102 protein-coding genes, 2 tRNA genes, 1 other RNA gene and 1 pseudogene (1 of these 106 running past the window's edge) are annotated in these 115,343 nt (G+C 63.9%); 32 read left to right on the top strand and 74 right to left on the bottom strand.

Going from position 1 to position 115,343, the window contains the following annotated elements; genetic code table 11:
• Positions 1–93 precede the first annotated feature (93 nt).
• Both dnaX and ffs read right to left on the bottom strand, forming a co-directional pair.
• Positions 94–1,419: pseudogene (dnaX, locus tag PCE31106_RS24620) on the bottom strand (DNA polymerase III subunit gamma/tau); the annotation flags it as partial.
• Positions 1,420–1,742: 323 nt separating this feature from the next.
• Positions 1,743–1,841, bottom strand: an RNA gene (ffs, locus tag PCE31106_RS08485) — signal recognition particle sRNA small type.
• 292 nt (positions 1,842–2,133) lie between these two features.
• Here ffs and trxA point away from each other — a divergent pair.
• From trxA to PCE31106_RS08500, 3 genes are all read left to right on the top strand, one after another.
• Complete coding sequence (gene trxA, locus PCE31106_RS08490) at positions 2,134–2,460, top strand: thioredoxin TrxA (protein ID WP_010807316.1); 327 nt, start codon at positions 2,134–2,136, stop codon at positions 2,458–2,460.
• 193 nt (positions 2,461–2,653) lie between these two features.
• Positions 2,654–3,916, top strand: a complete 1,263-nt coding sequence (gene rho, locus PCE31106_RS08495; RefSeq protein WP_026132103.1) for a transcription termination factor Rho — start codon at positions 2,654–2,656, stop codon at positions 3,914–3,916.
• A 172-nt stretch (positions 3,917–4,088) separates the two neighbouring features.
• Complete coding sequence (locus tag PCE31106_RS08500; RefSeq protein WP_150563010.1) at positions 4,089–5,090, top strand: tetratricopeptide repeat protein; 1,002 nt, start codon at positions 4,089–4,091, stop codon at positions 5,088–5,090.
• Positions 5,091–5,289: 199 nt separating this feature from the next.
• Here PCE31106_RS08500 and PCE31106_RS08505 read toward each other — a convergent pair whose 3' ends face one another.
• Positions 5,290–6,345, bottom strand: coding sequence for an extracellular solute-binding protein (locus tag PCE31106_RS08505; RefSeq protein ID WP_150563011.1), 1,056 nt, complete (start codon positions 6,343–6,345; stop codon positions 5,290–5,292).
• A gap of 597 nt (positions 6,346–6,942) precedes the next feature.
• On the opposite strand from PCE31106_RS08505, the gene PCE31106_RS08510 reads away from it, so the two are divergent.
• The gene (locus PCE31106_RS08510; RefSeq protein WP_017234715.1) at positions 6,943–7,893 is read left to right on the top strand and encodes a patatin-like phospholipase family protein; all 951 of its coding nucleotides are present in this window, start codon (positions 6,943–6,945) and stop codon (positions 7,891–7,893) included.
• A 138-nt stretch (positions 7,894–8,031) separates the two neighbouring features.
• On the opposite strand, the gene PCE31106_RS08515 is transcribed toward PCE31106_RS08510, so the two are convergent.
• The 5 genes from PCE31106_RS08515 to PCE31106_RS08535 form a co-directional block, all read right to left on the bottom strand.
• Positions 8,032–8,739 (bottom strand): C40 family peptidase, encoded by a 708-nt coding sequence (locus PCE31106_RS08515; RefSeq protein WP_150563012.1) that lies wholly within the window; start codon positions 8,737–8,739, stop codon positions 8,032–8,034.
• Positions 8,740–9,050: 311 nt separating this feature from the next.
• Positions 9,051–10,646, bottom strand: a complete 1,596-nt coding sequence (locus PCE31106_RS08520; protein ID WP_150563013.1) for an ABC transporter ATP-binding protein — start codon at positions 10,644–10,646, stop codon at positions 9,051–9,053.
• Positions 10,643–11,737 (bottom strand): ABC transporter permease, encoded by a 1,095-nt coding sequence (locus PCE31106_RS08525; RefSeq protein ID WP_150563014.1) that lies wholly within the window; start codon positions 11,735–11,737, stop codon positions 10,643–10,645. Before PCE31106_RS08525 ends, PCE31106_RS08520 begins: the two co-directional genes overlap by 4 nt.
• A gap of 1 nt (position 11,738) precedes the next feature.
• A complete protein-coding gene (locus PCE31106_RS08530) occupies positions 11,739–12,794 on the bottom strand; it encodes a microcin C ABC transporter permease YejB (protein ID WP_150563015.1) in 1,056 nt (351 codons plus the stop codon).
• 41 nt (positions 12,795–12,835) lie between these two features.
• Entirely contained in the window at positions 12,836–14,803 is a 1,968-nt protein-coding gene (locus PCE31106_RS08535; RefSeq protein WP_150563016.1) for an extracellular solute-binding protein, read from the bottom strand.
• A gap of 275 nt (positions 14,804–15,078) precedes the next feature.
• On the opposite strand from PCE31106_RS08535, the gene PCE31106_RS08540 reads away from it, so the two are divergent.
• Complete coding sequence (locus tag PCE31106_RS08540) at positions 15,079–15,927, top strand: aspartyl/asparaginyl beta-hydroxylase domain-containing protein (protein ID WP_254440954.1); 849 nt, start codon at positions 15,079–15,081, stop codon at positions 15,925–15,927.
• A 61-nt stretch (positions 15,928–15,988) separates the two neighbouring features.
• Here PCE31106_RS08540 and PCE31106_RS08545 read toward each other — a convergent pair whose 3' ends face one another.
• The 8 genes from PCE31106_RS08545 to cysS form a co-directional block, all read right to left on the bottom strand.
• Positions 15,989–17,221, bottom strand: a complete 1,233-nt coding sequence (locus tag PCE31106_RS08545; RefSeq protein WP_150563017.1) for an MFS transporter — start codon at positions 17,219–17,221, stop codon at positions 15,989–15,991.
• A 133-nt stretch (positions 17,222–17,354) separates the two neighbouring features.
• A complete protein-coding gene (locus tag PCE31106_RS08550; protein WP_017234707.1) occupies positions 17,355–17,696 on the bottom strand; it encodes an FKBP-type peptidyl-prolyl cis-trans isomerase in 342 nt (113 codons plus the stop codon).
• A gap of 121 nt (positions 17,697–17,817) precedes the next feature.
• Positions 17,818–17,911, bottom strand: a tRNA-Ser gene (locus PCE31106_RS08555).
• A gap of 223 nt (positions 17,912–18,134) precedes the next feature.
• A complete protein-coding gene (locus PCE31106_RS08560) occupies positions 18,135–19,385 on the bottom strand; it encodes an aspartate kinase (RefSeq protein ID WP_017234706.1) in 1,251 nt (416 codons plus the stop codon).
• Positions 19,386–19,582: 197 nt separating this feature from the next.
• Positions 19,583–21,097 (bottom strand): tRNA lysidine(34) synthetase TilS, encoded by a 1,515-nt coding sequence (gene tilS, locus PCE31106_RS08565; protein ID WP_174975051.1) that lies wholly within the window; start codon positions 21,095–21,097, stop codon positions 19,583–19,585.
• Positions 21,098–21,146: 49 nt separating this feature from the next.
• The gene (locus tag PCE31106_RS08570) at positions 21,147–22,115 is read right to left on the bottom strand and encodes an acetyl-CoA carboxylase carboxyltransferase subunit alpha (protein WP_150563019.1); all 969 of its coding nucleotides are present in this window, start codon (positions 22,113–22,115) and stop codon (positions 21,147–21,149) included.
• 155 nt (positions 22,116–22,270) lie between these two features.
• The gene (locus PCE31106_RS08575; protein ID WP_174975071.1) at positions 22,271–23,146 is read right to left on the bottom strand and encodes a DNA-3-methyladenine glycosylase family protein; all 876 of its coding nucleotides are present in this window, start codon (positions 23,144–23,146) and stop codon (positions 22,271–22,273) included.
• Between the two features lie 354 nt (positions 23,147–23,500).
• Positions 23,501–24,904, bottom strand: a complete 1,404-nt coding sequence (gene cysS / locus PCE31106_RS08580; RefSeq protein WP_017234702.1) for a cysteine--tRNA ligase — start codon at positions 24,902–24,904, stop codon at positions 23,501–23,503.
• Between the two features lie 270 nt (positions 24,905–25,174).
• On the opposite strand from cysS, the gene PCE31106_RS08585 reads away from it, so the two are divergent.
• The 4 genes from PCE31106_RS08585 (at position 25,175) to PCE31106_RS08600 (ending at position 27,951) form a co-directional block, all read left to right on the top strand.
• The gene (locus PCE31106_RS08585) at positions 25,175–25,879 is read left to right on the top strand and encodes a tetratricopeptide repeat protein (protein WP_254440956.1); all 705 of its coding nucleotides are present in this window, start codon (positions 25,175–25,177) and stop codon (positions 25,877–25,879) included.
• Positions 25,880–25,950: 71 nt separating this feature from the next.
• On the top strand, positions 25,951–26,529 hold the full coding sequence (locus PCE31106_RS08590) for a peptidylprolyl isomerase (protein WP_026132098.1): 579 nt from the start codon (positions 25,951–25,953) through the stop codon (positions 26,527–26,529).
• Between the two features lie 44 nt (positions 26,530–26,573).
• Positions 26,574–27,068 (top strand): peptidylprolyl isomerase, encoded by a 495-nt coding sequence (locus tag PCE31106_RS08595; RefSeq protein ID WP_017234700.1) that lies wholly within the window; start codon positions 26,574–26,576, stop codon positions 27,066–27,068.
• Positions 27,069–27,132: 64 nt separating this feature from the next.
• Complete coding sequence (locus PCE31106_RS08600; protein ID WP_150563021.1) at positions 27,133–27,951, top strand: UDP-2,3-diacylglucosamine diphosphatase; 819 nt, start codon at positions 27,133–27,135, stop codon at positions 27,949–27,951.
• An 83-nt stretch (positions 27,952–28,034) separates the two neighbouring features.
• On the opposite strand, the gene cysE is transcribed toward PCE31106_RS08600, so the two are convergent.
• Entirely contained in the window at positions 28,035–28,814 is a 780-nt protein-coding gene (gene cysE, locus PCE31106_RS08605) for a serine O-acetyltransferase (protein ID WP_150563022.1), read from the bottom strand.
• A 148-nt stretch (positions 28,815–28,962) separates the two neighbouring features.
• Positions 28,963–29,781 carry an RNA methyltransferase gene (locus PCE31106_RS08610; protein ID WP_174975054.1) on the bottom strand — a complete coding sequence of 273 codons (819 nt, stop codon included), beginning with the start codon at positions 29,779–29,781 and terminating at the stop codon, positions 28,963–28,965.
• Positions 29,782–30,213: 432 nt separating this feature from the next.
• On the opposite strand from PCE31106_RS08610, the gene PCE31106_RS08615 reads away from it, so the two are divergent.
• The gene (locus PCE31106_RS08615; protein WP_017234696.1) at positions 30,214–31,080 is read left to right on the top strand and encodes an inositol monophosphatase family protein; all 867 of its coding nucleotides are present in this window, start codon (positions 30,214–30,216) and stop codon (positions 31,078–31,080) included.
• Positions 31,081–31,211: 131 nt separating this feature from the next.
• Here PCE31106_RS08615 and gltX read toward each other — a convergent pair whose 3' ends face one another.
• Positions 31,212–32,606 carry a glutamate--tRNA ligase gene (gltX, locus tag PCE31106_RS08620; protein ID WP_150563115.1) on the bottom strand — a complete coding sequence of 465 codons (1,395 nt, stop codon included), beginning with the start codon at positions 32,604–32,606 and terminating at the stop codon, positions 31,212–31,214.
• 231 nt (positions 32,607–32,837) lie between these two features.
• Here gltX and PCE31106_RS08625 point away from each other — a divergent pair, with 231 nt between their 5' ends.
• The gene (locus PCE31106_RS08625) at positions 32,838–33,614 is read left to right on the top strand and encodes an AraC family transcriptional regulator (RefSeq protein ID WP_174975056.1); all 777 of its coding nucleotides are present in this window, start codon (positions 32,838–32,840) and stop codon (positions 33,612–33,614) included.
• 228 nt (positions 33,615–33,842) lie between these two features.
• Positions 33,843–35,507 (top strand): phosphoethanolamine transferase, encoded by a 1,665-nt coding sequence (locus PCE31106_RS08630; protein ID WP_150563024.1) that lies wholly within the window; start codon positions 33,843–33,845, stop codon positions 35,505–35,507.
• Positions 35,508–35,573: 66 nt separating this feature from the next.
• Here PCE31106_RS08630 and PCE31106_RS08635 read toward each other — a convergent pair whose 3' ends face one another.
• The 26 genes from PCE31106_RS08635 to PCE31106_RS08760 all read right to left on the bottom strand — a co-directional run bounded on the left by PCE31106_RS08635 (position 35,574) and on the right by PCE31106_RS08760 (position 64,412).
• Positions 35,574–37,007 (bottom strand): NAD-dependent succinate-semialdehyde dehydrogenase, encoded by a 1,434-nt coding sequence (locus tag PCE31106_RS08635; protein WP_026132096.1) that lies wholly within the window; start codon positions 37,005–37,007, stop codon positions 35,574–35,576.
• Positions 37,008–37,243: 236 nt separating this feature from the next.
• Positions 37,244–38,314: a histidinol-phosphate transaminase gene (gene hisC / locus PCE31106_RS08640; RefSeq protein ID WP_017234691.1), complete on the bottom strand. Its 1,071-nt coding sequence runs from the start codon at positions 38,312–38,314 to the stop codon at positions 37,244–37,246.
• Between the two features lie 14 nt (positions 38,315–38,328).
• Positions 38,329–39,516, bottom strand: a complete 1,188-nt coding sequence (locus tag PCE31106_RS08645; protein ID WP_150563025.1) for an O-succinylhomoserine sulfhydrylase — start codon at positions 39,514–39,516, stop codon at positions 38,329–38,331.
• 225 nt (positions 39,517–39,741) lie between these two features.
• Positions 39,742–41,262, bottom strand: a complete 1,521-nt coding sequence (gene purF / locus PCE31106_RS08650) for an amidophosphoribosyltransferase (RefSeq protein ID WP_150563026.1) — start codon at positions 41,260–41,262, stop codon at positions 39,742–39,744.
• A 55-nt stretch (positions 41,263–41,317) separates the two neighbouring features.
• A complete protein-coding gene (locus PCE31106_RS08655) occupies positions 41,318–42,208 on the bottom strand; it encodes a CvpA family protein (protein ID WP_254440957.1) in 891 nt (296 codons plus the stop codon).
• Between the two features lies 1 nt (position 42,209).
• On the bottom strand, positions 42,210–43,235 hold the full coding sequence (locus PCE31106_RS08660; RefSeq protein ID WP_150563027.1) for an SPOR domain-containing protein: 1,026 nt from the start codon (positions 43,233–43,235) through the stop codon (positions 42,210–42,212).
• Positions 43,236–43,280: 45 nt separating this feature from the next.
• Positions 43,281–44,579: a bifunctional tetrahydrofolate synthase/dihydrofolate synthase gene (gene folC / locus PCE31106_RS08665; RefSeq protein ID WP_150563028.1), complete on the bottom strand. Its 1,299-nt coding sequence runs from the start codon at positions 44,577–44,579 to the stop codon at positions 43,281–43,283.
• Between the two features lie 189 nt (positions 44,580–44,768).
• Entirely contained in the window at positions 44,769–45,644 is an 876-nt protein-coding gene (gene accD, locus PCE31106_RS08670) for an acetyl-CoA carboxylase, carboxyltransferase subunit beta (RefSeq protein ID WP_017234685.1), read from the bottom strand.
• A gap of 129 nt (positions 45,645–45,773) precedes the next feature.
• Complete coding sequence (gene trpA, locus PCE31106_RS08675; RefSeq protein WP_017234684.1) at positions 45,774–46,598, bottom strand: tryptophan synthase subunit alpha; 825 nt, start codon at positions 46,596–46,598, stop codon at positions 45,774–45,776.
• A complete protein-coding gene (locus PCE31106_RS08680) occupies positions 46,552–47,424 on the bottom strand; it encodes a DNA-methyltransferase (RefSeq protein ID WP_150563117.1) in 873 nt (290 codons plus the stop codon). Before PCE31106_RS08680 ends, trpA begins: the two co-directional genes overlap by 47 nt.
• A 153-nt stretch (positions 47,425–47,577) precedes the next feature.
• The gene (trpB, locus tag PCE31106_RS08685; RefSeq protein ID WP_150563029.1) at positions 47,578–48,780 is read right to left on the bottom strand and encodes a tryptophan synthase subunit beta; all 1,203 of its coding nucleotides are present in this window, start codon (positions 48,778–48,780) and stop codon (positions 47,578–47,580) included.
• A gap of 57 nt (positions 48,781–48,837) precedes the next feature.
• A complete protein-coding gene (locus tag PCE31106_RS08690) occupies positions 48,838–49,494 on the bottom strand; it encodes a phosphoribosylanthranilate isomerase (RefSeq protein ID WP_150563030.1) in 657 nt (218 codons plus the stop codon).
• Complete coding sequence (gene truA / locus PCE31106_RS08695) at positions 49,491–50,291, bottom strand: tRNA pseudouridine(38-40) synthase TruA (RefSeq protein WP_150563031.1); 801 nt, start codon at positions 50,289–50,291, stop codon at positions 49,491–49,493. The genes PCE31106_RS08690 and truA overlap by 4 nt, the downstream gene beginning before the upstream one ends.
• 97 nt (positions 50,292–50,388) lie before the next feature.
• Positions 50,389–53,433 (bottom strand): motility hub landmark protein FimV, encoded by a 3,045-nt coding sequence (locus PCE31106_RS08700; RefSeq protein ID WP_150563032.1) that lies wholly within the window; start codon positions 53,431–53,433, stop codon positions 50,389–50,391.
• A gap of 125 nt (positions 53,434–53,558) precedes the next feature.
• Entirely contained in the window at positions 53,559–54,689 is a 1,131-nt protein-coding gene (gene asd / locus PCE31106_RS08705; RefSeq protein ID WP_083902239.1) for an aspartate-semialdehyde dehydrogenase, read from the bottom strand.
• 60 nt (positions 54,690–54,749) lie between these two features.
• A complete protein-coding gene (gene leuB / locus PCE31106_RS08710; RefSeq protein WP_017233063.1) occupies positions 54,750–55,817 on the bottom strand; it encodes a 3-isopropylmalate dehydrogenase in 1,068 nt (355 codons plus the stop codon).
• A 24-nt stretch (positions 55,818–55,841) separates the two neighbouring features.
• Entirely contained in the window at positions 55,842–56,492 is a 651-nt protein-coding gene (leuD, locus tag PCE31106_RS08715; protein ID WP_150563033.1) for a 3-isopropylmalate dehydratase small subunit, read from the bottom strand.
• Positions 56,493–56,613: 121 nt separating this feature from the next.
• Complete coding sequence (locus tag PCE31106_RS08720; RefSeq protein WP_017233060.1) at positions 56,614–56,742, bottom strand: entericidin A/B family lipoprotein; 129 nt, start codon at positions 56,740–56,742, stop codon at positions 56,614–56,616.
• Positions 56,743–56,797: 55 nt separating this feature from the next.
• The gene (leuC, locus tag PCE31106_RS08725; protein WP_150563034.1) at positions 56,798–58,207 is read right to left on the bottom strand and encodes a 3-isopropylmalate dehydratase large subunit; all 1,410 of its coding nucleotides are present in this window, start codon (positions 58,205–58,207) and stop codon (positions 56,798–56,800) included.
• A gap of 281 nt (positions 58,208–58,488) precedes the next feature.
• Positions 58,489–59,790 carry a citrate synthase gene (gene gltA, locus PCE31106_RS08730; RefSeq protein WP_026131784.1) on the bottom strand — a complete coding sequence of 434 codons (1,302 nt, stop codon included), beginning with the start codon at positions 59,788–59,790 and terminating at the stop codon, positions 58,489–58,491.
• 29 nt (positions 59,791–59,819) lie between these two features.
• Positions 59,820–60,092: an FAD assembly factor SdhE gene (locus tag PCE31106_RS08735; protein WP_150563035.1), complete on the bottom strand. Its 273-nt coding sequence runs from the start codon at positions 60,090–60,092 to the stop codon at positions 59,820–59,822.
• Positions 60,093–60,102: 10 nt separating this feature from the next.
• Complete coding sequence (locus PCE31106_RS08740; protein ID WP_026131782.1) at positions 60,103–60,807, bottom strand: succinate dehydrogenase iron-sulfur subunit; 705 nt, start codon at positions 60,805–60,807, stop codon at positions 60,103–60,105.
• 12 nt (positions 60,808–60,819) lie between these two features.
• On the bottom strand, positions 60,820–62,595 hold the full coding sequence (sdhA, locus tag PCE31106_RS08745) for a succinate dehydrogenase flavoprotein subunit (protein WP_017233055.1): 1,776 nt from the start codon (positions 62,593–62,595) through the stop codon (positions 60,820–60,822).
• A 3-nt stretch (positions 62,596–62,598) separates the two neighbouring features.
• The gene (sdhD, locus tag PCE31106_RS08750; RefSeq protein WP_017233054.1) at positions 62,599–62,964 is read right to left on the bottom strand and encodes a succinate dehydrogenase, hydrophobic membrane anchor protein; all 366 of its coding nucleotides are present in this window, start codon (positions 62,962–62,964) and stop codon (positions 62,599–62,601) included.
• 1 nt (position 62,965) lies between these two features.
• Positions 62,966–63,379: a succinate dehydrogenase, cytochrome b556 subunit gene (sdhC, locus tag PCE31106_RS08755; protein ID WP_026131781.1), complete on the bottom strand. Its 414-nt coding sequence runs from the start codon at positions 63,377–63,379 to the stop codon at positions 62,966–62,968.
• 190 nt (positions 63,380–63,569) lie between these two features.
• Positions 63,570–64,412, bottom strand: a complete 843-nt coding sequence (locus PCE31106_RS08760) for a UTRA domain-containing protein (RefSeq protein WP_017233052.1) — start codon at positions 64,410–64,412, stop codon at positions 63,570–63,572.
• A gap of 340 nt (positions 64,413–64,752) precedes the next feature.
• On the opposite strand from PCE31106_RS08760, the gene PCE31106_RS08765 reads away from it, so the two are divergent.
• From PCE31106_RS08765 to PCE31106_RS08795, 7 genes are all read left to right on the top strand, one after another.
• Complete coding sequence (locus PCE31106_RS08765) at positions 64,753–65,736, top strand: malate dehydrogenase (protein WP_026131780.1); 984 nt, start codon at positions 64,753–64,755, stop codon at positions 65,734–65,736.
• 346 nt (positions 65,737–66,082) lie between these two features.
• Positions 66,083–66,265 (top strand): hypothetical protein, encoded by a 183-nt coding sequence (locus PCE31106_RS08770; protein ID WP_150563036.1) that lies wholly within the window; start codon positions 66,083–66,085, stop codon positions 66,263–66,265.
• Between the two features lie 43 nt (positions 66,266–66,308).
• On the top strand, positions 66,309–66,806 hold the full coding sequence (locus tag PCE31106_RS08775) for a hypothetical protein (RefSeq protein WP_150563037.1): 498 nt from the start codon (positions 66,309–66,311) through the stop codon (positions 66,804–66,806).
• A gap of 210 nt (positions 66,807–67,016) precedes the next feature.
• Positions 67,017–69,725 (top strand): aconitate hydratase AcnA, encoded by a 2,709-nt coding sequence (gene acnA, locus PCE31106_RS08780; protein WP_150563038.1) that lies wholly within the window; start codon positions 67,017–67,019, stop codon positions 69,723–69,725.
• A 206-nt stretch (positions 69,726–69,931) separates the two neighbouring features.
• Positions 69,932–71,419, top strand: a complete 1,488-nt coding sequence (locus PCE31106_RS08785) for a DNA-3-methyladenine glycosylase 2 (RefSeq protein WP_150563118.1) — start codon at positions 69,932–69,934, stop codon at positions 71,417–71,419.
• Positions 71,416–71,979 carry a methylated-DNA--[protein]-cysteine S-methyltransferase gene (locus PCE31106_RS08790; protein WP_017233046.1) on the top strand — a complete coding sequence of 188 codons (564 nt, stop codon included), beginning with the start codon at positions 71,416–71,418 and terminating at the stop codon, positions 71,977–71,979. The genes PCE31106_RS08785 and PCE31106_RS08790 overlap by 4 nt, the downstream gene beginning before the upstream one ends.
• A gap of 135 nt (positions 71,980–72,114) precedes the next feature.
• Positions 72,115–73,293: a DUF2863 family protein gene (locus tag PCE31106_RS08795; protein WP_017233045.1), complete on the top strand. Its 1,179-nt coding sequence runs from the start codon at positions 72,115–72,117 to the stop codon at positions 73,291–73,293.
• Between the two features lie 101 nt (positions 73,294–73,394).
• On the opposite strand, the gene trmB is transcribed toward PCE31106_RS08795, so the two are convergent.
• Entirely contained in the window at positions 73,395–74,144 is a 750-nt protein-coding gene (gene trmB / locus PCE31106_RS08800; RefSeq protein WP_150563039.1) for a tRNA (guanine(46)-N(7))-methyltransferase TrmB, read from the bottom strand.
• 314 nt (positions 74,145–74,458) lie between these two features.
• On the opposite strand from trmB, the gene PCE31106_RS08805 reads away from it, so the two are divergent.
• Positions 74,459–75,121, top strand: coding sequence for a BspC domain-containing protein (locus PCE31106_RS08805; RefSeq protein ID WP_150563040.1), 663 nt, complete (start codon positions 74,459–74,461; stop codon positions 75,119–75,121).
• Positions 75,122–75,165: 44 nt separating this feature from the next.
• Here the strand turns inward: PCE31106_RS08805 and PCE31106_RS08810 are convergent, their stop codons facing one another.
• Both PCE31106_RS08810 and yaaA read right to left on the bottom strand, forming a co-directional pair.
• Positions 75,166–76,314, bottom strand: coding sequence for a M14 family metallopeptidase (locus PCE31106_RS08810; RefSeq protein WP_150563041.1), 1,149 nt, complete (start codon positions 76,312–76,314; stop codon positions 75,166–75,168).
• Positions 76,315–76,379: 65 nt separating this feature from the next.
• The gene (gene yaaA / locus PCE31106_RS08815) at positions 76,380–77,159 is read right to left on the bottom strand and encodes a peroxide stress protein YaaA (RefSeq protein ID WP_017233041.1); all 780 of its coding nucleotides are present in this window, start codon (positions 77,157–77,159) and stop codon (positions 76,380–76,382) included.
• A 47-nt stretch (positions 77,160–77,206) separates the two neighbouring features.
• Here yaaA and PCE31106_RS08820 point away from each other — a divergent pair, with 47 nt between their 5' ends.
• Positions 77,207–77,719, top strand: a complete 513-nt coding sequence (locus PCE31106_RS08820) for a putative toxin-antitoxin system toxin component, PIN family (protein WP_017233040.1) — start codon at positions 77,207–77,209, stop codon at positions 77,717–77,719.
• Positions 77,720–77,858: 139 nt separating this feature from the next.
• Entirely contained in the window at positions 77,859–79,055 is a 1,197-nt protein-coding gene (locus PCE31106_RS08825) for a pyridoxal phosphate-dependent aminotransferase (RefSeq protein WP_254440959.1), read from the top strand.
• A 107-nt stretch (positions 79,056–79,162) separates the two neighbouring features.
• On the opposite strand, the gene PCE31106_RS08830 is transcribed toward PCE31106_RS08825, so the two are convergent.
• On the bottom strand, positions 79,163–79,819 hold the full coding sequence (locus tag PCE31106_RS08830) for a glutathione S-transferase family protein (protein WP_130025602.1): 657 nt from the start codon (positions 79,817–79,819) through the stop codon (positions 79,163–79,165).
• A gap of 600 nt (positions 79,820–80,419) precedes the next feature.
• Between PCE31106_RS08830 and PCE31106_RS08835 the strand changes: the two genes are divergently transcribed.
• The 7 genes from PCE31106_RS08835 to PCE31106_RS08865 all read left to right on the top strand — a co-directional run bounded on the left by PCE31106_RS08835 (position 80,420) and on the right by PCE31106_RS08865 (position 87,463).
• A complete protein-coding gene (locus PCE31106_RS08835; RefSeq protein ID WP_150563042.1) occupies positions 80,420–81,976 on the top strand; it encodes a 3-hydroxyacyl-CoA dehydrogenase in 1,557 nt (518 codons plus the stop codon).
• A gap of 16 nt (positions 81,977–81,992) precedes the next feature.
• Complete coding sequence (locus PCE31106_RS08840; protein WP_017233036.1) at positions 81,993–82,772, top strand: oxepin-CoA hydrolase, alternative type; 780 nt, start codon at positions 81,993–81,995, stop codon at positions 82,770–82,772.
• Positions 82,773–82,875: 103 nt separating this feature from the next.
• Positions 82,876–83,634, top strand: a complete 759-nt coding sequence (locus PCE31106_RS08845) for a histidine phosphatase family protein (RefSeq protein ID WP_150563043.1) — start codon at positions 82,876–82,878, stop codon at positions 83,632–83,634.
• 131 nt (positions 83,635–83,765) lie between these two features.
• The gene (locus PCE31106_RS08850; protein WP_150563044.1) at positions 83,766–84,914 is read left to right on the top strand and encodes a phosphotransferase; all 1,149 of its coding nucleotides are present in this window, start codon (positions 83,766–83,768) and stop codon (positions 84,912–84,914) included.
• Positions 84,911–86,185 carry an acyl-CoA dehydrogenase family protein gene (locus PCE31106_RS08855; RefSeq protein WP_150563045.1) on the top strand — a complete coding sequence of 425 codons (1,275 nt, stop codon included), beginning with the start codon at positions 84,911–84,913 and terminating at the stop codon, positions 86,183–86,185. The genes PCE31106_RS08850 and PCE31106_RS08855 overlap by 4 nt, the downstream gene beginning before the upstream one ends.
• Complete coding sequence (locus tag PCE31106_RS08860; protein ID WP_017233032.1) at positions 86,182–86,874, top strand: glutathione S-transferase C-terminal domain-containing protein; 693 nt, start codon at positions 86,182–86,184, stop codon at positions 86,872–86,874. The genes PCE31106_RS08855 and PCE31106_RS08860 overlap by 4 nt, the downstream gene beginning before the upstream one ends.
• Positions 86,875–87,127: 253 nt before the next feature.
• Positions 87,128–87,463, top strand: coding sequence for a YegP family protein (locus PCE31106_RS08865; protein WP_017233030.1), 336 nt, complete (start codon positions 87,128–87,130; stop codon positions 87,461–87,463).
• A 52-nt stretch (positions 87,464–87,515) separates the two neighbouring features.
• On the opposite strand, the gene PCE31106_RS08870 is transcribed toward PCE31106_RS08865, so the two are convergent.
• The 24 genes from PCE31106_RS08870 to PCE31106_RS08985 all read right to left on the bottom strand — a co-directional run bounded on the left by PCE31106_RS08870 (position 87,516) and on the right by PCE31106_RS08985 (position 110,074).
• Entirely contained in the window at positions 87,516–87,971 is a 456-nt protein-coding gene (locus PCE31106_RS08870) for a MaoC family dehydratase (RefSeq protein ID WP_017233029.1), read from the bottom strand.
• A 52-nt stretch (positions 87,972–88,023) separates the two neighbouring features.
• Positions 88,024–88,497, bottom strand: coding sequence for a DUF1178 family protein (locus PCE31106_RS08875; protein WP_017233028.1), 474 nt, complete (start codon positions 88,495–88,497; stop codon positions 88,024–88,026).
• Between the two features lie 64 nt (positions 88,498–88,561).
• Positions 88,562–89,155 (bottom strand): NUDIX domain-containing protein, encoded by a 594-nt coding sequence (locus tag PCE31106_RS08880; protein ID WP_017233027.1) that lies wholly within the window; start codon positions 89,153–89,155, stop codon positions 88,562–88,564.
• Between the two features lie 76 nt (positions 89,156–89,231).
• Positions 89,232–89,546 (bottom strand): DUF2818 family protein, encoded by a 315-nt coding sequence (locus tag PCE31106_RS08885; RefSeq protein ID WP_017233026.1) that lies wholly within the window; start codon positions 89,544–89,546, stop codon positions 89,232–89,234.
• Positions 89,547–89,636: 90 nt separating this feature from the next.
• The gene (nuoN, locus tag PCE31106_RS08890) at positions 89,637–91,106 is read right to left on the bottom strand and encodes an NADH-quinone oxidoreductase subunit NuoN (RefSeq protein ID WP_017233025.1); all 1,470 of its coding nucleotides are present in this window, start codon (positions 91,104–91,106) and stop codon (positions 89,637–89,639) included.
• 20 nt (positions 91,107–91,126) lie between these two features.
• Positions 91,127–92,608 carry an NADH-quinone oxidoreductase subunit M gene (locus tag PCE31106_RS08895; protein ID WP_017233024.1) on the bottom strand — a complete coding sequence of 494 codons (1,482 nt, stop codon included), beginning with the start codon at positions 92,606–92,608 and terminating at the stop codon, positions 91,127–91,129.
• An 18-nt stretch (positions 92,609–92,626) separates the two neighbouring features.
• Positions 92,627–94,672, bottom strand: coding sequence for an NADH-quinone oxidoreductase subunit L (gene nuoL, locus PCE31106_RS08900; RefSeq protein WP_017233023.1), 2,046 nt, complete (start codon positions 94,670–94,672; stop codon positions 92,627–92,629).
• A gap of 17 nt (positions 94,673–94,689) precedes the next feature.
• A complete protein-coding gene (gene nuoK, locus PCE31106_RS08905) occupies positions 94,690–95,001 on the bottom strand; it encodes an NADH-quinone oxidoreductase subunit NuoK (RefSeq protein ID WP_017233022.1) in 312 nt (103 codons plus the stop codon).
• A gap of 9 nt (positions 95,002–95,010) precedes the next feature.
• Positions 95,011–95,646, bottom strand: coding sequence for an NADH-quinone oxidoreductase subunit J (locus PCE31106_RS08910; RefSeq protein WP_150563046.1), 636 nt, complete (start codon positions 95,644–95,646; stop codon positions 95,011–95,013).
• Positions 95,647–95,725: 79 nt separating this feature from the next.
• Positions 95,726–96,217 (bottom strand): NADH-quinone oxidoreductase subunit NuoI, encoded by a 492-nt coding sequence (gene nuoI, locus PCE31106_RS08915; protein ID WP_017233020.1) that lies wholly within the window; start codon positions 96,215–96,217, stop codon positions 95,726–95,728.
• 23 nt (positions 96,218–96,240) lie between these two features.
• The gene (gene nuoH, locus PCE31106_RS08920; RefSeq protein ID WP_017233019.1) at positions 96,241–97,305 is read right to left on the bottom strand and encodes an NADH-quinone oxidoreductase subunit NuoH; all 1,065 of its coding nucleotides are present in this window, start codon (positions 97,303–97,305) and stop codon (positions 96,241–96,243) included.
• Positions 97,306–99,618: an NADH-quinone oxidoreductase subunit NuoG gene (gene nuoG / locus PCE31106_RS08925; protein WP_150563047.1), complete on the bottom strand. Its 2,313-nt coding sequence runs from the start codon at positions 99,616–99,618 to the stop codon at positions 97,306–97,308.
• A gap of 29 nt (positions 99,619–99,647) precedes the next feature.
• Positions 99,648–100,940, bottom strand: a complete 1,293-nt coding sequence (nuoF, locus tag PCE31106_RS08930; RefSeq protein WP_017233017.1) for an NADH-quinone oxidoreductase subunit NuoF — start codon at positions 100,938–100,940, stop codon at positions 99,648–99,650.
• Entirely contained in the window at positions 100,937–101,437 is a 501-nt protein-coding gene (gene nuoE, locus PCE31106_RS08935; RefSeq protein ID WP_017233016.1) for an NADH-quinone oxidoreductase subunit NuoE, read from the bottom strand. The genes nuoF and nuoE overlap by 4 nt, the downstream gene beginning before the upstream one ends.
• A gap of 171 nt (positions 101,438–101,608) precedes the next feature.
• The gene (locus tag PCE31106_RS08940) at positions 101,609–102,862 is read right to left on the bottom strand and encodes an NADH-quinone oxidoreductase subunit D (protein ID WP_017233015.1); all 1,254 of its coding nucleotides are present in this window, start codon (positions 102,860–102,862) and stop codon (positions 101,609–101,611) included.
• A gap of 9 nt (positions 102,863–102,871) precedes the next feature.
• Positions 102,872–103,471, bottom strand: a complete 600-nt coding sequence (locus PCE31106_RS08945) for an NADH-quinone oxidoreductase subunit C (protein WP_017233014.1) — start codon at positions 103,469–103,471, stop codon at positions 102,872–102,874.
• Between the two features lie 12 nt (positions 103,472–103,483).
• Entirely contained in the window at positions 103,484–103,963 is a 480-nt protein-coding gene (locus tag PCE31106_RS08950; protein ID WP_010807413.1) for a NuoB/complex I 20 kDa subunit family protein, read from the bottom strand.
• 47 nt (positions 103,964–104,010) lie between these two features.
• The gene (locus PCE31106_RS08955) at positions 104,011–104,370 is read right to left on the bottom strand and encodes an NADH-quinone oxidoreductase subunit A (RefSeq protein ID WP_017233013.1); all 360 of its coding nucleotides are present in this window, start codon (positions 104,368–104,370) and stop codon (positions 104,011–104,013) included.
• A 130-nt stretch (positions 104,371–104,500) separates the two neighbouring features.
• Positions 104,501–104,585 (bottom strand) — tRNA-Leu (locus tag PCE31106_RS08960).
• A gap of 143 nt (positions 104,586–104,728) precedes the next feature.
• Positions 104,729–105,097, bottom strand: a complete 369-nt coding sequence (gene secG / locus PCE31106_RS08965) for a preprotein translocase subunit SecG (RefSeq protein ID WP_026131777.1) — start codon at positions 105,095–105,097, stop codon at positions 104,729–104,731.
• 93 nt (positions 105,098–105,190) lie between these two features.
• Positions 105,191–106,000, bottom strand: a complete 810-nt coding sequence (gene tpiA, locus PCE31106_RS08970; RefSeq protein ID WP_150563048.1) for a triose-phosphate isomerase — start codon at positions 105,998–106,000, stop codon at positions 105,191–105,193.
• Between the two features lie 148 nt (positions 106,001–106,148).
• Positions 106,149–107,153, bottom strand: a complete 1,005-nt coding sequence (locus PCE31106_RS08975; RefSeq protein ID WP_150563049.1) for an NAD(P)H-quinone oxidoreductase — start codon at positions 107,151–107,153, stop codon at positions 106,149–106,151.
• A gap of 432 nt (positions 107,154–107,585) precedes the next feature.
• Positions 107,586–107,957 (bottom strand): response regulator transcription factor, encoded by a 372-nt coding sequence (locus PCE31106_RS08980; protein WP_150563050.1) that lies wholly within the window; start codon positions 107,955–107,957, stop codon positions 107,586–107,588.
• 146 nt (positions 107,958–108,103) lie between these two features.
• The gene (locus PCE31106_RS08985; protein WP_150563051.1) at positions 108,104–110,074 is read right to left on the bottom strand and encodes a sensor domain-containing diguanylate cyclase; all 1,971 of its coding nucleotides are present in this window, start codon (positions 110,072–110,074) and stop codon (positions 108,104–108,106) included.
• Between the two features lie 308 nt (positions 110,075–110,382).
• On the opposite strand from PCE31106_RS08985, the gene mutS reads away from it, so the two are divergent.
• On the top strand, positions 110,383–113,106 hold the full coding sequence (mutS, locus tag PCE31106_RS08990) for a DNA mismatch repair protein MutS (protein ID WP_150563052.1): 2,724 nt from the start codon (positions 110,383–110,385) through the stop codon (positions 113,104–113,106).
• Positions 113,107–113,117: 11 nt separating this feature from the next.
• Positions 113,118–114,494, top strand: coding sequence for a hypothetical protein (locus PCE31106_RS08995; protein WP_150563053.1), 1,377 nt, complete (start codon positions 113,118–113,120; stop codon positions 114,492–114,494).
• Positions 114,495–114,645: 151 nt separating this feature from the next.
• Here the strand turns inward: PCE31106_RS08995 and PCE31106_RS09000 are convergent, their stop codons facing one another.
• Positions 114,646–115,179 carry an FKBP-type peptidyl-prolyl cis-trans isomerase gene (locus PCE31106_RS09000; protein ID WP_017233004.1) on the bottom strand — a complete coding sequence of 178 codons (534 nt, stop codon included), beginning with the start codon at positions 115,177–115,179 and terminating at the stop codon, positions 114,646–114,648.
• 130 nt (positions 115,180–115,309) lie between these two features.
• On the opposite strand from PCE31106_RS09000, the gene PCE31106_RS09005 reads away from it, so the two are divergent.
• Positions 115,310–115,343, top strand: partial view of a ribosomal protein uL16 3-hydroxylase gene (locus PCE31106_RS09005; protein ID WP_150563054.1) — the start only. Its footprint extends 1,190 nt past the window's final position; only the first 34 of its 1,224 coding nucleotides appear in the window; the start codon lies at positions 115,310–115,312; its stop codon lies off the right edge, out of view.

Below are 115,343 nucleotides of genomic sequence, written 5' to 3' on the forward strand. Positions count from 1 at the left end.
TTTTTTTTTTTTTTTTTTCAAGCAGAAGACGGCATACGAGATCAATCAAGGTGACTGGAGTTCAGACGTGTGCTCTTCCGATCTATCGGCCGGCGCACTGCTTCGCGCCGACGGGGCACGGCGCGCCTCGGGTTGGGCGGCCGGCGCGGCAGGCGGCGAGACCGCCGACGATGCCACGGAAGCGGCTGACGCGGGCGAAGCCGATGCTGCAGACGATGGGGACGCACGCCCCGTTTCCGCCATCGGGGTCCGCGATGGCGCGGACGCTGGGGTCACAGCCCGCGCGACACCCGCCGTCTGCGGCGTTGGCGGTTCCGCCAGCGTGCCGCCCGCGAGCAACGGCGTGAACGCCGCCATTCGCAGCAGCGCCATCGAAAAACCGGTGTATTCGTCCGGCGCAAGTCCCAGATCGCCACGCGCACGCGTGGCGATCTGGTAATACAGTTGGACGGCTTCAGGCGACAACGCCTGCGCCAGACGTCTCACGTCCGCCGCTTCCGGCCATTCGTCCGACACGGCCTGGGGGGCGTATTGCGCCAGAGCAATCTTGTGCAGCAAGCTGCCGAGATCCTGCAATCCCGCCGCAAACGAGAAACTGCGCTCGGCCATTTCGTCGGCAACGGCCAGCAGGTCGGTGCGCGATTCGTCGTTAAGGGCGTCGAGCAGACGCACGAGCACGCTCTGATCGATGGCCCCGAGCATGCCGCGTACGGCCGTCTCGGTCAGCGGACCCGCGGCATAGGCGATGGCCTGATCGGTGAGCGACAAGGCGTCGCGCATGCTGCCGCCCGCCGCCTTGGCGAGCAGACGCAACGCCTGCGTCTCGTTCTCGATGCCTTCCTCGCCGAGGATGGTCGTGAGGTGCGACACGATGTGCCCGGCCGGCATCTGCTTGAGATTGAATTGCAGGCAGCGCGAGAGCACAGTGACCGGAATCTTCTGCGGATCGGTCGTCGCCAGGATGAATTTGACGTGCGCGGGCGGTTCTTCCAGCGTCTTGAGCATCGCGTTGAACGCGTGCCCCGTCAGCATGTGCACTTCGTCGATCATGTAGACCTTGAAGCGCGCATCCGCTGGCGCGTAGACGGCTTTTTCCAGCAGCGACGTCATTTCGTCGACGCCGCGATTCGATGCCGCGTCCATTTCCACGTAGTCGACGAAACGCCCTTCGTCGATGGCCCGGCAGGCCTTGCACACGCCGCACGGCTCGGCCGTGATGCCCGTCTCGCAATTGAGCGCCTTGGCCAGAATGCGCGAGAGCGTCGTCTTGCCCACGCCACGCGTGCCGGTAAACAAGTAGGCGTGATGCAAACGCTGTTGCTCGAGCGCGTGCGTCAACGCACGCACGACATGCTCCTGGCCCACCAGGGTCGAGAAGCCTTTGGGGCGCCATTTGCGCGCGAGTACTTGATAGGTCATGCCAAATTGTAACAGTTCGGCGTTGAGCGTCCGCACCGATGTCAACGCCCAATCGGGCGTTGTCAGCCCGGGAAATCCGTCAGGCTATCGGTGCGATAGAAAAAAATGTTGCGCGATTCTACCAAGCGGCCCCGGCGCACGCGATACGCGTTGAAATAGCACCGACGGGACGCGGACGGTGACCGTCAGCGGGCATCGACGAACCACGGCGGCGCCATGTCCATTCACCATGGAAACGACCGATCGCAACGACACGCGGCATGTGAAAGCGGAGGCGGAATGTGCGCGAAATGCGCGGAGAACATCGATAAAACAAGGAGATAGGTGACGAGCCTGACCCTCGGCACTGGCAGAAAACGGTTGTGGCTGCTTCGTTCCCGACCTGACCAGATTGGCCGCGCCACCATGCGAGGAGGCCCGTCAGGAACAGATTCTACCAGAGTCGGCGTGCCAACAGAAGCCCGACGCGCGAGATTGTGGGGCGCAGGCGCTCCCAACGGCAACCTCGCGGCGCGCTCAGGCACGACGCGCAAGCGTTTGCGATTTCCGCTAAGATGAGCACAAACTGCATTGGCGAACGCTATTGAAGCACGCGATTGCAGCCTCCATATGGAGAATGCACGCCCGGGAAAGCCGGGTGACATCTCCGGCGTCGGTGAAAGCGCGCTGTTTTCACCGGACGTTTCCGAATAGTCAGACGAGGCAACAATACTCATGAGCGAACAAATCAAGCACATTTCCGACGCCAGCTTCGACGCGGACGTTTTGAATTCCGACAAGCCGGTGCTTCTCGACTTCTGGGCGGAATGGTGCGGTCCGTGCAAGATGATCGCCCCGATCCTGGAAGACGTGGCCAAGGAATACGGCGACAAGGTGCAAATCGCCAAGATGAACGTGGACGACAATCAGGCCACGCCGGCCAAGTTCGGCATCCGCGGCATCCCCACCCTGATCCTGTTCAAGAACGGCGCCGTCGCTGGCCAGAAGGTCGGCGCCCTTGCGAAGGGTCAACTGACCGCCTTCCTCGACCAGCATCTGTAATCCCCCGCCAATGACGGCAGGTGCCGGGGCCTTTGTCGCCGCAGTGCGACAGCCCGGCGCCGGACAAGCGGTGCGGTGCTTGCGCGCGGCGCTGCTTGCTATATAATCCGGCAACAAGCATCTCAAAGTTCTTCGAGCGTTCGCTCACTTTTCCCTGATCCCTCACTTGTCGTCCGTCGGACGGCACCTCCGTATGCATTTATCCGAACTAAAGTCCCAGCACGTCTCCGAACTGCTTGAAATGGCGAACGGTCTCGATATCGAGAACGCAAACCGCCTTCGCAAGCAGGAGCTGATGTTCGCCATTCTGAAGAAGCGCGCAAAGACCGGCGAAACCATCTACGGCGACGGTACGCTCGAGGTGCTGCCGGATGGCTTCGGTTTCCTGCGCTCGCCCGAGACGTCGTATCTGGCCAGCACGGACGATATCTATATCAGCCCGTCGCAGATCCGCCGCTTCAACCTGCATACCGGCGACACGATCGAAGGGGAAGTGCGTACGCCGAAGGACGGCGAGCGCTACTTCGCGCTGGTGAAGGTCGACAAGGTCAACGACCATCCGCCCGAGGCCTCGAAACATAAGATCATGTTCGAGAACCTCACGCCGCTGCACCCGAACAAGCCGCTGCTGCTCGAGCGCGACATTCGCGGTGAAGAGAACGTGACGGGCCGCATCATCGACATGATTGCGCCGATCGGCAAGGGCCAGCGCGGTCTGCTCGTGGCCTCGCCGAAGTCGGGCAAGACCGTGATGCTGCAGCACATCGCTCACGCGATTGCCACCAACCATCCGGAAGCCAAGCTTTTCGTGCTGCTCATCGACGAGCGCCCGGAAGAAGTGACGGAAATGCAGCGTTCGGTGAAAGGCGAAGTGGTCGCTTCGACATTCGACGAGCCGGCCACGCGTCACGTGCAGGTCGCCGAAATGGTGATCGAGAAGGCCAAGCGCCTGATCGAAATGAAACAGGACGTGATCATTCTGCTCGACTCGATCACGCGTCTGGCCCGCGCTTACAACACCGTGATCCCGGCCTCGGGCAAGGTGCTCACCGGCGGTGTGGATGCCAACGCGCTGCAGCGCCCGAAGCGTTTCTTCGGCGCCGCGCGTAACGTCGAAGAAGGCGGCTCGCTCACGATTATCGCCACCGCGCTGATCGAGACCGGCAGCCGCATGGACGACGTGATCTACGAAGAATTCAAGGGCACGGGCAACATGGAAGTGCACCTTGAGCGCCGTCTCGCGGAAAAGCGCGTCTACCCGGCCATCAACCTGAACAAGTCGGGCACGCGTCGCGAAGAGTTGCTCATCAAGCCGGAAATCCTGCAAAAGATCTGGGTGCTGCGCAAGCTCATCTACGACATGGATGAGGCTGAAGCCATGGAATTCCTGCTTGGCAAGATCAAGCAGACGAAGAACAACGCCGAGTTCTTCGACCTGATGCGCCGCGGCGGCTGATTTCGCCCCCTGCGCGTCATGAGAGAAAGCCGCGACCCGCGTGTCGCGGCTTTTTCATTGCGCCACCCCGCCGCTGCGCGGGCTGTCACGATGACTGTTATATGATGGAACGGCACCGCGCACCGGCCGCCAACATACGTTCCCCAACGCGGTTCCCGAAGGAGAGATTGCAATGTCCGAGCAAGACGATTTGATGGCGGAAGCCTTTGCCCACCTCGAAGCCGGTGACCCCGAGTCGGCGTTGGAGATCGGCAAGCGGCTCGAGTCGATGCAGTACTCGGGCGCCTATGAGGTGCAGGCAATGGCCTACGCCGATATGGACGACATGGAACAGGCCGTCACCATTCTGGAAGCCGGTGTCGCGCATGCGCCGGGCGTCTGGCTGCTCTGGCAACTGCTCGGCAACTACCGCTCCGATCTGGGGCGCTTCCCGGCCGCCATCGAGGCATATGAGGCAGCGGGCAATTGCGCGCCGGACGAAGACGTCGTCATCGTCGACTTCAATCACGCCAACGCCCTCACCCGCCACGGCGATTTCACGTCGGCACAAACGCGTCTCGACCGTGTGCTTGAGAGCCCGCACCTCGCACAGGCCGGACGTGCCTTCATCGAAAACGCCATTGCACTGCGCATGCACCTGTTCAACGCCCAAGGCGAGCCGAAGGCCGCCATTGCAACCTACGAATCGCTGCACCAGCACGCGCGTGACGACGAAGGCAGCAACGTGGCCATGGCTGACGTGCTCGCCGAGCTATCACTCGCGTACAAGCAGTCAGGCGATAACGATAAGGCGCTCGCGTCGGCGCTGGAGGCCGTGCAGCTCTACAAGTGGAGCGACACGGCCCTGTGGGCCCTGCGTGCCGCACGCGACGCGCAATCGGATGTGGCCCACGTGATGCATCTGATCGTGGAAGGGCAATGGTACGAGCCTCTGGAGGATGAGGATCCCGATGGCCCGCCGCCCGCGTTCGTCACCACCTACGACGTGGTGGCCGAAGATGAAGCCGAAGCCCTGCGTCTGGTCGCGGAATGCGAGCCGCCGCAAGTGCGCGACTCGCTGCGTATCGCCGAGACGCATCCGGTCGATCACGACGAGGAGTCGCCTATGCCCTACAAGGGAGTGTATGCCACGGGCGACTACCATATGTATCAGCCGGGCGATGATATCGACTGAGCGCACTGCCAAGCGCATCGCCTGAGCCCACGGATCCCGCGGGTCGATCCACTGAATCGACCGGATTGTCGGGCATCGCTCAGGTCATCAGCGACCGTTAGCGACAAAGGGCACCGGGATTTCCCGGTGCCCTTTGTCGATTGACAGCATCCACGCCGATGATCGCGGGGGCATCGCGCCCCCGCGATCAGGCGTCGGTTTATTTATAGCCCGCTCGATCGAGAATACGCTGCGCTTCCGGCAGGCTTTTCGCGATGGTGCCGATGGGCACGTCTTCCGCCTTGAATGAGCCCAGCGCGGCGAGTGCGGGGTTGTCGACGCGAGTCGTCGGCACGGCGGGCCACTCGTTGTTGCCGTTCGCGAAGTACCGCTGCGCGTCGTCGCTCGCGAGATATTCCAGGAACTTCACGGCGTTGGCATGGTTCGGTGCATGCTTGGCAATGCCCGCCCCCGCCACATTCACGTGGGTGCCCTTGCCCGCCTGATCCGGCCAGATCAACCCCACCTTGGCCATCAGCGCTTTGTCCTCAGGCTTCTCCGAACGCGCCATGCGCACGTAATAGTAAGAGTTCGCGAGCGCCACGCTGCACTCCCCTGTCGCCACCGCCTTGATCTGGTCGGTATCTCCCCCGCGCGGTGCACGCGCAAAGTTCGCCACCATGCCTTCGGCCCATTTCTGCGTCGCCGGCGCGCCTTCACGCGCGATCAGCGCGCCCACCAGCGAGAGCATGTACGGATGCGAGCCCGACCGGGTGCAGACTTGCCCCTTGTGCGACGGGTCGGCCAGCGAGGTGTAGGTCTGCACCGTCTTCGGGTCGACCTTGTCCTTGTTGTAGACGATCACACGCGCCCGCGTCGAAAAGCCGTACCAGTCCGTGCCGGCCGTCGTGCTCGCGGCATGCAGCTTGGCTGGAATGCGCGCATCGAGCGTCGTCGACCGGGTCGGCTGGAACAGCCCTGCCTCGTCGGCCTTCGCCAGACGCGCCGCGTCGACCATCAGAATGACGTCCGCCGGACTCTTCGCCCCCTCGCTCTTCAACCGCTCCAGTAGCGCCGCGTCGTCCGCTTCGATCCGATTGATCTTGATGCCGGTCTGTCGTGTGAACTCACCGAAAAGCTGTTCGTCGGTCTGGTAATGACGCGCCGAATACAGGTTCAGCACGCCACCGGTGTCGGCCTGCGCGCCGAGTGTCGCGCCCATCAACGTGCCGAGTACCGTCAGTCGCGCCAGTTTGCCGATCGTCTTCGCCTTCATGGGCCATTCCCCCGCTGTCGTGGTTTCGTAGAGAGGAACAGGATAATGAATGATGCCCAATATTGCAAATGATTCCCATTATCATTAATTCACATCTTCATTATGGGAACCGTGCAGGGGGATGCGCGGAGGGGCGGTGGTGCGGTCGGCGAATCGCCAAGGCCGCCGCGCCTGCGGAGCAGAAGGCACCCGAACTTGGCGCGCTCCGTCGGTTGCGGCTGATAAGACGAAGCACCCCGTCAAAGGTTCCGGTCAGGTGCGCGCCTCTCGACGATGTCTTCGAAAAGTGAACCGAATTGCGCCCGGGCGGCTCCAACCGCCGTAAAATTGCGCGTCGACGCGCGCCAGTCGCCTGCCATCCCCCTCTGATCGAAGGCGCCACGCGCGTTTGTCCTGCCCTGCCGGAGTTTCCCTTTGTTGTCGTCGATTCGAAAACTACGCCGCCCTGTCACACCGACAGCCCACGGCGCCCCCGCCCTTGCGCGGCCCCACTCGCACTCGCTTTTGCTTCCTCTTTTGCGTCCCTTCCTGCCCTTCCTCGCCAGCGCGCGCGTCCCGCTCGCCGCCTCACCCCGCAAGGCCTTGAGCGCACTCGCCATGGCCGCCGTGTTGGCCGGGTGCGCGAGCGCGCCGGGGGGCAATGCGCCCGTGACCTCTGCCGACAGCACGTCGTCGACCGCGCAGACACCGACGGTACCCGCCACCCCGGCGGCGCCGCCGAAGGTGGTCCGGCCGCTGAAGATCGGGCTTGCGCTCGGCGGCGGCGCAGCGCGCGGGTTCGCGCATGTGGGCGTCATCAAGGCGCTGGAGGCCCGTGGCATACACGCGGACATCGTGGTCGGCACCAGTGCGGGGAGCGTCGTCGGCGCGATGTACGCCTCCGGCCTGAACGGCTTCCAGCTCAACCGCCTGGCGTCGACGATGGATGAAGCATCCATCAGCGACTGGACGATGCCATTCCGCTCTCGCGGCATGCTGCGCGGCGAAGCCCTGCAGTCCTACGTCAACAAGATCCTCAAGGATCGCCCGATCGAGCAGATGCCGCGCCAGTTGGGCATCGTGGCCACCGACTTGCAGAGCGGCGCACCGATCCTGTTCCGCCGCGGCAATACCGGACAGGCCGTACGCGCATCGAGCAGCGTGCCAGGCGTGTTCGAGCCCGTGCATATCGGCACGCGCGATTATGTCGATGGCGGTCTGGTCGCGCCGGTGCCCGCCGAATACGCCCGCCAGATGGGGGCCGACTTCGTGATTGCCGTCGACATTTCGGCCAACCCGACCGCACAGGCCACGCAAGGCCAGTTCGACATCCTCATGCAGACGTTCACGATCATGGGGCAGTCGATCAAGCAGTACGAGTTGGAGAAGAATGCGGACGTGGTGATTCGTCCGTCGCTGGCAAAGATGGGGGCCTCGGACTTCCAGGGCCGCAATCGCGCCATCCTGGCTGGCGAAGAAGCGGTTGCCGCGATGTGGCCGCAGATCCAGCGCAAGCTGGCCGAAGCGCAGACGGACGCCACGCGCGGCATGCCGCAAGCCTCGCGCTGAGCGAAGCCGCACCGGGCGCGCCAAGCGCTCTGGCGAGCGCCGTAATCCCCCCCCTGAAATACGAAATGCCGCCCACTGGGCGGCATTTCGTTTTGTTGTCTCGTCTAGATATCCGCCAACGCCGCGGACCTCAAACGCTTACATCGGGTGGTCGTTCTTGAAGAGCTGCTCGACGCGCGTCAGTTCCGCGCTGGCCTTGAGCGTTTCGACACGGCGGGCGCCGTTGTAGCGGGCCGACCAGTATGACTCGCGCAGGTCCTCCACACGAATCTTGCCGCCGGTGGCCGGGGCATGCACGAACTTGTCGCCGCCAATATAGATGCCGACGTGCGAGAAACTTCTACGCATCGTATTGAAGAACACCAGATCGCCCGGCTTCAGATCGGTCTTGGCGATACGCTCGCCCACCTGGCTCATTTCTTCCGCGCGGCGCGGCAGCATGAAGTTGAGCGTGTCCTGGAACACGTAACGCACGAAGCCGCTGCAATCCAGACCGCTGTCCGGCGTATTGCCACCGTACTTGTAGCGCACGCCGATGTAGTTCAACGCACCCAGCACCACGTCCGAGGCCTTGTCCGTCACGTTCGAGAGCAGCTTCTGCGCACGTTGCACACGCGATTCTTCGACAGGCGCTTGCGGCACATCAGATGCCGCGGCAGTGGTCGCCGCGCTCTGGGCAGCGCTGAAACTACCGCCGGCCTGAAGGGTGGCAGCGGCCGCTCGGGCGGCGGCGGTCGGGCCGTTGTTGTAGTCGTCGGCCTGCGCCGACAACGAGGCGGTAACGAGGCCAGCGGCAGTGAACGCGAGAAGGAGTGTCTTGCGGATGCGCGGAGGGATCGTCTGCATTAGTCGCCGGGTTGAGTGTGTCGGATGGCCGATGAGTAGCTCGTCAGGTGCAACAGGATGCTGCCGTGTCGAACGCCTTCGAGTTACGCCCGGCTGACCCACCGCCGAACCTGTCGTCTTGGCTGACTGTTAACTCGTTGAATATTCAACTTAATTGGTACGCGATAGTAATGTGAACGTCACATGATGTCAAAAGGTAATAGAAAAAAACAATCAGTGCAATCGGAAAATTTTCATTAGCAATCAAGCCCTTGCGATTTAGCCGATGTTCCGCGACGTTGCATGATATTTCACCGGGGCGTCATGAGGCCCTACCCCATGGCCGCCGCGATCAGCGTTCTCGTGTAATCGTTTTGCGGATCGAAAAATACCGACTCCGTGTCCCCCTGCTCGACCAGTCGCCCGTCCTTGAAGACCAGAACACGATGTGCCATCGCACGCATGACGGCCAGATCGTGACTGATGAAGAGGTAGCTCAGGTTGTACTTGATCTGCAACTGCGCGAGCAAATGGAGCACTTGCTGTTGAATGGACACGTCGAGCGCGCTGGTCGGTTCGTCAAGCACGATCACCTGCGGATCGACCACGAGCGCGCGCGCAATCGCAATGCGCTGACGTTGACCGCCCGAGAACTCGTGCGGATAGCGCGACATGGCACGCGCATCGATTCCCACCTCGCGCAACACGTCCGCCACACGGGCTCGTCGCTCGTCTTCCGTCTGTTGCGGCCGATGCAGCGCGAGCCCCTCGCCCACGATCTCTTCGATCGTCATGCGCGGCGACAACGAGCCGAACGGGTCCTGGAACACGATCTGCATGCGAGAGCGCAGCGTGCGCTGCGCCTTGCCACGATAGGCGGCGAGCGGCTCGCCCTGGAATTCGACCTGCCCGGCACTCGTGCGCTGAAGTCCCAGCAACGCCATCGCGAGCGTCGATTTGCCGGAGCCCGACTCGCCCACCACGCCTAACGTCTCGCCCTGGCGCAATGCCAGATCGACCGGATGCACCGCGCGGAATCGTCCACGTTGAAACCAGCCGCGCATGCCGGGCTGCGAGGTCGGGTAGTCGACCGCGATCCCGCGCGCCTCGAGCAACACCGGCGCAATGGGCAACACCGGATGAATCTCCCGCTGCGGACGACTATCGAGCAGCTTGCGCGTGTACGGATGTTGCGGATCGGTGAAGAGCGTCTCGGTGTCCGCACATTCGACGAGAACGCCTTTCTCCATCACCGCGACGCGTTGCGCGAAACGCCGCACCAGATTCAGATCGTGCGTGATGAGCAGCACCGCCATGCCACGCGTCTCGGCGGCTTCGCGTTGCAGCGCCAGCAACAGTTCAACGATCTGGGCACGAATGGTGACGTCGAGCGCCGTGGTCGGCTCGTCGGCCAGCAGCAACTTGGGCCGGCACGCGAGCGCCATGGCGATCATGGCACGCTGGCGTTGCCCGCCTGACAGCTCGTGCGGGAAGTGCGACACACGGCGCTCTGGCTCGGGAATGCCCGTGCGGCGCAGCAGCTCCACCGCGCGCGCCTTCGCCTCCTTGGCAAACAGCCCTTCGTGCAGCTCAAGCGCCTCGGCAATCTGCTCGCCGATCGAATAAAGCGGATTGAGCGCGGTCATCGGCTCCTGAAAGATCATGGCGACGTCGTTACCGCGGATACCTCGCATCTCGCGCTCGCTCATGCCGGCCAGGTCGACGCCGTCGAGCATGATCCGTCCCTGTACCTGCGCGTCCTGCAGCAGGCGCAGGATGGCCAATGCCGTCACGCTCTTGCCGGAGCCCGACTCGCCGACCAGCGCGACGCGCTCGCCCCGCCCAATGGCAAGACTCACGTCCTTCACGGCTTCGGTGTCGCCGAAGTACACCGACAGGTTTTCGATACTGAGTAGCGGCGCGCTCACATTGCCCCCCCGGCGGCGGCCTGCTTGTCCGCGACACGCGTGTCGAGCGCATTGCGCAAGGCGTCGCCCATGAACGTGAGCAGCAACAGCGTAAGCACGAGCACCACGAACGTGGCCAGCGAAATCCACCATGCATCGAGATTCGCCTTGCCTTGATTGAGCAACTCGCCCAGGCTGGGCGTCGGCGGCGGCACGCCGAGGCCCAGGAAGTCGAGACTCGTCAGCGCAAGAATCGCGCCGCTCATGCGGAACGGCAGGAACGTGATGACCGGCGTCATGCTGTTGGGCAGCACGTGACGCCGGATGATCTGCCAGTTCGAGAGTCCCATCGCCCGCGCAGCGCGAACGTAATCGAGCTGACGATTGCGCAGGAACTCGGCGCGCACGTAGTCGGACAAGCCGATCCAGCCGAACAGCGAGAGCAGCACGAAAAGCAGCCACAGATGAGGCTCGAAGATCGACGCAAAAATGATGAGCAGGTACAACTCCGGCAACGAGCCCCAGATTTCGATCAGGCGCTGCAGCGTCAGGTCGATGCGCCCGCCGTAGAAACCCTGTACGGCGCCGGCCAGCACCCCGAGCAGCGTGCCGGAGACCGTCAGCGCCAGCGCGAAGATCACCGACAACCGGAACCCATAGAGCAACCGTGAGAACACGTCTCTGCCGCGATCGTCCGTGCCCAGCCAGTTCTCCGACGACGGCGGCGCAGGATTGGGCGTGGTCGAGAAATAGTTGATGGTGTCGTAGTGGTAGCGCACCGGCGGATAGATCGCAAAGTTATCGCCCGCGCGGATACGTTTCTCGATGAACGGGTCGAGGTAATCGGTCGGCGTCGGAAAATCGCCGCCGAAGGTCAACTCGGGATAGGTCTCCACGAGCGGGAAATACCAGTGCCCTTCGTAGCGAACGACCCACGGCTTGTCGTTGGCGATCACCTCGGCAAAGAGACTGATGCCGAACAACACGATGAACACGACGAGACTCCAATACCCCAGTCGCTGGTTGCGAAAGCGCCGCCAGACACGCCAACGCGGCGAACGCGATGGGCCGAACGACGATGGGCGTGGCGATGGCGTGGCGGATCGGGTCACGTCAGTGCTCCAGTCGATCGAATTGAATACGCGGGTCGACCAGGACGTAGCACAGGTCGGAGATGAGCTTGGTCACCAGGCCAATGAGCGTGAACAGATACAACGAGCCGAGCACGACCGGATAGTCGCGCCGCTGCACCGATTCGTACGAGAGACGCCCCAGCCCATCGAGCGAGAACAGCGTCTCGATCAGCAGGCTGCCCGCGAAGAACGCGCCAATGAAGGCCGACGGGAAACCGGTGATCAGCGGAATCAACGCGTTGCGGAAGATATGCTTGAACAGCACTTTGCGCTCGGAGAGTCCCTTGGCGCGCGCGGTGAGCACGTACTGGCGGCGAATTTCGTCGAGGAACGCGTTCTTCGTGAGCATCGTGACGACCGCGAAACTCCCCACGACCGACGCCGTCACCGGCAGCGTGATGTGCCACAGGTAGTCGGTGATCTTCGCCGGCCACGATAAATCGCTCCAGTTATCGGAGACGAGTTCGCGCAACGGGAACAACTGCCAGAACGTGCCGCCGCCGAAGAGCACCAGCAGCAACACCCCGAGCACGAAGCCCGGGATCGCGTAGCCGACGAGCACCACCAGACTCGTGAGCGTGTCGAATCGGGAACCGTTGCGCACCGCCTTGGCGATACCCAACGGCACCGATATCAGGTATGTGAGGAAAAACGTCCACAGGCCCAGGGAGATCGATACGGGCAACTTCGAGACGATCAGCGACCACACGCTCTGGTGATGGAAGTAACTCTGGCCGAGATCGAATTTCGCGAAGCGCTTGAGCATGAGCCAGTAACGCTGCGCCGGCGTCTTGTCGAACCCGTACAACGCCTTGATCTGGGCCAGTTGTTGCGGGTCGATGCCGCGCCGTCCGCGATAGTCGCTCGCGGTGCCGCCACCGCTCGCTTCCCCGCCGCCACCGCGCCCCTTGAGTTCGAGCATGACCTGCTCGACCGGACCGCCGGGCACAAATTGGATGACCACGAAGGTCAGCGTGATCACACCGAGCAGCGTCGGGATCATGATCAGCAGGCGTTTGAGAATGTAGGACCACATGGTTGGGGGCAGCTCCTGTCGGTTCCTGACTCGGTGACGTGCTATCGGGACGCGGCAGACGCCGGGGACGGCGCAACGGACATCGACGCCCCCGGCGTCGCCGCCTGCGTCTGCCCCACACGCGAATCCCACCACGTCGACACGAGCCAGCCTTCGGCGGTGTAGTACTTCGGCAACTTGTCCGGGAAGTGCAGATATTGCTTGTAGGCCATGCGGTGCGTTGACGAGAACCAGTGCGGCACGATGTAGTAGCCATGCATCAGCACGCGGTCGAGCGCGCGCGCCGCGGCCACGAGGTCGTCGTAGGTATGCGCACGCACGAGATCGGCCATGAGCGCATCGACGGCCGGATCCTTCAGACCGATGGCGTTATCGGAGCCTTCCACGTCGGCCGAGTGGCTGCCAAAGCGGTCGAGCAATTCGGTGCCGGGAATCTGCGAGTCGGGATAGCGCAGCGAAATCATGTCGAAGTCGAACGCCTCCAGACGCTTCTGATACAACGCGAAGTCGCTCGTGCGAAAGTTCAGCGTAATACCCAGCTTGGCGAGGTTGCGGGCGTAAGCCGAGGCAACCGGCCCCATCGCACCGCCATCGTCGAGAAACTCGAAGACGAACGGCTCGCCTTTCGCGTTACGCAATGCACCGTCGCGATAGGTCCAGCCGGCCTGCGCCAGCAGCTCGCGCGCCTGGCGCAGGTTCTCACGCAGACTGGCGGGCGGGGTCGTCGTCGGCTGCACGACCATCGGCCCGAACACGGCCGGATCGAGCGATTTGCGCAGCGGTTCGAGCAGCTTGCGCTCCGCTTCGCTCGGCAGGCCACGCGCGGCGAGATCGCTGTTGGTGAAATAGCTGTCGATGCGCTGATACTGGTTGTAGAACAGTTGACGGTTAAGCCACTGATAATCGAGCGCAAGATCCAGCGCCCGGCGCACGCGCACATCGCGAAATTTGTCGCGTCGCAGGTTCAGGATGAAGCCCTGCATGCCCGCCGTGTTGTGATGCGCGAACTCGCGCTTGATCAGTTCGCCATCGCGAAAGCGCTTCCCCACATAGCTGCGCACCCAGCTTCTCGCACGGTATTCGGTAATGGCGTCGAACTCGCCCGCCTTGAAGCCTTCGAGCCGCACGATGTCATCGGAGTACAGCTTGTAGACGATGCGCTCGAAGTTATAGGTACCGCGTCGCACGGGCAACGCGTTGCCCCAGTACTCCGGGTTGCGCCGGAAGGTGATGCGCCTTCCGCCGTCATACGACTCGATGAGATACGGACCACTGGCGATGGGCGTCTCGAACGTCAGCGCGTCGAAGGCCTTGCGCTTGCCGTTCGCGCCGGCCCCCCACTTGGGCGAAAACACCGGCACCGTTGCCACGAGCAGCGGCAGGTCGGGACTCACGCGACGGAAGTCGAAGCGCACACGACGCGCGTCGAGCACGCTCACACTTTTCACGTCCGCGAACATCACCTTGAAGCCCGGCGAGGCCTGCGGGCTCATCAGCGTATCGAACGAATACTTGACGTCTTGCGCCGTCACCGCGTCGCCGTTGTTGAAGCGTGCGGCCGGATTGAGGTGGAACGTGACTGACGCGCCATCGGGGGCCACCGCGATGTCGTCGGCGAGCAGGCCGTAGACGGTGGCAGGTTCGTCGGCGCTGCCAATGCCGAGCGTCTCGAACATGAGGCCGAGCACGCCCGGGGCCGACGTGCCGCGCAGCGTGAATGGATTGAACTTGTCGAAGCTGGTGCGGCGGTCGGGGTTCGCCAGCGTCAGCGTGCCGCCACGCGGCGCATCGGGATTGACGTAGTCGAAGTGTGTGAACCCTTGCGGATACTTCGGTTCGCCGTATTGGGCAATGGCGTACTTCGCCTGCGCCGACGGCGCCAGCAACAGTGCGACGGCGAGCGCCGGAACGAGGGTGGGAACGACGGTCAGCACGCGGACCAGAGAAGTCACGAAGCGACTGAGCGAGCCGCGTGTTGTGTATGGGTGCCGTGAAGTGGGCGCTTTCATGCGTCTCCTGTGTTGGTCGGCCAGCACCAGCCTGCCGGGGCCCGGACGCATCCAGCCCCCTCCCCTTCGCCCCGCCACCGTGTTTGGCGACGTGGCATAACGGCGCGTAACATCTCGTCATGGCGCATCCCTGTGCCGTCACGCACAATTCCCGCACGAGGCTTGGCGACATGGCCGGACCGCGCGACAATTGTACCCAAAAGCCCGGCGGTTACCGCACTGAAAGACACAATCTCGCCGGCCCGGTTCCCCTGTTTCCGCCCTGGAGGCCGACGTTGAGTGCTACACGATCGCCCGCGCAGAACCCCAACCGTACCCTGCCTCGCTGGCTCGCCCGATTTTTCTTTCAATGCGTGGAAGCGGCGCAACGTCGTATTGCGCGTGGGTCATTGGTCGGCGACCGACCCATTTTCGACAACGCGCAGTTCCCGTGGGTCGAAGCCCTCGAAGCGCAGGCGCCGGCCATCGCCGCGGAACTCGACGCCGTCCTCGCCACGCCCGGGCGTTTGCCGGCGTTTCACGAAATCTCGCCCGACGTCGCCACCATCACGCAGGATCACCAGTGGCAGACCTTCGTGTTTCTCGGCTACGGCATGCGCGCCGAGCGCAATCTCGCGCGCTGCCCGGCCACCGCGGCCGCCCTCGACGGCATTCCCGGGTTGCGCACCGCGTTCTTCTCGATCCTCGCGCCGGGCAAGCAGATCCCGCTGCATCGAGGTCCTTACAACGGGGTGCTGCGCCTGCATCTTGCACTGAAGGTGCCGCGCGAGCGGGAGCACTGCTGGATCGAAGTCGACGCTCAGCGTTACGCCTGGCAAGCGAACCGCGCCGTGATCTTCGACGACGCCTATCCCCATCAGGTGCACAACGATACGCCCGAGACACGCGTGGTGCTGTTCGTCGACTTCGAGCGTCCATGCAAAGTCCCGGTATCGTGGCTCAACAAGTTGCTGCTGGCCTTCGCGCCGCTCACGCCGGAGTTGCAGCAGGCGAAGGCAAATCACGAACAGTGGGAGCGCGATTATTACGCGGCGCCCGCGCCGGCCGCCAACCCGGCAACGCCCCCTGAGAATGCGGACTCGCCGACCACGAAGGCCGTGGCCGACGACCACGCACACGGCTGACGCGACGCATAAAAAAAACGCCAGCGACGTTTTCGCTGGCGTTTCAGTGGGGTAGCCGGACCTACGAAGGCCGGCCGGGCTGCGCGAGCGCGTCCTGCGCGGGCGGTGGGACGAAGTTCGCCGCAAGCACCGCGACCAGCGCCGCCGCCATCATCGCGCCGATGCCGAGCGCGGCATCGCCGAAGTGGAGGTACGCCACCTTCATCGTCTCGATCACGGCTACGGCCACAACGATGGTGATCATGCTGAGCATGCCGGCCACCGTCGCACGATTGGGACTCTCGACAGCGAACAACGACTGCCGATACACGACTCCGTAACACAGGCCCATGCCGAACGCATGCAACGACGTGCCAACGAGCAGGGCCGGATAGCCCGGCGCTAGAATCGCCGTACCGATGAGCGACACCGCCGCGCCAATCAGCATCGCCGCCACGCCCGTCGCCAGCAATCGGCCATTCGACCAGCGCCCGACCTGACGCGCGAGCAACACATTGCCGAGAATCAGCGCCGCGAAGACCGGCACTTGCAGCAACGCGTATTGCATCTGCGACAAACCGGCGCGCTCGATCAGGAACACCGGGCCGAGGGCGATCCATGTCAGCAGCGGCGTGATGGCAAGCCCCGTGAGCACGGCACCGCGCCAGAACCGCGCGCTCGAGAGCGGCAGCTTGTAGCCCGTCCAGAGCTGCTTCGCGTTCAGCGCCGTGCGGTCATGGCGCGACAGTTCCGGCATGGTGCGATACAGCCCCACGAACGAAAACACCGCCACGATGGCGATGAGCCAGAAGATGCTGCGCCATGGCCAGTACGACACCACGGCCGCACCCGCGAGCGGACCGAACAACGGCGAGAGCAGCGAAACGTTCGCCATGAGCGCCATCACGCGCACCGCCGTCTTCTCGTCGAACGCTTCGTGCACGGTCGGATAGCCCACCGTCAGCACGAAGCAGCACCCCATGCCCTGGAGGAAGCGCAGCGCAATGAACTGCGGCATCGTCTGCACGTAGTGCGTGGCCAGACAGGCGACGATGAACATCACGAGACCGCCGAGCAGCACGCGACGGCGTCCGAAGCGATCGGCGAGCGGTCCGAGCAGCCATTGCAGGCTGGCGTTGCCGAGCATGGCCGCAGTGAGCGCCAGCGTGGTCATGTCCGCCGACGCCCCGAATTCGCGCGTGACCATCGGCATGCCGGGCATGATCATGTCATTCGAGATATAGACGGCAAACTCGAAGAGCACGAGCGAGAACGGAAACCAGAATCGGGAAACAGACAGGGTGGGGTGAGACACCTAAAGAAGGCTCCTTTGTACAGCCATCGCGCATGGCGAAGGCCCACGTAAAAAGACAACACCCCCGGTACCTGCGAGGCACCGGGGGTGTCGTTTGCATCGATGATGCCGCTTGGTGACGGCTTTCGATCGCTCAGACGTCCAGAAGTTCGACCTCGAAGACCAGCGTGGCGTTGGGCGGAATCACACCGCCGGCACCGCGTGCGCCATAGCCCAGTTCTGGCGGAATGACCAGCTTGCGCTTGCCGCCGACCTTCATGCCGGCAACGCCTTCATCCCAGCCGCGAATGACCATGCCACCGCCGAGCACGAAGGCGAACGGGTCGTTGCGGTCCTTGCTGGAATCGAATTTCTTGCCGTCGGTCAGCCAGCCCGTGTAGTGCACGGTGACGGTCTGACCCGGCGTGGCTTCGGCGCCATCGCCCACTTGCAGATCGTCGTATTGCAGGCCGGAATCGGTAGTGATGATCGACATCGTTGTCCTCGCTCGAAACAGAAAGAGTATCGACGCGCGAGGTATCGCCAACGCGCGAACTCGGGAAAGAAAAAACCCCCGGCTCTCCGCGAAGAGCCGGGGGTGTTCCGCCAAGGCGACTTGGCGGAGACGGAGGGATTCGAACCCTCGATCCAGGTTTTGGCCCAGATGCTCCCTTAGCAGGGGAGTGCCTTCGACCTCTCGGCCACGTCTCCCAAACTTGCCGTCACATCAGGGAGGTGATGTAACGAAGGCGTGATATTACCTACTGTTCGCGATGTCGTCAAACATTATGCGCATCGAAAACCAACAAAATTTGCGCATGTGTCATGCCTTCGACACGCTTGGGGAACATTCCCCGCACTGCCGCGCGAAAATCGCGCGTCGCGCCGCATGCCTCTTGCGCGCATGCGGCACACCGGGTGCCGTCAACGACGCTCAGGCCTGGTCGAGTTCGAACGCCTTGTGCAGCGCGCGCACGGCCAGTTCCATGTACTTCTCGTCGATCAGCACGGAGATCTTGATTTCGGACGTCGAGATCAACTGAATGTTGATGCCCTCTTCCGACAGCGTGCGGAACGCCTTGCTGGCGATACCGACGTGCGAGCGCATGCCCACGCCCACGATCGACACCTTCGAGACCTTCGGGTCGCCCACGACTTCGGCGGCACCGATGTGGCCCTGCACATCCTTTTGCAGCAGCGTCATGGCGCGCTGGTAGTCGCCGCGCGGCACGGTGAACGTGAAGTCGGTCTTCCCCTCGATGCTCAGGTTCTGGATGATCATGTCGACATCGATGTTCGCGTCGGCGATCGGACCGAGGATCTGGTAGGCGATGCCCGGACGATCCGGCACGCCGCGCACAGTGATCTTGGCCTCGTCGCGCTGGAATGCGATACCCGAGATGATGGCCTTTTCCATTTGTTCGTCTTCCTCAAAAGTAATCAGCGTGCCCGAGCGCGCTTCTTCGTCGAGCGCGATCATCGGGTCGGTCAAGCTCGAGAGCACGCGCGTCTTGACCTGGTACTTGCCGGCAAATTCCACCGAGCGGATCTGCAGCACCTTCGAGCCGAGACTGGCCATTTCCAGCATCTCTTCGAAGGTGACCTTGTCGAGGCGACGCGCGTCGTCGACCACGCGCGGGTCGGTCGTGTACACGCCATCGACGTCGGTGTAGATCAGGCACTCATCGGCCTTGAGCGCAGCGGCCACCGCCACCGCCGAGGTGTCCGAGCCACCGCGACCCAGCGTGGTCACGTTGCCGTTCGGATCGATCCCCTGGAAACCCGTGATGACGACCACGCGGCCGGCATTGAGATCGGCCATCACGCGCGTATCGTCGATCTCCGAAATGCGGGCTTTGGTGAAGGCGCTGTCGGTCTTGATCGGTACTTGCCAGCCGGCATAGCTCACGGCATCGACGCCCGCTTCCTTGAGCGCCATCGCCAGCAGGCCAACGCTCACTTGCTCGCCCGTGGCGGCAATGGCGTCGAGTTCGCGCGGATCGGGATGGGCCGAAATCTCCTTGGCCAACCCCAGCAGACGATTGGTCTCGCCAGACATGGCCGACGGCACCACCACCATCTTGTAACCGGCCTTGTGCCACTTGGCCACGCGCTTGGCGACATTCTTGATGCGCTCCACCGAGCCCATCGACGTGCCGCCGTATTTGTGTACGATCAGAGCCATAACATTGCTAACACATTGATTTGAAACCGTTTATGAATCACGCACGGAGACCCGCCGAAGGGTATCGGTAGCGTTTCGATTCGCGGAACTTTTGATTATCGCACGAATGTATCGCGCCTGAGCCAGTCTGGCGCAGATTGCACTGCCCAGGACGCAGCGCGCCGCATTCGACAGCAGATTGTGCTGTTTTCGGTCGCTTACGCTTCGTCGCGCCACATCATCCGCCAGCGCGCACCGCGATACTCACCGGTTTGTGCCGCCCCGTCGATCCCCAGGCGCGGCACGAACACGATGTCGCGTCCCTGCCAGACGATCGGCACATGACGCAACCACGCCGCGACGCCGCGGCTTTGATACCAGTGCTTCAGCGAACGCGAATGACCCTGCGCGTGTTCGCGCCATCGCTCCCCACCTGCGCGCGCCCTCGCCACGAGCGGCCGCGCGCGTAGCAAGCGCTCGTCGATGGATGCCTCGCCCCCCTCGTCCGCCTCGCCCTCGGCGACCGGCACGAACACAATGCTTCCCTGCCATTGCGGCAACGACCATTCGCGCTCGCCCGACCATCGCAATACGACATCGGAGGCCCCTTCGTCGTGGTGGGCCGCGTCGTACGCCGCGGTCCATTGCAAGGCGTCGCGATACAGACGCAAGACCGCGCCGCCATGCGGCAATTCGAGCGATGCGTCGTCGTGCGCGTCGCGAATCTGTCGCACCCATTCGTCCAGCCGCGCTTCGGGCGGCATCGCCAATCCGCGACGCGCCGCCCAATACCGCAGAAGGTTCGCCAGTCGTGGCGTGTCCAGCGCTTGCAATCGACTGCGCTGCAAACACTCGTCGCCAGACGCCTGGATCACGCAGGCCATGTCGAAATCCGTCTGCGCGAGCTGATCAAGCAGCGATTGCGCTTGCGCGGCATGACGCGCAAACCGCGCCAATGTTTCCCGATACGCAGGCACGTGGGCCGCGATGGCGGGCATGACATCGTGACGCAGTGCGTTGCGCAAGTAGTGGCGATCGTCGTTCGACGGATCCTCGACCCACGACAGCGAGCGCGCCCTTGCATACGCCAGCAACGTCTCACGCGAGACGTCGAGCAACGGCCGCAGCAGCCGTGCACGACTCGGCTCGCCTGCCGCGACCGGCAACACCCCCTCCACGCCCATTGCCGCCACGCCGGGCAACCCCGCACCGCGCAGCATCTGCAACAGCACGGTCTCGGCCTGATCGTTCGCGTGGTGAGCGCTCAACAGCCAGCCCACGCCATGTGCGTCGCAGCACGCCGCCAGCGCTTGATAGCGCGCCGCACGTGCCGCGCCCTCGATGCCCTGCCGGGCGTCGCGCTGCACACTCACCCGTTGCGCCTCGAACCCAAAACCGCGCAGACGCGCCTCGCGCTCGCACGCGGCGAGCCACGCGTCGGCGTGCGTGGACAGTCCGTGATGGATGTGGATGGCCAGCGGTGGTGCGATCGCCTCGCCCGCGTCTCGACGCGCCTGAACCCAATGCGCCAGCGCATCGAGCAGCACCATCGAGTCGAGTCCGCCGCTCAGCGCGACGGCCAGAGGCGGGGTGCTGTGGGAGGGAGGGGCTGACGCGAGGTGAGGCGTCGCGTGCGTCGCCAGGGCGAGGCGCAGCGCGACCTCCACATGGACAACTGCCGCGTCGCTTCGGGCAGAAGCGCACGCGGCAGCGGAAGCATCGTGATGAGGCATGGGATCAGGTGTCATCGCCACCACGGGCGACGACGCCGTGGCAGGCGCGTTACTTCGCGACCGCTTCCTTGTACTTGCCATAGCTCATCAGGCGCTCGAAGCGGCGCTCGAGCAGTTCCTTGTGGCTGTTGCCCTGGAACTGGCGCAGCGAATCGGCCAGCGCACGCTTGAGCATGCCGGCCATACCGAGCGGGTCGCGATGCGCGCCGCCCAGCGGTTCGTTGATGATCTTGTCGATCAGGCCCAGCGCCTTGAGGCGGTGCGCCGTCAGACCCAGCGCCTCGGCCGCCTCGGGTGCCTTGGCCGCGCTCTTCCACAGGATCGACGCGCAACCTTCCGGCGAAATCACCGAATACGTCGAGAACTGCAGCATCATGACCGTGTCGGCAACCGCCACGGCGAGTGCGCCGCCCGAGCCGCCCTCACCGATGATCGTGGTGATGATCGGCGTCTTGAGTTCGGCCATGACGAACAGGTTGTGACCGATGGCTTCGGACTGGCCACGCTCTTCGGCGTCGATGCCCGGGTAGGCGCCCGGCGTGTCGACGAACGTGAAGATCGGCAGACCGAATTTCTCGGCGAGCTTCATCAGGCGCATGGCCTTGCGATAGCCCTCGGGACGCGGCATGCCGAAGTTGCGCAGCGCACGCTCCTTCGTGTCGCGCCCCTTCTGATGACCGATCACCATGCAGGCCTGGCCGTTGAAACGCGCCATGCCCCCCACGATGGCCAGATCGTCCGCGAAGGAGCGATCGCCATGCAGTTCATGGAAATCGGTAAAGATGTCGCGAACGTAGTCGAGCGTGTACGGCCGCTGCGGATGACGCGAAATTTGCGAAACCTGCCACGGCGACAGGTTCGTATAGATGTCCTTGGTGAGCTGCTGGCTCTTCTTCGAGAGGCGCTCGATCTCTTCGGAAATGTCGACGGCTGAATCGTCTTGCACGAAGCGCAGCTCTTCAATCTTCGCTTCGAGTTCGGCGATGGGCTGTTCAAAATCCAAAAAGGTGTTCTTCATCAGGCTTCCCCCGGAAATGCGGCAGCGTATTGTACCGCCGGCAACGTCTACCCGGTCGAGATAGACAACTTTCATTGCCACTCAATCCATAATAGACGTCAATAATGACTGGATGCGATGGGATGGACGCGGATTATACGTCTTTGACTGAACTTTCAGTATTCGACGGGCACCGGTTCGAGGCTTCTCCACATATACCAGGTGGCGACGGAGCGCCACGGCTCCCAATTGGCGGCCACTTCACGCGCTTCGCTGCGTGTGACGGGCTCCCCGCTGAAATAATTGACGCTGATGGCGTTGATCAGCCCGACATCGTCGAGCGGCAGGACGTCGGGGCGCAACAGGTTGAACATCAGGAACATTTCGGCGGTCCAGCGACCGATGCCGCGAATGCCGGTCAACTCCGCAATGACCGCCTCGTCGTCCATGCTGGCCCAGGCGTCGACGTGTAGCGCGCCGGATTTGAAGTGCGTTGCCAGGTCGAGAATGTACTCGGCCTTGCGGCGCGACAGCCCGCAACCGGCGAGCGCATCGTGCCCTACCTTGATGAACTGCGCTGGCGTGAGCTTCGGACAGGTGGCCTGCACGCGATCCCACACGGCCTGCGCGGCCTTCACCGAAATCTGCTGACCGACGATCGAGCGCGCCAGCGTAACGAACGGCTCGCCGCGCCCGGTCAGATGGGCCGGCCCAAATTGAGGGATCAACTTCTTGAGAATACGGTCGCGCTTCATGAGATCGGCGCAGGCCTGATCCCAGTAGAGCGGGCGCGTCGCCCCCGCCGCGACCGGTAGCGGCACCACGCCTGTCACGACCTGCTCGACGATGTCGTGGTCGATGCGCTCGATCTCGGGCGTCACGATACGCGTCTCGCCATCGCGCTTGGCGATGACCCGGCGCGCGTCGTCGGGCGTCGACGGCGCGGCCTTCACCGGCGCCTTGCGCGCGACCTTCGTTCCTGCCTTCGGTGCGGCCTTTCTTGCGACCTTGTCGGTGACCGGCCCTGCAGCCTTTTCCGCGCTTTTTTGCACGCGCTTTTGTACGCGCTTTTCTACGCCCTTCTCTGCGACTTTTCTGGCGACCTTTTGCGCAACCTGCTTTGCGGCTTTTTGCGCCGGCGGCGGCGCGGCCTTGCGGGCGGCGCCGGCCTGCGTTGCCTTCGCCGCCGAGCTACCCGTCGCGGTCTTGCGACCCGACTTGACGTTCGTCGTCGCGCGCTTGCCAGCCGCCTTGGCCGGCGCACGGCGTTCGCCATCGTCGGTCGGCGCGACCGATCTGGTGGCCTTCACGGCCCCCTTCGCGCCCTTCGCTGCGGCAGTTTTGGTCGCCACCTTAGCGGCCACGGAGTTACGAGTCACCATGAAATTTGCCTCGATGCGTCGCGCTCAGGCACGACGCCATTCGGTGGCGCCTCCGGGACGGTCTTCCAGCACGATCCCTTCGGCCAGCAGTTCGGCGCGAATACGATCGGCCTCGGCGAAATTGCGTTCGCGCTTGGCTTGCGCACGGGCTTCGATGCGCGCCTCGACCGACGTGCGCAAGGCGTCGTCGTCGCCCGCCGAGTCGCTCCCCGCCGCCCCTTGCAGGAACGATTGCGGATCGCGGCCAAGCAGGCCAAGCGTAGCGGCGAGCCCCTGCAACTGACGCACGAGCACCGGATCGCGCTGCTTGTTGATTTCTCCAGCGAGATCGAACAGCACGGCGATCGCCACGGCCGTATTGAAGTCGTCGTTCATCGCCGCGGCGAAACGCTGCGCGAACGGCTCGTTCCAGTCGAGTGGCGCGCCGTCGCCCGTCGCATCCTTGAGCGCCGTATACAGTCGCGTCAGACCGCCGCGCGCGTCGTCGAGATGCGCATCGCTGTAATTGAGCGGGCTGCGGTATTGCGCGCGCAGAATGAAAAAGCGCACGACTTCCGCGTCGAACTTCGCGAGCACTTCGCGAATCGTGAAGAAGTTGCCAAGCGACTTGGACATCTTCTCGTTATCCACACGCACGAAACCGTTGTGCATCCAGTAGTTCACGAACGTTTCGCCCGTCGCGCCCTCGCTCTGGGCGATTTCGTTCTCGTGGTGCGGGAACTGCAGATCCGCCCCGCCGCCGTGAAGATCGAAGTGATTGCCGAGCAACTGGCAGCTCATCGCCGAGCACTCGATGTGCCAGCCCGGACGGCCCGCGCCCCACGGCGAGGCCCACTTCGACTCGTCGGGCTCCGTCTCCTTGGCGCGCTTCCACAGCACGAAATCGAGCGGATCCTGCTTCGCGGCATTGGCGGCAACCCGCTCGCCAGCGCGCAGATCTTCGATGGACTTGCCCGAGAGTTGTCCGTAGCTGGCGAACTTGCGCACGGCATAATTCACGTCGCCGTCGTCGGCCTGATAGGCGTAACCGTTGCGTTGCAGCGTGCCGATCATGTCGACCATCTGTGGAATGAAGTCGGTGGCACGCGGCTCGTGATCGGGACGCTGCACGCCAAGCGCATCGGCATCTTCGTGCATGGCGGCAATGAAGCGCGTCGTCAATTCGCGCATCGTTTCACCGTTCTCGACGGCACGCTTGATGATCTTGTCGTCGATATCGGTAATGTTGCGCACGTAGGTCACGCGGTACCCGAGCGTTCGCAGCCAACGTTGCACCATATCGAACACCACCATGACGCGCGCATGGCCGATGTGACAGTAGTCGTACACCGTCATCCCGCAGACATACATGCGGACTTCGCCGGGAACGAGAGATACGAACGGCTGTTTGTCTCGCGCGAGCGAGTTGTAGACACGCAGTGAATCCATAGATAAGCGCTTGACCGGGCGGCACCAGCGCCGGGCGCTGCGACGATGTCTCCGGCGCCATCACACACGACGTGACGGGGGCGACATCGCGAGGCGGGCTGCGCGCCGTGCGGTAGAAAAAACGAACCTGCGAACCGTATCCACCGCCATAACAATAAATGGCGCGGGCCGGGCGCAGGTGTTTTGTTAGAATGCGGCCGAGTATAGCATCTCTTGCGCACCTCTCAGGTATCCCAAGCACCCACTATGACGCAACGAAGCCGGTCACTTTTGTCTCCCGCAACGCGCCTGCTCCGCGCACACCGCCCGGTCGCCGCTGCCGCTCGCAGCGCCCGCGCGCTGGCGCTTGCCGGCGTTACCCTCGGCCTCGCGGGCACGTTGTTCTCGCTCCCCGCCGGGGCACAGGCCATCATCGATCCGCCGCCGCCCGCACCGCTGCAAACACCGCAGCAGGCCAGCGAGTCGGCCATCGACAAACTGGTCGCCGCAGGCAAGTTCAACGACGCGCTCGCGAAAGCCGACGAACACCTCAAGCAATATCCGCGCGACGCGCAGGTGCGCTTCACACGCGGGCGCGTGCTCATGGAAATGGGCCGCAACGCCGAAGCCATCGACGCCTTCACCGCGCTCACGCAAGACTTCCCGGAACTGCCCGAGCCGTTCAACAACCTCGCGGCGCTCTACGCGCAGGTCGGTGAGTACGACAAGGCACGCGCCGCCCTCGAGAGCGCGATTCGCAATAACCCGAGTTTCGCCGTGGCGTACGCGAATCTCGGCGACATCTACGCCAAGCTCGCGCAGCAGGCGTATCAGAAATCGCTCAAGCTCGCACCGACCGCGCGCGTGTCGAACCGCGAAAAAATCCTGTCCAACATGCTCGCCCCGCAGCGCGCCGCGCCCGTGAGCCAGACCCCGTCAGCGCCCAAGACTGGCGACGACGCCGCGCTCAAGAACGTCGGCAAGTCGGGCAACTGAACCCCGCCCCCGTCGTCCCACGAATCGATCCCTCATTGCCTACGGAGACATGCATGAATTTTCCGAATCGCCTGCGTCGCGCGCTGCTCGGCGGCGCACTCGCTGCGGCCGCCCTGTCGGGGACGAGCCTGAGTGCGTTCGCGCAGGACGTCCAGCCGCAAGTGCTGTTCAAAACGTCGGCCGGCAACTTCGTCGTCGAACTCAACCCGAAGGCCGCCCCGAAAACGGTCGAGAACTTCCTTCAGTACGTCAACAGCGGTTTCTATAACGGCACGATCTTCCATCGCGTGATTGGCAACTTCATGATCCAGGGCGGCGGTTTCACGCCGGAGATGAATGAAAAGCCCACGCGCGCGCCGATCCCCATCGAATCGCAGAACGGCCTGAAGAACGTGACCGGCGCCATCGCGATGGCCCGGACGTCGAACCCGAACTCCGCGACCGCGCAATTCTTCATCAATGTGAAGGATAATGCGTCACTGGACTACCCCAACCCGGACGGCTACGGCTACGCGGTCTTCGGCAAGGTGGTATCCGGCATGGATACCGTCGAGAAAATCAAGGGCGTTGCCACGACCCGCAAGGGCATGTACCAAGACGTGCCGGCCACGCCCGTCGTGATCGAATCGGCCAGCGTCGTCAAGCGCTGACATTCTCCGGCCCAACGGGACCCTTTCATCTGAAGGAAAGCATCATGGTTGAACTGCACACGAATCACGGCGTCATTCGCATCGAACTCGACGCCGACAAGGCGCCGAAGTCGGTCGAGAACTTCCTGAACTACGTCAAGAACGGCTTCTATGACAACACGGTGTTCCACCGCGTGATCAATGGCTTCATGATCCAGGGCGGCGGCTTTGAGCCGGGCATGAAGCAAAAGCCCACCGAGGCGCCGATCGAGAACGAAGCCAACAACGGCCTGAAGAATGTCAAGTACACGCTGGCCATGGCCCGCACGAACGATCCGCATTCGGCCACGGCGCAGTTCTTCATCAACGTCAGCGATAACGACTTTCTGAACCACAGCGCACCGACGCCGCAAGGCTGGGGCTACGCCGTGTTCGGCAAGGTCGTCGAAGGCCAGGACATCGTCGATCAGATCAAGGGCGTGAAGACCGGCTCGAAGGGCTTCCACCAGGACGTGCCGGTGGACGACGTCGTCATCGAGAAGGCCGTGATCGTCGCGTAAGCGCGTCCACCGCCAACGCAGCCTCTCGATGCCAGCATCGACTGCGCGGTGCTCGCCATGCCCTGTGACACCACGGGGCGACGGGCCCGCGCTTTTCATTTCCGATCTTCACCTCTCGCCGGCGCTGCCGCGCACGGTGCAAGTCTTCGAGGACTTCCTGCGCGGCCCCGCGCGTGAAGCGTCCGTCCTGTTCATTCTCGGCGACCTGTTCGAATACTGGATCGGCGACGACATGCTCGACGTCGCCACGCTGACCGACACCCGCACCGAAGCCGCCACGCGCCCCCCCGAACCCCTCGGCGCGTTCGCACGTCGCATGACGGCCGCAATGGCGGAACTGTCTGCGAGCGGCGTGCCGATTGCCGTGATGCGCGGCAATCGGGACTTCCTCCTCGGCGAGCGCTTCGCACGCGCGGCCGGTGCGATCCTGCTCGACGATCCGTGCGTGTTCTCGTTTCTCGGGCAGGCGCTGGTACTCAGTCACGGCGATCAGTTGTGCACCGACGACGTGGGCTATCAGCGCTTTCGACGCGTCGCCCATTCGCCGCTCGGCAAGGCGCTCTTCCTGACGCTGCCGCTGCGCTTGCGCATGGCCATCGCGAATCGCATCCGGCGGCGCAGTGCCGCCAAGGGTGCGCATCGCATGGCCTACGCCGATGCCAACGCGCAAGCCATCGCCGCCCTGCTCGACGCCGCCGATGAGCGCACGCTTGTGCATGGGCACACGCATCGTCCGGCACGCCATGCCGACGGCCGCCGCGTGCGCTGGGTGTTGCCCGACTGGGAGTTCGATGTGGCGACGCCGCGTGGCGGCTATCTGCAATGGGACAGCCACGGCTTGCGGGCGATCGATCTTGCGGACTCCGCCCCCGGCAACCGCTAAGGCGTTGCCCTCCAAAGCAAGGCGGCCCGTGCGGATGACGGGCCGTTTTCGCAAGCACTAGCGCGACCTCGCGCCATGGCGCGTTACATGTCCTGGATTTCCTTGCCCAGCTTGCGCAGCTCCGCGGTATCGATCTTGCTCGCGCCCAACGCTTCGAGATGCGCGCCAAGCTGGTTGAGCGCCGCCACCATCACATCGATCTTGTGCGCCTGATCGGTCGCGCTCTCGATCAGTCCGTGAATGGCAAGCGAGACGGGATCGTCGGCGTTCGGCGTAATGCCATAAGCGGAGAATTCCGGCTTGCGCCCGTGGTCGTTCGGCTTGGCTTGCGCGTCCTCGCGAGGCGCATCGGGGCGAATGATGCGCGCGGGATTGCCCACCGCCGTGCCGCCGGCGGGCACCGCCTTCACCACCACCGCGTTCGAGCCGATCTTCGCGCCCTCACCCACGGTGAAGCCGCCGAGCACTTTGGCGCCCGCGCCCACGATCACGCCGGGTGCCAGCGTCGGGTGGCGCTTCGCGCCGCGCGCAAGCGACGTGCCGCCGAGAGTGACGCCCTGGTAGATCGTGCAGTCGTCGCCAATGACGGCTGTCTCGCCGATCACCACACCCATGCCGTGATCGATGAAGACGCGGCGGCCAAGCGTCGCCCCCGGGTGGATTTCGATGCCAGTGAGGAAGCGCGCATATTGCGACACGTAGCGGCCAAGCCATTTGAAGCCGGATGTCCAGCATCCGTGGGCAACGCGATGCAGCATCACGGCATGCAGGCCCGGGTAGCACGTGAAAACTTCCCAGTTGCTGCGGGCGGCCGGGTCTTTCTGTCGAATGGCGGCGATATCTTCGCGAAGACGGGTGAACATGAGTCTGAATTCGATCCTGTGATGTGCGACCGGCCGCTTTGGCGCGGATCGTCGCGGCGTTACCAGGGTCCCGCGCCCTTCGTGAAGGTCGCGCACGGCGGGCACACTGGGTACGGTGGGTGCAAAAAGCGCGGCGAGCGGTGACCGGTCACCGCCGGTGCTTGCGCTCCAGAATGTGCTTCGCGACGCCGCGCAGAATGTTGACCTCCTCACGCTCCAGATGGCTCTTTGCGAAAAGTCTGCGCAGGCGCGTCATGAGCTTCTTCGGATTCTCGGGGTCCAGAAAATCGAGTTCGACGAGCGCACGCTCCAGATGCACGAGCATGCCTTCGACGTCATCGCGTGTCGCCAGCGACGCATGCGCGGTGGCATCGAGCTCCGAGGGCAACACGGCCACCGTCGCGGCATGCGGCCCTTCGCCGCGCCCGCGCGCCAGACAGCCCATGCGCACTTCGTAAGCGATGAGTTGCACTGCCTGCGAGAGATTGAGCGAGCTGTACACCGGGTTGGCGGGGATATGGACAAGCGCATTGCAGCGCTCGACATCGTCATTGGACAAACCCGTGCGCTCGCTACCGAACACGAACGCCACCGCCTCGCCCTGCCCCGCGTGCTGCACTGCGATTGCGGCGCTCTCGCGCGGCTCGGCATTGGGCGGCCCGTATTCACGCGAACGCGCCGACAAGGCGACGGCCCAGCTCACGCCCTGCAAGGCCGAATCGAGATCGGGCACGACCCACGCATTTGCCAGCACGTCGTCGGCGCCGCTCGCGAGCGCCACGGCTTCCGGATCGCGCAGCACGTCGGCCCCCGCGCGCGGTGCGGCCAGGACCAGCCGGCCAAACCCCATCGTCTTGATTGCACGGGCGGCCGACCCGACGTTGCCGGGATGGCTCGTCTCGTTGAGCACGAAACGCACTTGATCGAACAACGACGACGCGGGATGGGCAACAGCAGACTGTGACATGAGGCAGTGATGAGGAGTGGAAACAGAGGCATGCGAAAACACGACGCGCCGTCACCGGGATCGGAACCGGTCCACGCTTGTCATTCGGCTCGGCCGGCCGTTCAACGGCAAACGTCGCTATTTTGCCCTGAATCGCGAACGCTGCGGGCGGTCATGGTGGCCCCGATCGCCGGACCTCGCCGGTACTGCCATGAAACCGCCAAACCCCGAAAAAGGGTCAGAAGCAGGCGCGAAACCCGAAGACGTCTCAGCGCAGGCGCCGCGTTTTTGCTAAAATGCGCGTTTTCGTCCTTGCAAACGAGCCGCCACCCGGTGCGCGGCGCTTGCGGGGCATCGCTCTTGCTCAATTTGTTCGCTTTGTCTGCCATGCCTGACGGCCGGCCCAGAGGGGGTCGCGCGTACCGACGGCAATGGCCTTAACAGGAATCTGTCATGCAGCATCCCATGCTCAATATCGCGGTGAAGGCCGCGCGCCGCGCCGGCAACATCATCAGCCGCGCCTCTCTCGACATCGACACTGTCAAGGTCACCAAAAAGCAGCACAACGACTTCGTGACGGAAGTGGACAAAGCGGCTGAGCAAGCGATCATCGAAACCCTTCTGCAAGCCTATCCGGACCACGCCATCCTCGCCGAAGAATCGGGTGAGGAACATGGCAAGTCGGGTTCCGAATACCAGTGGATCATCGATCCGCTCGACGGCACCACCAACTTCATTCACGGCCTGCAATACTATTGCACGTCGGTCGCGCTCGCCCACAAGGGTATCGTTTCGCAAGCCGTGATCTACGATCCGACCCGCAACGAACTGTTTACCGCATCGCGTGGCCGTGGCGCCTTTCTCGACGGCAAGCGCATTCGCGTGTCGCGCCGCGATCGTCTGGCCGATGGCCTGATCGGCACCGGCTTCCCGTTCCGCGACCTGCAAGGCGTTGAGAACTATCTGAAGATGTTCGGCACGATGACCGAGCATTGCGCGGGCATCCGCCGTCCGGGCGCGGCGGCACTCGATCTGGCCAACGTCGCGGCCGGCCGCATGGACGGTTTCTTCGAGCAGGGCCTGAACGCGTGGGACATGGCGGCCGGCAGCCTGCTGATTACCGAAGCCGGCGGTCTGGTCGGCAACTACACCGGCGAATCGGACTTCCTGTTCGAAGGCGAAGTCCTCGCGGGCAACCCGAAGATCTACGCGCAGATGGTCAAGCTGCTCGAAGGCTATTCGCGCGCCAAGCGTCCGGTGTCGCCGGCCAGGGCCAGCGCCGCCAGCGCGGTTGCCTCGGAAGGCAACCTGCCGTCGTAAGGCGTGCGCAGGGGCGCTGGATGTGATGGCGCCCCCCTCGCAAAAAACCCCGGCGATGCTCGCGCATCCCGGGGTTTTGTGTTTCCGGCGCCGCCGCTGGCGGCCCGGAAAGCGCTCGCACGCTGTGCTCCTCAGGCGCCCAGACGCGCCAGCACCGTATCGCGGCCAAGCAGTTCGAGCACCGCGTCGATGGCCGGCGTGTGCGTCGTGCCAACCACGAGCAGACGCACCGGCATCGCGAGCTGCGGCATCTTCATGCCATGCTGGGCGAGCGTGGCCTTGAATGCCGGCGAGATGGCCGCCTTCGTCCACTCGGGCAACGCCGCCAGCGCCACGCCAAGATCCTTCACGGCCGCGCGCGCGGTATCCGTCATGTGCTGGGCCAGATCGTCGTTCGACGGTGCCGGCTTGCGATAGAACATTTCGGCGCTCGCCGCGATGTCCTTGATCGTGTTCGCCCGGTCCTTGAACAGCCCGACCACACCTGCGAGCGACGGACCGCCTTCGATCGACACGCCCGCCTTCTGCAGGAACGGCTCGGTCAGCCCGGCCAGGCGCTCGTTATCCGCCTGCTTGAGGTACTGGTTGTTCATCCACAGCAGCTTTTCGGGATTGTGCTGTGCGGGCGACTTGCCCAGATGATCGAGGTCGAACCACGTCACGAACTGCTCGCGCGAGAACACTTCGGCATCGCCGTGCGCCCAGCCCAGCCGTGCCAGATAGTTCACCACCGCCTCGGGCAGGAACCCTTCCTCGCGATACTGGACAACGCTCATGGCGCCGTTGCGCTTGGACATCTTTTCGCCCTGGTCGTTAAGCACCGTGGGCAGATGGGCGTAGATCGGCGGCTGCTTGCCGAGTGCTTCGAAGATGTTGATCTGACGCGGCGTGTTGTTCACATGGTCGTCGCCACGAATCACGTGCGTAATGTCCATGTCGATGTCATCGACAACCACACAGAAGTTGTAGGTCGGCGTGCCGTCCGGACGCGCGATCACAAGGTCGTCGAGCTCGTCGTTCGAGATTTCGATGCGGCCCTTGACGGCGTCTTCCCACACCACGCTGCCCGCGAGCGGGTTCTTGAAGCGCAACACCGGCTGCACACCGGCCGGCGGCTCGGGCAGCACCTTGCCCGGCTCCGGACGCCAGCGACCGTCGTAACGTGGCTTCTCACCGCGCTCGCGCTGCTGCTCGCGCAGCTCGTCGAGGGCTTCCATGCTCATGTAGCACGGATAGACGTGACCGGCGGCCTTCAGTTGCTCGAGCACTTCGCGATAGCGGTCCATGCGCTGCATCTGGTAGAACGGACCTTCGTCGTAATCGAGGCCGAGCCATTCCATGCCTTCGAGAATGACCTGCACGGCTTCCGGGGTCGAACGCTCGAGATCGGTGTCTTCGATGCGCAACACGAACGCGCCGTGATTGTGACGCGCGAAGGCCCACGGATAAAGAGCGGAACGGATGTTGCCCAGATGGATGAAACCGGTCGGGCTAGGCGCAAAGCGGGTGCGGACAGTGGTCATGATTTGGCGTGGGTGCATCGCGTCGGCGACAAACAAAAACGCCCGCGGCGGAGGGTCTCGCGCAGGCGGGTCGCCAACATTCGGAAGCTGGCATTATATCAGCCACTTGCGCGCACTCACCGAGAACGTGAGGTCGCCCCCCCTTGTGCGCCTTACTTCGTCGATCGGTGATAACGTCGGATACTTCACCATTCGATGACGGTCCGATCACGGTCGTATTCTGCTTCTCCTGCCATGTCCATCCCGATCCTCGCGCTCCGCGAATACTGCCCGACCGATCGCACCGACACGCATGACTTTCATCAGGTCGTGATCGGACTGTCCGGGCGCATGTCGATGTCGCTGGACGGCAACGCCACGCAATACGGGCGTGTAGGCGCGCGCAACGGCGTGGTGATTCCAGCCGGCGTGCGGCATGAGTACCGGGGCGACGGCCCCAACCGACAAGTCGTGCTGGATGTGCCGTCGCGTCTGGCGACGACGACAGGCTCGCAGCGCGCGTTTGCGCATGAGGCTTTTTTCACGCTCGACGCGAACCTGCTGGCAATGGCCCGGCGCGTGAGCGCGCGCATGGACGGCGAGCGTCCCCTGAGCGCGAACGACCCCGTCGTGCGTGCTTGGCTGGGCGCCCTCACGGCGCGGCTGGCGTCGTCCCGCCCCGCACAGCGTTCCGTTCGGCTGGACCTGGCGCGCATCGACGCCCGACTGCGCACTGCGCTGGCAACGCCACCAAGTACGGGAACGCTGGCACGGGAAGCCGGCATGAGCGTGCGTCATTTTCATGATGCCTTTGTCGCGATCACCGGCGAGACGCCTCACCAGCATCTGATGCGCCTGCGGCTCGCACGTGCGGCCACATTGCTGAGCACCGGCGACGCAACGCTCGCCGACATCGCCCTGGAGGTCGGCTTCAACGACCAAAGCGCCCTGTCCCACGCGTTTCGCCAGCACTACGGCCAGCCCCCCGCCGCGTGGCGGCGCCAGCGCCTCGCCCGCGGCCCTTCAGGCTAAGTCGATCGGTCGGACACCGGCACATTGGTCGGAATGCGCCGAATAACGAATAGAATTCGCCCAAAAATATTCGCATCCACGACACCAATCTCCCAATTTCTGGTCGAATTGCGGCGCTGACCGGTGCCAGACGCCACGCCGCATGCCAACCGGAACTGGCACGGCGCCGGACAAGCGGCCATCGACAGGCACGCAACGACGTGCGCGACGCATTGGGAGACACGCACCTTGAAACCACTTCTCTACCGCCTGCTCATTGCACTGGGCGGCCTGGCCCTGTTCTGGGCGTTCGGCATGCTCAGCGCCAAAGAGTACGGCAAGAGCGCGGCGCTCATGGCAACCGCCCTACCCGGGCTCACGGGCTTGTGCCTGATGCTGCGCACGCGCCCGGCATGGCTGAGCGCGACAACGCTGGGCATCGTTGCCGTCTTCTTTCTCGACGCAGCCACCAAAGGGTTTCTGCGCGACTACTTCGGTCTGCGCCCGAACCATCTGCTGGTCCTGCAAGCGGTGTTCAACACGAACCCTTCGGAAGCCAGCGAGTTCCTCCGCCACCACTGGCGCGACCTCGCCGAGGCAAGCGGGGTCTTCGCCGTGCTGATGTCGGCGGTCGTCGTGCTCGAGCGCCGCCTGTCGCGGGCGGAGGCCGCGAACGCTTTACCGCCAATGCAACGCCGCAGCCAAATCGCCGTGACCAGCCTGCTCCTGGGCTTTTTCGCGCTGCATCTGAATCCGACGATGGCCAAGGAAAACCCGCTGCTCTACTGGCCGATCCGCTATCTCGACTACCAGCGACAACTCGCGCATGCCGACACGCTTCAACGCGAACTCGACCGCAACATGGCGCAGCGCAACGATTGGCGCGTGCAGTATCGGGGGCCCGCGCGCAAGACCGTTGTGTGGGTGATCGGCGAGAGCCTGAACCGCAACAACATGTCGCTCTACGGCTACGCGCGCAACACCACGCCGATGCTCGACGCATTGCGGCGCGAACTCACGGTCTTCCGTGACGTGGTGTCGTCCGAGCCCGCGACCATGGCCTCCCTCATCAAGATGCTCACACCCGCAAGTCTCGCCGATCCCGACGCCTGGACGCATCAGCCCGATCTCGTCATGCTCGCCAAGGAGGCGGGATATCGCACCTACTGGATCTCGAATCAGGCGCCCAACGACGGCTGGTTGGGACTCGTCGCCAATCGCGCCGACGAGCGGGTCTTCATCAACAAGGGCTTGGGGCGCGGCGAGAACAATTACGACGGCAACCTGTTGCCGGAGGTCGAAGCCGCACTCGCGAGCGACGCCCCCCGCAAGCTTATCGTCGTGCATCTGCTCGGCGCGCATCCGACCTACGATATGCGTTACCCGGAGGCCTTTGCACGCTTCGACAACACAGACGATGCCGTCGTGCGCCAACTCGCGACGCAAGGTCGGTCGCTCTGGGTGCGTCGCTTGCGCAACGAATATGACAACGCCATCGCCTACAACGATTACGTGGTCGCCAGTCTGATCCGCAAGACCATGGCGGCCCCGGCGACGTCTGACGCCAGCCTGCTGTTCAGCTCAGACCACGCCCAGGAGGTTGGCCACACGCGCAATCACACAGGGCAGTCTGTCGCCGATGCCTCCGGCTACGAGATCCCGATGTTCGTCTGGACGCGAGACAGGATCGATGCGAAGCGGCGCGCAACGCTGGAATCCCGGCCCTATCAAACCGATCAGCTCGACCACACCATGCTCGGCCTGCTCGACATCGACACGACTTACTACAATGCGTCGCACGACGTGATGAGCGACGCGTTTGCCCCGGCAGCGCGCAGCATCAACGCACGCCCGTATCGAGCATCCATGGATATGGCGTCGGCCGACGGGGCAACAAAAAAGCCGATGCGATAGCTCGCATCGGCTTGCGACCCGACCGTTATCTGCTGCCTTGTCGCAGATAACCCGGGCCGGCCCGCGTCAGGCCTCCAGCCGCGACACGAACTTCGGCTGCAGGTACGCTTCGAGCGCTTCCGGGCCGCCTTCCGAACCGTAGCCGCTGTCCTTCACACCGCCGAACGGCACTTCCGGCAGGGCCAGCCCCGAATGGTTGATCGTCAGCATACCGGTCTCGACGCGCGCCGACAGGCGATGCGCCGTGCCCTGCGACGTCGTGTACGCATATGCTGCCAGGCCGTACGGCAGACGGTTCGCCTCGGCAATGGCTTCCTCTTCCGTATCAAACGGATTGACGATCGCGACCGGGCCGAACGGCTCTTCGTGCATGATCTTCGCGCTCAACGGCACGTTGCACAGCACCGTCGGCGCGTAGAAGTGACCGCCTTCAGCCGCACGCTTACCGCCGGTTTTGAGCTGAGCGCCTTGGGCCACCGCATCGTCGACGATCGCGCTGATCGCCTCGAAACGCTTGCCATTGACCAGCGGCCCCATCGTCGTTTCCGGATCCAGCCCGTTACCCACGCGCACCGCTTCGGCGGCCTTCACGAAGGCGTCGACGAACTGATCGTACACGCCGCGCTGCACGAGGAAACGAGTCGGTGCGATACACACCTGACCGGCGTTGCGGAACTTGCCGGCGGCAAGATTGCGCACGGCGGCAGCGATATCGGCATCGTTGAAAATCAGCACCGGCGCATGCCCGCCGAGTTCCATCGTCACACGCTTCATGTGCAGACCGGCCATCGCCGCCAGTTGCTTGCCCACCGGCGTGGAACCCGTGAACGACACTTTGCGGATCGTCGGATGCGGGATCAAATACGACGAAATTTCGGCAGGCACGCCATACACGAGGTTCAGAACACCGTCGGGCAGTCCGGCGTCGGCGAAGGCGCGAATCAACCCGGCCGGCGAGGCGGGCGTTTCTTCCGGGGCCTTGACGATCACCGAGCAACCGGCGGCCAGCGCGGCCGAGACCTTGCGCACCACCTGATTGACCGGGAAGTTCCACGGCGTGAATGCCGCCACCGGACCGACCGGCGTCGGGATCACCATCTGGTAGACATTCGGCACACGGGCCGGCACCAGACGGCCGTAGGCCCGCTTGCCCTCTTCCGCGAAGAATTCGATGATGTCGGCCGCCGAGAGCAGTTCGCCCTTGGCTTCGCCGATCGGCTTGCCCTGCTCCATCGTCATCTGACGTGCGATGTCGCCGACGCGCTCACGCAGCAGACCGGCGGCCTTGCGCATGAGCTTGGCGCGCTCGAACGGTGCGATTTCGCGCCATTTGGCAAAGCCCGCTTCCGCCGCCGCGAGGGCAGCGTCGAGATCCGGCTGGGTCGCTCGCGCGACGGTTCCGATGGTTTCGCCAGTGGCCGGGTTTTCGATCGGCAGCGTGAGACCTTCCGCGCCTCCCTTCCACTGCCCGTTAATGAAAAGCTCTACGTTGTGCGACATGCTGAAGTCTCCGGTTGGCAACACGCCCAACAGCATAACGCAGGCGGCGGATTCCTGTTGCCCTGCCAGCGCGCTCAGGCCGGTGCGTTTCCCGGCGCCCCCGCAGACATCTCATCACATGAAACAAAAGGGCCGACAGTGCCGGCAACGTTCCACGTTGCCGCACTGCCGGCCCTCAGGGGGAATGATCGTCCCCCCGCGTCGTCTTGCGTGACGTCGAGACGTCCCAAGCCACGTCAGCCCGCCAGAATTTCCTTCAACGCATCCGTGAACGCAACGCACTCCGCTTCCGTGCCGACTGTGATGCGAAGGAACTGCGCCACGCGCGCCTGCTTGAAGTGGCGCACGATGATCGAGCGCTCCCGCAGCGCCGACGCCAGCTGGGCTGCGTCGTGCAACGGGTGACGCGCGAACACGAAGTTCGCCGTCGACGGCAGCACCTCGAAACCCAGCGCCGACAAGCGCGTCACGAGGGCCTCACGGCTTGCGATTACCGCCCGACGCGTTGCGTCGAAATACGCCTCGTCTTCAAGGGCGGCCACGCCGGCTGCCTGCGCAAGACGGTCGAGCGGGTACGAGTTGAAGCTGTTCTTGACGCGCTCGAGCGCTTCGATCAGATCCGGATGCCCGATGGCGAAGCCCAGACGCAGCCCCGCCAGCGAGCGCGACTTCGAGAGGGTCTGAACCACGAGCAGGTTCGGATACTTCGCGATCAATTTCGCTGCGCTCTCGCCGCCGAAGTCAATGTAGGCCTCGTCGATGATGACCACCGAATCCGGATTTCCCGCCAGCAAACGCTCGATCTCGCCACCGGCCAGCAGGCGACCTGTCGGCGCGTTCGGATTCGGGAAGATGATGCCGCCGTTGGGCTTGAGGTAGTCGTCGACGCGAATCTCGAACGTGTCCGTCAGCGGCACGTTCTCGAACGCCACGCCGTACAGCCCGCAGTACACCGGGTAGAAGCTGTAGGTGATGTCCGGAAACAGAATCGGCTTGTCGTGCTTCAACAATCCCTGAAACACGTTCGCCAGCACTTCGTCGGACCCATTGCCCACATGCACGTTGGCCACTTCCAGACCGAACCGCGTGGCGATGGCCTGCTTGAAGCGGCGGGCGTCGGGATCTGGGTACCGCTTGAGCGCGTCGGCATCGCCGCCGAGCGCCTCGCGAATCGCGGCGAGCACGCGCGGCGACGGGCCGTACGGGTTCTCATTGGTATTGAGCTTGATGAGACGCTGCATCTGCGGCTGCTCACCGGGCACATAGGGCGTCAGATCGGCAACGCCCGCGCTCCAGAATCGACTCATGACGGCCACTCCGCTCAGCTCACGAAACCGCGAGCCAAATCGGCCCGAATGTCGGCAGGCGACTCCAGACCGACCGCCAGGCGGATCAGGCCTTCGGTGATGCCCGCCGCGGCGCGCGCTTGCGGCGTGATGCGACCGTGCGTCGTGCTCGCGGGATGCGTAATCGTCGTGCGCGTATCGCCGAGGTTGCCGGTGATCGAGCACACCCGCGTGTTGTCGATCACGCGCCAAGCGTTCTCACGCTGCTCGGCCGGGGTTGCCCCCTTGAGTTCGAACGCGACGATCGCGCCGCCTGCCTTCTGCTGGCGCTGCGCGAGTTCGTATTGCGGGTGTGACGGCAGTCCCGGGTAATACACACGGGCGACCTGCGGCTGCTGCTCCAGCCACTGCGCGATCGCCAGCGCGTTCTCCGATTGCTTCTCGACACGCAGCGACAGCGTCTCCAAGCCCTTGAGCAACACCCAGGCGTTGAACGCGGACAGCGTCGGACCGGCGCTGCGCACGTACGTAAACACCTTGCCCATGATGAATTCCTTCGTGCCGACAATCGCCCCGCCCAGCACGCGGCCCTGACCGTCGAGGAACTTTGTCGCGGAATGCACGACGACGTCTGCGCCGTACTCGATGGGCCGTTGCAACGCCGGCGTACAGAAGCAGTTGTCGACGACGAACAAGGCACCCGCTTCCTTCGCAATCTGGCCGATGGCGGTAATGTCGGCGATGTCGGTGAGCGGGTTGGACGGCGTCTCGAGGAAGAACATCTTCGTGTTCGGACGGATCGCGGCACGCCAGGCGTCGAGATCGGTCGGGTCGACGAACGTCGTCTCGACACCGAAGCGATTGAAGATCGTGGCGAAGACGTTGAGCGTGGAGCCGAAAATGCTTTGCGAACTGACGAGGTGGTCGCCGCCCGAGAGCGCCGACATCACGACCGAGACGATGGCACTCATGCCCGACGCGGTCGCCATGCACGCCTCACCGCCTTCGAGCGCGGCCAGACGGTCCTGAAACATCGACACGGTCGGATTGGTAAAGCGCGAGTAGGTGAAGCCCTCCTCCGAATGCGCAAAGCGTTCGGCGGCCTCGGCCGCGCTCTTGAATACGAAGCTCGAGGTCAGGTAAAGCGCCTCGGAATGCTCACCAAATTCGGAGCGCTGCGTGCCAGCGCGCACCGCCAGGGTATCGAAGTCGAAGGAGTCCATCGTGTGTCTCGTCATTAGGTTGGCCCGCCCGCCGGCCGAAAAAAGAAAAGCCCGTTTCGCTGTTCAGCAAAACGGGCTCGAAATCCATCTGTCTAGGCCTCGCTTTAGCTGTTTCGGGGAAGTTCCCCCACGTCCGCAAGCTGAATTCAAATCGACGTGAAAACGAGTGTAGCACGTTGCCGACGGGGAGGGAAAATCCCCGCCGCCCGCTGCGCCAGGGTCGGCTCAGAGGCCGAGCTGCGCCCCGCGCGGCTCGTTGTCGTCGCCGTCACCGGACTCCACCACCGGGGCCTTCGGCGCCTTGCGCTGCTGCTCCAGACGCGTCAGATACTCCGGCGTGACGTCACCGGTGATGTAGTTGCCGTCGAAGCACGAGGCGTCGAAGTCGGCCAGCGCCGGGTTGATGTCACGCACGGCCGCCTTCATGTCTTCGACGTCCTGATAGATCAGGGCGTCGGCGCCGATGATGCGCGCCACTTCCTGATCGCTGCGGTCATGTGCCACCAGCTCGCTACGCGTGGGCATGTCGATGCCGTACACGTTCGGGAACTTCACGGGCGGCGCGGCCGAGGCGAAGATCACCTTGCGCGCACCGGCGTCACGTGCCATCTGCACGATTTCCTGACTGGTCGTGCCGCGCACGATCGAATCGTCGACGATCAGCACGTTCTTGTCCTTGAACTCGACGCGCATGGCGTTGAGCTTCTGGCGCACCGACTTCTTGCGCATCGCCTGACCGGGCATGATGAAGGTACGGCCGACGTAGCGGTTCTTGAAGAAGCCTTCGCGATAATTCAGGCCCAGTCGCTTAGCGACCTGCATCGCGGCCGGACGGCTGGAGTCCGGAATCGGCATGACGACGTCGATGTCCCGATAGTCGATCTCGCGCCGGATCTTCTCGGCGAGGTAGTCGCCCATGCGCAGGCGCGCGTCGTAGACCGGCACGCCGTCGAGCACGGAATCCGGACGCGCCAGATACACGAGTTCGAAAATGCACGGATGCAACGAGGCGGCGACGGCGCACAACTGCGACGTCAGCTCACCGTCGTTGCTGATGAAGACCGCCTCGCCTGGCTTGACGTCGCGATCGAACACGAAGCCCATGCCCTCGAGCGCCACGGACTCCGACGCCACCATCCACTCCGTGCCGTTCGGGCCATCGAAGCGGCCGATGCAAAGGGGCCGAATGCCGTGCGGGTCGCGGAAGGCGAGCAGACCGAAACCGGAGATGATGGACACGATGGCGTACGAGCCGCGCAAACGACCATGCACCTTGCCCACCGCCTCGAACAGCGACCCGACGCTCAGGCCGCCGCGCGAGCTTTCCTGCAGCTCGTGCGCGAGCACGTTGAGCAGCACTTCGGAATCGGACGTGGTGTTGATGTGGCGGCGGTCGACACGGAACATCTCGTCCTTGAGCTGTTCCCAGTTCGTCAGGTTGCCGTTGTGGGCAAGCACGATGCCGTAGGGTGCATTCACGTAGAACGGCTGGGCTTGTGCGGCGCTCGACGAGCCGGCCGTCGGGTAGCGCACCTGGCCAATACCGACGTTGCCCGGCAAGTCGCGCATGTTGCGCGTGCGGAACACGTCGCGCACCATGCCGTTGCCCTTGTGCATGTAGAAGGACTGGCCATCTGTCGTCGCGATACCGGCGGCATCCTGGCCGCGGTGCTGCAGCAGCAGCAGACTATCGTAGATGAACTGGTTGACCGGGGATTTGGAAACTACACCGACGATGCCACACATGGCATGAATCCTTCAAAAAACATCGAAATCTGCAACTAACGGACCGTATTATCCGTCATTCGGAAACCTTGTGCAGGCCGGTCGACGGCGTGGCCGATCCGCCCGCCCCGCCTGCCCCGCCGCTGCGCATGCCCCACCCCTGCGATTGACCGAGCGCGCCTTGGCCGCTCAGGCCATCGCCCGTCAGCCCCGTGCCGAGGCTACCGCCGCTAACGCCGCTACCGCCGCGAAAGGCGCCACCGCCCATTGGGGCTGACGTCCCCGAGGTCTCCGCAGCCCCGGAAGTCCCCTCGGTGCGCACACCGTCCGAATGGCGCGGCGAACCATGCCCGCCCTGCCCGCCCGTATCCGGCGTGCCACGATACGGCGCCAACTGCGGCAACGGAATCGGCGTTCCCAGCGGATTGACGCTCGGCACCGCCGCCTCGGGATTGTGCAGATAGTGCTGCACCGGTTCGGGCAGATACGGCATGAGCCGCGACAACCCCGCCTCGACCCACGGACGCACCAGCGACTGCTGCCACACCGGTTGTTGTGGCAATGACGTTAACTTGGCGGCGACCATCAACAACATCAAGAGCAACATGCCGCGCACGATGCCGAACATCATGCCCAATCCGCGATCGGCCGGACGCAACCCGATCAGATCGGTCATGCGCCCGACGAGCGCGCTGACGATACCGGCGCCAAAAACCACCGCGACCAGCACCAGCAGGAAGCCAAGGGCGCCTTGCGTCATCTCGCCGCCGGGCAGATCGGCGGGCAACCAATGCGCGAGCGCCGGGCCGAAGGCGCGCGCCACGAAGAATGCCACGACCCAGCCCACCAGATTGAACAACTCGCGCACCAGACCACGCAACATGCCCAGCAGCATCGAGCCGAGCAGGATGGCAATGGCCGCGTAATCCACCACGGTCAGCAGACCGCCATGCACCGGATCGCTCAACTCAGCCTGCCTCGGCGACCTGCGCCGTCAGTCCGGCGTCGCGAATCTTCTTGCCCGCCGCTTCCGCACTCGCGCGATCGGCGAACGGTCCCGCGCGCAGCAGGTAAAGCTCACGCCCCCCCACCTTGCTCTTCACCATGTAGCTCGGCACATTCACGAGCTTGAGCTTGACGAGCCAGGCCTGCGCCCGGTCCTGAGTCGAAAATGCGCCAATGCGCACTTGGTACTTGCCGCTCGATGCCGCCGGCTTCTGCGCACTATCGTGGCTATCTGCCGATTTGGCGGGTTTGGCGGTCGTGTTGTTCTGGGCGAACTGTGCAATCGGATCGGCGACGTTGTTGTTCGGCTGCGCCTTGGCTTGCGCCTTGGCCGTGTCGTGCGAGTCCGGCTTCACGGCCGGCTTCACGTCCGCGTGCTGCTCGGGTTTCTTGACGTCGGGCTTGCTCTCCGGCTTCGCTTGCGCCACCGCCGGTTCAGGCACGGTGCTCGGCGCGGGGGCCATCGCGGCGGCAGGCGGCACGGCCGTCGGTGCCGGGGCGGGCGTCGAGACTGCCGGCTTGGCGGCGTTCGCGCCGGCCAGTGCGTTGCTGTCGAGCGCGACTTCACCCTTGTCGAGCGACGCGTCGGTCGGCGGCGTGGCTGCCTTCGGCTTCACGCGCACGGGCGGCGAGTTGGTGTCCTTTCCGGGAATCTGGATCGCGATGTCGTCAGCGGACGGTTTCGGCTCAGGGGCCAGCACCATCGGCAGAATGATGACGGCGGCGAGCACCAGCGCCAATGCCCCCACCAGACGGCGGCGCGCGCGTTGCTTCTCGGGCAGCAGCGGATCGAGTTGCTCGTGCTCGCTGTATTCGCCTGCTCCCGCCGCACGGGTGCCGGTTCGGCCGCTCCGGCGGCTACCGCGCTTGGGGGGAACGGCTTCGGCGTCTTTCTTGCGGAAGGAAAACAATCCCATAGGCCCTTGGCTCTGGTCGTAACTCGCGTCGTTGGACGGATGATGATCGCGCATCGGGGGCGAACCGCGCATGACATTTCTCGTAAGCAATTGTCACGGCCAACGTCCCGTCATGCCTTAATGGCGCTGTAATTTGCGGTGCGACATGACGCCGGACACCGTAAAGAACGATCCAAAAACGACAATTCTATCATTCTCCCCGCACTGCTCGAGCGCGGCGGCATAGGCTTTCTCGGGAGAGTCAAAGGTCTCGACCGAATGATCGGCATCCGGCGCGAACCCCACCGCCCGCAGACTCGCTTCCAGCTTCTGTGGACTCGCGGCACGTTCGGTCGGCAACGCGCACAGGCGCCAGTGATCCACTTTGTCGACGAGATGCCGCAGCACCCCCTCGATATCCTTGTCGGCCATCGCCCCGAACACGGCGTATGTGTAAGGAAAGTAGCCCATGCCGTCGAGATTGTGGCCAAGCGCGGCAGCGGCGTGCGGGTTGTGCGCCACATCGAGCACCACGGCCGGACGCCCGGGGAGCACCTGGAACCGCCCCGGCAACTCGACCGACGAGAGCCCCAGCCGAATGTCCTGCGCCGACACCGGGAGCGTGTCGCGCATCGATTCGAGCGCGGCCAGCGCCGCCGATGCGTTGAGCAACTGGTTCGCGCCCCGCAAGGCTGGATAGGCGAGCGACGGGCGGCGCATCTGGCGTCCGCCATAGCTCCACTGCTGCTTGTCGCCCTGATAGTTGAAATCGCGACCGAACAGCCACAGGTCCGCGCCGATGCGCTCCGCCTCGGCCAGCAACGAGGCCGGCGGCACGGGATCGCCACAGATCGCCGGCTTTCCCGCGCGGAAGATGCCCGCCTTCTCGATGGCAATCGCCTCGCGGGTGTCGCCGAGATACTGGGCGTGATCGATGTCGATGCTGGTCACGACGGCACAATCGGGGTCGATGATGTTCACCGCATCGAGACGCCCGCCCAGGCCGACTTCCAGAATCACGGCATCGAGCCCGGCGGTGGCGAACAAGTGCATGATCGCCAGCGTGGTGAACTCGAAATACGTGAGCGAGACCGGCGTTTCGAAGCTCGTGCGTGCGGCCTCGACCGCCTCGAAATGCTTCAGCAGCGTCGCGTCGTCGACGTTCTCGCCATTCAGGCGGGCGCGTTCGTTGAACGAGATCAGATGCGGCGACGTGTGACAGCCCACGCGATAACCCGCCGAGAGCAGAATGGCTTCGATGATCGCGCAGGTCGATCCCTTGCCGTTGGTACCGCCCACCGTGAAGACGGGGCACGGGAATTGCAGTCCGAGCGCCTCTTTCACGCGACCAATGCGCGTGAGGCCCATATCGATGCCCACAGGGTGAGCGGTTTCCAGATGGGCGAGCCAGGCGTCGAGAGTGGAGTAGGTCGGCATGGATGGTCGGGCAGAAAAACAAAAACGCGGACGTCACGTAACGTCCGCGCTTTCTATCCTGCTGAGTGATGCGTTCAAGCGCCGCATGAGCGGCACGGCGTGGCGTTGCGACATTCTACGCCGTTGCACCGCCCTTTGGGGCACCGCAGCAGTGCGCGCGACGCCATCGCGCCCGTGAATTTTCCGTGCTCAGGCGACGGCGTCCGCCGGCTGGCATTGCATCAGGGCGATCAGGCGAGCAATCTCCTCACGCATCTTGCGACGGTCGACGATCATGTCGATCGCGCCCTTCTGCAGCAGGAACTCCGAACGCTGGAAGCCTTCCGGCAGTTTTTCACGCACGGTCTGCTCGATCACACGCGGGCCGGCAAAGCCGATCAGCGCCTTGGGTTCGGCGATCACCACATCGCCGAGGAAGGCGAAGCTGGCCGACACACCACCCATCGTCGGATCGGTCAGTACGGAAATGAACGGCAGCTTGGCATTGGCCAGCTTGGTGAGCATGGCCGTGGTCTTGGCCATCTGCATGAGCGAGAGCAGGCTTTCCTGCATGCGCGCACCGCCCGAAGCGGTCACGCAGACGAACGGCACCCCCTGCTCCAGCGCGTTCTGCGCGCCACGCACGAAGCGCTCGCCGACCACCGACCCCATCGAGCCGCCCATGAAGGCGAACTCGAAGCAGGCGACCACGACCGGCAGCGTATGGATCGCGCCGCCCATGACCACCATTGCGTCGGTCTCGCCGGTGTCGTCCATCGCTTCCTTGATGCGGTCCGGGTACTTGCGGCTGTCCTTGAACTTCAGCGCGTCGACCGGCACGATCTCCTGGCCCAGTTCGTAACGGCCCTCCGGATCGAGCAGCGCGTCGAGACGTGCACGGGCACCGATACGCATGTGGTGATCGCACTTCGGGCAAACGTGCAGATTCGCTTCCACGTCGTTGCGATACAGCACCGCCTCACACGACGGGCACTTGATCCACAGCCCTTCCGGGATGCTCTTGTTGCGCTGCGTCGGATCGGTTTGCTTGATCTTCGGGGGCAGCAGCTTATCGAGCCAGCTCATAGTTTCTCCTTGGCAAACGCCCGCACCAGGCGGGGCGGGCGTTTCTGGCGACCGTGCAACACGGCCGTGTCAATTCAGCGTTTCACCGGGCGGTTCGACGAATCGACCCCGCGAACAAACGCCGCAAATCTACGCCGATTTGGCGCCCTCGTCGAGCGCCTGGCGAATACCGCCGATGAATTCAGCGAGCGATTTTACCGCGTTATGGCCTTCCAGATCACGCGGCGTGTTTTCCAGGCGCTGAACGATGGCGCTGCCGATGACCACGGCGTCGGCCACGCTCGCGATGGCGCGCGCCGTCGCGGCGTCGCGAATACCGAATCCCACCCCCACCGGCAGGGGCGCGACGGCCTTGATTTCAGGAATCTTCGCGGCCACGCTTTCCAGATCCAGGCTCGCCGCCCCCGTCACGCCCTTGAGCGAGACGTAATAGAGATAACCGCTGGCCTGACGCGCCACAGCGGCAATCCGCGCTTCGGTCGAGGTCGGTGCGAGCAGGAAGATCGGATCGATGCCATGCGCACGCACGGCCCCGGCGTAGGTCTCGGCTTCCTCGGGCGGATAGTCGACGACCAGCACGCCGTCGACACCGGCCTTGGCGGCCCGCTCGGCGAAGGTGTCGAGACCCATCGCCTCGATCGGATTGGCATAGCCCATGAGCACGACCGGCGTACGGTCGTTGGTCTGACGGAACACCGCCACGTAGCCGAGCACCTCCGCCAGGCTCACGCCGCGGGCCAGCGCGCGCTCGGAGGCGCGTTGAATCACCGGGCCGTCGGCCATCGGGTCGGAGAACGGCACGCCGAGTTCGATGACGTCGGCGCCGTTGTCGGCCAACGCATGCATCAGCTTGACCGTCCAGCCCGGTTCGGGATCGCCGGCGGTGATGAACGGGATGAGGCCCTTTTTACCCTGCGCTTGCAAGGCTTGGAACGTCGCTTGAATGCGGGACATGATCGGAAAGTCTCTGAAGTCTTTGGTGGGCGAGCGCGTGGTAATGCGCGTTCAGCTCGAAGCCGACGAAACGCCGGCCGTGCAACGCGCATGCCACGGCCGTCGTGCCGCTGCCCATGAACGGGTCGAGCACGAGACCGCCGGGCGGGCAACTGGCCAGCACCATGCGCTCGATGATATGCAGCGGTTTCTGCGTCGGATGATCGACGCGTTCGGGGTCTTGCCGGTGCAATCGCGAGATCGACCACAGATCCTTGGGGTTGTAACCCAGTTCCAGCCACTTGCTGCCCTCGAAGATACGGCGCGAGCGCGCCTTCTTCGTCGCGGCGTCGTACGGCACCCGCACCGCATCGAGGTCGAAGTAGTAATCCTTCGAGACCGCGAAAAAGCCGATGTTGTCGTGTACCGACGAGAACCGCCGGGTGCTGCCGCCCATGCTGGGCACGCGGCGATCCCAAATGATCTCGTTGATCATCAGCATGCGCCGCTTCAGGAACACGAACAGCTCGGGGGCGTACTGCCACGTACAGAACAGGTACAGCGAGCCGCGCGGCGCGAGCTTCGGTATCGCCGCTTCGAGCCAGCCATATGTCCAGTCGAGGAAATCCTCGCCGGAGCGCTTGTCCGAGTCGTTGCCGTAATCCTTGCCGAGCCCGTAAGGCGGGTCGGCCAGGATCAGATCGACGCTGCCGTCGTCCAGCTCGTGCAAGTGCTCCAGGAAGTCGGCATGACGCAAGGTGATGTCGCCCGGCGCCCAACGCGCACGCAGCTCGCCGGCCGCTTCCCTGGCCTCGAGACGCGCGGCGGCAGCTTCGGTGGCGTCCATGGGGCGCTCGGCCCCGAGGACGTCAAGTGGCGCCTTGCGATCAGTCAGATCGGTCATGCTGGTTCGGGTGTCCTTGATGGATCTTGGAATCTGAGGATTTTAGGATCTGCCATCGATGGCGTCTCGCGACGCCGCCGATCTCGCTTATGTCGCCTACGCCCCGCCCGGCGCTGGCCTGGGCAGTGCCATCACGGTGTGCATGTCCTTGTCGCCGCGCCCCGAGAGATTGACCAGCACGATCTGATCGCTCGGCAGCGTCGGCGCCAGCTTGCACGCATAAGCCAGCGCGTGGCTCGACTCCAGCGCCGGAATGATGCCTTCGATCCGGCAGCAGTCATGAAACGCGCGCAGCGCCTCGGTATCGGTCACGCCCACGTACTCGGCACGCTTGATGTCATGCAGCCACGCGTGCTCCGGGCCCACCCCCGGGTAGTCCAGGCCTGCCGAGATCGAATGCGTCTCGGTGATCTGACCGTTGGCGTCCTGCAGCAGATAGGTGCGGTTGCCATGGAGCACGCCGGGCGTGCCACCGATGATCGACGCCGCATGACGGCCGGTCTCGATGCCGTCGCCCGCCGCTTCCACGCCCACCAGCTTGACGTCCGGCACATCGATATACGGGTAGAAAATACCCATGGCGTTCGAGCCGCCACCGACGCAGGCGAGCACATAATCCGGCTGACGGCCGGCCAGCTCGGGCATCTGCACCTTGCACTCCTCGCCGATCACGCTCTGGAAATCGCGCACGAGCATCGGATACGGATGCGGCCCGGCCACGGTGCCGATGATGTAGAACGTGCTCTCGACGTTGGTCACCCAGTCGCGCATGGCTTCGTTGAGCGCGTCCTTGAGGGTCTTCGAGCCCGACTCCACCGGCACGACGGTTGCGCCCAGCAGTTGCATGCGATAGACGTTGGCCGCCTGACGCTTGACGTCTTCCGAGCCCATGTAGACCACACACTCCATGCCGAAGCGCGCGGCAATGGTCGCCGTTGCCACGCCATGCTGACCGGCGCCGGTCTCCGCAATCACGCGGCGTTTGCCCATGCGACGCGCGAGCAGCGCCTGCCCGATCACGTTGTTCACCTTGTGCGCGCCGGTGTGATTCAGGTCTTCGCGCTTGAGGTACACCTGTGCGCCGCCCAGTTCCTGGCTCCAGCGCTTGGCGTGATAGATCGGCGACGGGCGCCCGACGTAGTGCTTCAGTTCGTAATGAAATTCTTCGAGGAAGGCCGGATCGTGTTGATACTTCGCATAGGCCTCGCGCAACTCGTCGAGCGCGTGAATCAGCGTCTCGGCCACAAAGACACCGCCGTACGGACCGAAATGGCCGCGGGCGTCAGGGAAATCGTACATGGTTGTCACTCTTCGCAGTACCGGCGCACGGCTCAGGCGGGCGTTCCGGCGGGTTGCTCATTCGGCGTCGGCGGCACGCACTGCGTGCACGAACGCCGTCATGCGGGCGTGATCCTTCACGCCACGCGACGCCTCCACACCGCTCGACACGTCGACGGCGTAAGGCGTCACCCGGCCGATGGCTTCAGCAACGTTGTGTGCGTTCAAGCCACCACTCAAAACGGCCCGACGCGCGATGTCTTTTGGAATAAGTGACCAATCGAAAACCTTTCCCCCACCGCCGTAGCCTTCGACCAGGGCATCGAGCAAGATGCCTTGCGCAGCGGTGTATGCATTGGCGAATTGTAGCAAATCGCCACTGTCTTTCGTCTCCGGGCCGATACGCATGGCGCGCATGTAAGAACGATTGCCCGCCGCGGCGGCCAACACCGCGCATTGCGCCGGCGTTTCGTCGCCATGGAACTGCAGCGTGGTCAGCGGCACGGCCTCGACCGTCCGGGCAATCTCGTCGGCCGTCGCGTTCACGAACAGGCCGACCAGACTCACATACGGCGGCACCCGGCGGGCCAGCTCGGCTGCGCGCGCCAGATCCACGTAGCGCGGGCTCGGCGGGTAAAAGACGAGACCGATGGCGTCGACGCCCAGCGCCACCGCGTGATCGATGTCGGCCGGCTGCGACAGGCCGCAGATCTTGATTCGGGTACGGGATTTCATGAACTTGCCCACGGCATCGGGAACGGCCACGCCGCCCAGTTGGGCTCGGGGACCGCGAAACGCTCAGGATACCCCACCCGCGCCAGATACAGCCCGTCCGGCATGAATGTGGGGGCCGCCTGACGACGATCGAGACTCGCGAGCACATCCGTCATCCAGCTCGCCGGCTGACGCCCTCGGCCCACGGCGACCAGACAGCCCATGATATTTCGCACCATGTGATGCAGGAACGCGCTCGCCCGGAAGCGGAACACAAAGAAGTGCCCACGCTGCTCGACGTCGATGGCATACAGATGTTTCACCGGCGTCTTGGCCTGACATTCGGACGAGCGGAACGCCGAGAAGTCGTGCTCGCCGACCAGCACTCGACTCGCGGCGCGCATGGCGTCGATATCGAGCGGCGTGTGCAGCCAGCCGCATCGGCCGTCGAGCAACGGTGAGCGCACGGGATGCACGTACAGCACATAGAAATACGTGCGCTCGAAGGCGGTAAAGCGGGCGTGGAAATCGTCCGGCATCGCCTGCGCCCATTGCACCGCGACCGTCTTGGGCAGAAACGCGTTGACGCCGCGCACCCACGAGAACATGGCGCGGTCCAGGTCGGTGTCGAAATGTGCCACCTGACCGATGCCGTGCACACCGGTATCGGTGCGGCCCGCGACGGTCGTGGGCAGCGCAACGCCGCCGAAGTCCCGCAACGCGGCTTCGAGCGTCTGCTGCACGGTGTTGCCATGCGGCTGCGATTGCCAGCCGGAGAACGCCGTGCCGTCGTAATGGATGCCCAGTGCGATTCGCATATGAAAAAGAAAAATGGGCGCTCAACCTACGAGCGCCCCAAACTACGGTCAATCTGTGGTGGCTTCGTCAGCCTGTCGTGGCGTCAACTTCTCGGCGTCACTTGCCAAGCTCGGCGAGCCGTGTGCGGGCGACGGACTGCTGCGCGGCGTCGCCACCGGCAATCACCTCTTCGAGCAGTTCGCGTGCGCCTTCGTCGTCACCGATGGTCTGATACGCAGTGGCCAGCTCCAGCTTCGTATGGAATTCATCCGGCACGCCCGGCTCGACGGACGCAGCGGCGACGGGTGACGCCGGCACGGCGGGCACCGGCGCAACCGTTTGCGGCACTTGCGGCGCCGCAGGTTCGGCCGCATACGGCGTTTCCGGGGCCGGTGCATGCAGCACCTCGTGCTCGATCAGGGCTTCCGTCCCGATGTCGGTTGCCAGCGTCGGCGCGCTCACGAACGCCGGGCTCGCCTTCGCATCGTCGCCCTTCAGATCGAGGCTGAAGTCCGATAGATCGAACGACAACGGCTTGAGCGAGGGTGCCTCGTGCGCGGTGTCCGTATAGCTGCGCGACGCGACCGGCGAGTGGCTGGCCTGCTGCATCGCGGCGTCGAAGTCGGCATCGCTCAGTTCGCCGTCCGGCTCGTCGAACGCCTCCTCGTCCGCGCTCGCATGCGAGCGCAGCGGATCGTCCATCGGCGCCATCTTGAACTGCACCGAACCCATCCCCTTCGCGAGCGACGGCAAGGCATCGCTCGAAATCGTGCCCACATGCGCCGCCTGTCCCGGGATCGCCAGATCCAGATCGCCCAGCATGCCGGCTACGCTGCCGTCGAGCGAAGCGTCGGCGGGCTCGGCCGGCGCGGAAATGTTTGACTCAGGCGCAGGCACCGACGTGGCGGCAGCACCGCCGACAGCGGCGGCGGCACCCAGCGCTTCCAGCGCCGACAACGTGGCAGCCGCCGAGTCGCCATGGACGGCGGGCGCCTCGTGGGCGTCCCCGGCAACCTTGCCCGCTTCCTCGGCAAACGCAGCACCCCAATCGATTTCCGGCTTGCTGGCGGCTTCGGCCGGCGTTTCCTGCGCGGGGGGCGCCGCATCGCCCACGAGCGGCTCAGCCACCGCTTCAGACGACGCCGCGGAGGCCGACGCCACCGGCAATACATCGTGACCTTCGCCGGTTTCGTCGACGGACTCGTCGTTCAAGGGCACTGGCTCAGCGTTCCACGCATCGGGTCCACCGGCTTCGTCCACCGCGGACTCGTGCTGAATCGCGTGAACGGCGGCAACGCCTTCGTCCGACGCCGACCAGGCATCGTCGGCCGCTGGCTGCCGCGCTTCGGCTTGCGCTTGATTGGCCGCGTACAGTGCCGCGGCGCCTGCGGCACCCGCAGCCGCCACCACACCCGCCGTGGCCATGCCGTCCGACGCCGACGCAGCACCCGGTGCACCGTCATGCGGCTCATCGTGGCCCTCGCGGTCTTCAGGCATATCACGCCCGTCGTCATACGGCCCGGGCTGCCCCACCGGTGCCGCCGCGCGACGGCGACGCAACAGTGCCCACAGACCGAGCAGCACCACCAGCGCGCCAGCGCCCGGCAGCACGTAAGGATTCTGGCTCACGGCACGCCAATTCATCGCGCCATTCGGCGCCGGCTTCGCTGGCGCAACCACGGCGCTGGCTGCCGCCGTCGCGGCGACATCGCTTGCGGGTACTGCCACCGCAGCCGCCGCCTCCGATGCCGCCGTGCCCGCCGATGCGGCGGAGGCAGCCACCGTGGCCTCGGCCACGGCAGCCTCAGAAGCGACGCCCTTCGCAGCCGCACTGTCAGCGCGCGCAGCGGCGTCGGTTTCGTTCGTGCCATTGCCGTTGGCGGTATTCGGTGCCGTCTTGGCCGCTGCCGCCGCGGCCGTCGTCGTGCTGGCGGCCGGTTTCGCCGTCTTTTCCTGCGCAGTCGCCCCGGAAGCGGTGGCGGCCTGCTGCTCCAGGTTGGCGACGGCCTGATTCTTCATCGCCAACAACTTCTGGAGATCTGCAACGTTCTTCTGCAACTCGTTCACCCTGCCCTGAGCCTCGGCCTGCGCCTTGCCCTGGGCGATTTGTGCTTCTTCGCTGCCGCCGGTTCGACCGGCCGTGCCGCCCGCCCCTCCCTTACCGGGTCGCGACAGCTTCAATTCATCGCGTGTCGCGGGCGTGGCAGCTTCCGGTGCCTTGCCCGCTTCGATCGCGCCCTGTGCACTGCGGCCACCGGCCGGTGCTGCCTGCTGCGCCGTCGATTCGGCCAGCCGCGCGCGATACGCGTCGAACTGTTCCCGTGCAGCCGACACGAACTTGCGTGCTTGCGCGGGAGGAATACCTTGCACTTGTGCGTCGGACGGACGCGTGAGCGTCGCCCCCTGACGCAGCCGATTCGGATCGTCGCCGATGAACGCCGAGCGGTTTGCCTCGAACAGCGCGCTCATCATTTGCGCCAGCGTCACCCCGCCTTCGCCGCCCGTGAATTCACGGGCAATCGACGACAGCGATTCGCCATGCCCCACCTTGCGCTCGCCCCCGACGCCGGCGGCAGACGCCTTGCCCGGTTGGGCAGATGTTGCGGACGCGGAGGTGGACAAGGGGGACGTGGTGGACGCGGGGGACGCCGCGGGCGGGGTCTGACTCGCCGCCGCTGCGGGCACGACGGCCTGGGCCTGGGCCGCGCTCGCTTCCGGGATGGCGGACAGCGTCACGGCATTGGACTGACGGCCGGTGCGCCACTCGAGCACCAGCAACAGGTCGAGGAACGACGTGCTGACCGGCTCGGCCGAATCGACATGCACGAGATACGTGCCGCTGTAACCGGGCGCGCGCCCGGCCGTCGGCGAGACCGACACGGAAAGCTTCTCGAGCGTGGGGTCGTAGCGCAGACCGGCCTGCTTGAAGGCGTCGCGCGGCGCGAGCTTCACCGACAATCCGTCGGCTTCCGCCTGCGACACGTTGCCCAGCACGATGACAGCACGCAATGGCTGGCCCGGGCCCGAGCGCACCTGCTGCGGGCCGAACTCCGCCGCACCGGCGTTGAGCAGCCCGAGGCTCCACAAGACGGCCGCTGCCGCGCTCAGGCGGAACGAATTACGGGACGAGTTTGCACGCTTGCCGATCGAGTATTTCCGCACTGTGTCTTGTCAGGCCTGTCAGTCGTTTGTCACTGGCCGCCCCGGCTACAAGGGGTGCCTCCCAAAGCGCGGACGGCGGCCTCGCGGGCCGCCGTTCTTCACGCCTTACCGATGCGCTGCGACGCTCAAGCGTCGAGCAGGATTCGCAGCATGCGGCGCAGCGGTTCCGCCGCGCCCCACAACAGTTGATCGCCAACCGTGAATGCCGACAGGTACTCCGGCCCCATCGACATCTTGCGCAGGCGACCGACCGGAATCGTCATCGTGCCGGTCACCGCCGCAGGCGTCAAATCGGTCATCGACGCTTCACGCGTATTCGGCACCACCTTCACCCAGTCATTGGCCTGGCCGATGATGTCCGTCAGTTCGTCTAACGGCACATCCTTGGTCAACTTGATGGTCAGCGCCTGGCTGTGGCAACGCATCGCACCGATGCGCACGCACAGACCGTCCACCGGAATAGCGCGGGTGTTCGGGAAACCGTCGCCCAGCCCCAGGATCTTGTTGGTCTCGGCACCGCCCTTCCACTCTTCCTTCGACTGACCGTTGCCCAGATCCTTGTCGATCCAGGGAATCAGGTTGCCGCCCAGCGGCACGCCGAATTGCTTGGTCTCGTCGGCCGTGAGCGCGTGTTGCTTCGCGAGGACCTTGCGGTCGATCTCGAGAATGGCCGAGTGCGGATCATCCAGCAACGCCTTGACTTCGGCGTTGATGCTACCGAACTGCGTGAGCAGCTCGCGCATGTGCTGCGCGCCGCCGCCCGATGCCGCCTGATACGTCATCGACGTGAGCCAGTCGACCAGACCATGCTGGAACAGACCGCCCAGCCCCATCAGCATGCAGCTCACCGTGCAGTTGCCGCCGACGAAGTTCTTGGTGCCCTTGCTGAGCGAGTGCTTGATCACGTCGAGGTTGACCGGATCGAGCACGATGATCGCATCGTCCTTCATGCGCAGTGTCGAGGCCGCGTCGATCCAATAGCCGCTCCAGCCCGCCGCGCGCAGCTTCGGGAAGATCTCGGTCGTGTAATCACCGCCCTGGCAGGTAATGATGATGTCGCACTTTTTCAGCTCGTTGACATCATTGGCGTCTTTCAGCGAAGTCTCGTTCTTCGCCATCGACGGGGCTTTTCCGCCCGCGTTGCTGGTGCTGAAAAACACCGGCTCGATCAAGGCGAAGTCGTTCTCCTGTTGCATGCGCTGCATCAGAACCGAACCGACCATGCCCCGCCAACCTACCAGACCTACGGTTTTCATTTATCCACTCTCTTATCGTTGCAATTGCGCCGAGGGGCGTCTCTCGACGCCCCGTCAACGTTATAGCGCGGCAACCACTGCCGCGCCCATCTCGCGCGTACCGACCTTGGTCGCGCCTTCCTGCCAGATGTCGGGCGTGCGCAGACCTTGCGCCAGCACCTTCTTCACCGCATTCTCCACGCGATCGGCCTGTTCCGCACGGCCCAGCGTGTAACGCAGCATCATAGCCGCCGACAGGATCGTGGCCAACGGATTGGCGACACCCTTGCCGGCGATATCGGGCGCCGAACCGTGCGACGGCTCGTACAGCCCCTTGTTATTCGCATCCAGCGACGCCGACGGCAGCATGCCGATCGACCCCGTGAGCATCGCGGCCTCATCCGACAGAATATCGCCGAACATGTTGCCGGTCACCACCACGTCGAAGTTCTTCGGCGCCTTGACCAGTTGCATCGCGGCGTTGTCGACGTACATGTGCGAGAGTTCGACCTCCGGATACTGCTTGGCGACCTCGATCATGGTGTCGCGCCACAGTTGCGACGTCTCGAGCACATTGGCCTTGTCCACCGAACACAAGCGCTTGTCGCGCTTGGCTGCGGCCTGAAATGCGACGTGCGCGATGCGCTCCACTTCCGGCACGCTATACCGCATGGTATCAAAACCTTCGCGCGCCCCTTCGAAAGCGCCATCGGGCGACTGGCGGAAGCCCTTCGGCTGGCCGAAGTAGATGTCGCCGTTCAGCTCACGAATGATCAGGATATCGAGCCCTGCCACGATTTCCGGCTTCAGGCTCGATGCATCGGCCAGTTCCTTGTACAGGATGGCCGGACGGAAGTTGGCGAACAGCTGCAGATGCTTGCGCAGCCCCAGAATCGCCTGCTCGGGACGCAGTGCGCGCTCGAGCGAATCGTATTTCCAGTCGCCCACGGCGCCGAACAGAATGGCATCCGCTTCCTTGGCGAGCTTGAGCGTGGCGTCCGGCAGCGGATGACCCGCCGCCTCGTAGCCGGCGCCGCCCACGGGCGCTTCTTCCAGTTCAAACGTCTCGCCAAGTGCGTTCAGCACATTGACGGCTTCCGTCACGATTTCCGGACCAATGCCGTCACCCGGCAACACTGCAATTTTCATGCGATCTCCTTGTGTGCGCGGGCCTCAGCCCGGCAGGCGCGTTGCGAGCCACGGCTGCTTGGCGAGCCGCTCGGCCTCGTAGGCGCGAATCTTGTCGGCGTGACGCAGCGTCAGGCCAATGTCGTCGAAACCGTTCAACATGCAGTACTTGCGGAACGGCGCGATGTCGAACTCGTAAGCGCGACCGTCGGGCGTCATCACCGCTTGCTTGTCCAGATCGATGGTCACCTGAAAGCCGTTGAACGCGGCGGTCTCGTTGAACAGGTGATCGACCTGCATCTCCGACAACGCGATCGGCAACAGCCCGTTCTTGTAGCAGTTGTTGAAGAAGATGTCGGCGAAGCTCGGCGCGATGATCGCGCGGAAGCCGAATTGCTGCAACGCCCACGGGGCGTGCTCACGCGAGCTGCCGCAGCCGAAGTTCTTGCGTGCGAGCAGCACCGTGGCGCCCTGATAACGCGGCTGATTGAGCACGAAGTTCGGGTTGAGCGGACGCGCGCTGCAATCCTGGCCCGGCTGGCCGACATCGAGATAACGCCACTCGTCGAACAGGTTCGGACCGAAGCCCGTGCGCTTGATCGACTTCAGGAATTGCTTGGGGATGATCGCGTCGGTATCGACGTTTTCGCGATCCAGCGGCGCCACCAACCCCGTATGGACGGTAAATTTTTCCATCACGAACCACCTGATCAAAACAGTTCGGCTGCGGCCGCGCCCGGAGAGCCCTGGCCGTCAAAACCGGAAATTTCGTAGGTGCGCACGCGCGGCGAATGCCCGCGCGATGCGCACCGTCGCATCACTTCTTCGCGGCGTTCTCGAGGGCCGAGCCGGCGGCTTGCGTATCCTTGCCGAGGCCCGCCATCGTGTTGCAGCCCGCCACGCCCAGCACCAGCATCGCACCGATCAGCATCCACAGTTTCTTCATGGTTTTTTCTCTGTCAAAGACGATGTCAAACGACGGTTATATCGATGCGAGCGCGTCAGACCAGACGACGCACGTCGACGAAATGGCCTTCGATGGCGGCGGCCGCGGCCATCGCCGGACTCACGAGGTGCGTACGCCCGCCCGCGCCCTGACGGCCTTCGAAGTTACGATTCGAGGTCGAGGCGCAACGCTCGCCCGGCTCCAGACGGTCGGCATTCATCGCCAGACACATCGAGCAGCCCGGCTCGCGCCATTCGAAGCCGGCGGCCTTGAAGACCTGATCCAGCCCTTCCTGCTCGGCCTGATGCTTCACCAGCCCCGACCCGGGCACGACCATCGCCAGCCGCACGTTCGGCGCCACACGGCGACCGAGCGTCTTCACAACGTATGCCGCCGCGCGGATATCTTCGATACGCGAGTTGGTGCACGAGCCAATGAACACCTTGTCGACGTTGACACTGGCCATCGGCGTGTTCGGCGTCAGCGCCATGTACTCGAGCGCGCGCTCCATGGCACTGCGCTTGACCGGGTCTTTTTCCTTCTCGGGATCCGGCACACGGTCTTCGATACTCACGACCATCTCTGGCGACGTGCCCCAGCTCACTTGCGGGCGCAACGTGTTCGCGTCGATCTCGACCACGTGGTCGAACGCGGCGCCCGGATCGGTGTGGAACGTACGCCAGTAGGCTTCGGCCTGCTGGAATTCCACGCCCGAGGGTGCGAACGGACGGCCCTTCACGTACTGGATCGTCGTGTCGTCCACCGCCACCAGACCCGCACGCGCACCGGCCTCGATGGCCATGTTGCACACCGTCATCCGGCCTTCCATCGTGAGCGAGCGGATCGCCGAGCCGGCGAATTCGATCGTGTAGCCCGTGCCGCCGGCCGTGCCGATCTTGCCGATGACGGCCAGCACGATGTCCTTGGCGGAACAACCGCGCGGCAGCGTGCCTTCGACCTTCACGAGCATGTTCTTGCTCTTTTTCATGAGCAGCGTCTGCGTGGCGAGCGTGTGCTCGACTTCAGACGTGCCGATGCCGAACGCCAGTGCACCGAACGCGCCGTGCGTGGACGTGTGCGAATCGCCGCAGACCACCGTCATGCCGGGCAGCGTGGCGCCCTGCTCCGGGCCGATCACGTGCACGATGCCCTGACGCAGGTCGTTCATCTTGAATTGGGTGATGCCGAAGCTGTCGCAGTTGTTGTCGAGCGTGTCGACCTGCAGACGCGAAATCGGATCGGCGATACCTTGCGTGCGGTCGGTGGTCGGCACATTGTGATCCGACACCGCGAGATTGGCAGACAGTCGCCAGACCGGACGCTGCGCGAGTTTTAGCCCCTCAAACGCCTGCGGACTGGTCACCTCGTGCAACAGATGACGGTCGATGTAGAGCAACGTAGTGCCGTCGTCCTCGGTATGCACGACATGTGCATCCCACAATTTGTCATACAGCGTCTTGGCCATGATAAAAACGCGGGGCTAAATATCGTTGTAGGAACAAACGTCGTTCCGTGAACTTTTGATTATGCCATAGCGCTTTCGCGCCGGCGGAATACGAAATCCCCGGGAAACCGGGCGGTAAACGCACGATCAACCGGGGATTTGTGCGAATCACGGCAGCTTGTGCCGTGGCTTCGAATATAGCGCAACGAGGGCTCGTTGCGGCGCCGCACCGCCTTGCCGTTTCGGCAAGGTTGCGGTGCCGGCACGGCAAGGAGGCGCCGTGCCGAACGCCTCCGACAGGCTTAGCGCTTGTCGATGGTCGCGACTTCGCGCGGCGTGTGGCCGATGAACAGCTGACGCGGACGACCAATCTTCTGGTCCGGCTCACCGATCATTTCGTTCCACTGCGCGATCCAGCCCACGGTACGGGCCAGTGCGAAGATGCAGGTGAACATCGACGTCGGGATGCCCAGCGCGCGCTGAACGATACCCGAATAGAAGTCGACGTTCGGGTACAGCTTGCGCGACACGAAGTATTCGTCTTCCAACGCGATCTTCTCGAGCTGCATGGCCAGCTTGAACAGCGGGTCGTCGTGCAGGCCCAGTTCGTTGAGCACTTCGTAGCACGTCTCGCGCATGAGCTTGGCGCGCGGGTCGTAGTTCTTGTACACGCGGTGACCGAAGCCCATGAGCTTCACGCCCGAGTTCTTGTCCTTCACCTGCTTGATGAATTCGGGGATCTTGTCCGGCGAACCGATCTGCTCGAGCATGTTCAGCGCGGCTTCGTTCGCACCGCCGTGCGCCGGGCCCCACAGACACGCGATACCGGCAGCGATACAGGCGAACGGGTTGGCACCCGACGAACCGGCCAGACGCACGGTCGACGTGGAGGCGTTCTGCTCGTGATCGGCGTGCAGGATCAGGATGCGGTCGAGGGCGCGCACCAGCACGTCGTTGACCTCGTACTCTTCGCACGGGTTCGCGAACATCATGCGCATGAAGTTCGCGCTGTACGACAAGTCGTTGCGCGGATACACGAACGGCTGGCCGATGCTGTACTTGTACGCCATCGCGACGAGCGTCGGCAGCTTGGCCATCAGGCGGATGGCCGAGACTTCGCGGTGCGTCGGATTGTTGATGTCCAGCGAGTCGTGATAGAACGCCGACAAGGCGCCGACCGAACCGGTCAGCACAGCCATCGGGTGCGCGTCACGACGGAAACCGCGGAAGAAGAAGTTCATCTGCTCGTGCACCATCGTGTGACGGGTCACGGTCTTGACGAATTCGTCCTTCTGCTGGGCGTTCGGCAGTTCGCCCTTGAGCAGCAGATAGGAGGTCTCGAGGAAGTCGCAGTGGGTGGCCAACTGCTCGATCGGGTAGCCGCGATACAGCAGCTCGCCCTTGTCGCCATCGATGTACGTGATGGCGGAATTGCACGACGCCGTCGACATGAAGCCCGGGTCATACGTAAACTTGCCGGTCTGGCCGTACAGCTTGCGGATATCGATTACATCCGGGCCCATCGTTCCCTGATAGATCGGCAGTTCGACGCTGGGCGAACCGTCAGAGAAAGATAGGGTGGCTTTAACATCAGACGGAGTCATATCGCTTCCTCAAAAAAATACTTAAACCCCTACACGGCACGCAAAAGCGCCAGCAGGCGCTGCACGTCCGGCCCGTCCAGATCCGCGTCGGGCTCTTTACGCGCTAGCAGCAGATCCATCAAATCGTTGTCGCTCAAATCGAGCAACCTGGTGAGGGCGCCCACATCCTCGTCGGTCATCGAGGCTTCGTACTTCGCGAAGAAGCGTTCGAGAATGAGGTCGTTTTCCAGCAAACCGCGGCGTGCCCGCCAACGCAGGCGGGCACGTTTGACCGGATCGGACTGGTGATTGGTATCCGGCATGATCGCTAGGTCAGACGGCGCGACGCACCATCAGCTCCTTGATCTTGCCGATGGCCTTCGTCGGGTTCAAACCCTTCGGGCATACATCCACGCAGTTCATGATCGTGTGGCAGCGGAACAGGCGGTACGGATCTTCCAGGTTGTCCAGACGCTCGCCGGTGGCCGTGTCGCGGCTATCCGCAATAAAGCGATACGCCTGCAGAAGACCGGCCGGACCGACGAACTTGTCCGGATTCCACCAGAAGCTCGGGCACGACGTGGAGCACGACGCGCAAAGAATGCATTCGTACAGACCGTCGAGCTCATCGCGCTGTTCGGGCGACTGCAGACGCTCCTTCTCCGGTGCCGGCTCGGGGTTGATCAGGTACGGCTTGATCGAGTGGTACTGGTTGAAGAAGTGCGTCATGTCGACGATCAGATCGCGAATGACGGGCAGCCCCGGCAGCGGCTTCAGCACGATCTTGTTCGGCAGATCGTTCATGTTGGTCAGGCAGGCCAGACCGTTCTTGCCGTTGATGTTCATCGCATCCGAACCGCACACGCCTTCGCGGCACGAGCGGCGGAACGCGATGCCTTCATCGAGCTTCTTGAGCTTGACCAGGGCGTCGAGCAGCATGCGCTCATGACCGTCGAGTTCGACCTCGTAGGTCTGCATGTACGGTGCGGCATCCTTGTCCGGATCGTAGCGGTAGACTTCAAAAATACGTTTCATGATCTTGCGAATCCCTTAGAACGTCCGCGCCTTGGGCGGAACCGAGTCGACGGTCAGCGGCTTCAACTGCACCGGCTTGTAATCCAGACGGTTGCCTTCGCTGAAGAACAGCGAGTGGCGCATCCAGTTGGCGTCGTCGCGCTCCGGATAATCGCTGTGCGCGTGCGCGCCACGGCTTTCCTTGCGGGCTTCGGCTGCGATCATGGTGGCCTTGGCCACTTCGATCAGGTTGTCCACTTCCAGCGCTTCCATGCGCGCCGTGTTGAACACCTTCGACTTGTCCTTCAGGTGAACGTGCGACACGCGCTCGGCCACTTGCTTGATCTCGTCCACGCCTTCCTTGAGCAGGTCGGACGTGCGGAACACGCCGGCATGCTTCTGCATCGTCGCGCGGATGTCGTTGGCGATGTCCTGTGCGTACTCGCCCGTGCTGGAGGCTTCCAGACGGCCCAGACGCGCCATGGCGTTGTCGCCGGCATCGGCGGGCAGCGGCTTGTGCTCGCCGTGGTTCTTCACGAAGTCGACGATGTGGTTACCGGCCGCACGGCCGAACACCACGAGGTCGAGCAGCGAGTTCGTGCCCAGACGGTTGGCACCGTGGACCGACACGCACGAGCACTCGCCCACGGCGTAGAAGCCGTTGACCGGGGTCGATTCGCCGTTTTGCTGCACGACAACCTGACCGTTGTAGTTCGTCGGAATGCCACCCATCTGGTAGTGGATGGTCGGCACGACGGGGATCGGTTCCTTGATCGCGTCGACGTTGGCGAACTTCAGGGCGATTTCGCGAATCGACGGCAGGCGCTTCATGATCGTCTCGGCACCGATGTGCGAGAGGTCGAGCAGCACGTAGTCGCCGTTCGGGCCGCAGCCACGGCCTTCCTTGATTTCCTGGTCCATCGAGCGCGACACGAAGTCACGCGGCGCCAGATCCTTCAGCGTCGGGGCATAGCGCTCCATGAAGCGCTCGCCGTTCGAGTTGCGCAGAATACCGCCCTCACCGCGCACGCCTTCGGTAATCAGCACGCCCGCACCGGCCACGCCAGTCGGGTGGAATTGCCAGAATTCCATGTCTTCGAGCGGAATGCCCGCACGCGCGGCCATGCCAAGCCCGTCACCGGTGTTGATGAACGCGTTGGTCGAGGCGGCATACACACGGCCGGCACCGCCGGTCGCGAACAGCGTGCACTTGGCTTCGAGCAGGTAGACTTCGCCGGTTTCGAGTTCGAGCGCCGACACACCGAGCACGTCGCCGTCTTCGTTGCGAATCAGGTCGAGCGCCATCCACTCCACGAAGAAGTGGGTCTTGGCCGCCACGTTCTGTTGATACAGCGTGTGCAGCAGCGCGTGACCGGTACGGTCGGCGGCCGCGCAAGCGCGCTGGACCGGCTTCTCGCCGTAATTGGCCGTGTGACCGCCGAACGGGCGCTGGTAGATCGTGCCGTCCGCGTTACGGTCGAACGGCATGCCGAAGTGTTCCAATTCGTAGACGGCGTTCGGCGCCTGACGGCACATGAACTCGATCGCATCCTGGTCGCCGAGCCAGTCGGAGCCCTTGATGGTGTCGTAGAAGTGGTAGTGCCAGTTGTCTTCGCTCATATTGCCGAGCGAGGCGCCAATGCCGCCCTGAGCGGCCACGGTATGCGAACGGGTGGGGAACACCTTGGACAGCACGGCGACCGACAGACCGGCCTTGGCCAGTTGCAGCGACGCGCGCATGCCCGAACCACCTGCGCCCACGATGACAACGTCAAAGCGACGACGCGGCAGCGAATTTTTAATTGCAGCCATTCTTTACACTCTCCACAGAATCTGCGCGGCATAGCCAGCACACGCCAGCAGCCAGACGATCGTCAACGTGTACAGCGCCAGTCGCACACCGACCGGCTTGACGTAGTCCATCCAGATGTCGCGCACACCGACCCACGCGTGATAGAACACCGCGAGCAGCGTGACGAACGTCGCCAGCTTCATCCACTGATGCGAAAAGATGCTTGCCCAGCCTTCGTAGGAGAAATCCTTGGCGGTGAAGAACCACACCAGCAGGATCACGGTGTACACGGCCATGATGACCGCGGTCAGACGCTGCGCCATCCAGTCGCGCAGGCCGTAGTGGGCGCCGACGACCAGGCGCTTCGAACCGATATTGTTCTGTGCCATCTTAGAACGCTCCGAACAGCTTGAGGGCGACGGCCAGCGTCAGCACCAGCGACACGACCAGCACGACCACGGCCGAATTCTTGCCGCCTTCCTTGCTCACGGCGTCGTGATTGAAGTCCATGCGCAGATGGCGCACGCCGGCGCAGAAGTGCTGCAGGAAGCCCCACGACAGTGCCAGGATGACAAGTTTGACAAACCAGTTGGAGGCGATGCTTCGCAGAACGTCGAAGCTGAGTTCCGACGTGAGGCTCTGTTCGAACAAATAAAGCGCGAACGGCAACAGAAGGAACAAGATCACACCGCTAATACGGTGCAGAATGGACACGATCCCAGCCAGCGGGAGACGGTACGAGACAATCTGTCCAATACCGATATTCCTGTAGACTGGCCGCTCTTTTTTTACCACTTCAGCCATGCTAGACCCCATGTAGTTACATCAGCCCCAGATTTTAGCGCCGATTCTAGTGCGTTGCACCATACCGGTTCCAATGCTCCGGAAATTCCTGCCGGCAGCACGCACTCCGCCGCCTCTCATGCTCGACTTTCAGGCACTCACCGGCCACGACGCCGGCTCGCCCCTGGGAAGTCACCACCCTCTCAATGCGTCAACTCAATTCGTTCTGGTAATGATGTTCCGTCGTCACGTACCAGCCCCGGCGCACTTCCACCGGCTTGTCCCCATAAGTGTAGGAAACGCGCTCGACGCTCAACAGCGGGAACCCCTTCGGCACCTTGAGCAGATCGGCGGTCATGTCGTCCGCGGCCACGGCGCGAACTTTTTCCACGGCGCGAATCATGCGTGTGCCGAATTCATCTTCGAACAGGCCGTACATCGGCCCCTTGTATTCATTCAGCCTTTCCGCCGTCAAGCCGCGGAAAAGTGCGCCCGGCAACCAGATTTCGTCGAGCACCGTGGGACGGTCCGAGAAATCCATCATGCGGCGGATCAGAATGACGCCATCGCCTGCGCGCAAATCGAGCTGGCGCGCGATTTCCGCCGGCGCACGCATACGGCGGCACTCGATCAGGCGGCTGGGCGGGTGATGGGGTTCGCCCGAATCGGGCGCGAGTCGCAGAAACCGGAACTGCACCCGGTCCTCGTGATGGGTCGCGACGAACGTGCCGCGCCCCTGACGGCGCACAAGCAGGTTTTCTGCAGCCAGCTCGTCGATGGCTTTGCGCACCGTTCCCTGGCTCACCTTGAAACGGGCGGCCAGCTCGACTTCGCTGGGAATGATTTCGCCGGGCTTCCATTCGCCGGCTTGCAGACCCTGGGTAATGAGCCCCTTGATCTGCTGGTACAGCGGGCTGAAGGTCGGCGACGCCCCTGCCGAAGCCGCACTCTGCGGGGCCTGGGAGGCCGGTGCGGCGTCACGCGCGCTGTCCGGTCGCTGCGGAGCATCGACAGGCGTCGTGGGGTTGGATGTGTCGCGAACATTCGCATTCATGGCGGCGATTTGACCACAAATCAAGACCTTCGTCTATCGAATAACAGCAATAATCCTATGTCTTATATAAGACATAAGATACAGTTGACATTCGTTGTGGTGACTCCTACACTGGCGCGGGCTAACAGGGGCCTGCAGACGCAGCACGACTATCTTATAAGAGAGTCCGGCGCTTCGCACTTATTCACGGCAGTCGACCCCGCAGCCCGCAAGCTTCCGTAGGTCAAGGAATTTTAGGGGCTTTGTGTGACGCGGCGCTGTCAGCCTGGCGAAAATGCCACCCGGACGGCGAGCTTACTCCGAGCTTCGCAGGAATTTGTACACGTCTGGAGAGATTCTCATGGCAAAACCCGCAATGCGTGTCGCCGTCACCGGCGCCGCTGGCCAAATCGGCTACTCCCTGCTGTTCCGCATCGCCAATGGCGACATGCTCGGCAAGGATCAGCCCGTCATCCTGCAACTGCTCGACCTCCCGCAAGCTCAAGCCGCCGTCAAGGGCGTTGTGATGGAGCTGGAAGATTGCGCATTCCCGCTGCTCGCCGGCGTGGTTGTGACCGACGACCCCAAGGTCGCCTTCAAGGATGCCGACGTCGCCCTGCTGGTGGGTGCCCGTCCGCGCTCGAAGGGCATGGAGCGCAAGGATCTGCTCGAAGCCAACGGCGCAATCTTCACGGTGCAGGGCAAGGCCCTGGATGAAGTCGCCAAGCGTGACGTCAAGGTGCTGGTCGTCGGCAACCCGGCCAACACCAACGCCTATATCGCCATGAAGTCGGCACCGAACCTGCCGAAGGAAAACTTCACCGCGATGCTGCGCCTGGACCACAATCGCGCCCTCTCGCAACTCGCCGCCAAGACCGGCAAGCCGGTCGCGAGCATCGAGAAGCTGGCCGTGTGGGGCAACCACTCGCCGACGATGTACGCCGACTACCGCTTCGCCACGATCGACGGCCAGAGCGTCAAGTCGATGATCAACGACGACGTGTGGAACAACGACGTGTTCCTGCCCACGGTCGGCAAGCGCGGCGCCGCCATCATCGAAGCCCGTGGCCTGTCGTCGGCCGCTTCGGCAGCCAACGCGGCCATCGACCACATCCATGACTGGGTGCTGGGCTCGAACGGCAAGTGGGTCACGATGGGTATCCCGTCGGACGGCTCGTACGGCATTCCGCAAGACGTGATCTACGGCGTGCCGGTGATCTGCGAAAACGGCAAGTACAAGCGCGTGGAAGGCCTCGAGATCGACGCCTATTCGCGCGAAAAGATGAACTTCACGCTCAACGAACTCGAAGAAGAGCGCGCTGGCGTGGCACATCTGCTGGGCTAATCCCCCAGGGACTCGACCCCGGACGCCGTCATAAGCGTCGTCGGGGGCCGAAACTGCGCCGGCGGCTTACCCCCACTGCCGGCGCAACTCCCGCGATCGACGGAACGGCTTTAACGTCCGCAGCCCAGTGACGACATTTTGCGCAACGGTCCGCGCCATCTATCGCGCTATGACCCCGGCACGACGTCACGCAACACCGAGCGATTTCTTGGCCAAGCCAATGCCACGCCTGACTGCCGCACCCCGCGCGCCACACCGGACGACCGGTGAGCGCGCAATGCCCGCAGCGAGCGCGCCGCATGATGCCCGGCGTTGGCTTCGCCAAGCTTCCCGCCCGACCCCCGTCATGTCCTCGCTCGACAACGGCTTCACGCGCGAGCGCCGTCCGGCCCCGCGCCCTCTCGAATTCCGCACTGCAACACCCCGTTCAACGACGCCGGTCCGTACCGCCGACGCCAATGGCGCTTCGCACGAAGGAATTGAAAAAATTTGTACGGTGACGCCGACCAACGCAAACTTCGTACGATAATCTGCGTTTTTGTCGCACCTTACCTATTGTTTGGAGATTCACCATGAAGAAGCTTTGCCTGACCGTGTTGGTCGCCCTTTGCTCTGCCGCCATCGTGCCCGCCGCGTTTGCCACTGAACCGGCCAGCAAGACGACGGCCAAGAAGGCCGCACCGAAGAAGAAGCTCAAGCACGCGCCGGCCAAGAAGAAGGCGACCGTTGCCGCTACGCCGGTGCAACCGGTGGACGGTTCGGAACTGTGGAGCTGCAAGGAAAACGAGAAGCTCTTTATCAAGGGCGACATGAAACGCGACCAGGTGCTCACCATGTTCTGGGAAGGTCGCAACTACAAGCTGCCGCGTCAGCAGACGACGACCGGTGCAGACCGTTTCTACGACGCCGCCAGCGGTTTGGATCTGGTGGTGATTCCGGCCAAGGCCATGCTGTTCACGCACCGTGATGGCGGCAGCCGACTGGCCGACGAGTGTTTGACGCGCGAAATGGCGGAGCACGACAAGCTCGCCCCGACGCAATCGGTTCAACTGATCAATGTGACCAACTGAGCCACGCTCGGTTGACATCGATCGCTCGAGGCGCCGGCCGCTTTCCTGTTGCCGCCTCGGCATGACATGCAGTCCCCGGCGTACCGGTTACGCCGGTCGCTCGCCGTACCGGCATCGACACGGGCGCCCACGCCGGCGCCCCTGCGATGCCGGGTTTCATCGAATGGCATTACCACCGCTTCGTTTTTCTGTATCACTCAAGGAAAGATCATGGCCCACAACCTCCACAAAACGCTTAAAGAGTTCAAGCTCGGCGGCGACAAGAAAGGCAAGTTCTACTCGCTGCCCCAACTGGGTAAAGCCCTGGGTGTGAACGTCGAACGCCTGCCGGTGTCGATCCGCATCGTGCTCGAGTCGGTGCTGCGCAATTGCGACGGCAAGAAGGTCACCGAGGCGCACGTCCAGCAACTGGCCAACTGGAAGCCGAATGCCGAGCGCGTCGACGAAATCCCGTTCGTCGTGGCACGCGTTGTGCTGCAGGATTTCACGGGCGTACCGCTGCTGGCCGATCTGGCCGCGATGCGTAACGTTGCCGAGCGCCAGGGCAAGAACCCGAAGCGCATCGAGCCGCTCGTGCCGGTGGATCTGGTGGTTGACCACTCGGTCACGATCGATCACTTCCGCGAGAAGAAGGCGCTCGACCTGAACATGAAGCTGGAATTCCAGCGCAACAACGAACGCTATCAGTTCATGAAGTGGGGGATGCAGGCGTTCGACACATTCGGCGTCGTGCAACCGGGCTATGGCATCGTGCACCAGGTGAACCTGGAATACCTCGCCCGTGGCGTGCACAAGAAGGACCACGTGTTCTACCCGGACACCCTGGTCGGTACCGACAGCCACACGACCATGATCAACGGTATCGGCGTGGTGGGCTGGGGCGTGGGCGGCATCGAAGCCGAAGCCGGCATGCTGGGTCAACCGGTGTACTTCCTCACGCCTGACGTTGTCGGTGTGGAGCTGACGGGCCGTCTGCGCGAAGGCGTGACCGCCACCGATCTGGTGCTGACGATCACGGAAATGCTGCGCCGCGAGAAGGTCGTCGGCAAGTTCGTCGAATTCTTCGGCGAAGGCACGACGAGCCTGGCGCTGCCGGACCGCGCCACCATCGCCAATATGGCGCCGGAATATGGTGCCACGATGGGCTTCTTCCCGGTCGACGAAAAGACGATCGACTACTTCAAAGGCACGGGTCGCACGAAGTCGGAAATCGACGCCTTCGAATCGTACTTCAAGGCCCAGAAGCTGTTCGGCATTCCGAAGAAGAACGACATCGACTACACGAAGACGCTGTCGCTGGATCTGGGCACGGTGGCACCGTCGCTGGCGGGTCCGAAGCGTCCGCAGGACCGCATCGAAATCGGCAACGTGAAGTCGACGTTCAAGGACCTGTTCACGAAGCCGGTCGCCGAGAACGGTTTCAACAAGACCGAAGCGCAGTTCGACACAACTTACAAGACCGCTGGCGGCATCGACGTGAACAACGGCGACGTGCTGATCGCGGCCATCACGTCGTGCACGAACACGTCGAACCCGAGCGTGCTGCTCGCGGCCGGCCTGCTGGCCAAGAAGGCGGTGGAAGCCGGCCTGAAGGTCGCACCGCACATCAAGACGTCGCTCGCCCCGGGAAGCCGCGTGGTGACCGAGTACCTCGAAGCGGCCGGCCTGCTGCCGTACCTCGAGAAGTTGGGTTTTGGCGTGACGGCCTACGGCTGCACGACCTGTATCGGTAATGCTGGCGATCTGACGGCCGAGCTGAACGACGTGATCGTGAAGAACGACATGGTTGCCGCCGCCGTACTGTCGGGCAACCGTAACTTCGAAGCGCGCATTCACCCGAACATTCGTGCCAACTTCCTGGCGTCGCCGCCGCTGGTCGTGGCCTACGCCATCGCCGGCAACGTCACGCGCGACCTGATGACCGAGCCGGTCGGCAAGGGCCGTGGCGGAAAGGAGATCTTCCTGGGCGACATTTGGCCGACCAGCGAAGAAGTCCAGAAGCTGATGAAGTTCGCGATGAACGCGAAGACCTTCAAGGCGAACTACGACACTGTGAAGGATCCGAGCCCGCTGTGGGCCAAGGTCAAGGGTTCGAAGGGCCAGGTCTACGATTGGCCGGGTTCGACGTACATCGCCGAGCCGCCGTTCTTCGAAGGCTTCACGATGGAGCCGAACGCCGACATCAAACCGATCCATGGCGCGCGCGCGCTGGGCGTGTTCGGCGACTCGGTCACGACCGACCACATCAGCCCGGCCGGCTCCATCAAGGAAAGCTCGCCCGCAGGCAAGTGGCTGCTCGAAAACGGCGTGCTCAAGGCCGATTTCAACAGCTACGGCTCGCGTCGTGGTAACCACGAAGTGATGATGCGCGGCACGTTCGCCAACGTGCGCATCAAGAACCTGATGATCCCGGTGCAGGCCGACGGCTCGCGCGTGGAAGGCGGCCTGACGATTCACCAGCCGAGCGGCGAACAGTTGTCGATCTACGACGCTGCGATGAAGTATGTCGGCGAGAACACCCCGACGGTGGTGTTCGGTGGCGAAGAGTACGGTACGGGTTCGTCGCGTGACTGGGCGGCCAAGGGCACGCAACTGCTGGGCGTGAAGGCGGTCATCGCGCGCTCGTTCGAGCGTATCCACCGCTCGAACCTGGTCGGCATGGGCGTGCTGCCTTTGCAGTTCAAGGGGTCGGACAGCGCCCAGTCGCTGGGCATCACGGGCGAAGAAACGTACGACATCGAAGGTCTGTCGGCCGATATCAAGCCGCAACAGGACGTCACGCTGGTGATCCATCGCAAGAACGGCGACACGCAAAAGGTGCAAGTCCTGCTGCGTATCGACACACCGATCGAAGTGGATTACTACAAGCATGGCGGCATTCTGCCGTTCGTGCTGCGTCAGTTGTTGGCCGCTGCCTGATCAGCCACGCTGTCATGACCCACGCTGCCGGGTGACGATTCGTTGCCCGGCAGACTGCAAAACCCGGCCTCGTGCCGGGTTTTGTCTTGTTGGGAGGATGTGTCGCTGTCATGTCCGAAAATGACTAGCGCCTCATACGCCTCGCGCGTAGAGTGGCGGGCATAGTCTCTGCCCTCTTGCCGCCGGACCCACGCCGCCCCATGTCCATGCCCCTCGATCCCGAAGTCTGCTACAAGGCCGTCAGCGCTCGCGACCGGCGCTTCGACGGTTGGTTCTTCGTCGGCGTGTCGTCGACCGGCATCTACTGCCGGCCGGTGTGCAACGTGCGCACGCCCCGCTTTGAAAATTGCTCGTTCCATGGCAGCGCCGCCGCTGCAGAGAAGGCTGGCTTTCGTCCGTGCCTGAAATGCCGTCCCGAACTCGCACCTGGCCTCGCCCGTTTCGACGCCACCCGCGAACTCGCCGACGCCGCAGCCGCCATGATCGACGAAGGCTTCCTCAATCACGCCGGCCTCCCCGCCCTGGCAGCCCGAATCGGCATCACGGAACGCCATCTGCGCCGCATCTTTGCGGACGAATTCGGCGTCTCCCCAGTCGAATACGCGCAGACGCAACGACTTCTGCTGGCCAAGCGTCTGCTCACCGATACGGTCATGCCCGTCACGGAGGTCGCCCTCGCCGCCGGCTTCGGCAGCGTTCGACGCTTCAACGGTCTCTTCAAGACCCGCTACGGCTTCGCCCCCGGCCGGCTCCGCCTGAACGCGCGCCACGATGCCCTTCCCGACAGCGATCTCGTGTTCCAGCTCGCTTATCGACCGCCCTTTGCCTGGCACGCCCTGCTCGATTTTCTCGGCAACCGTGCCATCGAAGGCGTCGAGCGGCGCGAGGGCGACGTCTATACCCGCACGCTGAGCCTCGAACGCCAGGACGGGCAGACGGCCACGGGCTGGTGTCGCGTCACCCCGCTACCGGATCGCCATGCGCTTCAGGTGACATTGCCGCCCACGCTGGCCGGCAGCGTGCCGCAGGTGCTGGCCAAGCTTCGACATTTGTTCGATCTCGGCGCGCGCCCGGACGTAATCGACGCTCACCTCGGCCCACTCGCCGCGGCGACGCCCGGCCTGCGCGTCCCGGGGGCGGTCGATGGTTTCGAGATCGCCGTGCGCGCCATCGTCGGCCAGCAGATCACCGTCAAAGGCGCCCGACGCCTGCTCGGCCGGCTCGCGCAACGCTTCGGCACGCCCCTGCCCACCCCAGCGCACGGTCTGACGCACACGTTCCCGAGCGCCGCGCAACTCCTCGCCGTGCGCCCCGACGCCCTCGGCGAAGCCGGTATCATTCGGAGTCGCATCGCCGCCATTCACGGGGTGGCGCAGGTGATCGTCGATGGCCGCTTGCGGCTGGATCCCCTCGCGCCCCTGGACGCCACAATGGCGGCTCTGCTCGCGATCAAGGGCATTGGCCCCTGGACGGCGCAGTACATCGCAATGCGCGCGCTCGGCTCTCCCGATGCCATGCCGGTCGACGATCTGGTGCTGCGTCAGGCGCTCGGCGCGGCCGATGGGCGCGCCGTCGCCGCGCGGGCGGCACAATGGGCGCCATGGCGGGCGTATGCCGCGCTGCACGTCTGGCGCGCGGCAGCACAGGGACCGGCGGGCCAGCCGGTCGAGACGTTGCAGGAGGTGTGCGCATGACCCACTACGAAACGTATTACGACAGCCCGCTGGGCGACATGCTGCTCGTCGCCAACGGCGACGCCCTCACCGGCGTGTATTTCTCGCATCAAAAGTATTTTCCGCCAGCGGGTGATACGCGCCGCGATGGCGCCGACGTCGCGGTCCTGCGTGACGCGAAGCGCCAGCTCGACGAGTATTTTCACGAAGGACGACGCACCTTCGATCTGGCGCTGGCGGCGCAGGGCACGCCGTTTCAGCAAGGCGTCTGGGCCGAACTGCAACGCATTCCGTTCGGCGAGACACGCAGCTACGGCGACCTCGCGCACGCGTTGGGCGACCTCAACAAGTCGCGCGCGGTCGGTGCCGCGAACGGTCGAAATCCGATCGCGATCATCGTGCCCTGCCACCGCGTGATCGGCGCAGACGGCACCCTCACCGGCTACGCCAGCGGCGTCGAGCGCAAGCTCGCCTTGCTCTCGCTGGAAGGGGCCGCGCTCGCCCCGGTGACAGGTGCCACGCTGGCGGCCACGCGTCGAACCCGACTCTCGGCACCCGCCAATCTCGCGTTCGATTTCTGACGGCCCCGGGGCGGCAAGGCCGCGCCATGTCGTCATTTTCAGGGCCGGCACGATACAATCGGTGCGCGCGTCCCATCAATCGCGTTCACGCATGCCGTACAATCGTGAGTCCATGTATTTCTGCTTTGCACGACTATGCGCTCACGCACCGCCAAACGACTGACCCCCGACGCTGAAAAGCTGGTCGGCCACGCGCTCGCGCTCGCTGCCTCCGGCAGCCGTATCGAAGACCGCTTCTGGGAAGCCCAGCTCGACACGTTGCTCACGCGCGTGCTGCGCACCGGTAACCAACCGGCCATCGACGCCGCCCTTGACCATCTCCAGGCCAACCACAGCGAGGCCTATGGCGCGCTCGCCGATCTGATCGAGTCGCAAAGCGAATCCGCCGAACCGGAAGCCGAAGGTCAGGTGTGGGACGGTCTGCTCGTCGCCATCCCCATCCTCGCCTGGACCCGTTACGCGATTCCCTCGGGGCCGGTGAAAGCCGACGCGCTCATGCCCGTTCGCGCGCACCTGCACGCTCACGTGCTGGCCGAACCGGCGCGCGTGACCATTTCGCCGTATCTCTACAGCATCGACCAACTGCCGCGCACGCACTGCGAGTCGTGGAAGGTCACGCAGCAATTGGTACGCGCGGCGGTCGAGAACACCGAAGTCAAGCAACCCGGCAGCGACCTGCCGGAAACGGCCCCGATTCTCGCCGACCCGCGCTTCCTGCTGGCGGCCGTCAGCGTACCCAAGGGCGCGCCGATGTTCCGTTGGCAGGAAGAAGGGGCGCGCCACGCCGAACGCGGTCAATGCCAGGAGGCATGGTCGACGCAGGGCGGCCCTAACCTCAATGCGCTGCTGCCTGGCTGCGAAATCGAGTGCCTGCTGCCCGACGCCTATTACGCGAGCTGCCGCGAAGCCGACGAGCGCATCCGGCCCCACACGATCCGCACGGCGCTGCGCTATCTCGAAGACGTGCTCACCCTCACGCCGGCCGAGCTGCGCGCCGTGGTGGCGGGCTTCGGCGAGCAGAACATTGACGAGTACCGCATCGGCTTCACGCAGCGGGGCAGCAACGACGTCATCTATGGGGTCGTGTGGCCGCTGTACGGTCGCGAGAATGGCGAGATCGAAGGCGGCGCGCTCGAGGAAGTCGCCGATCTGCTCAAGGCCTGCGGTGTGACCGAGATTCGCAAGCACCCGGGGCGCTTCGATCCGGAGTATTGCGACGATTGCGGCGTGCCGTTGTATCCGGATCCGGTGGGCGAAATCGTGCATGCGGAAATGCCGGAGGACGCCGAACCGAGCCGTCCGCATTTCCACTGATCGGCCGCGCGTCGAAGCGACGCGAGACGACAGCAAGACAATGGCCGTGCCTGATCAGCGCACGGCCATTTTATTTGGGCGACGCGTTCGGCGTGCTCCGCCTAATCACCCGGTGCCGATGGCAATGGCAATGGCGATGGCAATGGCGATGGCGATGGCGATGGCAACGACGACGGCAACGTCACGACACATCGATGCAGCCCATGTCCCGATGCAAGATACTTGCGCTCGAACGGCGTCATCGGGATGACGCCCCCCTCAGGCGTCCAGACCTCGACGACCGGACGCACACCGCAGAGCCACTCGACGGCCAACGCCATTTCCTCGATGTAGAGATCCCAGTTGCTGCGGCACTCCAGCACGCCGCCGAGCGCCACCACCGTGGGGAACACCGCGTGAGCATGCCAGCGTCGGGCGAGTTGGCCGATCTTCGGCCACGGGTTCGGATAGAGAAGGTAATGACGTGCCGGGCGAATGTCGGCCTCGAACAGTTGCCGCCAGAAGTCGACCAGATCGGCCCGCACCCACACGAAGTTCTCGGGCCACGCACCGCCCCACCAATCCTTGCCGCGCACGATGCGGCTCTCCGATTGATCGATGCCAATGACGAAGTGATCGGGAAACTGCGTGGCCAGGCGCAACGTGCTTTCGCCGACACCGCATCCCGCATCGATGATCAGCGGTGCGGCGCCGGCGCTGCGCCACGCGACGATGGCGGCCTCGAACGCCCCCGCGCTGTAGGCGGCGAGCGGCTTGCGAAAGACCGCGTCGCGATGACGACTGACGAGCGCCGCCAGTCTGTCGTGCGGGCCGGTTTGAGCACTGGCCACGGTGCGTGAATTTGCGAACATGCTGAAATGAAGAAACGCGGGGCGAACGAAAGGCGTGCCTGCCGCATGCACGAGGTTTTCTGCGCGGCGACGCGTCGGTCAGGCCCGCATTGTAGCGCTCTGTAACTTTCGCGGTCAGTCCTGTTACGTCTGAGGACTTGCCCGGCGGGCGTCGGCGACTTTTTTTCGGTTAAGATGGGAGCCGCTTTGCCGTTGTCTATCATAATGCGGTCAAGCCTCTTCGCGAGCGGCGCGTGCCGAAGACGCCTACGATGGGTCGTCGCATGCCCGCATTGCTCTGCAATGCCTTAGCGCCCCCGAGAATACTTCAAGCAATGTCGAATCGATTTTTTCAACGCGCCGCCGGCGTCGTGATGCGCGCCGCGCGACAGGTCGTCGCAGCCGCACAGGCAGCACCCATCGCATCCGTCGTGTCCGTCGCTGTCCCGCTCTGCCTGTGCGCCGTTGCGGCCCCGGCACAGGCCTTCACCCTCGAACAACATCGCGCGCTGGTCGAGCAGTTCGTCAACACGCGTCACGCCGATCCGCTGGTGGCCGATTGCGCCGCGCACGCGAGTTTCGTCGTTGCCACACTGCCTGGATATGAGAGCGTCGAGTATGCCGACAACGCGCTCGATTCGGAGCACGCCAAGGTCTTGCCGTGGTCAGGGCCGTTTGACGACCACAAGCAACGTGTGGACGTCACGCAGATGGTCGAACTCGACGGCATCGGCAAGCGCACCAGCGGTCAAACGGACAACATCCATATTCGCTGCGGCTACGCCGACGGTCGCATGATGGGCTTCAACTATACGTCGCCGCTATCACAGGTCGAACAGCCGGTGAAGCGCGCCAAACGCGGCAGCACACACGGCAAGGTGAAGCACGCGGCCGCGAAATCGGGCAGGCATGGTACCTCGTCCAAGGCGTCGCGCGGGAAGTCGTCGGCAAAGTCGAGCAGCACCAAGAAGACCGCGACGAAAAAGAAATCGCACTGAGCGCCGGGTGACGGCCAGCGCTCGCGCTGACCGTCCGTCCCCTCTCACGCGTTATCGGCCTGCATCTGTGCCCAGATCGCGGCAAGCATCGACGCGCCCAACGCGGCGCTTCGCGCGCCGCTCCACCCGACGTGCGGATCGGGACGGTTCGCGTTGTCCTTGAACGGCATTTCGAGCGTGAGCGACAGGCAGCCGAAGCGATGGGCGACCCACTTCGACGCGAGCTTGAGCGAGTCCGGCCCGTGTTTGCCCGGCGGATAGCCGAACTTGTCCTGGAAATCGAGGCTCGCCGCCTTCAGGCGCTCGCCGAACGCCTTCTCGCGCGCGAGTGTCTCGTCAGTCGCCCACTCCACGCCGTCGTTGCCCGCCAGGAATACGTAGGGCAGCGCCTCGTCGCCGTGAATATCGAAGAACATGTCGCAGCCGAGCGTCTCGATGGCTGCGCGCACGTGATACACCTCGGGGCTGCGCATCGGGTCCGGCGCCAGCCACTCGCGATTGAGATTCGCGCCCACCGCATTGGTACGCAGATGGCCGCGCGCCGAGCCGTCCGGATTCATGTTCGGCACGATATGCAGCACCGCTTCGTCGAGCACCGCCGTGGCGAGCGGATCGCCCGCCCAGTCGCCCGCCCCGAGCAGGCGGCGCAACAGTCCTTCCACGAACCACTCCGCCATCGTTTCGCCGGGATGCTGACGCGCGATCACCCAGAGATTGCGCTTGCCCGCGCGCGGTTCGCCCACGGTGAGCAAGGTCATATCCCGCCCGTCGACGGTCTGCCCCAACGAGCGCGAACTCACCCTCTGCGAGTTCTGTGCCGTGCCGAGCAGTGCCAGGTGACGCTCCTCGGCATACGGCTCGAAATACGCGAGATACACGCTGTCGTGCGCCGGCGTGAACGACACCGTCATGACCTTCGCGTCGTACGAGGTCGGCACGCGAAACCAGCTCACGCGATCGTACGACGCCACCGCGCGGTAGTTCTCCCAGCCGCGCGGATACGACGTTTGCCCCGCGTTATCGAACACGATCCGGCACGGCGTACCGCCCACCCCCTGCACACGGAAATGGAACCACTGCGCAAATTCTGCGGCACCGTCCCGGGCAATGCGGACGTGAATGTCGTCGGCACGCTCGGCACTCACCACCTCGATGGCGCCGCTATCGAACTTGCTGCTGATCTGGACAGTCATGACTTGTCTCGCTGGCGGAAATCAAAAACCCCGGGCACTTGCCCAGGGTCGAAGGCTCACGAACGTCAGGCCACGCGACGGCGGAAGACCCAGAGCGCGTCGTTCGAGACCGTGTCGTCGAACGCGTAGCCTTCGCTGTCGAAGGCCTTGAGCTGCTGCACGTCGGTCACGCCGCGCTCGATGGCGTAACGCGCCATCAGACCGCGCGCGCGCTTGGCATAGAAGCTGATGATCTTGTACTTGCCGCTCTTCCAGTCCTCGAACACCGGCGTGATCACCGGCGCGGCCACCAGACGGCGCTTGATGACCTTGAAATACTCTTCGGACGCCAGGTTCACGAGCACGCGACGCGTCTCGGCGTGCTCCGCGAGCGACGCGTTGATCGTCTGCGTCACACGCTCGCCCCAGAACGCGTACAGATCACGCCCGCGCTTATTGGCAAAGCGCGTGCCCATCTCCAGACGATAGGGCTGCAGCAGATCGAGCGGGCGCAGCACGCCGTACAGGCCGGACAGAATGCGCAGATGTTTCTGGGCGAAGTCGAGCTGCGTGGCGCTCAGGGTGCGGGCCGCGAGGCCCTCGTAGACGTCGCCGTTGAAGGCAAGCACGGCCTGCTTCGCATTGCTCGTGTCGAAGCGGGCGTTCCAGTCGGCGTAGCGGGTAACGTTGAGCGCGGCAAGTTGATCGGAAATGCTCATGAGCGAGCCCACCTGTGCCGGACTCAGTTCGCGCAGACCGTCGATCAGTTCGGCCGCGTCGTCGACGAACTGTGGCACGGTGTGCGTGCTCACGTGCGGCGGCGTTTCGTAGTCGAGTGATTTGGCCGGCGAGAGAACAATTATCATATCGGGTGCAGCGTCCCTGCGAAAACGAGAAACCGACATTCTATCCAATGCTTCAGAACGCTGTTGCCACGCCCGCCGAACGGGCCTTCGCCGACCATCTCGATACGCTCGCCACACCACCGCGCGTGGTGCTCGACACCAATGTCTGGATCGACTTGCTCGTCTTCGACGACCCCATTGTGCGTCCGGTCCGCGATGCCCTCGTCGAGCGTCGCCTCACGGCGCTCATGGCGTCGCGCTGTCGTGACGAACTCGCCGTGGTGCTTACTTACCCGCAATTCGCGTCGCGCGAAATCGACAACGACGCCGCGCTCGCCTGGGTCGACGCCAACACGCATCGCATCGTCGTGCCGGAAGACGCCGCGCCGGGCGCCCCGCTGCCATTGTGCCGCGACCGCGACGATCAGAAATTCCTCGAGGCCGCACGAGACGGTCATGCACACTGGCTCGTCAGCAAGGACAAAGCGGTGCTTAAGCTGCGCAGCCGGGTAGCGCGCCAGTTCGGCTTTCGCATCGTGACGGCGAGCGCGTTCGCGTCGCTGCTCAACGCGAACGGGTAATGTCCGAAAGTCCGATCGGAATCGACGGACGCATGGCCGCGGCATGTCCGAAAACGCAACCCAACCTCCGGCATCGCCCGCAGGCCGGGCGCAGCGGCGGTAGAATGGCGGCCTGATCACTGCATCGTCCACTGCCTACATGAACGCGCCCCACACCGCATCTGTCGCGCCCGCCGCTCAGGCGTTGGTCGCCCCGCCGCTTGCGTCACGTCTGCCGAACGTCGGCACCACCATTTTCACCGTGATGTCGGCGCTCGCCGCCGAGAAGCAGGCGGTGAACCTCGGGCAGGGCTTCCCCGATTTCGCGTGCGATCCGAAGATCGTCGATGCCGTCTCGCGCGCAATGCGCGACGGCCATAACCAGTACCCGCCGATGGCCGGCGTGCCGGCATTGCGCCAGGCGATCGCCGACAAGATCGGCCGGCTTTACGGGCAGACTTACGACTGGAACACGGAAATCACGGTGACGGCCGGTGCCACGCAGGCCCTGCTCACGGCCATTCTCGCGTGCGTGCATCCGGGCGACGAGGTGATCGTGTTCGAGCCGACGTATGACAGTTACGTCCCCTCGATCGAGCTGGCCGGTGGCAAGCCTGTGTTCATCACGCTCGACGCGCCCGAGTTCCGCATTCCGTTCGACAAGCTGGCGGCGGCGATCACGCGGCGCACGCGTCTCATCCTGTTCAACACGCCGCACAATCCCAGCGGCACCGTGTGGCACGAGCAGGATCTCGCGAAGCTCGCCGAGATCGTGGCCGGCACCGACATCCTCCTGATCTCCGACGAGGTCTACGAACACATGGTGTACGACGGCAAGCGGCACGAGAGTGTGGCGCGCCATCCCGAACTCGCGCGCCGCAGCTTCATCGTGTCGAGCTTCGGCAAGACATATCACGTGACGGGCTGGAAGGTCGGATTCGTGGCGGCGCCGGCGTCACTCTCGGCCGAATTCCGCAAGGTGCATCAGTTCAACGTGTTCACGGTCAACACGCCAATGCAGGTCGGTCTGGCCGACTACATGCGCGATCCCGCCCCGTACCTCGAACTCGCAGGCTTCTACCAGAAGAAGCGCGACCTGTTCCGCGAGGGGCTTGCGGGCACGCGCTTCAAGTTGCTGCCGTGTGAAGGCACTTACTTCCAGTGCGTGGATTACAGCGCGATCAGCGACATGAGCGAAGCCGACTTCGCGCTGTGGCTGACCGGCGAGATCGGCGTGGCGGCCATTCCCGTCTCGGCGTTCTATCATGAGCCGCATGAATCCGGTGTGGTGCGCTTCTGCTTCGCCAAGCGGGACGACACGCTGCGCGAGGCGCTGGCACGACTCGCAAAGATCTGACGCGAACCGCTTCAGCAAGACGCAAAAGGGCCGCGATCTTTTTCCAATCGCGGCCCTTTCGTTTTTGCCTCGGCGCGTGATGCGCGGCGGTGGCAGGCTCGGCGGAATTACCCCGCCTTCTTTGCCTGCTGGGCCTGCTGGTACGCCTTCTGCTCAGCGCGCATGCGCTGGAACGATTCGCGTTCGGCGAGCCCCTTGCCATACGCCTTCCAGTCGATGCCGGCCGCTTGCAGGAAATCCTCCCCATACACGGCTTGTGTGGCCATCCCCAGGATCGGCAGATGGATGCCCGCGGCGACGTCGGCCATCGAGAAGGTATCGCCGGCAAGGTAAGGCGCAAACTTTGCCAGCCGCTTGAACGCCACGATGTTCCGGCGCAGCAGCTTCTCGGTGCGTTGACGCGTGCCATCCGAGGCCGTCGCGCCAAAAAACGCCTGCCCGTAGATGTCGCGCACAACCAGCTCCAGGTGCAACTCCACCATCGTGAGCAGTTCGCGCTCCTTCGCCTGCCGCCACGGGTCTTTCGAGAAAAGCGCGGGCGACGGATGCGTCGCTTCGAGGAAATCGCAGATCACCTGTGACTCGGACAGGAACCCTTGTTCCGTCTCCAGATACGGCACCTTGCCGAGCGGCGAGCATTGCAGCAGCGACTCATCCTGGCAGGGAATCGACTCCGACTCCTCGAATGCCAAGCCCTTCTCATACAGTACTACCTTGACCTTGTTGTAATAGTTGCTGATGGGAAAACCGTACAGCTTCAACATGATGTCTCCGATGCGTCACGGCTAGCGCCTCGGTTGTCGTCGAGGCAGCGGTGCGTGCGCAGTGTCATGATGCGTCCCTGGTGCGCTGCCGCCGATGGAGCGGTAGCGCGTCGTTGTCGGCCGATCGCGCGACGGTGGTGCGACGGTGGTGTGACGGTTGCAGCATCGTTGTCGATCCACACGCTCACTGCGTCATGCAGCGAGCGCCACGGGGTCAACCTTGGCGATGCGTGCAACCGACGCGACTGGCGGCCACCCGCAGTGTAACGGCATCGCACGATCGGTCGTGAGACGCGCACACGGGAAGATGTCCCGAAATCTGCCTCCCGGCCCAACGGCAGGTCCACGAACGGTCCGATGGACTACGTCCCCGGCCGACCGCCCAGCGGAACAAGCGCTGGCAGCCGCCGCAAGATCGGCGACAATAGCGCCAACGCGTGATGGGCACCGGTTTGCATTGCTCGGCGAGTCATCAGGAAATTCATTTCCAGACCGACCGGTCGGACGATAGAATGTTGCATCCCCTCCGTGCCAGCGCCGGGCGCGCCCACCGCGCGACTCCGATCGACGACCATCGACCCCCATTTCGAGACACTCCGAATGACTGCATCCTCCTCCCAGGCCTGCGCGAACTCCCCCGGCAAGACTATCGACGTGCTGGGCATCGTCGGCGCCGGTGCCATGGGCCGTGGCATCGCCCAGATCGCCGCGCAGGCTGGCCTGCGCGTGAAACTTTACGACACCAACGCCAGCGCCGTGCAAGCCGCACTGGGCACCCTGCGCGACACGCTGGACAAGCTCGCCGCGAAGGGCAAGATCGAAGCGTCGAGTGTCGAGGCGACGATGGGCCGTCTGCAGGCATGCGGCGTCCTTGAGGATCTGGCCGATTGCCAGCTCGTGGTCGAAGCCATTATCGAAAAACTCGACATCAAGCGCGATCTGTTCCGCTCGCTGGAGGGCATCGTTGCGGCAGACGCGATTCTCGCGTCGAACACGTCGTCGCTATCGATCACGGCGATCGCCGCCGCGTGCGAACGTCCGGAGCGCGTGGCCGGCTACCACTTCTTCAACCCGGTACCGCTCATGAAGGTGGTGGAGGTGATCGACGGCCTGCGTACCGCCCCCGAGGTCGGCGATGCGTTGCTCGCGCTGGGTCAGCGCATGGGGCACACGGCCGTGCGCTGCAAGGACATGCCGGGCTTCATCGTCAACCACGCCGGGCGCGGGATGAACACCGAAGGCCTGCGCGTGGCGAGTGAAGGTGTGGCGAGCTTTGCTGACATCGACCGTATCCTGCGCGAGCAGGCGGGCTTTCGTCTTGGCACGTTCGAACTGCTCGATCTCACGGCACTCGACGTCTCGCACCCGGTGATGGAATCGATCTACCACCAGTTCTACGAAGAAGCCCGCTTCCGTCCGTCGCCGATCACGGCCGTACGCTTCGCGGGCGGCCTGCTGGGCCGCAAGGTCGGCGAAGGCTTCTATCGCTATGTCGACGGCAAACAGCAAGTGCCGCCTGAAGCCCCGGCGCCCGACACCCTGCCCGCCAGCGTCTGGGTGAGCCGGGCCGATACGCGCGGCTTCGCGGCCGTGGTCGAACTGCTCGGCGCGACGGGCGTGACCCTCGAAAGCGGCGACAAGCCGTCAGCAACGGCGCTGATCGTTGTCACGCCGCTCGGCCTCGACGCCACGACCTGCGCCGTCGAACAGGGACTCGACGCGGCGCGCACGGTGGCCGTCGACACGCTGCTGCCGCTCGCCGGCGCGAAGCGCCACACGCTGATGACCACGCCGATCACGACGCCCGAAGCACGCAACGCCGCACACGCCCTGTTTGCGCACGGCGGCACACCCGTGACGGTGATTCGCGACTCGGCGGGCTTTGTCGCCCAGCGCGTGATCGCCACCATCGTGAACATCGGCGCCGACATCGCGCAGCAACGCATCGCAGCACCCGGCGACATCGATCGCGCCGTGACGCTGGGCCTGGGCTACGCCAAAGGGCCGCTCGCACTCGGCGATGCCGTCGGCGCTCGCCAACTGCTCACCGTGCTGCGCAATCTGCAATCGTTCTATGGCGATCAGCGCTATCGTCCGTCGCCGTGGCTCACGCGCCGCGCGCAACTGGGCGTGTCGCTGCTGACCGAAGAACAGTGATCTGGAGACTCGCCCCATGAGCGCCGAACTGCTTGCCGAACGCGTTGACCACACGCTGGTGCTGACGCTGTCGAACCCGGGGGCGCGCAATGCGCTGCACCCCGACATGTACGCCGCCGGGGTCGAAGCGCTGACCACGGCCGAGCGCGACCCGTCCGTGCGCGCCGTGGTGCTCACCGGCGCCGACAACTTCTTTTGCGCGGGCGGCAACCTGAACCGGTTGCTGGAGAATCGTCAGAAGGACCCATCGGTACAGGCGGCAAGCATCGACGCGCTCGCTGAATGGATCGAGGCGCTGCGTGCGTGTCCGAAGCCGGTCATCGCGGCCGTCGAGGGCGCTGCCGCCGGGGCGGGCTTCTCGCTCGCGCTCGCGTGCGACCTGCTCGTCGCGGCCGACAACGCCAAGTTCGTGATGGCCTACGTCAAGGTCGGCCTCACGCCCGATGGCGGCGGCTCGTGGTTCCTCTCGCAAGCCCTGCCCCGCCCGCTCGCCACCGAGATCCTGCTCGAAGGCAAACCGGTCGCGGCGGCGCGCCTCGCTGCAGCCGGTCTCGTCAACCGCGTGGTCGCGCCGGGACAAGCCCGGGCCGAGGCGCTGAACTGGGCGACCGATCTCGCGCAGCTCTCGCCGAACGCCGTCGGCCGGATCAAGTCGCTCATCGAAAGCGGTGCCAGCGAGACGCTCACCTCGCAGTTGGGCGCCGAGCGCGATAGTTTCGTCGCATCGCTTCACCATGCTGACGGTCTGGAAGGAATCAGTGCCTTCCTTGAGAAACGTCCGGCAAAATACGCCTGATGGCTTGACCGACCGCGCACGAACTTTGGACACGCGCGGTCGGTCAATGCCTTGCCGCAGCGCCCCGTTAGACTGCCGGCGCCCCTCTCAGGAGAGTTACCGCATGCGCGACTCACTCGGCCAATCCGGCTCCGCCGCCGGTCCCTTGGTATTCACGCCACCACAGCGCCGCCGCATCTATCTGATGCGTCATGGCGATGTCACGTACTTCGACGACAGCGGCAAGCCTATCGACGCCGACGCCGTCGCACTCAACGAGCTGGGGCGCTCGCAAGCCAGCGCCGCCGGACGCGCCTTTGCCGCCGAGAACATCCGCTTCGATCGCGTGATCGTGAGCGGCCTGCCGCGCACCCGCGAGACGGCCGAGCGCGTGCTGGCCGAGACCGGGCAACAGATCGACATCGAGACGTGGACGTGCTGGCGGGAAATTCGCGCCGGCAACATTGCCGACCTGCCGCCGGGCGAGATCGCGCAGGCGTTTCTCGGCGCGTTCGACGGCCTCGTGCCCGAAAGCACCCGCTTCATGAACGGCGAGTCGGTGCGCGAGTTGCTCGACCGCGTGGTGCCGCCGCTGGCGGAGCTGCGCGCCGATACTTCGTGGGATACGGTACTACTGGTGTTGCACGGCGGCGTGAATCGGGCGATTCTCTCGCATGCCATGCATCCGCTCGGACGCCTCTTCCTGGGCCAGCTCGCTCAGACCCCCGCCTGCATCAACGCGCTCGACGTGGGCGACAAGCCCGAAGACTGGGTCGTGCGCCTGATGAACTTTGCGCCGCCGCAACTGCTGCATCGCGATAACCGGCTGACCGTCATGGAAAAGATCTTCGCGTCGTTTGTGCGCACGCGAGCGCGAGGATAAGCGCGTCGGGCCATCGCGCGACGTGAAGCGTCCGCACACGCAATAAGTAACAAGCCAAAAGCAAAAAGCAACGCAGTCGAAACGGTCGAAATCGTCACGAACAACGTAGCACCGGGAATGCAGGAGACAGCATGGCCGAGGAGCTCGCGCAAGACTATTCCACATTTGCCGGCGAACGCGCACTGGACGCGCGCGCGCCCTTCGATACCGCCGCGCTCGAAGGCTGGCTCGCCGCGCATGTCGACGGCTTTGCCGGGCCGCTGGCGATCACGCAGTTCAACGGCGGTCAATCCAATCCGACTTATCGCCTGACGACCCCCAACGCCGCCTACGTGCTGCGTACCAAGCCCGCACCGGCCGCCAAACTGCTCCCGTCCGCCCACGCCATCGAGCGCGAATATCGTGTGATGGATGCCCTCGCCGGCACCGATGTCCCCGTCGCCCGCATGCGGGGACTGTGCGTGGACGAAAGCGTGATCGGGCTGGCGTTCTATGTCATGGACTTCGTGCCGGGGCGCGTGTTGTGGGACCCCTCGCTGCCCGGCATGACGCCGGCCGAGCGCGGCGCCATCTACGACGAGATGAACCGCGTCATCTCGGCCCTGCACCGGGTCGACTACGCGGCCATCGGCCTTGCGTCCTACGGCAAGCCTGGCGGCTACATCGCGCGCCAGATCGCCCGGTGGAGCCAGCAATACCGCGCCTCACCGACGCAGACGATCGACGCGATGGACCGTCTCATCGAGTGGCTGCCCGCGCATTTGCCGTCTGGCGTGCCCGAGCGCACCAGCATCGTGCACGGCGACTTCCGCCTCGACAATCTGATCTTCCATCCGAGCGAGCCGCGCGTACTCGCCGTGCTCGACTGGGAACTGTCGACGCTCGGCGACCCGCTTGCCGACTTCAGTTATCACTGCATGGCGTGGCACGTCACCCCCGGCGTGTTTCGCGGGATTGCCGGCCTCGATTGGGCCGCCCTCGGCATACCGGACGAAAACGCCTACGTCGCCCGCTACAGCGAGCGCACGGGGATTGACCGGCCCGCGCAGTGGTATTTCTATCTCGCGTATAACATGTTCCGTATCGCCGCAATTCTGCAAGGCATCATGAAGCGCGTCGCCGACGGCACGGCCGTCAGCCAGCAGGCGCTCGATGCCGGCCAGCGCGCGCGGCCGATGGCGGAACTCGCCTGGATGTACGCGCAGCGCAGCACAGCCCCCGCGCAGTGCGGGTCCCGGGATCTCGATCACGCAGGCAGTCAAGGAACGCAGACCTCATGAATTTCACCTACAGCCCGAAAGTCGAGGCATTGCGCGAGCGCCTCACCGCGTTCTTCGACGAGCACATTTTCCCGAACGAGCGTCACTATCTCGAAGCGATCGAGGTGGCGCGGCGCCAAGGCGACGCATGGCAGCCGTCGCCGGTCATCGAGCGCCTCAAGCCGCTCGCGCAGCAGGCCGGGCTGTGGAACCTGTTCCTGCCCGACTCGGGGCGCGGCGCGGGCCTGACCAACGTCGAATACGCACCGCTGTGCGAGATCATGGGACAAGTCCCGTGGGCGCCGGAAGTCTTCAATTGCAACGCCCCCGACACGGGCAACATGGAAACGCTCGAGCGCTACGCGACCGACGCGCAAAAGGCGCAATGGCTCGAACCGCTGCTGCGCGGCGAGATCCGCTCGGCCTTTCTGATGACGGAGCCGGACGTGGCGTCGTCCGACGCCACCAACGTCCAGTGCCGCATTCGCCGCGACGGCGACGACTACGTCATCAGTGGCCGCAAGTGGTGGTCGACCGGCGCGGGCGACCCACGTTGCGCCGTCTACATCGTGATGGGCAAGACCGATCCGGACGCGCCGAAGCATGCCCAACAGTCGATGATTCTCGTGCCGGCCGACGCCAAGGGCGTAACGCGCGTGCGCCCGCTCACCGTCTTCGGCTACGACGACGCCCCACACGGCCATATGGAAATCGTGCTCGATGACGTTCGTGTGCCGGCCAGCAGTCTCCTGCTCGGCGAGGGACGCGGCTTCGAGATCGCGCAGGGGCGTCTCGGCCCGGGGCGTATCCACCACTGCATGCGGCTCATCGGGCTGGCCGAGCGTGCGCTTTCGCTGATGTGCCAGCGTACGCTCTCGCGGGTGGCGTTCGGCAAGCCGATCGCGGCGCAGGGCGTCACGCGCGAGCGCATCGCCGAAGCCCGGTGTTTGATCGAACAGGCGCGCCTGCTCACGCTCAAGGCCGCCTATATGATGGACACGGTCGGCAACAAGGCGGCGCGGGCCGAGATCGCCATGATCAAGGTCGTGGCGCCGACCATGGCGTGTCAGGTGCTCGACTGGGCGATGCAGGCGCATGGCGCGGCGGGGCTCTCGGGAGACTTCCCGCTGGCCTACGCGTATGCGAGCGCGCGCACGTTGCGCTTCGCGGACGGCCCCGACGAAGTCCATCGCAACGCCATCGCCAAGCTGGAACTGGCGCGCTACGCGAGCGCGCCGAGCGCCCCCGGCGCCCCGTCGTCAACCGACACCCCAACAAGGAGCCACAATTGATTCAGCTCTACTCCTGGGCCACGCCCAACGGCCACAAGGTCCACATCATGCTCGAAGAGTGCGGGTTGCCCTACCACGCACATGCCGTCGATATCGGGGCGGGCGACCAGTTCAAGGACGCCTTCCTCGCCATCTCGCCGAACAACAAGATTCCGGCCATCGTCGACGAGGACGGGCCGGACGGCAAGCCAATCTCGCTGTTCGAGTCGGGAGCGATCCTGCTGTATCTGGCCGGCAAGACCGGGCGCTTCCTGCCCGAGGATGTGCGCGGCAAGTACGAGACGCTCGAATGGCTGATGTTCCAGATGGGGGGCGTGGGACCGATGCTCGGTCAGGCGCACCATTTTCGGATCTACGCGCCCGAGAAAATCGATTACGCGATCAAGCGCTACACCAATGAGGCCCGGCGCCTGTACGGCGTGCTCGACAAGCAGCTCGGTCATCACCCCTACGTATCGGGCAACATGTACACCATTGCGGATATTGCGATCTGGCCGTGGCTGCGCTCGTGGAAGAATCAAGGTGTGGTGATGTCGGACTTCCCCAACGTGCAGCGCTGGTTCGACGCCATCGAGGCCCGTCCGGCCGTGCAGCGCGGCATCAAGGTGCTGGCCGACGCGCGCAAGCCGCTTCAGGATGCCAAGGCCCGCGAGATACTGTTCGGCGCGACGCAATACGCGCGCCATTAGGCCACGGGCGAGCGGTGACGGTCCGGCGGGGCGTAGAGCGAAGTGGTTGACACTTCGCAACAGACTGCGGTTTCGCCGCGACGCTGGCGGTGCTAATCTAGGCGCATTACGCTCGATGCGTAGGCGCGTCGAACACGCCGAACACGTACCTGCAGACGTTTTTCAAACGTCTGCGACGCGGCTGGCCGCCGTCGTCCCCTTGCAGTTCGCAGTCCCTCGCCGCTGGCTTTTGGAAGATCCGGGAGATCCACATATGTCAGGCAAGTTCGAACTCAAGCGCAGTCCCAACGGTGAATTCCACTTTCACCTGATGGCCGACAGCGGGCACATTATCCTTTCGTCCGAGACATACAAGGCGCGGGCCTCTGCGCAGAACGGTATCGAGTCCGTTCGCAAGAATTCGGCCGAGGACCACCGTTTCGAGCGCAAGACGTCGACGTCCGGCCGCCCGTATTTCGTGCTCAAGGCGCGCAATGGCGAGATCATCGGTCAAAGCCAGATGTTTTCGAGCGCCGAGCAGATGGAAGACGGCATCACGCAGGTCAAACGCGATGCCCCGGCGGCCTCGGTGAGCGATCTGTCACATTGAGACCGCCGCGGCAGGCCGACGCGAGCGTGGGTGAGCCCGACGCTCGCGTGACTCAGTCACCGCGCTTCAAATAGAGCCCGGTTCCGCGGAACCGGCACACTTCTTCGCCGTGCTGATTCGTCGCCGTCCAGAGCTGGCGCACGATGCCCCGATCGGGACGGCTTTTCGACGCGCGCACTTCCAGCGTGCTGCTCGTGACCGTGATCGTGTCTCCCGGACGCACCGGTTTGAGCCACTCGATCTGCTCGACGCCCGGCGACCCCATGCTCGATGAGCGCGAGAGCAGTTGGTCGACGTTCATCCGCATCATGATGCTGCATGTGTGCCAGCCGCTGGCCACCAGCCCACCGAAATGCGACTCGCGCCCGGCCGCTTCATCGATGTGAAACGGCTGGGGATCGAACTGCCGCGCAAAATGCACGATCTCGTCCGCCGTGAACGTGTATTCGCCCAGATCGAAGGTGTCACCGACCGTGAAGTCTTCGAAGTAGTACTCGAGAGTTGCCATCGCTAGCTCCTGCATGCGGCGTGCTGGCGTCATCCGCCAGCCGGTTACGGGCTTACTGCAACGTATCCTTGAAGCCGTCGGGAATCGGCAGCGGCATGACGTCGATGCCCTCTTCCGCCAGTGCTTCGCTCTCTTCGCGCGACACCGTGCCGCGAATATTGCGCTCCGGGGCTTCCGCATAGTGAATCTTGCGGGCTTCCTCGGCAAACTGGCTGCCCACGTCTTCCGTGTTCGCCATGACGTGACGCACCGCCTTCATCCAGAGCGTCTGCAGCTCGCTTTTCGCTTTGGCGACGTCCCGCGAGGCCGAGTCGCCGGGCGGTCGCGCGGCCGGCGCGCCTTCGGCACGCAACGTCGCCCCCGACAGATTCAGGCGCGGCGCAGACGGCATGCGGGCAATCTTCGCGTCGCCGCAGACGGGACATGTCACCAGCCCCCGCGCTTGCTGCGACAGGTAATCGTCCTCCGAGCCGAACCAGCCCTCGAAGGTGTGCTCGTGTGCACAACGCAAGTCAAAAACCTTCATGACGCAATGGATGTATCCCGACCCCGTGGGTCACGAGACCGGGGATCGAAAAAATGACGATGGATCAGCGTTGTGGCGACCGCTCGTTCGGCTGCCACACGCCCGATAATATCTTTTCCAGCCAGAATGCGCCGATGATCGATTTGACGTCCGTGATACGCCCGTCCCGCACCCATTGCAGCAGTTCGGTCGCGGGCATCTTGAACACGTCGAGAAACTCGCCCTCGTCGAGGCGTTGTTCGCCAAGCGTGAGGTCGCGCGCAAGCCAGATGTCGATGAACTCCGTCGAGTACGAAATCACCGGGTGAATACGCGTGAGGTAATCCCAGCGCTCGGCGCGATACCCCGTCTCTTCCAGCAACTCACGCTGGCCGCACGCCAGACCGCCCTCCGCATCGTCGAGCTTGCCGGCGGGCAGCTCCGTCATCACGCGCTCGAGCGGATACCGATACTGACGCTCCATGAGCACCTGGCCGTCGTCGAAGAGCGGGATCACCATGACGGCCCCCGGATGGGTGGTGTATTCGCGCGTTGCCGTCTTGCCGTCAGGCAGACGCACGCGGTCGCGCTTGATGGTCAGGAACGAACCGTCATACACCGTATCGCTCTCAAGACGCGTCTCAATCAGATGTCGATCGTCGAATTGACGCTGGGTCATAAGCCCTCCACGGCTGAAAATTGGCGAACCCAAAACAAAACGCCGCCCAAGGGCGGCGTCTTGCGAAGCAAACATCTCAGGCCACAACGGCAGCCGGTCGATGGCGCCACAAATACCGGTACACGAAGCCCGGAAACGCGAACACGACGAAAAGACTGGCCGTGACCGCATAGAACTGCCAGCCCTGCGAAAACACGTTGCCGATACCCGACTCGATCAGATAACCGAGCGCCCCCACCACGAAGTAAGCCACCGCCATCTCGACCAGCCGGCACCACAGCGGCTTGACCGCTCGCTTGAGCGCGATGACGCCAAACAGGCGCTGGTTCACGAACGGCAGATTCGCGCCCAACAGGGACAGCACAATCACCAGCATACCGCCTGCCGACATACCCATCGATCATCCCTCCGCCGGTTCGTCTGTCGTGCGCCGGGCCGGTCATTTCGACCCGCCCGGCCGCCTTCGTGTAGTCTAACGCGCTCAGCTGGCGAGCGTCAGCTTGATGGTGCGCAGGCACCAGTCCATCAGCGGGCCAGGCATCAAGCCCAGGTACAGCAGGACCAAACCGTTGAGCGACAGCACGAAACGCATCGTGCCGCTGCCCTGCAGCGCATTGTGGTCATCGGCCTTGTCGAAGTACATCAGCTTGACGACACGCAGGTAGTAGAACGCACCGATCAGCGAGGCCAACACCGCCACCACCGCCAACCACACCATGCCCGCGTTCACCACGGCTTGCAGCACGGCCAGCTTGGCGTAGAAGCCTGCCAGCGGCGGAATGCCGGCCAGCGAGAACATCAGCATCAGCATCACGAACGCGAACCACGGGCTACGCTGGTTCAGGCCCTTCAGATCGGAGAGATTCTCTGCCTCGAAGCCTTGGCGCGAGAGCAGCAGCACGATACCGAACGTGCCCAGCGTCGTGAGCAGGTAGATCACGCTGTAGAACATCGACGAACCGTAGGCGTCGGCGATCCCGTCGATCTTGCCGCCCACCACGCCCGAGAGCATGCCCAGCAGCACGAAGCCCATGTGCGAGATGGTCGAGTAGGCCAGCAGGCGCTTGACGTTGGTCTGCACGATCGCCGTCAGGTTACCGATCACCAGCGAGAGCACCGCCATGATGATCAGCATCTGCTGCCAGTCGATCGCCAGCGGCAGCATGCCTTCGACGAGCAAGCGCAGCAGCAGCGCGAAGGCGCCCAGCTTCGGCGCGCCACCGATGAGCAGCGTGACCGGGGTCGGCGCGCCCTGGTAGACGTCGGGCACCCACATGTGGAACGGCGCGGCGCCGAGCTTGAACGCCAGACCGGCCACCACGAACACAACGCCGAACACCAGCACGACCTTGTTCACAGCACCCGAAGCGATGACTTCGAAGACCTTGGACAGTTCGAGCGAGCCGGTCGCGCCGTACATCATCGACATGCCGTACAGCAGGAAGCCCGAGGCGAGCGCCCCCAGCACGTAATACTTCATGGCCGACTCGGTCGCGTTCGTCGAATCGCGCCAGACGGCGGCAAGGGCGTACAGCGACAGCGACATCAGTTCCAGACCCAGGTACAAGGTCAGGAAGTTGTTGCCCGAGATCATCACCGACAGGCCCAGCAGCGAGAACAGGCTGAGAACGTAGAAGTCGCCGCGGGCGAGACCGCGGGCTTCCAGATACTTTTGACCGTAGACGAACGTGACGAACGTAGCGAGGCCGCCAAAGGCCTTGAGCAGGTTCGACATCGGATCGGCGACGAACACATTACCGAACAGGTAGTGCGACGCCGGATCGCTGGCGTTGCATGCCCACAGCACGGACACGACTGCGGACGTGATGAGCGCCAGCACGTAGTTGAGCTTGCGCGTCTGGCCGAGGAACGCGTCGCACATCATGATCACGAGGATCATGAGCAGCAGGATGGCCTCCGGCAACGCAGGCAACAGATTGATGTTTTGCATGATCTGGATATCCTCCCCGATTAAGGCAGCTTGGTCTGCGCCACGTGGGCGAGGAGGTTAACGACGGAGGTGTGCATCAGGTCGGTAAAGGGCTTCGGATAGATACCCATGAACAGCGTGAGCGCCGCCAGCACGGCCAGCATGAAGAATTCGCGCTTGTTGATGTCGACCAGCTCGCGCACGTGATCGTTGGCGATCGCGCCGAAAATCACGCGCTTGTACATCCACAGCGAATACGCCGCACCGGTGATCAGCGAGGTCGCAGCGAGCAGACCCACCCAGAAGTTCAGCTTCACGGCGCCCAGGATCACCAGGAATTCGCCCACGAAGCCCGACGTCGCCGGCAGACCGCTGTTGGCCATCGTGAACAGCATGAACAGCGCTGCGAACTTCGGCATCGTGTTCACCACACCGCCGTAGTCGGCGATGTTGCGCGAGTGCATGCGGTCGTACAGCACACCGATACACAGGAACATGGCGCCCGAGACGAAGCCGTGCGAGATCATCTGCACCAGCGCGCCCTGCATGCCGATTTCGCTGAACATGAAGAAGCCGAGAATCGCGAAGCCCATGTGAGCGATCGACGAATACGCCACCAGCTTCTTCATGTCGGTCTGCACCAGGGCCACGAGGCCGATGTAGACGACGGCGATCAGCGCGAGCGTGATCATGAAGCCCGACAGGTAGTGACTGGCGTCCGGGGCGATCGGCAGCGAGAAGCGCAGGAAACCGTAGGCCCCAAGCTTGAGCATGATCGCGGCCAGCACGACCGAGCCGCCGGTCGGCGCTTCCACGTGGGCGTCCGGCAACCAGGTATGCACCGGCCACATCGGCACCTTCACGGCGAAGGCCATGAAGAACGCCACGAACAGCAGTATCTGCACGTTCATCGGCAGCTTCGCGGCGTACCAGTCGGTCAGCGTGAACGAGTGCGTCACGTTGTAGAGGTAGATCAGCGCGACCAGCATGAGCAGCGAGCCGAGCAGCGTGTACAGGAAGAACTTGAACGCGGCATACACCCGGTTCGGGCCGCCCCACACACCGATGATCAGGTACATCGGGATCAGCGTGGCCTCGAAGAAGACGTAGAACAGCAGGCCGTCTTGCGCCGAGAACACCCCGATCATCAGACCCGAGAGGATCAGAAACGCGGCCATGTACTGGGCGACGCGCTCCGTGATCACTTCCCAACCCGCGATCACCACGATCACCGTGATAAGCGAAGTCAGCACGATCAGCCACAGCGAGATGCCGTCGATGCCGAGGAAGTAGTTGATGTGGAAGCGGTCGATCCAGCTCGATTTCTCGACAAACTGGAACGCCGCCGTATTGGCGTCGAAGTTCGAGATCAACGGCAGCGTGACCAGGAAGCTCATCAGCGACCCGATGAGCGACAGCGCACGTGCGCCGCCCGGGTTGCGGTCATTCCCCACCGCGAGGACAACGATCCCCGAGATGATGGGTAGCCAGATGGCCAGACTCAGAAGCGGTAGCGATTGCATTATTGTTGGCTCCCCCTATTACTTGCCGTTCAACGTCACAAACAGCGTCAGGAGCCCGAGCATGCCGAGGATCATGGCGAACGCGTAGTGGTAGATGTAACCGGATTGAACGAAGCGGATGACACCGGCGAACCACCCCACCAGACGCGCGCTGCCGTTCACGACCGCGCCATCGATGAGACCTTGATCGCCAGCCTTCCACAGGCCGCGACCGATCTTGAGCGCGCCCTTGGCGAAGACCACTTCGTTGATCTTGTCCATGTAGTACTTGTTGTCGAGCAGGTTGTAGATGCCCGAGAACCGATTTTTCAGCGCTTCCGGAATATCCGGGCGCTTCAGGTAGAAGAACGCCGCGAGCACGATGCCCAGCGCCGACAGGGCGATCGGGAGCGTGCCGAACGAGTGCAGCGCCATCGCCAGCCAGCCGTGGAAATCGTGGCTCAGCTCTTCCATCGCCGGATGGTTTTCGCCAACGTAGATCACGTCCTTGAACGCCACGCCTTGCTTGAAGAAGCTGCCGAACAGCATCGGGGCAATCGCGATGGCGCCGATGATGACCGACGGAATCGCCAGCAGAATCAACGGGATCGTGACCACCGCCGGCGACTCGTGCGGCTTCTGACCCGGGGCCAGACCGTGGTGGTGATCGGCGGTTTCCTCTTCTTCCTCGTGATGCTCGTCATGGTCGTGATGCACCTGACCGAAACGCTCCTTGCCGTGGAAGACCATGAAGTACATGCGGAACGAGTAGAACGCCGTGACGAAGACGCTGGCGACCACGGCGAAGTACGCGAAGCCCGAGCCCGGCAGATGCGAGGCGGCCACGGCTTCGATGATCGAGTCCTTCGAGTAGAACCCGGCGAAGAACGGTGTCCCGATCAGCGCGAGCGAGCCCAGCAGCGACGTGATCCATGTGATCGGCATGTACTTCCACAGGCCGCCCATGTTGCGCATGTCCTGATCGTGATGCATGCCCATGATGACCGAGCCCGCACCGAGGAACAGCAGCGCCTTGAAGAACGCGTGCGTCATCAGGTGGAAGATGGCGACCGGGTAGGCCGACACGCCGAGCGCGACCGTCATGTAACCGAGCTGCGAGAGCGTCGAGTAGGCCACGACACGCTTGATGTCGTTCTGGATCATGCCCAGGAAGCCCATGAACAACGCGGTGATCGCGCCGATGATCGTGATGAACGACAGCGCCGTGTCCGAGAGTTCGAACAGCGGCGACATGCGGCTCACCATGAAGATCCCCGCGGTCACCATCGTGGCCGCGTGAATCAGTGCCGAAATCGGGGTCGGGCCTTCCATCGAGTCCGGCAGCCACACGTGCAGCGGGAACTGCGCCGACTTACCCATCGCACCGATGAACAGGCAGATACAGGCCACGGTGATCAGGCGCCAGTCGGTGCCCGGGAACGACAGGGCCGCGACCTCGTTGGCCTTGGCGAACACTTCGCCGTAGTTCAGCGTGCCGGTGAAGGCCAGCAGCAGGCCGATACCGAGCAGGAAACCGAAGTCGCCGACGCGGTTGACCAGGAACGCCTTCATGTTGGCGTAGATCGCGGTCGGACGCGTGTACCAGAAACCGATCAGCAGGTACGAGACCAGGCCCACCGCTTCCCAGCCGAAGAACAGTTGCAGGAAGTTGTTGCTCATCACGAGCATCAACATCGAGAACGTGAACAGCGAGATGTACGAGAAGAAGCGCTGGTAGCCAGGATCTTCCGCCATGTAGCCGATGGTGTAGATGTGCACCATGAGCGAGACGGAAGTGACCACGCACATCATCGTGACGGTGAGCGTGTCGACGAGGAAGCCGATCTCGAGCTTGAGCTCGCCGATGCGGGCCCATTCGTAGACGGTGGCGTTGAAGCTCGCCCCGTTCATGACGTCGATGAACGTCATGACCGACAGGACAAACGCGACCAGTACGCCGAGGATCGTGACCGTGTGGGCGCCCGCGCGTCCGACTTGCTTGCCGAACAGGCCGGCAATCAAGGAGCCGACGAGCGGCGCCAGCGGGATCGCGAGCAGCAGGTTGGGATTCAATGTGGATGCCATAACAGCGTTCGCTTTGTTTAACCCTTGAGGCGGTCGAGATCTTCGACGTTGACCGTTTCGAGCTTACGGAACAGCGTGACCAGAATGGCCAGCCCGATCGCGGCTTCCGCCGCGGCCACCGTAAGAATGAAGAACACGAATACCTGACCGGCAATGTCGCCCAGGTAATGCGAAAACGCGACGAAGTTCAGATTGACCGCGAGCAACATCAGCTCGATGGCCATGAGCAGCACAATCACATTTCTGCGGTTGAGGAAGATACCGGTAATGCTGATCGCGAAGAGAATCGCGCCCAACACCAGGTAATGCGCTAGCGACAACGAGATCATGCTGTCTCCTTATTCCGCCGCCGGCGCGTCGGTGCCGGTGGACTGCTGCCGGGCTTCGGCGGGCATCGACACCAGACGCACGCGGTCGCGCGCCTTCACGCGCACCTGCTGGCTCGGGTCGGTCTGTTTGTGGTCCTTACGGGTACGCATGGTCAGCGCAACTGCCGCCACGACCGCCACCAGCAGGATCAGACCTGCCACTTCGAAGGCAAAGATATAGTCGGTGTACAGCGCGATACCAAGCGCCTTGGTGTTCGCCACGTCCGGGGCCGAGACCGCCTTGACCGGCGCGCGCGTGGCGCCGTAGCCGCGCATGAGCACCAGTGCCGATTCGACGATCATGATCGCGCCGACGGCGCTCGCCAGCGGAATGAACTTGCCGAAACCGCGCCGCAGTTCGTCGAGATTGATGTCGATCATCATCACCACGAACAGGAACAGCACCATCACCGCGCCGACATACACGAGCACCAGCATGATGGCGAGGAACTCGGCCTCGAGCAGCATCCAGATCGCCGCGGCGTTGAAGAAGGCGAGCACCAGGAACAGTGCCGACTGTACGGGGTTGCGCGCGGTCACGACCTTCAGGCCGGAGATCACGAGGATCAGCGCAAACACGTAGAAAAGAAAGGTTGTGAATTCCATAATCACCGGGTGTTGCGAGAATTAGCCAACGTCAATTGCCGTACCGGGCGCACCGTCGCTGCGCTGCGCCCTGCCCTGCTTAACGGTACGGCGCATCGGCCGCCTTGGCCGCCGCGATCTCGTTTTCGTAACGATCGCCCACCGCGAGCAACATCTCCTTGGTGAAGTACAGATCGCCACGCTTCTCGCCGTGGTACTCGAGAATGTGCGTCTCGACGATCGAGTCCACCGGGCAGCTTTCTTCGCAGAAGCCGCAGAAAATGCACTTGGTCAGATCGATGTCGTAGCGCGTGGTACGGCGGGTGCCGTCGTCGCGCACATCCGACTCGATCGTGATGGCCATTGCCGGGCACACCGCTTCGCACAGCTTGCAGGCGATGCAGCGCTCTTCACCATTCGGATAACGGCGCAGCGCATGCAGACCGCGAAATCGCGGCGACATCGGCGTCTTCTCTTCCGGAAACTGCACCGTCACCTTGCGTGCGAACGTATAGCGCCCTGTGAGCGCCATGCCCTTGAGCAGTTCCAACAACAGGAAACTGCCGAAAAAGTCTTTGATTGCCCTTACCATGGGATTCCTCTACTCCGTTCGCCTCAGCCCCAGATGTTCCAGGGGGACATGATCCAGACACCCACCACGATCACCCAGATGATCGTCAGCGGCAGGAATACCTTCCAGCCCAGACGCATGATCTGGTCGTAGCGGTAGCGCGGGAACGTCGCACGCACCCAGATGAACACCGACAGCAGCAGGAACACCTTGAACGCCAGCCAGAACACACCCGGGATGAACGACAGGAAGCCGAACGGCGCACTCCAGCCCCCCAGGAACAGCACCGAGGCCAGCGCCGAGATGATGATCATGTTGATGTACTCGGCCAGGAAGAACAGGGCGAAGCCCATGCCCGAGTATTCGATCATGTGACCGGCCACGATTTCCGATTCGCCTTCCACCACGTCGAACGGGTGGCGGTTCGTTTCGGCAATGCCCGAGACGAAGTAGACGACGAACATCGGCAGCAGCGGCAGCCAGTTCCACGACAGCAGGTTCAGCCCCAGGCCCGCGAACATGCCGTGCTCTTGCGAGCGCACGATGTCCGACAGGTTGAGCGAGCCGGCCGTCATCAGCACCGTGACCAGCGCGAAGCCCATGGCGATTTCGTACGAAATCATCTGGGCCGACGCGCGCATGGCGCCGAGGAAAGCGTATTTCGAGTTCGATGCCCAGCCGGCGAGAATCACGCCGTACACGCCGATCGACGAAATCGCGATGGCGTAGAGCAGCCCGGCATTCACGTCGGCCAGCACGGCGCCCGGCTGGAACGGAATCACCGCCCAGATCGCGAAGGCGGGCAGCACGGCCATCACCGGCGCGATGGCGTAAATGCCCTTGCTCACCTGCGACGGCGTAATGACTTCCTTGAGCAGGAGCTTCAACACGTCGGCGATCGGCTGGAGCAGACCGGCCGGGCCCACGCGGTTCGGGCCCAGACGCACGTGCATCCAGCCGATGAGCTTGCGCTCCCACAGAATCAGGTACGCCACGCACAGCAGCAGGATCACGGCCACGACGAGGATGCGGACCAGCGCCCACACCGTCGGCCAGGCCACGCCCAGCAGTTGCGTGCCGTATTGATTGATGACTTCGTTCAGGCTCATTTACGCCTTCTCCACCGAAATTTCACCGAACATCGCGCCAAGCGCGGCGGATGCCGGCGTGGCCGCCGGCACGCGCACCACATTGGCAGGCAACGTTTCCGAACGCGCAGCCGGCAGCGTGACCACCGCATCGCCCTGACGCACGCGCACGGCGTCGCCCGCGGCGAGGCCCAGGCGATCGAACAGCGCCGCCGGGAGCGTGGCACGCAGCGCGGCCTTGGCGTCGTTGGTCAGTTGCAGCGACGGGGCACGGCGTACCAGCGCGTCGGCCGAGTAGATCGGCACGTCGGCCAGACGCTCCAGGCCCTGCCCGGCTGCCGTCGGTGCAGCCAGCGCGGCCTTGGCGCGGTTGTCGAGCGAGGCGGCCGAGAATCCGGCGAGCGCTTCGTCGCGCACCTGTTCCGCGGTGTCCTGCGCGAAGCCTTGCAGCTTGAGCAGATTGCCCAGCACGCGCAGCACCTTCCAGCCCGGACGCGTCTCGCCCAGCGCACGCACCACACCGTTGAAGTGTTGCGGCAGCCCTTCGGCGTTGACGAACGTACCGGCCGTCTCCGTGAACGGGGCGATCGGCAGCAGCACGTCGGCGTACTCGAGGCCGTGCTTGAACGGCGAGAGCGAGACCACCATCTTCGCGGCGTTCAATGCCGTGAGCGCTTGCTTCGCATCGGCCGAGTCGTACTCCGGCTCGGCGTTCAGCAGCAGATACGCCTGGCGCGGTTGCGCGAACAGCGCAGCGGCGCCCTTGGCGTTCGTGGCCTTCACCGCGTAGGCACCGACCGTGTTGGCGCCTTCGGTGAGGAAGCCCAGCGTGGCGCCGGTGATATCGGCGATCACTTGCGCGATGGCGTGCAGTTGTGCGAATTGCGGATGCTGCACCACGGCGTTGCCCAGCAGGATGGCACGACGCTCGCCGTTCACCAGCGAGGCGGCGATGGCCTTGGCCGTATCGCTGACGTTCACGCCGGCGAGCTCAGTCGGGGCGGCAACGCCCTTGGCCGCCGCCGCGGCGAGCGCGATACCGGCCAGCTCGCTCACCCATGCGCTCGGTGCGGCGATGATCTTGTTGGCGAGCTTCACCAGCAGATCGTCGTCCGAGCCGTGCAGCACGTGCAATTGGCCACCGGCCTTCACGGCGGAGCGCAGACGCGAAGCGAACAGCGGATGATCCTTGCGCAGGAACGAGCCGACGACCAGCGCGCTTTGCAGCGTGTCGAGGTCCGCGATCGGCAGGCCGAGCCACGGAGCCCCCTGGGTGCCGCCCGACACGTCCGTCTGACGCAGACGGAAGTCGACGTTATCGCTGCCCAAGGCGCGCACGAACTTTTGCAGCAGGTGCAGTTCTTCGATCGTGGCGTGCGGCGAGGCCAGCCCGGCGACGGCATCGGCGCCGTGGTCGCGGATGATGTCCGTCAGACCATGCCCGACATATTCGAGCGCCGTCTGCCAGTCGACTTCGTGCCACTCGCCGCCTTGCTTGAGCATGGGCTTGGTGAGGCGCTCGTCGCTGTTCAGACCTTCGTACGAGAAACGATCCTTGTCCGAGATCCAGCATTCGTTGAGCGCTTCGTTTTCGAGCGGCACAACGCGCATGACCTGGTTGTTCTTCACTTGCACCACGAGGTTCGCACCCACGCCGTCGTGAGGGCTCACCGACTTGCGGCGCGACAGCTCCCACGTCCGGGCGCTGTAGCGGAAAGGCTTCGAGGTCAGGGCACCGACCGGGCACAGGTCGATCATATTGCCCGAGAGTTCGGAGTCGACCGTCTTGCCGACGAACGACGTGATTTCCGAGTGCTCGCCGCGCCCCAGCATGCCGAACTCCATCACGCCGGCCACTTCCTGGCCGAAACGCACGCAACGGGTGCAGTGAATGCAGCGCGACATCTCTTCCATCGAGATGAGCGGGCCGACATTCTTGTGGAACACCACGCGCTTCTCTTCCTGATAGCGCGACGCCGACTTGCCGTAACCGACGGCCAGGTCCTGCAGTTGGCACTCGCCCCCCTGATCGCAGATCGGGCAATCGAGCGGGTGGTTGATCAGCAGGAACTCCATCACCGATTGCTGCGCCTTCACAGCCTTCTCGGAGTTGGTGCGCACGATCATGCCGTTGGCCACCGGCGTGGCACAGGCCGGCACCGCCTTCGGGGCCTTCTCGACCTCGACCAGGCACATGCGGCAGTTCGCGGCGATGGACAGCTTCTTGTGGTAACAGAAGTGGGGAATATAGGTGCCGTTCTTCTTGGCAGCCTGGATCACCATGCTGCCTTCGGGCACCTCGACCTTTTGGCCGTCAATTTCGATTTCAACCATAGCGGTTCAATGCCAAGCGTCAAAAGGGATTAGTGAGCGCCGACCAAGCAATGCTTGTGCTCGACGTGGTAGGCGAACTCGTCCCAGAAGTGTTTGAGCATGCCGCGCACTGGCATCGCTGCGGCGTCGCCCAGCGCGCAAATGGTGCGGCCCATGATGTTCTCGGCCACCGAGTTGAGCAGGTCCAGATCTTCCTGGCGGCCTTCGCCATGCTCGATTCGATTGACCACGCGCCACAGCCAGCCAGTGCCCTCACGGCACGGCGTGCACTGACCGCACGATTCTTCGTAGTAGAAGTACGACAGGCGCAACAGCGAGCGCACCATGCAGCGTGTCTCGTCCATGACGATCACGGCGCCCGAGCCCAGCATCGAACCAGCCTTGGCGATGCTGTCGTAGTCCATCGTCGTTTCCATCATCAGCCCGGCCGGCACGACCGGTGCCGACGAGCCGCCCGGAATCACGGCCTTGAGCTTCTTGCCACCGCGCATGCCACCGGCCAGTTCCAACAACTCGCCGAACGGCGTGCCCAGGGGCACTTCGTAGTTACCCGGCAGCTCGACGTCGCCCGACACCGAGAAGATCTTGGTGCCGCCGTTGTTCGGCTTGCCCATTTCCAGGTACTGCTGCGGGCCAGTAGCCAGCAGGAACGGAACCGCGGCGAACGTCTCGGTGTTGTTGATGGTCGTCGGCTTGCCGTACAGACCGAAGCTCGCCGGGAAAGGCGGCTTGAAACGCGGCTGGCCTTTCTTGCCTTCAAGCGATTCGAGCAACGCGGTCTCTTCGCCGCAGATGTACGCGCCATAGCCATGGTGCGCATGCAGCTCGAACGAGAAGTCCGTGCCGAGAATGTTGTCGCCCAGATAACCGGCAGCGCGCGCTTCCTCGAGCGCTTCTTCGAAGCGTTCATACACTTCGTAGATTTCGCCGTGGATGTAGTTGTAACCGACGGTGATGCCCATGGCGAAACCGCCGATGGCCATGCCTTCGATCAACGCATGCGGGTTGTAGCGCAGGATGTCGCGATCCTTGAACGTACCGGGTTCGCCTTCGTCCGAGTTACAGACAAGGTATTTCTGCCCCGGGAACGCGCGCGGCATGAAGCTCCACTTGAGCCCCGTCGGGAAGCCTGCGCCTCCGCGGCCACGCAGGCCCGATGCCTTGACGTCGGCAATGACCTGCTCCGGCGTGAGGCCTTCCTTCAGGATACGGGCAAGCTGCTGGTACCCCCCGCGCTTGACGTAATCTTCGAGGTGCCAGTTCTCGCCATTGAGGTCGGCGAGGATCAGCGGCTTGATGTGACGGTTGTGCAGCGACGTCATGCTTTCTCTCCCGCGGCGCCCGTGGCCTTGAGCTCGTCGAGGAGCGCGTCGACCTTGGCTTCGTTCATGAAGCCGCACATGCGATGGTTGTTCACCAGCAGGACGGGTGCGTCGCCGCAAGCGCCCATGCACTCGCCTTCCTTGACCGTGAAGAGACCGTCCGGCGTGATGTCGTTGTAGTCGACACCCAGCTTCTCTTTCAGGTACTTCGCCATCTCTTCGCCACGCGTAAGCTGGCAAGGCAGGTTCGTGCACACGGTCAACTTGAACTTGCCCACGGGGCGCGTGTTGAACATGGTGTAGAAGGTTGCGACCTCTTGCACCGCGACTGCGGGCATCTCGAGGTAGTCCGCCACGAATTGCATCACTTCGGGCGACAACCAGCCTTTCTCGACCTGCGCTACGGCAAGGGCGTGCATCACCGCCGACTGTTTCTGGTCGGCAGGGTATTTGGCAACGGCACGGTCGATTTTCTTCAGGGCTTCGGGAGAAAGCATTTCCGATCCGACGGTTCTTTAAAACGTTATCCCCGCTCGCGCCAGCGCTGGCAGACCGGTTTTTTCGGCCACCCGCGACTCACAGGCACGGCAACTGGAACGGCAATGGCATCGACCTGCGAAACCCTGCCGAATTAAAACTTAAGGGCGCCAGAGGCGCCCGCTGCGCGTTTAGCGATCGATCTCGCCGAACACGATGTCCTGGGTCCCGATGATCGCCACAGCATCGGCAATCATGTGACCCTTCGCCATCTCGTCGAGCGCGGAAAGATGGGCAAAGCCCGGCGCACGAATCTTCAGGCGATACGGCTTGTTCGCGCCGTCCGACACCAGGTAGATGCCGAACTCGCCCTTCGGGTGCTCGACGGCGGCATACGTTTCGCCGGCGGGCACGTGGAAGCCTTCGGTGAAGAGCTTGAAATGGTGAATCAGCTCTTCCATGTTCGACTTCATTTCGACCCGCGAGGGCGGTGCCACCTTGTGATTGTCCGTAATCACCGGACCTTCATTGGCACGCAGCCACGTCACACACTGGCGGATCAGGCGGACAGACTGGCGCATTTCTTCCACGCGCACCAGATAGCGGTCGTAGCAATCGCCTTCCTTGCCCACAGGAATGTCGAAATCGAGACGATCGTACACTTCGTACGGCTGCTTTTTGCGCAGATCCCAGGCAATGCCCGAGCCGCGCAGCATAGCGCCGGAGAAGCCGAGCTGCATGGCACGCTCGGGCGACACGACGCCGATCCCCACCAAGCGCTGCTTCCAGATACGGTTGTCGGTGAGCAGCGTTTCGTACTCGTCGACACACTTCGGGAAGCGGTTCGTGAAGTCTTCGATGAAGTCGAGCAGCGAGCCTTCGCGTGCTTCGTTCATCTTTTTGATGGCGCGCTCGTTGTGGAACTTCGATGCGCGATATTGCGGCATCGCGTCCGGCAGGTCGCGATACACGCCGCCCGGACGGTAGTAGGCCGCGTGCATACGGGCACCCGAGACGGCTTCGTACACGTCGAACAGGTCTTCGCGTTCACGGAAGGCATACAGGAATACCGCCATCGCGCCCACGTCGAGTGCGTGGGAACCAATCCACATCAGGTGATTCAGAATCCGCGTGATTTCGTCGAACATCACACGGATGTATTGCGCGCGAATCGGCACGTCGACGCCGAGCAGCTTCTCGATCGCCATCACGTAGGCGTGCTCGTTGCACATCATCGAGACGTAGTCCAGACGATCCATGTACGGCACGGATTGCAGGAACGTCTTCGACTCGGCGAGCTTTTCCGTCGCGCGGTGCAACAGGCCGATGTGCGGATCGGCGCGCTGGATCACTTCGCCATCCAGCTCGAGCACCAGGCGCAGCACGCCGTGCGCTGCCGGGTGCTGCGGACCGAAGTTCAGAGTGTAGTTCTTGATGTCTGCCACAAGGCCACCTTAATGTTTCAGACCGGCGTAATGTTCTTCGCGGATGATGCGCGGCGTAATTTCGCGCGGCTCGATCGTCACCGGCTGATAGATCACCCGCTTCTGCTCGGGGTCGTAACGCATTTCAACATAGCCCGAGGTCGGGAAGTCCTTGCGGAACGGGTGACCGATAAAGCCGTAGTCCGTCAGAATGCGGCGCAGATCCGGGTGCCCTTCGAACACGATACCGACCAGATCGAAGGCCTCTCGCTCGAACCAGTTGGCCGAACTCCACAGATCGATCAACGACGCCACGACCGGCAGATCGTCGTCCGGGGCGAACACGCGCACGCGCAGACGCCAGTTGTGGGTCAGCGAGAGCAGATGCGAGACGGCGGCGTAGCGCGGGCCGTCGTAGGCACCGTCGCCGTAGGCCGAGTAGTCCAGGCCGGCAACGTCCATCAACTGCTCGAACTTGAGCTCGGGATGATCGCGCAGCGTGCGCGCGACCTCGAGATAGTCGCTCGCCTTGACGGTCAGCGTCAGCTCGTCGAGGGCTTCCACCAACTGCTCGGCGCGGGCGCCAAGCACGTTTTGCAGGGTGGTCTTGAGTTGTTCTAGTTTAGACATGGGCGGGAGCGGTTATTTACGCGCGATCGTCGCAGTCCGCTTGATCTTCGACTGCAACTGGATGATGCCGTAGACGAGCGCCTCGGCCGTCGGCGGACAGCCCGGCACGTAGACGTCGACCGGCACGATGCGATCGCAACCGCGCACCACCGAGTAGGAGTAATGATAGTAGCCGCCGCCATTGGCGCACGACCCCATCGAGATCACCCAACGCGGCTCGGCCATCTGGTCGTACACCTTGCGCAGCGCGGGTGCCATCTTGTTGCACAGCGTACCGGCCACGATCATCACGTCCGACTGACGCGGGCTCGGGCGGAACACCACGCCAAACCGGTCCAGATCGTAACGCGCCGCGCCGGCGTGCATCATTTCGACGGCACAGCAGGCCAGGCCGAACGTCATCGGCCACAGCGAACCCGTGCGCGTCCAGTTGATGAGTTTGTCAGCCGTGGTGGTGACGAACCCTTCGCGCAAAACCCCTTCGATGCTCATATGCTTACCCTGAATCCTTCTGCAATGCGGCCAATACGATGCCGGCCTTATTCCCAGTCGAGCGCACCGCGCTTCCAGAGGAACACGAAACCGATCAGCAGCTCAAGCAGGAAACCCATCATGGAGATAAAGCCCACCCAGCCGATATCGCGCAGGGCGACGCCCCACGGAAACAGAAATGCCGTTTCGAGATCGAACAGGATGAAAAGGATGGCGACGAGATAGTAGCGCACATCGAACTTCATGCGCGCGTCTTCGAATGCCTCGAAGCCACACTCGTACGGAGAGAGTTTTGCGCTGTCGGGTTTGTTGGGGCCGAGGAATTTACCGACCCCAATCAGTAGCGCCCCAAGACCGCCACCTACCAGAATGAACAGCAGGACGGGATAATAGGTTCCGAGGTTCAACTCTACCCTCTTTTTGGTTAGTCCAAAAACCGCTTTCGTCATTGGCGTGGGGGCCAAAAAGCGGATGAACAGTGAGCACAAAATAAAATGCCAGCCAAAGCATAAACGCAAGGCTGGCATCGGAGAACTGTGGTGCCGACGGCGAGACTCGAACTCGCACAGCTTTCGCCACTACCCCCTCAAGATAGCGTGTCTACCAATTTCACCACGTCGGCATTCAAATTCTGCAATCCGCTGTCACTTACGAATCGCTTCAAGACCGCTATATTAGCGCTCTTCAGCATTTTGTTCAACGCACAAATCGATTTTTTTTCGATTTTCTTTACAGCTTATTACACGTTGCAAACCGTGCTGCGACTTACTTCGGCACGTCCTGCGGATTGGCTGCGGAAGCACTCACCGGTGCACTTGCCGCGACCGCGCCCGACGCCGTCATCGGCGACGTTGCGGCCGGCAAATTACCAAGGACACCGATGTTTGCCGCCGGCTTGTACGAACCGAGATACGTGAGACCCAGCGTGGTTACGAAGAACACGGCCGCCAGCACTGCCGTGGTCCGCGACAGGAAGTTTGCGGAACCCGACGCACCGAAGAGACTGCCCGACGAACCGCTACCGAATGCAGCGCCCATATCGGCACCCTTGCCATGCTGGAGCAACACCAGACCGATGATGCCCAGCGCGGAAAGCACCTGCACCACGATCAACAACGTTTTCAACAACCCCATCTCATCACCCGTATAGAAGAATCCGATTTGCCGTGCATTTTTGGTGCACCGCATCATAACCATTTCGTGCCGTTACGAAACCCGGCATCGGCATCAGCGCGACAGACCCGCCTCGCAAATCGCCAGAAAATCGACCGCCTTCAACGCCGCCCCGCCGATCAACCCACCATCGACATCCGCCATCGAAAACAGCTCTGCCGCGTTATCCGGCTTCACACTGCCGCCGTACAACACCGCCACATCCATCACCGCCTCGCCCTTCGCACGCAGCAGCGAGCGCAAATGCGCATGCACTTCCTGCGCCTCGGCCGACGTTGCCGTCTTGCCCGTGCCAATCGCCCAGACCGGCTCATAGGCCACAACAATCTGGACCGCCTGCGCCGCCGTCAGCGCCGCGAGCACCGTATCGAGCTGACGCGTCACGATAGACATCGTTTCGCCGGCTTCACGCTCGGCGAGCGTTTCGCCGACGCACACGATCGGCGTCATGCCCGCGTCGAGCACTCGCAAGGTCTTTGCCGCGACGCCCGCATCGGTCTCGCCATGGTACGTACGACGCTCCGAATGCCCCACAATCACGAACTGTGCGCCGAACTCGGCAATCATCGGCGCGGAGACTTCGCCCGTGTAGGCACCACTCACCTGCGCCGACACCTCCTGCGCACCGAAGCCCAGCACCTGCCCCGAGAGGCGGGCCTGACATTGCGCGAGATAGGGGAACGGCACACACACGACCGCCGTAACGCCCGGGGCGCTCAACACCGGTGACGCCAGCAGGTCGCCCAGCAGCGCCTCGTTGCCGGCCAGACTGCCATGCAGTTTCCAATTGCCCACGACGAGCTTGCCCGCCTTGCGGCCTAGGGTGCGAGCCGAAGCCGCAGTACCCGCAGTACCGATTGTCACGCGTGATCCCCCAATGCGTAAGGACGAAAAACCTCTCATTCTAGTGCGTCAGGGGCATGGGGGTCAATTTCGCCGACTTTCAAACGTGAGAATCCGCATGAAATGGGGCTTTCACGCGGATTCGCCTCGTGCGCCGACGCGAGATGACTTACCAGGTCAGCACGATCTTCCCGACATGCGTACTCGTTTCCATCAATGCATGGGCTTTGTCTGCTTGGTCGGCCGGGAACGTCTGATAAATCACGGGCCGGATCTTGCCAGCCGCGAACAACGGCCAGACCTTCTCGTAGAGGTTCTGTGCAATCGCCGCCTTGAACGCCACCGAGCGCGGACGCAGCGTCGAGCCGGTCACCGTCAGGCGGCGGCGCAGCAGCGCCCCCATATCCAGCGTGGCCTTGCTGCCGCCGAGCAGCGCGATGATCGCGATGCGCCCATCGAATGCCAGCGCCTGCACTTCACGCGGCAGATAGTCGCCCCCCACCATGTCGAGCACGACGTCCACACCGCGATCGCTGGTGAGCGCCTTCGTCACGGCGACGAAATCTTCGGTTTTGTAATTGATGCCCCGCTCCGCGCCGAGTGCTTCGCACGCGCGAGCCTTTTCATCGGAACCGGCGGTCGCGAACACGCGATGGCCCATGGCCACGCCGAGCTGGATCGCCGTCACGCCGATACCGCTCGTGCCGCCCTGCACCAACAACGTCTCCTTTTCGCCCGACTCGGTCTCGCCGAGGTGAGCGCGATCGAACACATTGCTCCACACGGTGAAGAACGTTTCGGGCAGCGACGCCGCCTCGACGTCCGAGAGCCCCTGCGGCACCGGCAGCACCTGCGAGAGCGGCGCGGCGCAGTACTCGGCATAGCCCCCGCCCTGCACCAACGCACAGACGCGCGAGCCGACGTTCAATCCCCAGCGGTTAGCCGGGTCGTCGAGCTTGCCATCGACGATCTCGCCCGCCACTTCGAGCCCCGGCAGGTCAGAAGCGCCCGGCGGCACGGGATACTGCCCGATGCGCTGGAGCACGTCGGGACGGTTCACGCCCGACGCGGTGACCTTGATGAGCACTTCGCCCGGCTTGAGTTCCGGGCGCGGCCGCTCAGTGAGCTTGAGCACTTCCGGTGCGCCGTATTGGGTGATCTCGATCGCCTTCATCGTGTCTTTCCTCGGTTGTCTGGACGACGCGCCGCATCGACGCCGGCCGCCCGTCTCGTTTCGTGGGATCGCGAGTCGTGCGGCCGCCCGCGAGTCAAACGCTACGCGCGCCATGCCACAGACCTCGCATGAAAAATGGTGTCGAGCCGTACCTTATCACCGACGGCGCGATCGCGTCGGCCGTCGACGCAGGTCTCGGCGGCATTCGGGATCAAACAGGATCAAACAGGATTATTCGGGACAACTGAGGGACAACTGCGGGACTACGACCAGACAGGGGAACACGCGGACGCCGGGGCACTGGCACGCGCGCCGTTTGACGAGCGCGTCGCGTGCGATCTCAAGACCGCGCACGACGCGCCGGGTTAGCCCCAAAAGCGGGGCGCCGGCTGCCCGAAGGCCGCTCGGCGCCACCACCTCGCCCTGGCGCCGTCAGGCGACGCCTTCCGACCCTTCGTCGATCAGCCCGTGACGTATGGCGTAGTCGGCCAGCTCCGCACGATCGTCAAGCGCGAGTTTGTGCAGAATTTGTGCAACGTGTGATGCAATCGTCCGCTCGCTCAAATGCAACGCGTGCGCGACTTCATTGACGGCCAGGCCGTCGACCAGCATATGAAACACTTCATTTTCGCGAATCGACAAGCTCAGGTGCCTAGACTTGTCGTCGTGTGCATCGGCGTCGTGCCGCGCGCGCGGCCCCCGATGCGAAGCCTGCGGTGGCTCACGGCGCGCCCCGGGTTCGCGCCACCCTGCGTCGGAAGCCGCCCGCGATGCTGCCCGGCTTCGTCCGCCTTCGAGTTTCATGCCCGCCTCCTGTAAAGAAACGTCCCACGCCCGAACCGCCGGCCGCACGTCGAGGCGAACGGAGGGCGTCGCCTATTGTGCGTCAGACAATTCACGCTCGTATCTTCGGGGAAGCTGATCGCTGTCGCGCATTCGATTGGTTGTGCCTAATCCGCCACGCATGCACCGTCGCCGAGCACGAAGCGGCCGCGGCCACCATGCTTGGCGTCGTACAGCGCGCGGTCCGCCGCGTCGAACATCATGTCGGGCGTCTTGACTTCACCGCTCGCGACCATCGCCACGCCCACGCACGCACCCACCGTAACGGCCCCGACGGACAGCGACATCGGCCGCGACGTTGCATCGAGAATCGACATGGCCGTGCGCTCCACATCGAGAATATCCTGCACGTCACGCATGATGACGGCGAATTCATCGCCACCGAAGCGGGCAATGACGTCGCCGTCGCGCACGCTCGCGACCAGGCGTTTGGCCAGACGTCGCAGCAACTCGTCGCCGAGCGCATGCCCCCACGTGTCGTTGACGAGCTTGAAGCGATCCAGATCGACGAACAGCAGCGCTTGCGCGCCGCCCCCCTCGCGCGCCACGCGCAACGCACCCGCCAGCGCCTGATCGAAGCCCTTGCGATTGAGCAGCCCGGTCAGATGATCGGTGTGCGATTCGCGCCGCCAGCGCCGCTCGTTCGAGCGCTCCACGGTGATATCGCGGACAAACACATGAACGCCGGCGAGGACATCGTGCATGGCCCATTCCGGCTGATAGCTCACTTCAAAGCAGCGGAACGCCGCGTCGTCGCCAAAATCCCAGATGAACGTGGCGGCTTCGCCCGCGAATGCCCGGGCGAGATGCGGCGCGAACTCGCGATAGAGCGATGAGCCGAGCAGCTCGCTCGCCGTCGCCCCGAGAATGCGCTCACGCGGCCGCCGCAACCGCAGTTCACAGGCCCGATTCACGAACGCAAAGCGCTCGTTGCTGTCGAGAAACGCGACGAGATAGGGCACCCGATCCGCAATTTCCTGCATGTGGCGCACACTCGCCCGCGCCGCCTCGCGCGAGCCCTCGAGCGCCTCGGTACGATCGCGCAGTTGCTCCATCATGTCGCGAAACGCGTTCGCGAGCGCCCCGATCTCGTCGGCACGCTGGACAGGCAGCGACTGCACTGCGCGCATGTCGCCGGCGCTGCGCTGCACGAGGTCGCGCAGTGTATCGAGCGGACGCAGCATGTGCCGCGCCATCCACCACATCGCGAACGCGGCCAGCCCGATCGCCGCGATCGCGAGCAAGATCACGCGACGCCGCACGCGCGCAAGTGGATCGAACGCTTCGGCGCCGGGCAACACTGCGACAACCGACCAGCCGGTCGTGGCCATGGTCGCGCGCGCCACCAACGGATGCATGCGCAAGAGAGGGTTCGGCCCCGGATCACGCACGCCGCAGAGCGTCTGCGCCGGGCCGACGGGCGAAAGAATCTTCGTCACGTCCGCCTGAATGACATAGCGCGCGGGATTTTCGTTCGTCGTTACACAGTAGCGGCCGGTCGCGCCGATCGCATTGCTCACCAGATCGACCATGAAGTTTTGCCGCAGCAGATTGATCGCGCCGCCGATCACGGCAATCGTCTTGCCCTGCGCGTCCACGACGGGTACCGCGAGGATAATGCCCGGCGAGCGGGTGATCCTGCCCGCAATCAGTCCGGACGCCGCCTGAGGCGCGCCCGCGAGCACCTGCCGGAAATAGTCGCGATCGGCAATGTTGATCGCCGTGGCGGGGAACGTCGAGTCGTAGCGCATACGGCCGTCGGGCGCGGCGACGAAAATCGTGTTGAAGGTCTGGGGCATCGACACCGACATGTTGGCGAAGGCATCGAACTGGGCGAGCGACATCGCGTCCGGATGGCCAAGGTGGCGCGCCATGCGATGCAGAGCGAGAAACTTCCCGCGCATCTTGTCATCGAGCTGTTCGGCGACAAGCTGGACCTGGGTGTCGAGCTGCGCCTGCATCGAGCTTCGCAACTCCCCATAGACGAAGAATTCGATGCCGACCGCGACGCCGACGATCAATATCATCGAGACCAGGGCCGTCGTGGCCGCGACCCGTCCCTTCAACGACTTCACCATACTGGCCCGTGAGAGAGTAGCTTGTGATGCTTTTTGGTTATTTTTGCGGGTGCTTATCCCCGAAACGGCACATTTTCCGGAAACTTGAGCATAATTTGCCGCCTTCGTGTAACCACCTCATCGACACTCGCTTGCGACATTGCCGGATGGCGGCTAACGATGTTCGCCGAACCCGTCGTAAAATTGCGCATCCAACGCGCCACGAGGGGGCGACGCGGCGCGCGCCACGCTGAATCGGCGCGGTATCGCACGCCGGCAGGGTCTCCCCGCCCCCCTCGTGACCCGATCTGCCCGACCCGACCGAATTCATGACGAGCACCCAAGCCCAAGCCACCCCCGCCGCCGCTGCACCGATGACGCCGATGATGCAGCAGTACACGCGCATCAAGGCCGACCATCCGAACATGCTCGTCTTCTATCGCATGGGCGATTTCTACGAGCTGTTCCACGACGACGCAGCCAAAGCGGCACGACTGCTCGACCTGACGCTCACCGCGCGGGGCCAGTCGGGCGGACAACCGATTCGCATGGCCGGTGTGCCGCATCACGCCGTGGAGCAATACCTCGGCAAGCTCGTCAAGCTCGGCGAGTCGGTGGCCATCTGCGAGCAGATCGGCGATCCCGCCACCGCCAAGGGGCCGGTCGAGCGCAAGGTCGTGCGCATCGTCACGCCCGGCACGCTGACCGACGCCGCCTTGCTCAGCGACAAGGTCGACCAGTATCTGCTGGCCGTACACATGCCGCCGGCGCGACGCGCCAGCGAACGCGTCGCCGGCCTCGCCTGGCTCTCGCTCGCCAGTGGCGAGCTGCGCCTGATGGAAGTCGCCGCTGACAAGCTGCCGCGCGAGCTGGAGCGCATCCGCCCGGCCGAGACGCTGGTGCCCGACAGCGCCCTCGAAGCCTTCGAGGGCTTCTCCCTCGGCACCACGACGCGCGTGCCCGACTGGCACTTCGACACGGCCGCCGGCACGCAACGCCTGCGCGATCAACTGGGTGTCGCGAGCCTGACGGCCTTCGGCTGCGACGGCCTGAACCCGGCGCTCGGCGCAGCCGGCGCATTGCTGCAGTACGCAGCGGCCACGCAGGGCCAGTCCTTGCGCCATGTGCAAAGTCTGAACGTGGAGCGGGAAGCCGCCTATATTGGCCTCGACGCGGCCACGCGGCGCAACCTGGAACTCACCGAAACGCTGCGGGGCACCGAATCGCCCACGCTGCTCTCGCTGCTCGATACTTGCGGCACCACGATGGGCAGCCGGCTGATGCGCCACTGGCTGCATCATCCGATGCGCGATCAGCAGGTGCCGCAGTCGCGCCAACTGGCCATTGCGACGCTGCTCGAAGGCCCGGGTACGTGGCGCGCGCTGAACAGCGAATTGCGGCATGTGGCGGACGTCGAGCGAATCACGGCCCGCCTGGCGCTGCTCACCGCGCGGCCACGCGATTTATCGAGTCTGCGCGACGCGTTGCGCCGCCTGCCCGAACTGCACACCACGCTGCGTGCCGTCGAAGCGCGTTCGCCGCTGCTTGCGATGCTGCACGAAGACCTCGCGATTCCCGAGGCTGCGCTGGCCATGCTCACGGGCGCCATCGCCGAAGAACCGGCGGCCATGCTGCGCGACGGCGGCGTCATCGCGCGCGGTCACGATGCCGATCTCGACGAACTGCGCGATATCTCGGAGAACTGCGGCCAGTTCCTCATCGATCTGGAAACGCGCGAGCGTGCGCGCACCGGCATCAACAATTTGCGGGTCGAGTTCAACAAGGTGCATGGCTTCTACATCGAAGTCACACGCGGCCAGACCGACAAGGTGCCCGACGACTATCGCCGCCGCCAGACGCTAAAAAATGCCGAGCGCTACATTACGCCGGAGCTCAAGACGTTCGAGGACAAGGCCTTGTCCGCGCAGGAGCGCTCGCTCGCGCGGGAGAAACTGCTGTACGACGCGCTGATGCAAGCCCTGCTGCCGCATATCACCGAGTTCAAGCGCATCGCGCAGGCGCTCGCCCAGTTGGACGTTCTCGCCGCGCTGGCCGAGCGTGCCGAAACGCTCGGCTGGGTCAAGCCCGAGCTGGTGGAGGATCGCGTGGTCGACATTCGCCAGGGTCGCCACCCGGTCGTCGAACGACAAGTGGAGCGCTTCATCGCTAACGACTGCTCGCTGGGCGACGCGCGCCGCCTGCTGCTCATCACCGGCCCGAACATGGGCGGCAAGTCGACCTTCATGCGTCAGACCGCCCTCATCGCCCTGCTCGCTTACGTCGGCGGCTACGTGCCCGCCGAGGCGGTGCGACTTGGCCCGCTCGACGCCATCTTTACGCGAATTGGCGCGTCGGACGACCTCGCGGGCGGACGTTCGACGTTCATGGTCGAGATGACCGAGTCGGCTGCGATTCTGCACACGGCGACCGACCAGAGTCTGGTACTGATGGACGAGATCGGGCGCGGCACGTCAACGTTCGACGGTCTCGCGCTGGCCTGGGCGATTGCGCGGCATCTGCTTGGGCACAATCGCAGCTACACGCTGTTCGCCACCCACTACTTCGAACTGACGCAACTGCCCGACGAGTTTGCGCAATGCGCGAACGTGCATCTGTCCGCCGTGGAGCACGGCGAAGGGATTGTGTTTCTGCACGCGGTGCAGGACGGTCCAGCCAGTCAGAGCTACGGATTGCAGGTCGCGCAACTTGCCGGGGTGCCGATGCCAGTCATTCGCGCGGCGCGCAAGCATCTCGCGTTACTCGAACAGCAGGCGCTCGATCCGGCCGCCCCACAACTCGATCTGTTTGCGCCACGAGCGCCGGTCGATGCCGGCGTCGATGACCCGTCGGAGGACGCCTTGGATAGCGCGTCGAACGGCCCGCTCGCGACGCAGGGCAGCCGTGGCTCGACGCACAGTGCCGCCGCCCTCGATCCCGCCGCCGAGGCGACGTTGGCACGTCTGTCGCAGATCGATCCCGACGAGTTGCGCCCGCGCGAAGCGCTCGACCTGCTGTATGAACTGCGCGGCCTGATGGACGGCCGCAAGCACTGACGTCGCCCCTCATGCCGAGCCTGCCTCGCCTGCGCGCCCCTCGTCACACAAGCCACGGCCTGCGCGCCGTGTGCCTCTTGGCGCTCGCGTTCGCGCTCGTCACGGGCACCGCACCGACGACGGCCGCATCGGCAAACGCCAGGATGGCCACGACGTCCAGGGGGAAGACAGCGGCAAAGCCCGGCGCCAAAGGCCCGCGCAAGCCGCCACCGTTCGAATTCGCGGTGCTGGGCAACACCCCCTTCGGCAACACGGAGGTGCCGGTGGTGCGCAACGTGCTCGCGAGCATTGGTGACAGTCAGGCCGTGTTCGTCGTCCATGCGGGCAATCTCAAAAGCGTGACAGAGTCGTGTCGCGACGAACTCGTCACGCAGCGTCTGAGACTTCTCGCCAGTTCGCCCAAGCCGCTCATCTACGTACCTGGGGCGAACGACTGGGCCGATTGCCAGCGCGCCACTGAGGGCGGCTACAACCCCGTGGAGCGGCTCGACTTCCTGCGCGATCAAGCGTTCAGCGACGATGCGTTGCTCGGCCCCGGCCCCGTGGGTCACGCGCCACTCGATCTCACGCGTCAAAGCGACATGGCACGCTTTCGCCAGTATCACGAAAATGTGCGATGGTTCTATAACGGCGTGGTATTCGTCGGCCTGAATCTGCCCGGCAACAACAACAATTACCGCTCGGCGGGGGGACGTAACGGCGAGTTCGAGGATCGGGCCGTGGCGACACGCGTCTGGCTGCAGCATGCGCTCGTCTACGCGAAGCAGAAGGAGGCGGTCGGCATGGTCATCATTGCGCAGGCCGATCCCGCGTTCGAACCGGCGCGACGCGCAGGGCTGGGAAGTCTTTTCTCGGATCGCGTGGGACGCCACGGCGTCGACGGCTTCAAGGAATTCCGGATGCAGTTGCTACGGCTCACGAATCGCTTCAAAGGACCGGTGCTGCTCATCGACAGCGGCAAGACAATGCGTCACGTGCAACCGCTGCGCGATGCCCACGGCGCACCGGTGAAGTCGTTCACCCAACTGAGCACCTACGGCTCGCCGACCGCGAATCGATGGGTGCGCGTGCAGGTCGATCCGGGCGCGTCGCCGCTCTTCCGTTTCGAGGGGGTGACACTACCGTCCAATGGCGCCGCGGTACCTAACACCCCGCGCGGCGGCGCAACATCGGCGCCCAGCGGAACCCCCGCCGGTGCGGCAGCGCCGACGCCCGGCAGCTTGCCCCACGCAATGCCCTATGCAGCGCCCTATTCGGCACTCTACCCGTCGTCCGGTATGTCGAACGACCTGGGCCCGGCCGCGTCGGATCCCAATCAAGGGGTCATGCCCATCGGGCCGGCGATCCATCCGAACACGGGGACGCGCGCCCCCGGGCGCGGCAACTGAATGCTCGCCTGAAAACGCAAACGCCGAATCAGGCGCATTGCATGTCGCAATGCGCCTGATTCGGCGAAAGCCCGCGTACGGCGCGTGCGTCTTGCGTCACTTGCCCGGCCGTACGCCATCCGGCGGCGGCGGGCAGCGCGACGCGTCAGCCTCAATGCAGCGTGGGCGCGTCGTCCTGATCTTCGTCTTCGTCGACAACTTCAAGCCCCGACGCGCCATGGGCGTGCTGGTGCTCGATTTCTTCTTCCGTCGCCTGACGCACGTCGGCCACCTTCAGCTCGAAACGCAGTGCCATGCCCGCGAGCGGGTGATTGCCATCGAGCACGACCTTGTCTTCGGCAACGTCGGTCACCGTGTAGATCAGCGTGTCGGCCTCCTCGTCGCCATCTTCCGGCGAGCCTTCGAACTGCATGCCGACTTCGAGCGGATCCGGAAAACGACCACGCGCCTCGATCTTGATCATCTCGGGATCGTAGTCGCCGAACGCGTCGGACGGTTCCAGTTGCAGTTGCGTTTCATAGCCCACGTCCTGCCCGTCGAGCGCTTCCTCGATCTTGGGGAACGTGCCATCATATCCGCCGTGCAGGTAAACCATCGGCTCGGCGCCGCTTTCTTCGATCAGGTTGCCCTGAGCGTCCGACAACTTGTAAGTCACCGAGACGACGGTATTCTTTTCGATCTTCATCAAACTCTCCGAAAAACAGCCCGCATTATACGCGCAGCTGCATGACATCGCCCCGCGCGCAACCCGACGCCACCTTGAATCGTACAACGGCGTGCGTGGCGCAGCCCTCTCTTGATGCATTGATCCACCCATGACGACATCCCGCACCCCCTCGCCTCTGCTCG

This window comes from Pandoraea cepalis, assembly GCF_902459665.1.
GTDB classification, from domain to species: Bacteria; Pseudomonadota; Gammaproteobacteria; order Burkholderiales; family Burkholderiaceae; genus Pandoraea; species Pandoraea cepalis.

Bases quoted from the DNA above. Each gene is read 5' to 3' on its own strand.
- trxA (WP_010807316.1), top strand. From the start codon at position 2,134: ATGAGCGAACAAATCAAGCACATTTCCGACGCCAGCTTCGACGCGGAC.
- rho (WP_026132103.1), top strand. From the start codon at position 2,654: ATGCATTTATCCGAACTAAAGTCCCAGCACGTCTCCGAACTGCTTGAA.
- PCE31106_RS08500 (WP_150563010.1), top strand. From the start codon at position 4,089: ATGTCCGAGCAAGACGATTTGATGGCGGAAGCCTTTGCCCACCTCGAA.
- PCE31106_RS08505 (WP_150563011.1), bottom strand. From the start codon at position 6,345: ATGAAGGCGAAGACGATCGGCAAACTGGCGCGACTGACGGTACTCGGC.
- PCE31106_RS08510 (WP_017234715.1), top strand. From the start codon at position 6,943: ATGGCCGCCGTGTTGGCCGGGTGCGCGAGCGCGCCGGGGGGCAATGCG.
- PCE31106_RS08515 (WP_150563012.1), bottom strand. From the start codon at position 8,739: ATGCAGACGATCCCTCCGCGCATCCGCAAGACACTCCTTCTCGCGTTC.
- PCE31106_RS08530 (WP_150563015.1), bottom strand. From the start codon at position 12,794: ATGTGGTCCTACATTCTCAAACGCCTGCTGATCATGATCCCGACGCTG.
- PCE31106_RS08535 (WP_150563016.1), bottom strand. From the start codon at position 14,803: ATGAAAGCGCCCACTTCACGGCACCCATACACAACACGCGGCTCGCTC.
- PCE31106_RS08550 (WP_017234707.1), bottom strand. From the start codon at position 17,696: ATGTCGATCATCACTACCGATTCCGGCCTGCAATACGACGATCTGCAA.
- PCE31106_RS08560 (WP_017234706.1), bottom strand. From the start codon at position 19,385: ATGGCTCTGATCGTACACAAATACGGCGGCACGTCGATGGGCTCGGTG.
- tilS (WP_174975051.1), bottom strand. From the start codon at position 21,097: ATGCCTCATCACGATGCTTCCGCTGCCGCGTGCGCTTCTGCCCGAAGC.
- PCE31106_RS08570 (WP_150563019.1), bottom strand. From the start codon at position 22,115: ATGAAGAACACCTTTTTGGATTTTGAACAGCCCATCGCCGAACTCGAA.
- cysS (WP_017234702.1), bottom strand. From the start codon at position 24,904: ATGGATTCACTGCGTGTCTACAACTCGCTCGCGCGAGACAAACAGCCG.
- PCE31106_RS08595 (WP_017234700.1), top strand. From the start codon at position 26,574: ATGGTTGAACTGCACACGAATCACGGCGTCATTCGCATCGAACTCGAC.
- cysE (WP_150563022.1), bottom strand. From the start codon at position 28,814: ATGTTCACCCGTCTTCGCGAAGATATCGCCGCCATTCGACAGAAAGAC.
- PCE31106_RS08610 (WP_174975054.1), bottom strand. From the start codon at position 29,781: ATGTCACAGTCTGCTGTTGCCCATCCCGCGTCGTCGTTGTTCGATCAA.
- PCE31106_RS08615 (WP_017234696.1), top strand. From the start codon at position 30,214: ATGCAGCATCCCATGCTCAATATCGCGGTGAAGGCCGCGCGCCGCGCC.
- PCE31106_RS08625 (WP_174975056.1), top strand. From the start codon at position 32,838: ATGTCCATCCCGATCCTCGCGCTCCGCGAATACTGCCCGACCGATCGC.
- PCE31106_RS08635 (WP_026132096.1), bottom strand. From the start codon at position 37,007: ATGTCGCACAACGTAGAGCTTTTCATTAACGGGCAGTGGAAGGGAGGC.
- hisC (WP_017234691.1), bottom strand. From the start codon at position 38,314: ATGAGTCGATTCTGGAGCGCGGGCGTTGCCGATCTGACGCCCTATGTG.
- PCE31106_RS08645 (WP_150563025.1), bottom strand. From the start codon at position 39,516: ATGGACTCCTTCGACTTCGATACCCTGGCGGTGCGCGCTGGCACGCAG.
- purF (WP_150563026.1), bottom strand. From the start codon at position 41,262: ATGTGTGGCATCGTCGGTGTAGTTTCCAAATCCCCGGTCAACCAGTTC.
- PCE31106_RS08660 (WP_150563027.1), bottom strand. From the start codon at position 43,235: ATGCGCGGTTCGCCCCCGATGCGCGATCATCATCCGTCCAACGACGCG.
- folC (WP_150563028.1), bottom strand. From the start codon at position 44,579: ATGCCGACCTACTCCACTCTCGACGCCTGGCTCGCCCATCTGGAAACC.
- accD (WP_017234685.1), bottom strand. From the start codon at position 45,644: ATGAGCTGGCTCGATAAGCTGCTGCCCCCGAAGATCAAGCAAACCGAT.
- trpA (WP_017234684.1), bottom strand. From the start codon at position 46,598: ATGTCCCGCATTCAAGCGACGTTCCAAGCCTTGCAAGCGCAGGGTAAA.
- PCE31106_RS08680 (WP_150563117.1), bottom strand. From the start codon at position 47,424: ATGGACGCCACCGAAGCTGCCGCCGCGCGTCTCGAGGCCAGGGAAGCG.
- trpB (WP_150563029.1), bottom strand. From the start codon at position 48,780: ATGTACGATTTCCCTGACGCCCGCGGCCATTTCGGTCCGTACGGCGGT.
- PCE31106_RS08690 (WP_150563030.1), bottom strand. From the start codon at position 49,494: ATGAAATCCCGTACCCGAATCAAGATCTGCGGCCTGTCGCAGCCGGCC.
- truA (WP_150563031.1), bottom strand. From the start codon at position 50,291: ATGCGAATCGCACTGGGCATCCATTACGACGGCACGGCGTTCTCCGGC.
- asd (WP_083902239.1), bottom strand. From the start codon at position 54,689: ATGAAAACCGTAGGTCTGGTAGGTTGGCGGGGCATGGTCGGTTCGGTT.
- leuB (WP_017233063.1), bottom strand. From the start codon at position 55,817: ATGAAAATTGCAGTGTTGCCGGGTGACGGCATTGGTCCGGAAATCGTG.
- leuD (WP_150563033.1), bottom strand. From the start codon at position 56,492: ATGGAAAAATTTACCGTCCATACGGGGTTGGTGGCGCCGCTGGATCGC.
- PCE31106_RS08720 (WP_017233060.1), bottom strand. From the start codon at position 56,742: ATGAAGAAACTGTGGATGCTGATCGGTGCGATGCTGGTGCTGGGCGTG.
- leuC (WP_150563034.1), bottom strand. From the start codon at position 58,207: ATGGCCAAGACGCTGTATGACAAATTGTGGGATGCACATGTCGTGCAT.
- gltA (WP_026131784.1), bottom strand. From the start codon at position 59,790: ATGACTCCGTCTGATGTTAAAGCCACCCTATCTTTCTCTGACGGTTCG.
- PCE31106_RS08735 (WP_150563035.1), bottom strand. From the start codon at position 60,092: ATGCCGGATACCAATCACCAGTCCGATCCGGTCAAACGTGCCCGCCTG.
- sdhA (WP_017233055.1), bottom strand. From the start codon at position 62,595: ATGGCTGCAATTAAAAATTCGCTGCCGCGTCGTCGCTTTGACGTTGTC.
- sdhD (WP_017233054.1), bottom strand. From the start codon at position 62,964: ATGGCACAGAACAATATCGGTTCGAAGCGCCTGGTCGTCGGCGCCCAC.
- sdhC (WP_026131781.1), bottom strand. From the start codon at position 63,379: ATGGCTGAAGTGGTAAAAAAAGAGCGGCCAGTCTACAGGAATATCGGT.
- PCE31106_RS08760 (WP_017233052.1), bottom strand. From the start codon at position 64,412: ATGAATGCGAATGTTCGCGACACATCCAACCCCACGACGCCTGTCGAT.
- PCE31106_RS08765 (WP_026131780.1), top strand. From the start codon at position 64,753: ATGGCAAAACCCGCAATGCGTGTCGCCGTCACCGGCGCCGCTGGCCAA.
- PCE31106_RS08770 (WP_150563036.1), top strand. From the start codon at position 66,083: ATGTCCTCGCTCGACAACGGCTTCACGCGCGAGCGCCGTCCGGCCCCG.
- PCE31106_RS08775 (WP_150563037.1), top strand. From the start codon at position 66,309: ATGAAGAAGCTTTGCCTGACCGTGTTGGTCGCCCTTTGCTCTGCCGCC.
- acnA (WP_150563038.1), top strand. From the start codon at position 67,017: ATGGCCCACAACCTCCACAAAACGCTTAAAGAGTTCAAGCTCGGCGGC.
- PCE31106_RS08785 (WP_150563118.1), top strand. From the start codon at position 69,932: ATGCCCCTCGATCCCGAAGTCTGCTACAAGGCCGTCAGCGCTCGCGAC.
- PCE31106_RS08790 (WP_017233046.1), top strand. From the start codon at position 71,416: ATGACCCACTACGAAACGTATTACGACAGCCCGCTGGGCGACATGCTG.
- PCE31106_RS08795 (WP_017233045.1), top strand. From the start codon at position 72,115: ATGCGCTCACGCACCGCCAAACGACTGACCCCCGACGCTGAAAAGCTG.
- trmB (WP_150563039.1), bottom strand. From the start codon at position 74,144: ATGTTCGCAAATTCACGCACCGTGGCCAGTGCTCAAACCGGCCCGCAC.
- PCE31106_RS08805 (WP_150563040.1), top strand. From the start codon at position 74,459: ATGTCGAATCGATTTTTTCAACGCGCCGCCGGCGTCGTGATGCGCGCC.
- PCE31106_RS08810 (WP_150563041.1), bottom strand. From the start codon at position 76,314: ATGACTGTCCAGATCAGCAGCAAGTTCGATAGCGGCGCCATCGAGGTG.
- yaaA (WP_017233041.1), bottom strand. From the start codon at position 77,159: ATGATAATTGTTCTCTCGCCGGCCAAATCACTCGACTACGAAACGCCG.
- PCE31106_RS08820 (WP_017233040.1), top strand. From the start codon at position 77,207: ATGCTTCAGAACGCTGTTGCCACGCCCGCCGAACGGGCCTTCGCCGAC.
- PCE31106_RS08825 (WP_254440959.1), top strand. From the start codon at position 77,859: ATGAACGCGCCCCACACCGCATCTGTCGCGCCCGCCGCTCAGGCGTTG.
- PCE31106_RS08830 (WP_130025602.1), bottom strand. From the start codon at position 79,819: ATGTTGAAGCTGTACGGTTTTCCCATCAGCAACTATTACAACAAGGTC.
- PCE31106_RS08835 (WP_150563042.1), top strand. From the start codon at position 80,420: ATGACTGCATCCTCCTCCCAGGCCTGCGCGAACTCCCCCGGCAAGACT.
- PCE31106_RS08840 (WP_017233036.1), top strand. From the start codon at position 81,993: ATGAGCGCCGAACTGCTTGCCGAACGCGTTGACCACACGCTGGTGCTG.
- PCE31106_RS08845 (WP_150563043.1), top strand. From the start codon at position 82,876: ATGCGCGACTCACTCGGCCAATCCGGCTCCGCCGCCGGTCCCTTGGTA.
- PCE31106_RS08850 (WP_150563044.1), top strand. From the start codon at position 83,766: ATGGCCGAGGAGCTCGCGCAAGACTATTCCACATTTGCCGGCGAACGC.
- PCE31106_RS08855 (WP_150563045.1), top strand. From the start codon at position 84,911: ATGAATTTCACCTACAGCCCGAAAGTCGAGGCATTGCGCGAGCGCCTC.
- PCE31106_RS08865 (WP_017233030.1), top strand. From the start codon at position 87,128: ATGTCAGGCAAGTTCGAACTCAAGCGCAGTCCCAACGGTGAATTCCAC.
- PCE31106_RS08870 (WP_017233029.1), bottom strand. From the start codon at position 87,971: ATGGCAACTCTCGAGTACTACTTCGAAGACTTCACGGTCGGTGACACC.
- PCE31106_RS08875 (WP_017233028.1), bottom strand. From the start codon at position 88,497: ATGAAGGTTTTTGACTTGCGTTGTGCACACGAGCACACCTTCGAGGGC.
- PCE31106_RS08880 (WP_017233027.1), bottom strand. From the start codon at position 89,155: ATGACCCAGCGTCAATTCGACGATCGACATCTGATTGAGACGCGTCTT.
- PCE31106_RS08885 (WP_017233026.1), bottom strand. From the start codon at position 89,546: ATGTCGGCAGGCGGTATGCTGGTGATTGTGCTGTCCCTGTTGGGCGCG.
- nuoN (WP_017233025.1), bottom strand. From the start codon at position 91,106: ATGCAAAACATCAATCTGTTGCCTGCGTTGCCGGAGGCCATCCTGCTG.
- PCE31106_RS08895 (WP_017233024.1), bottom strand. From the start codon at position 92,608: ATGCAATCGCTACCGCTTCTGAGTCTGGCCATCTGGCTACCCATCATC.
- nuoL (WP_017233023.1), bottom strand. From the start codon at position 94,672: ATGGCATCCACATTGAATCCCAACCTGCTGCTCGCGATCCCGCTGGCG.
- nuoK (WP_017233022.1), bottom strand. From the start codon at position 95,001: ATGATCTCGTTGTCGCTAGCGCATTACCTGGTGTTGGGCGCGATTCTC.
- PCE31106_RS08910 (WP_150563046.1), bottom strand. From the start codon at position 95,646: ATGGAATTCACAACCTTTCTTTTCTACGTGTTTGCGCTGATCCTCGTG.
- nuoI (WP_017233020.1), bottom strand. From the start codon at position 96,217: ATGGTAAGGGCAATCAAAGACTTTTTCGGCAGTTTCCTGTTGTTGGAA.
- nuoH (WP_017233019.1), bottom strand. From the start codon at position 97,305: ATGAGCCTGAACGAAGTCATCAATCAATACGGCACGCAACTGCTGGGC.
- nuoG (WP_150563047.1), bottom strand. From the start codon at position 99,618: ATGGTTGAAATCGAAATTGACGGCCAAAAGGTCGAGGTGCCCGAAGGC.
- nuoF (WP_017233017.1), bottom strand. From the start codon at position 100,940: ATGACGTCGCTGCACAACCGTCACATCAAGCCGCTGATCCTCGCCGAC.
- nuoE (WP_017233016.1), bottom strand. From the start codon at position 101,437: ATGCTTTCTCCCGAAGCCCTGAAGAAAATCGACCGTGCCGTTGCCAAA.
- PCE31106_RS08945 (WP_017233014.1), bottom strand. From the start codon at position 103,471: ATGTCTAAACTAGAACAACTCAAGACCACCCTGCAAAACGTGCTTGGC.
- PCE31106_RS08950 (WP_010807413.1), bottom strand. From the start codon at position 103,963: ATGAGCATCGAAGGGGTTTTGCGCGAAGGGTTCGTCACCACCACGGCT.
- secG (WP_026131777.1), bottom strand. From the start codon at position 105,097: ATGGGGTTGTTGAAAACGTTGTTGATCGTGGTGCAGGTGCTTTCCGCG.
- PCE31106_RS08975 (WP_150563049.1), bottom strand. From the start codon at position 107,153: ATGAAGGCGATCGAGATCACCCAATACGGCGCACCGGAAGTGCTCAAG.
- PCE31106_RS08980 (WP_150563050.1), bottom strand. From the start codon at position 107,957: ATGAAACTCGAAGGCGGACGAAGCCGGGCAGCATCGCGGGCGGCTTCC.
- PCE31106_RS08985 (WP_150563051.1), bottom strand. From the start codon at position 110,074: ATGGTGAAGTCGTTGAAGGGACGGGTCGCGGCCACGACGGCCCTGGTC.
- mutS (WP_150563052.1), top strand. From the start codon at position 110,383: ATGACGAGCACCCAAGCCCAAGCCACCCCCGCCGCCGCTGCACCGATG.
- PCE31106_RS08995 (WP_150563053.1), top strand. From the start codon at position 113,118: ATGCCGAGCCTGCCTCGCCTGCGCGCCCCTCGTCACACAAGCCACGGC.
- PCE31106_RS09000 (WP_017233004.1), bottom strand. From the start codon at position 115,179: ATGAAGATCGAAAAGAATACCGTCGTCTCGGTGACTTACAAGTTGTCG.